The organism is Paenibacillus sp. NPDC058367, from assembly GCF_042723305.1.
In the GTDB taxonomy this organism is placed as follows: Bacteria; Bacillota; Bacilli; order Paenibacillales; family Paenibacillaceae; genus Paenibacillus_AQ.
The window spans coordinates 1-115,343 of record NZ_JBHXIZ010000001.1; the positions used below are offsets into that span (position 1 = coordinate 1).

73 protein-coding genes and 2 pseudogenes (1 of these 75 running past the window's edge) are annotated in these 115,343 nt (G+C 42.6%); 26 read left to right on the plus strand and 49 right to left on the minus strand.

All coding sequences use genetic code 11. The annotated features are described in order from the left end of the window. Window positions 1-415, plus strand: a 415-nt coding sequence (locus tag ACFWMP_RS00005; protein ID WP_379421607.1) for a transposase, incomplete at its 5' end; no start/stop codon positions are given. A 487-nt stretch (window positions 416-902) separates the two neighbouring features. Here the strand turns inward: ACFWMP_RS00005 and ACFWMP_RS00010 are convergent. Both ACFWMP_RS00010 and ACFWMP_RS00015 read right to left on the minus strand, forming a co-directional pair. Continuing rightward, a complete protein-coding gene (locus ACFWMP_RS00010; RefSeq protein ID WP_042188233.1) occupies window positions 903-1,256 on the minus strand; it encodes a VOC family protein in 354 nt (117 codons plus the stop codon). Between the two features lie 76 nt (window positions 1,257-1,332). Continuing rightward, a complete protein-coding gene (locus ACFWMP_RS00015; RefSeq protein ID WP_339248225.1) occupies window positions 1,333-2,133 on the minus strand; it encodes a phosphotransferase in 801 nt (266 codons plus the stop codon). Window positions 2,134-2,353: 220 nt separating this feature from the next. On the opposite strand from ACFWMP_RS00015, the gene ACFWMP_RS00020 reads away from it, so the two are divergent. After that, window positions 2,354-5,464, plus strand: coding sequence for an ATP-binding protein (locus tag ACFWMP_RS00020; RefSeq protein ID WP_379421608.1), 3,111 nt, complete (start codon window positions 2,354-2,356; stop codon window positions 5,462-5,464). A gap of 58 nt (window positions 5,465-5,522) precedes the next feature. Here the strand turns inward: ACFWMP_RS00020 and ACFWMP_RS00025 are convergent, their stop codons facing one another. The 5 genes from ACFWMP_RS00025 to ACFWMP_RS00045 all read right to left on the minus strand — a co-directional run bounded on the left by ACFWMP_RS00025 (window position 5,523) and on the right by ACFWMP_RS00045 (window position 9,274). Continuing rightward, a complete protein-coding gene (locus ACFWMP_RS00025; protein ID WP_379421609.1) occupies window positions 5,523-6,317 on the minus strand; it encodes an SDR family NAD(P)-dependent oxidoreductase in 795 nt (264 codons plus the stop codon). Window positions 6,318-6,409: 92 nt separating this feature from the next. Further along, window positions 6,410-7,438, minus strand: a complete 1,029-nt coding sequence (locus ACFWMP_RS00030; protein WP_379421610.1) for an AraC family transcriptional regulator — start codon at window positions 7,436-7,438, stop codon at window positions 6,410-6,412. Between the two features lie 40 nt (window positions 7,439-7,478). After that, a complete protein-coding gene (locus tag ACFWMP_RS00035) occupies window positions 7,479-8,429 on the minus strand; it encodes an LLM class flavin-dependent oxidoreductase (RefSeq protein ID WP_379421611.1) in 951 nt (316 codons plus the stop codon). Next, window positions 8,410-8,772, minus strand: coding sequence for a hypothetical protein (locus ACFWMP_RS00040; RefSeq protein ID WP_339271312.1), 363 nt, complete (start codon window positions 8,770-8,772; stop codon window positions 8,410-8,412). Before ACFWMP_RS00040 ends, ACFWMP_RS00035 begins: the two co-directional genes overlap by 20 nt. Before the next feature lie 52 nt (window positions 8,773-8,824). Further along, on the minus strand, window positions 8,825-9,274 hold the full coding sequence (locus ACFWMP_RS00045) for an OsmC family protein (protein ID WP_339271310.1): 450 nt from the start codon (window positions 9,272-9,274) through the stop codon (window positions 8,825-8,827). Between the two features lie 151 nt (window positions 9,275-9,425). Here ACFWMP_RS00045 and ACFWMP_RS00050 point away from each other — a divergent pair, with 151 nt between their 5' ends. From ACFWMP_RS00050 to ACFWMP_RS00060, 3 genes are all read left to right on the plus strand, one after another. Next, complete coding sequence (locus tag ACFWMP_RS00050) at window positions 9,426-9,908, plus strand: nucleoside deaminase (RefSeq protein ID WP_042188217.1); 483 nt, start codon at window positions 9,426-9,428, stop codon at window positions 9,906-9,908. A 141-nt stretch (window positions 9,909-10,049) separates the two neighbouring features. Beyond that, entirely contained in the window at window positions 10,050-11,024 is a 975-nt protein-coding gene (locus ACFWMP_RS00055) for a glycoside hydrolase family 43 protein (RefSeq protein WP_379421612.1), read from the plus strand. Window positions 11,025-11,073: 49 nt separating this feature from the next. Beyond that, window positions 11,074-12,216 carry a family 8 glycosyl hydrolase gene (locus tag ACFWMP_RS00060; RefSeq protein WP_379421613.1) on the plus strand — a complete coding sequence of 381 codons (1,143 nt, stop codon included), beginning with the start codon at window positions 11,074-11,076 and terminating at the stop codon, window positions 12,214-12,216. Between the two features lie 83 nt (window positions 12,217-12,299). Here ACFWMP_RS00060 and araA read toward each other — a convergent pair whose 3' ends face one another. Genes araA through ACFWMP_RS00075 form a run of 3 tightly spaced genes read right to left on the minus strand, consistent with a single transcriptional unit; the run spans window position 12,300 to window position 16,076 of the window. Next, the gene (gene araA, locus ACFWMP_RS00065; RefSeq protein WP_149645589.1) at window positions 12,300-13,724 is read right to left on the minus strand and encodes an L-arabinose isomerase; all 1,425 of its coding nucleotides are present in this window, start codon (window positions 13,722-13,724) and stop codon (window positions 12,300-12,302) included. 32 nt (window positions 13,725-13,756) lie between these two features. Then, window positions 13,757-14,452: an L-ribulose-5-phosphate 4-epimerase gene (locus ACFWMP_RS00070; protein ID WP_042188210.1), complete on the minus strand. Its 696-nt coding sequence runs from the start codon at window positions 14,450-14,452 to the stop codon at window positions 13,757-13,759. Between the two features lie 16 nt (window positions 14,453-14,468). Then, window positions 14,469-16,076, minus strand: a complete 1,608-nt coding sequence (locus ACFWMP_RS00075) for a xylulokinase (RefSeq protein WP_379421614.1) — start codon at window positions 16,074-16,076, stop codon at window positions 14,469-14,471. 262 nt (window positions 16,077-16,338) lie between these two features. Between ACFWMP_RS00075 and ACFWMP_RS00080 the strand changes: the two genes are divergently transcribed. Beyond that, a complete protein-coding gene (locus ACFWMP_RS00080; RefSeq protein ID WP_379421615.1) occupies window positions 16,339-17,421 on the plus strand; it encodes a GntR family transcriptional regulator in 1,083 nt (360 codons plus the stop codon). Window positions 17,422-17,524: 103 nt separating this feature from the next. On the opposite strand, the gene ACFWMP_RS00085 is transcribed toward ACFWMP_RS00080, so the two are convergent. From ACFWMP_RS00085 to ACFWMP_RS00105, 5 genes are all read right to left on the minus strand, one after another. Continuing rightward, entirely contained in the window at window positions 17,525-18,622 is a 1,098-nt protein-coding gene (locus ACFWMP_RS00085; RefSeq protein WP_379421616.1) for a polysaccharide deacetylase family protein, read from the minus strand. A 60-nt stretch (window positions 18,623-18,682) separates the two neighbouring features. Beyond that, window positions 18,683-19,810: a glycoside hydrolase family 11 protein gene (locus ACFWMP_RS00090; RefSeq protein ID WP_379421617.1), complete on the minus strand. Its 1,128-nt coding sequence runs from the start codon at window positions 19,808-19,810 to the stop codon at window positions 18,683-18,685. 313 nt (window positions 19,811-20,123) lie between these two features. Continuing rightward, window positions 20,124-20,957, minus strand: coding sequence for a formylglycine-generating enzyme family protein (locus ACFWMP_RS00095; RefSeq protein WP_042188202.1), 834 nt, complete (start codon window positions 20,955-20,957; stop codon window positions 20,124-20,126). Between the two features lie 151 nt (window positions 20,958-21,108). Continuing rightward, entirely contained in the window at window positions 21,109-21,744 is a 636-nt protein-coding gene (locus ACFWMP_RS00100; protein ID WP_379421618.1) for a glycoside hydrolase family 11 protein, read from the minus strand. Window positions 21,745-22,102: 358 nt separating this feature from the next. Continuing rightward, window positions 22,103-23,026, minus strand: a complete 924-nt coding sequence (locus ACFWMP_RS00105; protein ID WP_339248195.1) for a ketopantoate reductase family protein — start codon at window positions 23,024-23,026, stop codon at window positions 22,103-22,105. 148 nt (window positions 23,027-23,174) lie between these two features. Between ACFWMP_RS00105 and ACFWMP_RS00110 the strand changes: the two genes are divergently transcribed. From ACFWMP_RS00110 to ACFWMP_RS00155, 10 genes are all read left to right on the plus strand, one after another. After that, window positions 23,175-23,726 carry a TetR/AcrR family transcriptional regulator gene (locus ACFWMP_RS00110; protein ID WP_339248192.1) on the plus strand — a complete coding sequence of 184 codons (552 nt, stop codon included), beginning with the start codon at window positions 23,175-23,177 and terminating at the stop codon, window positions 23,724-23,726. Window positions 23,727-24,014: 288 nt separating this feature from the next. Further along, complete coding sequence (locus ACFWMP_RS00115) at window positions 24,015-25,802, plus strand: cache domain-containing sensor histidine kinase (protein ID WP_076301134.1); 1,788 nt, start codon at window positions 24,015-24,017, stop codon at window positions 25,800-25,802. Continuing rightward, a complete protein-coding gene (locus ACFWMP_RS00120; protein WP_379421619.1) occupies window positions 25,795-27,348 on the plus strand; it encodes a response regulator transcription factor in 1,554 nt (517 codons plus the stop codon). Before ACFWMP_RS00115 ends, ACFWMP_RS00120 begins: the two co-directional genes overlap by 8 nt. Before the next feature lie 131 nt (window positions 27,349-27,479). Further along, the gene (locus ACFWMP_RS00125) at window positions 27,480-28,436 is read left to right on the plus strand and encodes an ABC transporter permease (RefSeq protein WP_339248186.1); all 957 of its coding nucleotides are present in this window, start codon (window positions 27,480-27,482) and stop codon (window positions 28,434-28,436) included. 9 nt (window positions 28,437-28,445) lie between these two features. Then, window positions 28,446-29,348, plus strand: coding sequence for a carbohydrate ABC transporter permease (locus tag ACFWMP_RS00130; RefSeq protein WP_042188188.1), 903 nt, complete (start codon window positions 28,446-28,448; stop codon window positions 29,346-29,348). Between the two features lie 76 nt (window positions 29,349-29,424). After that, window positions 29,425-31,176, plus strand: coding sequence for an ABC transporter substrate-binding protein (locus ACFWMP_RS00135; protein WP_379421620.1), 1,752 nt, complete (start codon window positions 29,425-29,427; stop codon window positions 31,174-31,176). A 125-nt stretch (window positions 31,177-31,301) separates the two neighbouring features. Beyond that, complete coding sequence (locus ACFWMP_RS00140; protein ID WP_042188184.1) at window positions 31,302-32,396, plus strand: GerAB/ArcD/ProY family transporter; 1,095 nt, start codon at window positions 31,302-31,304, stop codon at window positions 32,394-32,396. Next, window positions 32,393-33,844, plus strand: a complete 1,452-nt coding sequence (locus tag ACFWMP_RS00145) for a spore germination protein (protein ID WP_042188182.1) — start codon at window positions 32,393-32,395, stop codon at window positions 33,842-33,844. The genes ACFWMP_RS00140 and ACFWMP_RS00145 overlap by 4 nt, the downstream gene beginning before the upstream one ends. Further along, on the plus strand, window positions 33,841-34,980 hold the full coding sequence (locus tag ACFWMP_RS00150; RefSeq protein ID WP_379421621.1) for a Ger(x)C family spore germination protein: 1,140 nt from the start codon (window positions 33,841-33,843) through the stop codon (window positions 34,978-34,980). Before ACFWMP_RS00145 ends, ACFWMP_RS00150 begins: the two co-directional genes overlap by 4 nt. A 249-nt stretch (window positions 34,981-35,229) precedes the next feature. Then, on the plus strand, window positions 35,230-36,483 hold the full coding sequence (locus ACFWMP_RS00155) for an ATP-binding protein (RefSeq protein ID WP_379421622.1): 1,254 nt from the start codon (window positions 35,230-35,232) through the stop codon (window positions 36,481-36,483). A gap of 74 nt (window positions 36,484-36,557) precedes the next feature. On the opposite strand, the gene ACFWMP_RS00160 is transcribed toward ACFWMP_RS00155, so the two are convergent. The 8 genes from ACFWMP_RS00160 to ACFWMP_RS00195 all read right to left on the minus strand — a co-directional run bounded on the left by ACFWMP_RS00160 (window position 36,558) and on the right by ACFWMP_RS00195 (window position 66,656). Further along, window positions 36,558-49,541 (minus strand): glycosyl hydrolase family 95 catalytic domain-containing protein, encoded by a 12,984-nt coding sequence (locus ACFWMP_RS00160; protein WP_379421623.1) that lies wholly within the window; start codon window positions 49,539-49,541, stop codon window positions 36,558-36,560. 83 nt (window positions 49,542-49,624) lie between these two features. Then, on the minus strand, window positions 49,625-56,647 hold the full coding sequence (locus ACFWMP_RS00165; RefSeq protein ID WP_379421624.1) for a discoidin domain-containing protein: 7,023 nt from the start codon (window positions 56,645-56,647) through the stop codon (window positions 49,625-49,627). A gap of 210 nt (window positions 56,648-56,857) precedes the next feature. Continuing rightward, window positions 56,858-59,926 (minus strand): beta-galactosidase, LacZ type, encoded by a 3,069-nt coding sequence (lacZ, locus tag ACFWMP_RS00170; protein ID WP_379421625.1) that lies wholly within the window; start codon window positions 59,924-59,926, stop codon window positions 56,858-56,860. 37 nt (window positions 59,927-59,963) lie between these two features. After that, window positions 59,964-60,785 (minus strand): carbohydrate ABC transporter permease, encoded by an 822-nt coding sequence (locus tag ACFWMP_RS00175; protein WP_042188171.1) that lies wholly within the window; start codon window positions 60,783-60,785, stop codon window positions 59,964-59,966. Then, on the minus strand, window positions 60,785-61,597 hold the full coding sequence (locus ACFWMP_RS00180; protein WP_379423446.1) for a carbohydrate ABC transporter permease: 813 nt from the start codon (window positions 61,595-61,597) through the stop codon (window positions 60,785-60,787). The genes ACFWMP_RS00175 and ACFWMP_RS00180 overlap by 1 nt, the downstream gene beginning before the upstream one ends. Window positions 61,598-61,825: 228 nt before the next feature. Then, window positions 61,826-63,136: an ABC transporter substrate-binding protein gene (locus ACFWMP_RS00185; protein WP_042188169.1), complete on the minus strand. Its 1,311-nt coding sequence runs from the start codon at window positions 63,134-63,136 to the stop codon at window positions 61,826-61,828. Between the two features lie 185 nt (window positions 63,137-63,321). Then, the gene (locus ACFWMP_RS00190) at window positions 63,322-65,100 is read right to left on the minus strand and encodes a sensor histidine kinase (RefSeq protein WP_339803890.1); all 1,779 of its coding nucleotides are present in this window, start codon (window positions 65,098-65,100) and stop codon (window positions 63,322-63,324) included. Beyond that, the gene (locus ACFWMP_RS00195; protein WP_341128142.1) at window positions 65,097-66,656 is read right to left on the minus strand and encodes a response regulator transcription factor; all 1,560 of its coding nucleotides are present in this window, start codon (window positions 66,654-66,656) and stop codon (window positions 65,097-65,099) included. The genes ACFWMP_RS00190 and ACFWMP_RS00195 overlap by 4 nt, the downstream gene beginning before the upstream one ends. A 389-nt stretch (window positions 66,657-67,045) precedes the next feature. Between ACFWMP_RS00195 and ACFWMP_RS00200 the strand changes: the two genes are divergently transcribed. Continuing rightward, the gene (locus tag ACFWMP_RS00200) at window positions 67,046-67,267 is read left to right on the plus strand and encodes a DUF3955 domain-containing protein (RefSeq protein ID WP_076299053.1); all 222 of its coding nucleotides are present in this window, start codon (window positions 67,046-67,048) and stop codon (window positions 67,265-67,267) included. A 103-nt stretch (window positions 67,268-67,370) separates the two neighbouring features. On the opposite strand, the gene ACFWMP_RS00205 is transcribed toward ACFWMP_RS00200, so the two are convergent. Beyond that, complete coding sequence (locus ACFWMP_RS00205; protein WP_379421626.1) at window positions 67,371-68,264, minus strand: hypothetical protein; 894 nt, start codon at window positions 68,262-68,264, stop codon at window positions 67,371-67,373. A 471-nt stretch (window positions 68,265-68,735) separates the two neighbouring features. On the opposite strand from ACFWMP_RS00205, the gene ACFWMP_RS00210 reads away from it, so the two are divergent. Beyond that, window positions 68,736-69,278 carry an RICIN domain-containing protein gene (locus tag ACFWMP_RS00210; protein ID WP_052404286.1) on the plus strand — a complete coding sequence of 181 codons (543 nt, stop codon included), beginning with the start codon at window positions 68,736-68,738 and terminating at the stop codon, window positions 69,276-69,278. Between the two features lie 82 nt (window positions 69,279-69,360). Here ACFWMP_RS00210 and ACFWMP_RS00215 read toward each other — a convergent pair whose 3' ends face one another. Then, the gene (locus ACFWMP_RS00215) at window positions 69,361-70,857 is read right to left on the minus strand and encodes a glycoside hydrolase family 43 protein (protein ID WP_042188159.1); all 1,497 of its coding nucleotides are present in this window, start codon (window positions 70,855-70,857) and stop codon (window positions 69,361-69,363) included. A 143-nt stretch (window positions 70,858-71,000) separates the two neighbouring features. On the opposite strand from ACFWMP_RS00215, the gene ACFWMP_RS00220 reads away from it, so the two are divergent. From ACFWMP_RS00220 to ACFWMP_RS00230, 3 genes are all read left to right on the plus strand, one after another. Further along, window positions 71,001-71,864 carry a helix-turn-helix domain-containing protein gene (locus ACFWMP_RS00220; protein WP_340969387.1) on the plus strand — a complete coding sequence of 288 codons (864 nt, stop codon included), beginning with the start codon at window positions 71,001-71,003 and terminating at the stop codon, window positions 71,862-71,864. Between the two features lie 111 nt (window positions 71,865-71,975). Next, window positions 71,976-73,112 carry a glycosyltransferase family 61 protein gene (locus ACFWMP_RS00225; protein WP_042188155.1) on the plus strand — a complete coding sequence of 379 codons (1,137 nt, stop codon included), beginning with the start codon at window positions 71,976-71,978 and terminating at the stop codon, window positions 73,110-73,112. Between the two features lie 142 nt (window positions 73,113-73,254). After that, on the plus strand, window positions 73,255-73,800 hold the full coding sequence (locus ACFWMP_RS00230) for a TetR/AcrR family transcriptional regulator (RefSeq protein WP_379421627.1): 546 nt from the start codon (window positions 73,255-73,257) through the stop codon (window positions 73,798-73,800). A 91-nt stretch (window positions 73,801-73,891) separates the two neighbouring features. On the opposite strand, the gene ACFWMP_RS00235 is transcribed toward ACFWMP_RS00230, so the two are convergent. The 9 genes from ACFWMP_RS00235 to yfmT all read right to left on the minus strand — a co-directional run bounded on the left by ACFWMP_RS00235 (window position 73,892) and on the right by yfmT (window position 87,401). Continuing rightward, window positions 73,892-76,165, minus strand: a complete 2,274-nt coding sequence (locus ACFWMP_RS00235; protein WP_379421628.1) for a glycoside hydrolase family 3 protein — start codon at window positions 76,163-76,165, stop codon at window positions 73,892-73,894. A 36-nt stretch (window positions 76,166-76,201) separates the two neighbouring features. Next, window positions 76,202-77,515: an MFS transporter gene (locus ACFWMP_RS00240; RefSeq protein WP_339803869.1), complete on the minus strand. Its 1,314-nt coding sequence runs from the start codon at window positions 77,513-77,515 to the stop codon at window positions 76,202-76,204. Between the two features lie 167 nt (window positions 77,516-77,682). Further along, window positions 77,683-80,214 (minus strand): GH39 family glycosyl hydrolase, encoded by a 2,532-nt coding sequence (locus tag ACFWMP_RS00245; RefSeq protein ID WP_379421629.1) that lies wholly within the window; start codon window positions 80,212-80,214, stop codon window positions 77,683-77,685. 143 nt (window positions 80,215-80,357) lie between these two features. Continuing rightward, window positions 80,358-82,211 carry an ABC transporter ATP-binding protein gene (locus tag ACFWMP_RS00250; protein WP_379421630.1) on the minus strand — a complete coding sequence of 618 codons (1,854 nt, stop codon included), beginning with the start codon at window positions 82,209-82,211 and terminating at the stop codon, window positions 80,358-80,360. Further along, a complete protein-coding gene (locus tag ACFWMP_RS00255; protein WP_379421631.1) occupies window positions 82,198-83,937 on the minus strand; it encodes an ABC transporter ATP-binding protein in 1,740 nt (579 codons plus the stop codon). The genes ACFWMP_RS00250 and ACFWMP_RS00255 overlap by 14 nt, the downstream gene beginning before the upstream one ends. A gap of 11 nt (window positions 83,938-83,948) precedes the next feature. Further along, the gene (locus tag ACFWMP_RS00260; protein ID WP_379421632.1) at window positions 83,949-84,434 is read right to left on the minus strand and encodes a nitroreductase family protein; all 486 of its coding nucleotides are present in this window, start codon (window positions 84,432-84,434) and stop codon (window positions 83,949-83,951) included. Then, window positions 84,421-84,804 (minus strand): hypothetical protein, encoded by a 384-nt coding sequence (locus tag ACFWMP_RS00265; protein ID WP_379421633.1) that lies wholly within the window; start codon window positions 84,802-84,804, stop codon window positions 84,421-84,423. The genes ACFWMP_RS00260 and ACFWMP_RS00265 overlap by 14 nt, the downstream gene beginning before the upstream one ends. Before the next feature lie 251 nt (window positions 84,805-85,055). Beyond that, window positions 85,056-85,925 (minus strand): methyl-accepting chemotaxis protein, encoded by an 870-nt coding sequence (locus tag ACFWMP_RS00270; RefSeq protein ID WP_042188141.1) that lies wholly within the window; start codon window positions 85,923-85,925, stop codon window positions 85,056-85,058. An 18-nt stretch (window positions 85,926-85,943) separates the two neighbouring features. Next, window positions 85,944-87,401, minus strand: coding sequence for a benzaldehyde dehydrogenase (gene yfmT / locus ACFWMP_RS00275; protein ID WP_379423448.1), 1,458 nt, complete (start codon window positions 87,399-87,401; stop codon window positions 85,944-85,946). A gap of 258 nt (window positions 87,402-87,659) precedes the next feature. Here yfmT and ACFWMP_RS00280 point away from each other — a divergent pair, with 258 nt between their 5' ends. Then, window positions 87,660-88,106, plus strand: a complete 447-nt coding sequence (locus tag ACFWMP_RS00280) for an OsmC family protein (RefSeq protein WP_042188137.1) — start codon at window positions 87,660-87,662, stop codon at window positions 88,104-88,106. Window positions 88,107-88,234: 128 nt separating this feature from the next. Continuing rightward, entirely contained in the window at window positions 88,235-90,127 is a 1,893-nt protein-coding gene (shc, locus tag ACFWMP_RS00285) for a squalene--hopene cyclase (protein ID WP_379421634.1), read from the plus strand. A gap of 319 nt (window positions 90,128-90,446) precedes the next feature. On the opposite strand, the gene spoVB is transcribed toward shc, so the two are convergent. Both spoVB and ACFWMP_RS00295 read right to left on the minus strand, forming a co-directional pair. Then, window positions 90,447-92,003, minus strand: coding sequence for a stage V sporulation protein B (gene spoVB, locus ACFWMP_RS00290; RefSeq protein WP_379421635.1), 1,557 nt, complete (start codon window positions 92,001-92,003; stop codon window positions 90,447-90,449). 311 nt (window positions 92,004-92,314) lie between these two features. After that, the gene (locus ACFWMP_RS00295) at window positions 92,315-95,104 is read right to left on the minus strand and encodes a glycoside hydrolase family 3 C-terminal domain-containing protein (protein WP_379421636.1); all 2,790 of its coding nucleotides are present in this window, start codon (window positions 95,102-95,104) and stop codon (window positions 92,315-92,317) included. A 180-nt stretch (window positions 95,105-95,284) separates the two neighbouring features. On the opposite strand from ACFWMP_RS00295, the pseudogene ACFWMP_RS00300 reads away from it, so the two are divergent. Further along, window positions 95,285-95,569, plus strand: a pseudogene (locus ACFWMP_RS00300) (rhodanese-like domain-containing protein); the annotation flags it as partial. A 3-nt stretch (window positions 95,570-95,572) separates the two neighbouring features. Beyond that, window positions 95,573-96,395, plus strand: a pseudogene (locus ACFWMP_RS00305) (MFS transporter); the annotation flags it as partial. Between the two features lie 68 nt (window positions 96,396-96,463). Here ACFWMP_RS00305 and ACFWMP_RS00310 read toward each other — a convergent pair. The 7 genes from ACFWMP_RS00310 to ACFWMP_RS00340 all read right to left on the minus strand — a co-directional run bounded on the left by ACFWMP_RS00310 (window position 96,464) and on the right by ACFWMP_RS00340 (window position 105,713). Further along, window positions 96,464-97,792, minus strand: coding sequence for a family 43 glycosylhydrolase (locus ACFWMP_RS00310; RefSeq protein WP_379421637.1), 1,329 nt, complete (start codon window positions 97,790-97,792; stop codon window positions 96,464-96,466). A 42-nt stretch (window positions 97,793-97,834) separates the two neighbouring features. Continuing rightward, on the minus strand, window positions 97,835-98,671 hold the full coding sequence (locus ACFWMP_RS00315) for an NAD-dependent epimerase/dehydratase family protein (RefSeq protein ID WP_379421638.1): 837 nt from the start codon (window positions 98,669-98,671) through the stop codon (window positions 97,835-97,837). Window positions 98,672-98,714: 43 nt separating this feature from the next. Continuing rightward, window positions 98,715-99,938 (minus strand): enolase C-terminal domain-like protein, encoded by a 1,224-nt coding sequence (locus ACFWMP_RS00320; protein WP_379421639.1) that lies wholly within the window; start codon window positions 99,936-99,938, stop codon window positions 98,715-98,717. 300 nt (window positions 99,939-100,238) lie between these two features. Next, window positions 100,239-101,798 carry an extracellular solute-binding protein gene (locus ACFWMP_RS00325; RefSeq protein WP_076299033.1) on the minus strand — a complete coding sequence of 520 codons (1,560 nt, stop codon included), beginning with the start codon at window positions 101,796-101,798 and terminating at the stop codon, window positions 100,239-100,241. Between the two features lie 53 nt (window positions 101,799-101,851). Further along, window positions 101,852-102,736, minus strand: a complete 885-nt coding sequence (locus ACFWMP_RS00330) for a carbohydrate ABC transporter permease (protein ID WP_042188123.1) — start codon at window positions 102,734-102,736, stop codon at window positions 101,852-101,854. Window positions 102,737-102,775: 39 nt separating this feature from the next. Continuing rightward, window positions 102,776-103,702, minus strand: a complete 927-nt coding sequence (locus tag ACFWMP_RS00335; RefSeq protein ID WP_042188121.1) for an ABC transporter permease — start codon at window positions 103,700-103,702, stop codon at window positions 102,776-102,778. A 205-nt stretch (window positions 103,703-103,907) separates the two neighbouring features. Continuing rightward, window positions 103,908-105,713 carry a cache domain-containing sensor histidine kinase gene (locus tag ACFWMP_RS00340; protein WP_042188119.1) on the minus strand — a complete coding sequence of 602 codons (1,806 nt, stop codon included), beginning with the start codon at window positions 105,711-105,713 and terminating at the stop codon, window positions 103,908-103,910. Between the two features lie 131 nt (window positions 105,714-105,844). On the opposite strand from ACFWMP_RS00340, the gene ACFWMP_RS00345 reads away from it, so the two are divergent. Further along, entirely contained in the window at window positions 105,845-108,574 is a 2,730-nt protein-coding gene (locus ACFWMP_RS00345; protein WP_231573450.1) for an alpha-mannosidase, read from the plus strand. Window positions 108,575-108,630: 56 nt separating this feature from the next. On the opposite strand, the gene ACFWMP_RS00350 is transcribed toward ACFWMP_RS00345, so the two are convergent. From ACFWMP_RS00350 to ACFWMP_RS00375, 6 genes are all read right to left on the minus strand, one after another. After that, complete coding sequence (locus ACFWMP_RS00350; RefSeq protein ID WP_042188117.1) at window positions 108,631-110,259, minus strand: response regulator transcription factor; 1,629 nt, start codon at window positions 110,257-110,259, stop codon at window positions 108,631-108,633. Window positions 110,260-110,478: 219 nt separating this feature from the next. Further along, window positions 110,479-111,957: an Lsa family ABC-F type ribosomal protection protein gene (locus tag ACFWMP_RS00355; RefSeq protein ID WP_042188115.1), complete on the minus strand. Its 1,479-nt coding sequence runs from the start codon at window positions 111,955-111,957 to the stop codon at window positions 110,479-110,481. 317 nt (window positions 111,958-112,274) lie between these two features. Beyond that, window positions 112,275-112,775 (minus strand): DinB family protein, encoded by a 501-nt coding sequence (locus ACFWMP_RS00360; protein ID WP_076285748.1) that lies wholly within the window; start codon window positions 112,773-112,775, stop codon window positions 112,275-112,277. Between the two features lie 284 nt (window positions 112,776-113,059). Further along, on the minus strand, window positions 113,060-113,608 hold the full coding sequence (locus ACFWMP_RS00365; protein ID WP_042188111.1) for a CueP family metal-binding protein: 549 nt from the start codon (window positions 113,606-113,608) through the stop codon (window positions 113,060-113,062). 178 nt (window positions 113,609-113,786) lie between these two features. Then, entirely contained in the window at window positions 113,787-114,653 is an 867-nt protein-coding gene (locus ACFWMP_RS00370) for an SDR family oxidoreductase (RefSeq protein WP_339248091.1), read from the minus strand. Window positions 114,654-114,836: 183 nt separating this feature from the next. Then, window positions 114,837-115,343: the final stretch of a sensor histidine kinase gene (locus ACFWMP_RS00375; protein ID WP_379421640.1), read on the minus strand. The gene runs 1,245 nt beyond the window's last position; the window shows 507 of its 1,752 coding nt (coding positions 1,246-1,752); its start codon lies beyond the right edge, outside the window; it ends in the stop codon at window positions 114,837-114,839.

Sequence of the window (115,343 nt, forward strand, 5' to 3'; positions counted from 1 at the left end):
ACAGTTTTTAAGTGAATTCCCAACCTCATATTCAGTATTACAGACGGATGAAAACACACTCAAATCTAAGATGAAAGAACTGCTTTCTTCAAAACGGGGGCGTTCAGAGGACTGGATTAACCAACGGGTGCAACGGCTGCTAGTTGCGGCAAAACAAAACCCATTTCAGCAAACCATGTATGCAAGCCACTTAATCAATTTGAAAGTCCTTATTACCCTCATTCTTCAGTACCAAGAGCATATTACTGGATCGGAACAGAACATAGATGCTCTGGCTGAAGACATTGAAGAATATGAATTAATTCAGTCGATTTCTGGTATTGGGCATAAAATTGCGGTAACAATTTTATCTGAAATTGGAGAAGTCGACCGATTTGATCATTCTAAAAAAGCTAGTCGCCTTTGCAGGCATTGATCCAAGTGTCTTTGCTTCAGGTAAGTTTACAGCAACTCGAAATTGAATCACGAAACGTGGTTCCAGGCAGTTGCGTTACGCGCTGGTTTTGGCTGTCCAATGCGGATTAATTCGCGCTCGTAATATACGAATCAAAGAATTCTACAATCGTAAGAGAGCCAAAGGAAAACCACATAAAGTGGCTCTAGTCGCATGTGCCAATAAATTGGTGCATTGGCTATATGCCATCATGAAAAACAAAAAAAATACCGGATTGCTTAATACGAAACCAATGGTATAACCTTCCAAATACAATACAATTGGGGGGGTTATTTGGCTTACCTACTTTTAAATATAACATATGATTGGGCTTTACTTTACTGGTAATCTTGACAAGCTATTAGCTGGTATAGTTTAAAATTAAAAGGAGCTACCCTATAGGAAGCTCCTCCACTATCGTTTCATGATTGTTTAACAATCTAGATTTCTGCACGCCGTGACCGTTTATCTAATGTCCATGAGCAAGAATGTTGATAAGTTTGCCAAATGGGTCGCGGACATAGAATCGCCGAACACCCCAAGGCTCATCGACAGGTCCATATTCTATCGTATATCCAGCACTCTTCATACGTTCAAACACTGCATCGACATCATCAACTTCAATCGATAGATCAGGAGTAGGCGTATTGGAGCCGCCCTGTGATGCGAAGCTTATTTGAATGTTCTCCTTCCCCAGTAAGCCGTATGTTTCAATCCAACCATGATCCATCAATAAATCAAGCTCGAGTACGTCCTGGTAAAAGCTTTTTGCTGCCGAAACATTCTGCGTTTTAATATTTGTGACAATTCGTTTTACACTCATTCTCAGGCCTCAATTCTAATGGTATACTTTTTTAATTTTATTCAATGATCCTGTCCGTGAGCGGAATATCCGATTTTTATATCCAATCCTCGAAATGATCTGTTACAAACCTAATCTCACTCTCATAGTGGGCCAAGTGACCCTCATCAACCATTTTCTGAAAGGCAGGATTCCCATCAGCAGCACCATTTCTCAACGTATCACACAGTACTATCAAACGTTGTATAATCCACTGTCGCAGATTATTTGGGACGGGAATTCCATAAGCTTCAAAAAACAAATGAATTCGCCGACGTCGCTCTACGGCATGTATTTCACATTGGTATGCTACTATGGTTCCAGAAGTATGGTCAGGTGCAAAACTCGCAAGTGGAACAGATGTGTAAAGGGTGTACGCAATGTCCCACATACGCGGACCTGGACCTGCCATGTCAAAATCAATGAGCGCCACAGGAGCCTCCTTTTGAAAGACAACATTATACAATGCTGCGTCATTATGACAGATCACTTCATGTTCGGCATCCTCGGCATAGCTAAGCTGCCATCTGTCCTCCATATTGGGCCTGAACACTGTAGTCACATCATGGAAACGACGTATAAGGTGCGCCAGACCCACAAGCGTTTCGTCCGTCCACATATATGGTTCAAGGTTTGGATAATTATTCCCTGGAACTTCTCCAGGAATAAATGTCAATATTTCACGACCAGAATCATCGATTCCGAGGAATTTTGGTGCTCCCTCATAGCCTTGTTGTTCCAAATGTTTGAGTAGTTCATGAACATTCGGACTCCAATAGCCTATAGGACGGCGAACAGTGTTCGCCATACGGACTATATGATTTACATTACCGCCTTTTAACACTTCTTCCTTAGGCATTAGGTTCATTCCTTTTCTTTTCAGTGCATTACCTGTTGCAGATTTTTACCTGTTAGCGATGAAAACTCCCTCTCTAATAATAACAATATTTACAAGTTATTGTTTAGAAAGAACAATTATAACTATACTGTCCTTTAAGATCATCGCTGGCATTTGCTCATCTTATATAAATAAAATCCATTTTAGAATCTAGATTAGAATTATTTGCTATAATGTTCTCATGAAAAATAATACGATCCTAAACAAATTAGCAATCATTCTACTTTTTATCAGCATTCTCTTTGGCCTACGCTGCATTTGGTTCAGCATATTTAAGGTTTCCAACAATGTACCTATGATTAGCAACGGTGTACTGGATTTACGTGGTCAGGATCTGGAGAAGGCTAACTTAATCAGGCTAGATGGTGAATGGAGCTTCTATCCTTCGCAATTCGTTTCGTCCAAAACTTCGACTATACCAAAGCTAACCCATTCGCTTCAAGTTCCCGGAAATTGGAACCACGCCATGGGAACTGATCAGAAATCTTCCTATGGTTATGGCAGTTACCGTCTGCGCATTTTGGTAGAACCGCTTCAGCAGCCTGTCTCATTGTGGATCAAACAAATTTATTCCGCCTCCAGCGTGGAAATTAATGGTACTCCTATTCATAATAACGGAACAATCTCTCTCGATGCCAATACATATGCACCAAGAACCACCTCATTTACAGCATCATATTTTTCGAAAAATATGACAGAAATAGATGTACTTATTCAGGTAGCAAACTTTGATCACCCCTATAAAGGCGGTATTAGTGGGCCTATTTTCTTTGGCTCTCAGGAAGTGGTTAACCGGACAAATTTTTATACCGTTGGATTTCAAATACTTACTGCAATCATCCTGCTACTACATGGGCTGTATGCCTGTATTCTGTATTTATTTAATCCTAAAGAACGTGCCCTGTTTCTTGTAGGGCTAATGACATTATCTGTAGCCGTAATCCTTTTAGCCCGAAATGACAATTTAGTTTTAGCATTACTGCCGATTAATTACACTTGGTCATTAAAAATCCGTTTAATCGCCTTCTTATGGCAGAACCTTTTTATTCTGCTTGTTTTCAGGAAATTCACCTCAGGTGCCGAAGTCAACAAGTGGTTACGTGCTTACACGTGGTGTCTTTTCCTTTATACCTTATTTATATTTATCGTTCCTGCTTATTTGGTCAGTACATCGATTCACTGGGGAATCATTCAAGTGTTTCAGTATATCCCCTTCATCTGGTTAATATATAGCTTGGGGCGCTTATTGTTCAAAAGGCAAGATGAAAAAGATGTTGTTTTTCTACTGATATCAGGTGCGGCCATCATCTCTAATTTGTTATGGAATTTGTGGGATAATAACGGCCATTATTCAATTGTCTACTATCCTGTGGATATTATTGCCGCCATCGTTGGCTTCTCAGCTTATTGGTTTAAAAAGTATTTTCAGAATGCCAAAGAGAACATGGAGCTAAATGAACAGCTGAAAAAAGCGGACAAACTCAAGGATCAGTTTCTCGCCAATACTTCTCACGAGCTGCGAACACCAGTCCATGGAATTATGAATATCGCGCAAAATATAATAACGAAGGAAAAGGATAGACTCTACGAGAGTAGCCGGCAAGATATGGAGTTACTGATTACTATCAGCCGCCGCATGTCCCATATGCTTGGTGATCTACTGGATGTAGTACGTCTTCAAGAGCATCGCGTTATTTTGTATCAGGAGCCTATTTTGGTTCAATCGGTGGTTCCCGGAGTCATCAATATGCTTCAATATATGATTGAAGGCAAACCGGTACGGCTATCCATGAACATACCAGAATCTATGCCTCCTATTCTTGCGGATGAGAAACGACTAGTACAAGTATTATTAAATCTAGTGCACAACGCGCTCAAATACACCGAGCAAGGACTTGTTTCTGTTTCAGCTGAGGAAAAAGACGCTCATGTCTTTATATATGTAACAGATACCGGAGTAGGCATGACCGAAGAGACCATGGCGCGGGTATTCCTCCCCTATGAGCAAGGCCCTCACGGAATAAATGACGGGCGTGGAATTGGACTGGGACTAAGCATTAGTAGGCAGTTGGTAGAACTACATGGTGGCAGCTTGAGCATACATTCTGAACTCGGCAAAGGTTCAACTTTCAGTTTTGCACTACCCCTTGCTGATTCCTATAGCGAACAGATAGTAAGAGAGGTTTCACCTATAACAACGTATACACCAGATGAGATTTATAAGCAGATGGCTGAATGGGGGATTTCCGAACAAACTAATCAACACACTGACAAAATCCCGCCACTCTTTACAGATGCGAAGGTGAATCTCTTGGTGGTAGATGATGACCCTGTTAATCTGAATGTGCTAAAGGGCATTCTCGAAAACGAACCTTATCTCATTACGACAGTGAACTCAGCACAAGAGGCACTGGATTGGCTAGATAAAAAGAGTTGGGATTTACTGATTAGTGATGTAATGATGCCGCATATGTCAGGATATGAATTAACGCAAAAGGTTCGCGCTCTTTATTCCCTATATGAGCTTCCAGTGCTATTGCTGACTGCCCGCAGTCAACCTGAGGATATTTACACTGGATTCTACTCCGGCGCAAATGATTATGTTACCAAACCGGTGGATGCAGTTGAACTCAAATATCGCATTCGAGCTTTAACAGCGATGAAAATTTCTTTTAATGAACGGGTGCGTATTGAAGCGGCTTATCTACAGGCACAGATACAACCCCATTTCTTGTTCAATACATTGAACTCTATTGCGGCACTCAGTGATATGGATACTAAAAAGATGCAAGAGCTCATCACTGCATTTACTTCCTTTTTGCGAATCAGCTTTGACTTTTTAAATATCGAAGAACTCGTGAACCTTTCACATGAACTAGAGCTGGTAGAATCTTATTTGTATATTGAACAAACACGATTTGCAGAACGAATTTCCGTTGTTTGGGAGGTAGATCCAGACATTAATATTCTGTTACCCCCTCTATCCATCCAACCCTTGGTAGAAAATGCTATCAAGCATGGTCTGCTCAAGCGTCAACAGGGGGGTACCGTTTATATTCGGATCTCACGTCTGAACAATGCTGTAAAGATCGAAGTGGAGGATAATGGGCAAGGTATGGATCATAGAACGCTCGCGTTGTTGCTGGAACCGACCATGAAAGCTAAAAGTGGCATCGGACTGGCTAACACCCATCGAAGACTGATGCAATTGTATGGTCAGGGTCTTTTTATTCAAAGTAAACAAGGTGAAGGTACTTTGGTATCCTTTGTTATACCGGAGGACAGTGAATAATATATCAAATAAAAAAGCCATTCCATAAGGAGTGGCTTTTTGTGTATCGATACTACATTTAGAAAATAGTAGGTACCATGCCCCCATCCATACGGATCGGAGAACCTTTAAATGCAGAGGCATAGGGACTGCTCATAAATGCTGCTAGTCTACCTATTTCATTAGGTTTAATAAATCGCTGTATTTCAGATTGCGGTAAGTTTTTAGCCATGAATTTTTTCTCTTTTTCTGAAAAGGTCAACGTTTCATCTGGATACATTCCATCAATGATTTGGTGCACGTTTTCAGAGAGTGTTGGTCCTGGCATGATAGTATTGACGGTAACTTCTGTTCCGATTGTTAATTTAGATAAGCTTTTTGCTAATGATAATAGCATTGATTTGGTCATTGCATACTGTGGCATTTGAGCTGACGGCATTATTGCTTCTTCACTAGCGATAAAGATCACGCGACCAAAATTGTTTTCTAACATTTTTGGTAAATAAAATTTTGTTAATCCATTTGCAGCAAGAACATTCGTACGGATGTATTTTTCAAATATTTCATCATCAACGTCGTCATAGCTCATCAGTTCATAAATCCCCATATTATTAACTAAAATATCGATATGAGAGTGTTTTTTTAATAAAGCTTCTCTTTGCTCCATATCTACAATATCGGCTGTAGCATTCAGTGGAGAAGTTTCCGGAAATTTTGCTTTAATTTCATTTACTGTTTGTTCTACCTTTTCATAATTACGTCCATTTATTAGTACATTAACGCCTTCGTTGGCAAGTTCAAAAGCGATAGCTTTACCAATACCTTTTGTAGATCCTGTAATTAAAGCTGTCTTATTGTTTAATCCCATATCCATATTTCATTTCTCCTTTAATCATGGCGAGTTAATTAGCAGTTTCTCAAGAACTGAACTGAGCATCGGCTAGTATTTATACTATCTTACCGGGATTATTCAGTAACTAGTGTCTTGCGCCAAACTTCTTGTTTAACACGCCAATTTGAAGGAGTATCTCCTTCCCAAAGTCGGAAGGCACGGTAGAACGAGTTCTGATCTTCATATCCGATCAAGAAAGCTACCTCTTTAACATCGAGAGATGGATCTGCTAAATACGCTCGCGCCTGCTCATGTCTGGCTTGTGTCAGCAAATGCTTGAAGCTCGTATTTTCTTCAGTAAGCCTCCACTGTAAGGTACGAGCACTCATCCTTAGCTCTTTAGCAACAGTTTGAATCTCGGGTTGCCCTCCGCTAAGGCTGCGTTTCATGATCCATTTGACCCTTTCAGTAATTGAGCGACTGCCCTGCTGTTCAGCAAGTGTCCGCTCCAAAACGGGAGTCAGAATTTCTAGCAACTCTTCGTTATACGAGATAAAGGGCAGATCCAAATCACTTCGTCGTAGTGTTAAGCGGTTAGTCTCAGCACCGATCTGAATTCGACAGCCGAAATAAGCCTCAAGAACCTGTAAATTCCCTATGGGTTGTGAAAATTCTACAAACTGCGCTGTCATAGGTATACTAGTTCCCCGCCGCCCAAGCTCCAATAAAAACGCCAGTGTAAGACCAAGCAGCAGCGGTGGACCGGAATACTCGGGAGGCTGCCAATTCAATTCGATTGCACACAACTCTCCCTCCTCGACGATATGCAAGCTTTCTGGAGGGCACATTCGTTTATAGCGCACCATTCGGTTTAGAGCGTCGCGATAATCTTTAGCATGATAAGTGGCTAAGACGGTCGGCGGATATTGTGTGGTTTCAAAAACAGTTGCTAGCTTGATGATTCCCTCAGCAGTGTCTCCAACGAGATCCGAATATGCCTGCCAGATAGCGAAATATTGGGCTGTGGTGACTGCTGACTCCGTGATAAGGCTCAGGGGTAGACTTGCTTTACTGGCTATATCTTGAGCGGTTATTCCTAATTGAATTAATCCAGCCCAAAATCCGGGAGGGATTTTAATGGAGTCAGAGGTATGAGTCTGCATCTATGTGGACCTCCTTTAGCATCATTGCATGAAGAAAGGGCTAGTTAGAATTCAAGCAAGCGCGGGCAAGCAACTCAAACGAATGCAACCGTTTCTCATAGTCTGGAATCATAGTAACGATAATGAATTCATCAACTCCATACAAGTGAGATAATTGTTCCAGCTTTTCTTTGATATTTTTGGGTGTGCCTATCAGCAGTTTACGTTCCAAAAGCTTGGATTTCTCTTCGGCTGAGCCTTCTTGTTGAAATAATGTCATACCGGAAGAGGCTAGCCGCTCTGCTTCTTCCTCAGTCTCGGCGCAAATAACGCCAACAGCTACGATGGCCCGAGGACTAGCATTAACTGAAGAAGGGATAAAAGCTTCACGGTAAGCTTGCAAAATCTCTTCCCCAGCTACATCGCTCATGAATTGACCAAACACATAGCCTGCTCCAAACTCGGCAGCATATGCTGCACTTTTCTTGTTTGTACCCAGCATCCACAGCTCTGGCGATTCGGGTGGAGTCGGACGGGCGGTTATCTGACGTCCTTCATATAAATAGTTCCCCTGCAACAATTCGGTAACTCCCTTAAGCAGTTCCGGCATTTTCCAAACATTTTCGAGAAAATTCCCGCTCAGCGCTAAGCTTACTTCAGCAGCACCGCCAGGAGCCCTGCCTAACCCAAGGTCGATGCGTCCCGGATATAAACTTGCCAGCAAATGAAAAGATTCCACTACTTTTAACGGCTTATAGTGCGGCAGCAATAAAGCTCCCGATCCGATGCGGATATGCTGTGTTCTCGCTCCGATATGCGATAAAAACACCTCTGTAGAGGTACACGCTAAGCCCGGCATATCATGATGTTCAGCAACCCAATAACGAGTATATCCCAGTCTTTCAGCTGTTTGAGCCAGTTCCACGGCTTGTCCTAAAGCAAAGCTTGCATCCACATTATCAAATACAGGTACAAGGTCCAAAACACTCAGCTTAATGGATGTCGTTGTCATGGCTACGTCCTACTCGAGGGTTTCGGTAAAATTCAATCATATCAATAAAAGTAACCTTGTAATCGCCGGCAATCGCTGCCAGATTAAACATTCGTCCATGGCCGTCTTCTTTGGACGCGAACACAACATCGTGCCGCAGCTTATCCATAATCACTTTGCCGATGAACTGGTGCTCGTATTCCGCATATTTCTTTTTAAACTCTTCATTAAATTCCAGGAGGTCCTGATAAGAACGCTCAAGCATTGCGTTTACCAAGGTCAGTTCATTGCCCTCTTTTTGCACCGCTACGTAATAATTCCCACGTTCATCCTTGATCAAATCCTTATACAACTGGACGTTCAAAGTTAATTTCTCCTCTCTGATTCCTAAGGGATAACTCCTTTAGAACTTAACCTTACATACTTAATGTTAGCACTGTTGGCTCTGTGGTAATTTGTACATTTCCTGCTACAGCTCTGGAAATCATACAAGAGCCTTCTGCTTTATGAGCAATACGAATTGCTTTATCAATATCTTCCTGTGACGCATCTTCGGTAAGTGTGATGATGGGTGAATGTTTGATCGCTTCATATGTAAAAATGTTATTTGTTACATCCACTGTCGCCTCTGATGTTAACGTCAGGCTGGAAGTCGTAAGCCCTGATCGCTCCAGCATAGCTGCTAGTGTAATGAGATAGCAGGTTGCCGCGGCACCCAGTAGCATCTCATCCGGATTCGTTCCAACTCCTGGCCCGCCCATTTCTTTCGGAATGGAGATTTGAGTCTTGAGTTGTCCAGCTTCAATCGTTCCATCACTATTACGACCGCCGTTCCATACGGCATTTAAAATAAATGGGTGTTTCATTTCTAGATGTCCTCCCTATCTTGAAATTGCATGACATATTTTTAATCGAATACTTTACATGCTAACATAGAAGAATGCGGTGAACAAACAGGCTCAGGCCTACTGTTCGTGAGATTTATCTATAAATTAAATTTCAGGAGGCTCTATTATCATGATAAACGATACAGATATCAAACATCTTCAGCGTTGTATTGAACTTGCCCGAATTGCACTCGAGGTTGGGGACGAACCTTTCGGCTCCATCCTGGTCTCAGCAAATGGAGAGGTCTTGGCCGAAGACAGTAACCATGTAGGCGGTGGTGACCATACTCAGCACCCCGAATTCGCTTTAGCTCGCTGGGCAGCTCAGAATATGTCACTGGAAGAACGTAAGCAGGCAACTGTGTATACTTCCGGGGAACATTGCCCTATGTGTGCGGCAGCTCACGGTTGGGTTCAATTAGGAAGGATTGTATATGCCAGTTCTTCGCAGCAATTATCACAGTGGTTAAGCGAAATGGGCATTGCAGCATCACCTGTCCGTAATTTGAGCATTCAGGAAGTCATCCATAATGCGGTCGTAGATGGCCCTGTAACGGAGCTTGCAGAACAAGTGCGGGAACTTCATCGACAATTCCACGGACAAAGACAGTAGTAAAAAAAGAACCTTTGAATAAAGGTTCTTTTTTATGTCCTAAACTTTGTGGGGTATAAACTATAGTTGCTATATATACAGCGTCCTAAAGTTCTTATACCATTAGCTTTGTAAGCGATTAACTTTATAGGAGGAAATGACTTGACAAAGCCTGTGCAACCCAATGAACCTCTCGTAACTCATATTTATACTGCGGATCCTTCCGCTCATGTATTTGAAGGTAAAATTTATATTTATCCCTCACATGACCTGGATCACGAAATGATCTCTAATGACAACGGTGACCAATATAATATGGAGGATTACCATGTTCTTTCTATTGATGGAGAAGGCTCTCCTTGTGTTGACCACGGTGAAGTGCTTCATGTGAAGGATGTTCCATGGGCTAAGCAGCAAATGTGGGCTCCGGATGCAGCATACAAAAACAATACCTACTATTTGTTTTTCCCAGCTAGAGACCATGACGATATTTTCCGAATCGGGGTCGCCACCTCAGCTTCACCTTCCGGACCATTTACACCTGAACCAAGCTACATTCCCGGCAGTTATAGCATTGATCCCGCCGTTTTCGTTGATGATGATGGTAAATCGTATATATACTTTGGTGGTCTTTGGGGCGGTCAACTTGAAAAATGGCAAACCGGCTCATTTGTTCCGGATGCCGAGGGGCCGTCTGAAAGGGCACCAGCTCTTGGACCTATCGTAGCGGAGTTGAACGAGAATATGCTGAGCTTTGAAGGTGAACCTAGAGAAATATCCATTATCGATACGAACGGAAATCCGATTCTTGCTGGAGATGAAGAGAGAAGATATTTTGAAGGTCCTTGGGTTCATAAATATAACGGTTATTATTATCTTTCTTATTCCACGGGTACTACCCATAATATTGTATACGCTATCAGTAAAGATCCGCTTGGGCCTTTTGTATATCAAGGAAAAATACTTACACCCGTCCTGGGCTGGACAACACACCATTCTATTGTTCAGTTTAAAGAGAAATGGTATTTATTTTATCATGATAGTTCTTTATCTGGTGGTGCTGACAACAAGCGTTCTGTAAAATATACAGAGCTGAGTTACAACGATGATGGCACCATTCAAACCATCCATCCTTAGTTTTTATTAAAATGGACTGCATACTGTAGTTCACAGGAGGGCGTTTTTGATGACAATAACACAACAAGGTGCTTTTTATACGGGGAAATATCGCAATTTATTTAAGGAGCTCGGCTTTTCTGAAGATGAAATCAACGCTAAACTCGAAGAAACTTGGAGTGATTTGTTTTACGGAGATCCGAACGTACGAATCTACTATCCGCTGGACGAGGATAAAAGCTATATTCTGGATACAGGTAATCTGGATGTTAGGTCTGAAGGAATGTCCTACGGGATGATGATGGCCGTTCAAATGAATAAAAAAGAAGAGTTTGATCGTCTATGGAACTTCTCAAAGACGTTTATGCAGCACAAAGAAGGTCGCTATGCCAATTACTTTGCTTGGCACTGCAAGCCTGACGGTACAAGGATTTCTCAGGGACCTGCACCGGACGGCGAAGAGTTTTTCGCCATGGCTCTGTTTTTTGCCTCAAAACGTTGGGGGAACGGTCCGGAACCTTATAATTATTCTGAGCAGGCCCGAACGATATTGCATGCTTGTGTACATAAAACTGAAACAGGAGATGGCGACTCAATGTGGGACGCGGAAACGAAATTGATCAAATTCGTACCGGAATCCACCTTCAGTGATCCATCTTACCATCTCCCCCATTTCTATGATTTGTTCGCCTTGTGGGCTGACGAACGTGACCACATGTTTTGGCGAGAAGCCGCGGAAGCCAGCCGCACATATCTGCATACTGCATGCCATCCGATAACTGGCCTTGCTCCCGAATATGCTAATTTTAACGGGTCCCCGGCAGAACCCCAGCCTCATGGTGATTTCAGCCATTTTTTCAGTGATGCTTACCGGGTAGCGGCTAATATCGGTCTGGACTGGGCTTGGTTCCAAAAGGACATCTGGCAGGTCGATCAATGTAACCGGATTCAGGCTTTTTTTAGGAATATCAAAGTTTCCGATTACCGGCGGTATACCATTGAGGGACAGCCCTTCGACGAACCGGCGCTGCACCCGACAGGTCTGTTGGCGACCAATGCCATGGCTTCCCTAGCTTCTAATGGCCCGGAGGCAGAGCATTTTGTCCGTTTGTTTTGGGATACACCATTGCGCACTGGACAACGTCGTTATTATGATAACTGTCTGTACTTCTTTAGTTTACTGGCCCTAAGTGGAAACTATCGCATTTATTGAAGGAAATCGAACAAACAAATAGGACTCCATTCCTCAAAAAGCTCGAGGAATGGAGTCCTATTAATCGTAATAAAGCTTTGCTATTATTTAATAACTACATATTCCAAGTTTACAAGTTTTGCATAAGCAATAATCTGGTCTGTTGTAAGCGTTAATGAAACAACGGTGTGGTGACCGCCACCATTTTCGATCCATGCTTTAACCCCATCTTGGAAGTTAGGCTTAACATTCCAAAGTACACGAGCTACTGGAAGGTTGGGAGCTGGAACCGTTGGTTCGAAAGCAGTAACTTCATTGATCAATAGTTTGTAATGCGTCCCAAAGTCAGCCATGGAAACGACTACACCGTCTCCTGCCTTACCGTCAAATACTAAACGTGCTGGATCGTCTTTACCACCAATACCCAGTGGAGATACGATAATTTTGGGTTTGTTGCTTGCCAAAGTAGGATCTACTTCAAGCATATGGGATTGTAGAATGGATTCTTGACCAACCGTCAATTCATAAGTGTAATCTTCCATAAAGCCAGTGGATTGGTTATGGCTCATCACTTTAAGCAAGCGATCGAGAGCTGCAGTCTTCCAATCTCCTTCTCCAGCAAAACCATAGCCTTGTGCCATCAGTCGTTGAACAGCAAGTCCTGGAAGTTGTTTCATCCCGTGTAAATCTTCGAAGTTCGATGTGAAGGCGTTGTAGCCACCTTGATCAAGGAAACGTTTAATAGCAATTTCATAGCTTGCTTGAACTCTCACGCTAGCTTCCCAAGCTTCTTTGCTGTTAGTTCCATAATCAAATTCATACAGCTCTGAATACTCAGCGAATAAGGCGTCGATCTCTTCTTCTTTAACTTCATTAATGATTTGTACTAGATCGCCAATACCAAAGTAGTCAACAGTCCAACCAAATTGAATTTGGGCTTCAACCTTATCTCCTTCGGTTACGCCAACGTTACGCATATTGTCACCAAAGCGAGCGACCTTGATATTAAAGCTTTCGTTATAAGCAACGGCTACGTCCATCCATTCTGCAATTTGCTTTTGGACTTCAGGACGTTCCCAGTAGCCTACTACCACTTTGTTTTGTTTGTTCAAACGGGCGTTAATAAAACCATATTCACGGTCACCATGAGCGGCTTGATTTAGATTCATGAAATCCATATCGATCGTTGCCCATGGGATACTTTCATTATATTGCGTAGCTAGATGAAGCAAAGGCTTTTGCAGCATTTTAGTTCCGCGGATCCACATTTTTGCAGGTGAGAAGGTATGCATCCAAGTGATAACACCGGCAACTTCATCGCGGTAATTGACTTCTTTCATGATGTTTGTGATTTTATCTGCGCTGACAGCCAAATCCTGTAACACTAGTGGGTAAGGCAAAACTCCGCTTTTATTCAAAGCATCTGTCATCGTTTGGGCATGCGCCTTAACTTCAGCCAATGCTTCTTCGCCATAAAGATGTTGTGAACCTACGACAAACCAAAATTCTTTTGCTACTGCTGTTGACATATTCATCCTCTTTTCGTAATTTTGTGGTTTAATTATTTTTGTCCGTAATAAGCGTCTTTTCCATGTTTTCGCAAGTAATGTTTATCTAAAATACGTTGTGGCAACTCCTCAGCAAAATGGTTCAGCTCTCTTGCAAACAAATTCATTTTGGATACTTCATCCAAAACTACGCTGTTTATTACCGCCGATTTCGCATTTTTCCCCCAAGTAAAGGGTCCGTGTCCTTTAAGTAAAACACCAGGAACCGCCATAATATCGATCCCACGTTGTTCAAAGGTCTCGATGATTACATTACCCGTTTCCGCTTCGTAACCACGATCGACTTCTTCTTGCGTCAAGAAACGCGCACAAGGAATGGAACCATAGAAGGTATCAGCATGGGTCGTTCCCATGACAGGTACATCTAGTCCTGCTTGAGCCCAAATGGTTGCCCAAGTGGAATGCGTGTGAACGATTCCCCCGATCTCGGAGTAATGCTTATAAAGCACGGCGTGAGTAGGTGTATCGGAGGAAGGTCTCATATCTCCTTCAACCACATTGCCATCCAGATCAACAACTACCATATCGCTGGCTTTCATTGTTTCATAATCTACGCCACTAGGTTTGATTACGAATAATCCACTTTCACGATCAATTGCACTCACATTTCCCCATGTATATTTAATAAGTCCTTGTTTCGGCAATTCCAGATTGGCTTGAAAAACCTCTTCTTTAAGTTGTTCTAACATCTTGCCACCTCCATTTTCACACTAAATTGTCAACAGCGGACTGCTCAATCGCCAGACCCTTTTTATAACGTTCGATAAAAGTTTCAAATCCTTTAATGTCGGTTGCCTCTGGATGAACTTCTTCACCCTTAACATCTTTGAACACTTTTTGATCGAGGAAGTCTTCTAAACTTTCTTCCTGATTTTTATTCATCATGTAAGCGGCAAGAATAGCCATTCCCCATGCACCGCCTTCACCGGCAGTCGACATTACGGAAACAGGAACATTCATTGAAGCTGCCATCATTTTTTGACCCACTACAGGAGTCTTAAATAAGCCGCCGTGGCCTAAAATACTATCAATGGCTACATTCTCTTCCTTCGTCAAAATGTCCATTCCAATTTTCAAAGCACCAAAGGCGCTGAATAGATGTGTACGCATAAAGTTGGACAGATTGAAATTGCTCTCCGGCGAGCGGACAAATAGCGGACGACCTTGTTCTAACCCAGTAATATTCTCTCCTGAGAGATAACCATAGCTTAGTAATCCACCGGCATCAGGATCTGCTTCCAAAGCTTTATTTAATAGCACGCTGTACAATTTATTGGCATCCACTTTGTGTCCCATGGCTTCATAGAATTCGCGGAATAACCCTAGCCAGGCGTTGAGGTCACTTGAACAGTTATTCGCATGAACCATTCCCACTGGACTTCCGTTCGGAGTAGTAACCATATCAATTTCCGGATAAACCTTGGAAAGTTCTTTTTCTAATACAATCATGGCAAAAACAGAGGTTCCTACAGATACATTCCCGGTGCGTTTTCTTACGCTATTCGTTGCAACCATCCCGGTTCCAGCATCCCCCTCTGGAGGACTAAGCGGAATACCTGATTGTAAATGCAGCGATGGATCCAGAATTTTAGCTCCCGCTTCGCTTAAAATACCTGCTTGCTCTCCTGCAACATACACCTTAGGAAGTAAATCACTGGTCTTCCACGGATAAGCTTTGCTTGCAACAAGTTCATCAAACTGCTGTATCATGGAAGCGTTAAAATTTCCTGTAGTTTCATCAATTGGGAACATACCGGATGCATCACCAACACCAAGTGCTTTATTTCCAGTCAATAGCCAATGAATGTATCCTGCTAGTGTCGTAACAAAACGTATCTGTGGCACATGTTCTTCTTCATTCAAAATCGCCTGATAAAGATGAGCAATGCTCCAGCGTTCTGGGATATTAAACCCAAACAGCTCGGTCAATGCTTTGGCAGCCGCACCTGTAGTTGCATTACGCCAAGTCCGGAATGGAACAAGCAGTTCATTGTGCTCGTCGAAAGCCATGTATCCATGCATCATTGCAGAAAAACCGATTGAACCAACCGTTTGAAGGGTGATTCCGTATTTTTGAGCAACTTCTTCCTTCATCTCGCGATAGGCGTCTTGCAGACCTTTGATAATATCTTCCAAGTTGTACGTCCAAAAACCGTCCTTCAACTGATTTTCCCATTCGTAACTTCCAGAAGCGATCGTTTGAAAGCTATGATCGATAAGTACAACTTTAATACGCGTAGACCCAAATTCAATACCAAGCGAAGTTTCTCCCTTATTAATCGCTTGTTCGATGCTTAATCGATTCGATATCACGTTTGTCACCTCTCTGAGAGCGCTTTTTTAAAAGGTCATGATAAGAATTTGCTTTCTTAATTGACAGCTTTAGTATAATTTTTTGTACGTACATTTGTCAATTGATTAGTTATATATACATACAAATATGGAGATAATAATGATTTAACTGTATAAAAAAAGAGCCCCTTTCTATTTTTTTTGTTGTCATGCTATAATTTGTACATACAAATTTACCGAATATACGAATAACTTAGCGAACAAGAATGGAAAGAGGAATTACATGAAACCAAAGTATCAAGTGATATTAGATGACATAAAAAGCAAAATCCTTTCGGGAGATTACAATGTTGGTGAGCAAATCCCTACTGAATCTGCCTTGCAGTCCATGTACGAAGTTAGCCGGCAGACTGTTCGAAAAGCAATTTTAGAACTTTCCAACGAAGGCTTCCTGCGAAGCGAAAAAGGTTCTGGTACTTATGTCAGCAACCAATATCGTTCGAAGACCGGCGGGAGTTCCCATAAGAAGACGATCGGTGTAATCACGACCTATATTTCCGACTATATCTTTCCTTCCATTATCCGTGGGATCGAGAGCCGGCTAAATGAGGATAATTACTCTCTACTATTAGCTAGTACAAATAACGATGTTGCTCAAGAAAAAAAGGCACTGGAAATGATGTTGTCCTACGGTGTAGATGGTTTAATTATTGAACCGACGAAAAGCAATCTATATAACCCTAATATTGCTTACTACCTGTCGTTTAAGGAACAGGATATTCCGATTATCATGATTAATGCCTTTTATGAAGAAATAGAACTGCCGTACCTTTGTCTTGATGACGTGCAGTCCAGTTATTTGGCAACAAAAGAGTTGATAACCAAAGGGCACACCCAAATAGGGCTCATTGCAAAAATGGATGATTTACAAGGAAAGTATCGGATGAAAGGGTACATTAAGGCACTCGGAGAATCCAAATTACGATTTTATCCTGACCAGATATTTTCATTCAACACGGAGACAAAACAGACGTTATCTACAGACTTGAAGGATTTTCTGAATAAAAATAGAGATACGCTCACTGCTATTGTTTGTTATAACGACGAGGTTGGCTTGGAAGTGGTTCATGCCTGCAGACAGCTGGACATCACTATTCCGGAGGAATTATCGATTATCGGACAAGACAATTCCTATATCGCCAAAAACGCGAACATCAAACTAACCACCTTGACACACCCACAAGAAGCCATGGGACGCGATGCAGCGGATTGGGTCATTAAGAAACTACAAGGAAAAAAAGACCTTCCAAACAACACTTATTATCAGCCTGTGTTAATTGAAGGTGAGACCGTTGTTGAGAGATAGGTTGTAACAAGGCAAGCAACCCACCAGTCATGGCTGGTGGGTTGCTTTTTTCATTTTGTCTCTACATTAAGCAGTCCGTCTCCAATTTCCGTGTTTGGAATATTTACTGGATTTCCAGATAATCAAGATAAGCATCCCATGTCCCGTTATCAGCTGTTACTACGAGCTGGATCTCTTGATTTCCGGTTCCATGACTGACATTGTTTAGAGTATAAACGGCGGGACTGCTTCCCCCGAAGTAAAAGGTGCCCTTGGTTACCCCGCCGATTTTCAAATCGACCCTCGCCATATTAGAGTTATTCGAAGCCCCGCGGAGTGAAAAATTATGGGTACCGGTCGTAAAATTCTGTGTGTATTTCACTAGATCATTGTTGGCGTATAAAGCCACTCCGGAGAATGGTGAACTTATATTGGAGGTATACTGACCACTTTTAGTCATGTTTTCAGCTTCTATTTTTGTGCTTGTGCCTGGATTTGGTGTGAAGGTTGGTGTCGGAGTTGGTGTTGTGCCTCCACCATCAGGTGCGACTGCCCTGCCTGTGCTCGTCGAGATCATGCCTGAACAAAGACCGCGGTTCTTGAGATTCTGTGCAATCTGTGGAATCGCTTGAACCGTAGTTTGGTACTGATCGTGCATAAGGATCACGTCGCCATTTTGCATTGGACCAACAGCATTTACTATCTGGGCGGTAGTGGCTCCATTCCAGTCCTGGGAGTCAACGTTCCATAACACTTCAGTAAGACCATTTTGGGCCTCGATGGACTTTAAAGTTGCGTTAGTCTCGCCATATGGCGGACGAAACAACTTCGGAGCCGTACCAGTTATAGACTGTAATGTCGTTTGTGTGTTTGTAACTTCTGACGACATTTGTGAGGTAGACAGTTGGGTCAAATGCGGATGAGACCAGGAATGGTTCCCAATCCACATGCCTGCTGACTTCTGCTGGTTTACTAGGGACGGATTATTTTGGGCATTCTGTCCAAGGTTGAAGAACGTTGCACGCAAGCCGTTTTGTTGAAGTGCATTAAGTAGTGTTACAGTATTGTTAGGGTTCGGACCATCGTCATAGGTTAATGCTACATAACCGTTCGAACAATCGGCCGCGAGCGCCTTGTCGCCAGTCATCGTCAGTGAGCCTGTGAATAAGAATACGACTAACGACGCAATGGCCGTCCATTTTATTACGTTGGCTCTAAACATCTTTTTTACCCCTCCCAGCAACTTTACCTCTTCAAATTTTTCCATTACCGCTACGTCTTATTAATTGATTTCCAGATAATCAAGGTAAGCATCCCATGTCCCGTTATCAGTAGTTACGACGATCTGGATCTCTTGATTTCCGGTTCCATGACTGACATTGTTTAGAGTATAAACGGCGGGACTGCTTCCCCCGAAATAAAAGGTGCCCTTGGTCACTCCCCCGATTTTCAAATCGACTCTCGCCATATTAGAGTTATTCGAAGCCCCGCGGAGTGAAAAATTATGGGTACCGGTCGTAAAATTCTGTGTATATTTCACTAGATCATTGTTGGCGTATAAAGCCACTCCAGAGAATGGTGAGCTTATATTGGAGGTATACTGACCACTTTTAGTCATATTTTCTGCTTCTATCTTTGTGCTTGTGCCCGGATTTGGTGTGGAGGTTGGGTTTGGCGTTGAAGTCGGATTAGGCGTTGGCGTCGGATTCGTACCTCCGCTACCTCCGATCGTAATTGTATTGCTAGTCACGGTAGCTGTTCCACTACTTTGATAACCCTCTACCGTAAGCGAAGTTTCATACATCTTCCCCATTGACATTCCTCTGCTCTCCCACGCTTTAAAGTGTTCACTAACAGATATGGTTCCGCTTGTACGTTTGGTCGTCCGGACACTCCAATATTGTTTAAAGGTTGCTGTGCCTTTAATTGAAGGTTGGTTGACTCTGGTAGTCTCATATATGTCATATGTTCCCCCATCAACGGTAATGGTACCTTTAGACGTTCCACCAGGCGGACGCCAGCTCCCCCAGCTATCAACGATGTAATATTCGATTAGTGGATCAACGGTCCATCCGTAGACACATAAATACGAATTACCGTTTGGTTGGTAGTTGGCACTGTAGTTAACAGATATGTTTCCAATTTGCTGGTGTGTCTGGGTCTCATCGAACTTCTTACCTTTACGGAACAGAGCATTTCCGATGTTGCTCCACTGAGCACTGAATGTACCTCCACTATCAAGAGTCATACTCGTGGTACCGGAATCCTTCCATAGCTCATAATAGTAGCCGTCTTGAGTGCCACTTTGATTAGATGTGATCGTTGTTGCGGCATTTACGCTTACTGCAGGCAATGCAAGCATAAAACAAATAATGATTACTAAAAATAAACGCATTCTCTTCTGTTTCATTTGCTGTCCTCCTCTTGGTTATACTGCAACTAGTCTTACTAAGATGCTGTGCAACCCGTTTGATCAACCTCCTTTTTATTCCATATTTATTAATGTAAGCGGAAACAATTAGATTCTAACATTGTCCTATTTTTTTCATATGCATAAACTAAAGCTTATACCGTGAAAAGTTTAGATCTTTTGTAGTTGGAAATAAACGAAAATTAAATAAGCTGCTTCCGGTAGAGTACCGGAAGCAGCTTATTGGCTTGATCATTTTATCATTGCTTATGAAATGGAGTCTTAACTTAAAAGAGAATAACCTTCCCGCCATTTACTCACCACGACTCACACGAAAGCCTTGATCAGGTCCCATGCCATTTGCGTCGAACTTGCCTTGAAAAGATATCTCGTTGTTGGAGATGTTACCGATCCAACCGCCGCCCTTCACAACCCGGAAAGATCCGACATCGCTTCCCCTATCCCCGTACCAGTTCCAACACCATTCCCTTACATTCCCTGACATATCATAAAGTCCTAACTCGTTGGGCTGTTTGACACCAACAGATTTTGTTTTATTATTGTTGTTTTCAATGATAGGCCAGTTCCATTCTCCCGATAAGTATTTATCTCCAGCGTTTTTCCAATACCATGCTACCTCATCTGCATTATTGCTTCCACTGTAGGTGTAACTCTTGCTTAATTGACCTCCACCTGCAGCATATTCCCACTCTGCTTCTGTCGGTAATCGATAACCATTAGCACCTTCATTGATCGTTACGGTCCATTTTATATTATCGTTTTCGCTCTTATTATTTGTATCTATTTTATTCTTATCTATATTGTAATAGGGTGTTAAACCCTCTTTTATACTCCGCTTATTACAGTACTCAACAACGTCATACCAGCTAACCATTTCAACCGGCAAATTGTCGCCCTTGAATTCTGAGGGATTACTTTCCATTACCTCATTCCATTCTTTTTGAGTTACCTCATATTTACCGATATAAAAGTTCGATAGGGTTGCACCATTGTAGTTGGACTTTGTGTTTATAAAAGTCCCTCCCTTTACAAATACATTGTCATTACTCGTTTCAGGCTTTTCTTGTGAGCAAGCGCTGATAACAACTATTGTTGCTATGAATAGGAAACTCAATAGTTTTCTCATTGATTTATCTCCTTTGAACGGATAGGAAAATAATAAGTCGTGACGATGATCTTAGTAGTATGTAAGTCTTCTTTTGGAATAAATAAGGCCGCCGGTGGTGAGACCGGCAGTCCTTAGTATTATCATCGATTAAGAGGCTACAGTTTACCTGTTACCACACCGTTACGTTAGAGCTCCCACTACTTTGATATCCTTCAGTAGCTAACACTTGGTAAGCCCAACTACTTCCCAAATTCATTCCATATTTCTTCCATGCGCTAACGTGATTGCTAAAAGTGATAGCAACATTGCTCCCAGTCGCTCTCTTCGACTGTCTTACACTCCAGAACTGAGTGAAAGTTGCAGTGCCGTCAATAGAAGGTGCGTTGGTCCGGGTTGTCGTATAGATATCATATGTGCCACCATCACTGGTCACGGTACCTTTAAATGTTCCAGTTGGTCTATAAGTGCCCCAGCTATCAACGACGTAATATTCTATGAGTGAGTTTCTCGTCCACCCATAGAGTGTCAAATATCCATTACCGGACGGCGCCCAGACTCCGGCATTGTAGTTTATTGTCCTTGTTGGTGATCCGGTATTCCAGCCTTTACCGACAACAAAGTTCCCGGTATTTGACCATGTAACACTGTAATTCCCACCTGATCCATTCGTAGCATTTACTGTTCCTCCACCATCAGTCCAATTTTGCCAATAATCTGTCGCCGCATTTGTAGTTGCTGCAAACAAGCTAAAGCTCATTGTAGCTGCGAATAATACAGTCAAGATTTTCTTATTCATCTTAAACATAATCTACCTCCTAAGATTTTTTTTGATTACATACTACTTGACTGACCTCTAGTATTTCAAGCAATCGTCTGTGGTTTTCTTTGTTGTTTGGTAAAACTCCCGAGATCACCACATCCTTCCATTTATATAATTGTAAGCGATTACAAATAGAAGTTTATCATAGCTTACGTACAATTTAATCTGTTCAAATTAAAGGTTTTACCCCAAAAAGTATTGTTATTTTATGGTTACAATTGGAAATATAAAGAAGGAACATACAAAAAAAGAGGACTTAGCGTCCCCCCTTTTCTTGTCATACATCAGTTTAATTATGTTCCTTACAAGCCCCTCCACAATACTATAATATTTCACCAAAAAATTACTGAACATGTATTTCTGATTTGATATCATGTTGACTTAAAAATTTCATTAAATCATTACTAAGCTGCACAATCTCATTGTTAGCATTATTCGCATAATCCGGCAACATCATATCCCTAACCATTTTAGTTCGTAGCCATGTCATAAAGAAAAGGTCCAAAAATAAGTTTGGAAATTTAAGCACCATTTTAAGCATTGGTGGATCAATTGAAACGCCAGCTTTTTGTGTTGCCCTTAGATACGCTTTTAAAGTGAATGTTATTTTGCGTGCTGTCTTTCTAGTTCTGGCTGTTTTTTTGTCAATGATCTTATTCTCAGAATGCAAAAAGCTCAACATGGCAATGTCTGATACGGAATGTGTGATCAGATACGCTTGCATATCTTTTTTAATAACGTAGGGAAGCTTTGCAGTTTTAAATAATTTTGCAAGGTTTTCTATGCGTTCTGTCACTACACCATTAATTTCTCCAAATGCAGTTGCCGCTATAAACTTTGGTAGAAATCGAGCATGCAATACTCCATCTTTAATCTGTCCGCCGAAGCCGGGAAAAGCTGGTAAAAGTCTATCCCCTACGATATCCAGCCACGAAGAAAATCCAATTGAATTACTAGTCATCGTAACTATATTTTTGCTTTGATTATCTTTGAGCGCTAACAACGCTGCTTCGGACCGATCATAACGAACGGTAACGAAAATAAAATCGTATACATCGTCATTTTCGAGCGTATCAATGACATTCACTTGTATCGATCTAACTGTACCTTTTTCTATATACTGCAGGCCATTTTCTCTTAATGATTTATATCTATTCGAATGTGCAAACAGGCTAACGTCAAACCCTGCTTCAATAAGCTTAATTGCGTACATGCTCCCGATGACACCTGCACCAAAAATTAAAATTCTATCTTGTTTTGCTGACATATAAACCACCCCTACTTATTAATATTCCCTTTTAATTATCCGACAACGTGTTGTATGATGTGATTATAAATCTTCATTATCCCTTGATCAACCATCAGTTTTTTATGATTTGTCGGATGATATTCTTATTCACTAGTAGGAGGGAAACATGAAAAAGCAACCCCAAATAACGGAGAAAACAAAACAAAAGTTTGTAGAAGTTTTTTGTGAGTTATATAGCCAAAAGCCGATTGAGAAAATTTCGATTCAGGAAATTTCGAATAAGTCAGGATATAACCGCAGCACCTTTTATCAATACTTTACTGACATTTACGAATTGTTAGACTCTGTTGAAAATGACCTATTGAATGAAATGAAAAAAGAATTGGCAAATAAAGAGCTATCGTTGGATACGGTTCAAGACACGCTCTATTGTCTGGATAAAAAAGAACATCTCCTGGTTCTTAATGCCCTTTTGGGTGATTATGGAAGTGCCCGTTTTTTAAAACGCTTAAAAAAAGAAATCACTTTGAATCAATTAGAATTAAACGTTCCGCAAAACCAATCCTTAACGCCATACTTCATTGAGTTTTACCTGACAACTGCCCTTTCTTTATTTCGTCTTTGGCTCCAGCGTCAAAAGGATTTATCGTCAGAAGAATTTTTCAAGTTAGTAGAGAACCTATATTCAAAAGGGATTACACCCTATTTTAAAGAATGAGTCTGTCATTCAAACCAAATCCCCATAAGGGTCCGCATTCTGGTTTAAGAATTATTCTTCGGTAAAGAAAATCGAGACCATTCAATTGGATAAAAAAAACCACTGATCTAGTTGACTAGATCAGTGGTTTTCTTTTTTTTTGTAGATTTTTTATATAATATATCCTCTTTCCAAAACTCCATAACAGAAGACAATAAATCCCTAAATGATCACATATAATGGAAGTTCGTTAAACGATATACTTTTATGTAAGCGTTAACATTTCGGTGCAGGAGGTGGCCCTTAGTCGTGTATGCTCGTATCATCACTCTTATGAATAATCTAAGACTCAGAACGAAGTTATTTCTATCATTTGGCTGTGTCGTTCTAATCCCGGTCTTAATTGTAGGGCTGTTCCTTACAAATGAACTACGGAATATGGCAATGGCTAATGCGCTTGAGCAGATTACAGCCAACGTGGATCGAGTGAAAAAACGGACTGGCGAAATGCTCAACATCCCGCTTGATATTGCTTATCGCCTATCGAATGATAGCCGGCTTGAAGAGGTTGCCAATCATCGTTATGAGTCTGTCTATGATGTTGTTGAAGCTTACTGGAACTATCCTGATTTCCGTGATTTTGTTCGACTATACAACGAAGTTTCCAGTATCCGCTTATATATCGATAATCCAACGGTTCTCAACAACTGGGAGTTTCTACAGACGAATGAGAGTGTTACGCAGGAACAATGGTACCAAACCGCACTAGCCCAAAGGGGACTGGTCTGCTGGAACTACATTCGAGACAACCGTAATGGACAATATTATTTAAGTCTAATCCGAAAGGTCAATTTTTTTAAGGCGAGAACCACCGGTGTGCTAGTCGTGAATGTGAATACCAAAAAGCTCAATGCGATCCTCAACCAAGAATCTTTTGAAACTCTTATTATGGATGAGAACGACAATATTGTCGCCTCAAATCGTGTAGATACACAAGATAAATCACTGTCGAATATTGACCTAGCAACCTTATCCGCTACAGGGCAAGGTCCCCACGATGTAACCATTGATGGTAAACCCTTCAAAATGGTGATCGATCACTGGCAACCTGGAGGAAGCTTGAATAGCCTGCGTATCATTTCCATTTTTTCTGTAGCAAGCATCGTCGATGAGCCCAACCGAATTATCTTTCTAGCTTCAATTGTAATTCTTTCGGCAATGATTATGGCTATTCTGTTGATTTACTATGTCTCGCGGCTACTCACCGGAAGGATGCTACATTTGAGCAAACATATTTCTAAGGTCGCTGCGGGAAATTTAGGAGCCACGCTTGTTATTGACGGTAAAGATGAAATCGGTCAGCTTGCCAGACAATTCAATCATATGGTTCGGAACATTAATGAACTAATGAGTGAGGTACAAGAATCCAATCGACAGAAAAATGCGACTCAGCTTAAGCAAAATGAAATTAAATTCAAGATGATGGCCAGCCAGATCAATCCTCACTTCCTCTTCAATGCCCTAGAATCAATCCGCATGAAAGCTCTTGTCAGAGGACAAGCGGATATTTCTCAAGTCGTTCGACTGCTGGGAAAAATGATGCGTAAAAACCTTGAGGTCGGCAATGGGATGATCAGTCTGCAAAGTGAGCTAGAAACCGTAAACAGTTACCTAGTCATCCAAAAATTCCGCTATGATGACAGACTCACTTATGAGCTACTTGTGGACCCAAAGGCGAATCCTTTTCAAATTCCCCCTTTAATTATTCAGCCCCTGGTAGAAAATTGTGTCATCCACGGATTGGAGAATCGAATTGAAGGCGGCATGGTCCGGGTGGAAATCCGCTTAGAAGACAGTTATCTAAAGGTTCAGGTATCTGACAATGGAGTGGGTATTTCAAAAACACGGATACAAGAAATTAGGAAGATGTTGAATAACAATGATGACTATGAAACTAATAATATTGGGATGCGCAATATTCATTTGCGGCTGCAGCTGACCTACGGTCCACAATTTGGGCTGACCTTAGCAAGTCAAATCGGATTCGGAACGCAAATCAGCTTTGCGATTCCATTAAGGAGTGATTCTTATGTATAGCGTGTTGATAGTGGATGATGAGCTGGCGCTCCGTGAAGGACTAGTTGCTCTGCTAGACTGGGAGAGTCTTGGATATCAAGTCATCGATTCCGCCGCAAATGCCATTGAGGCTAAACATAAATATGAACTTTACTCCCCTGATTTAATGATCGTAGATATTCGTATGCCCGGTAGAGATGGTCTAGAGCTTGTTGAAGAACTGAGAGCACTTGATCCGGAAATGCACATCATCATCCTCAGTGGCTATGCGGATTTTAACTATGCTAAGCGAGCGTTATCCTTTGGCATTGATACCTATTTGCTCAAGCCTGTAGATGAAGATGAACTACAGCTATACTTGGAGAATCTGTCCATTGAGCTGGATGCACGTATTACTGATCGTAAGAAACAGGCCGCAGTCAAAGTATGGAACCGGGAAATGCTAGTTCAATCCTTGTTAATGGATCGAAGTGCGCAGACTCCGTCAATAATGGATGCAATCATTCTTGAAGCAGAACTACTATGGGATTCCTATCAAGTGGTTCTGATTAGGCTGATACTTCAGGACAATGCGGATCATGGACCTTCAACAGTCGTAAAGGCGAGACTTGCAAAAAGCTTTGAAGAAAATGACTGGGGCATAGTATTCTTGCTAGATTCTTATTTGGGGGTTCTGCTTCAGCCCTCATTTCAGAAAGAACTTGTACATAAGTTAATGGTCCAGAATATACAGAAAGTAGTATCTGACCATGAACTTGAATGTATCATCACCGCAGGTGATATGGTGAACTCTCTGGAGGATATCTCTGTCTCCCACCTATCGGCGCTGGCAAGGATGAAAGAGCATTTCTTCTATGACGAGACGGGGATGATTGGACCGGATTCCATGAAAATAAAGAATGGGCTGACAGTTAGTTCAGAGGAAATAGAGAACAGGCTGGAGTCCGTTCTAGAACGGATGTTTTTTTGTATGGATACCGGCAATTGCTCGTTACTCTTCACCCTGATTCAAGAAGCTGGAGAACTTATGATTACTGCCGATTATTCCGAGATGGCCGTGAAATCGCGTTATGTGCGTATCGTCTCTTATCTACTTAACAAACTCTCGTTTCAATATAAGGAGCTGAGTCCTATGCACAGCAACATGGATGAGCAAATTGAACAAATCTATAAACATACCTCTCTGCCTCAATTGCAGCGCTATGCCTCCACTCTTCTTGAGTATTATGCAAAAGGCATTACCCGCGACGATATGGAGGTCTTCCTAAAGCGGATGCTGGATCTCATCCATCGACATTATAATAAGAATCTTAAGCTCGACACACTAGCGGATGTATTTAGTTATAGTAGCGCTTATCTAGGGAAGCTTTTTAAGAACAGCACGGGGTATTCTTTTAACAGCTATCTAGATAATGTCCGCATGGAGAAGGCTAAGGAACTGCTTACTCAAGGCTACAAAATCCATCAGGTTGCAAACGAAGTGGGCATCAGTGATGTAGATTATTTTCGTGAAAAATTCAAGAAGCATGAAGGTGTCTCTCCCTCCGACTACCGCAGAAAGAATTAAAAGAGACTCAACATTTTTCAGAAAACGCTTACGAAAATAACAGATATACCCCTGTTTTTTATATAAAATATTCGGGTGTTTCTTTCACTTTCTGTAGATTATGATTATGGCATATCGAAGGAGGGACATAAATGAAAGCGATTACCTCAAAAGATCAACTGGAGCTGAAGAAGCCTGTTTCACGCTTTTGGCCAACTTTTATACAGCAGAAATACCTCTATATGATGGCCTTCCCATTTGTGCTCTGGGCATTTGTATTTAATTATTTGCCTTTATGGGGCTGGACGATGGCTTTTCAGAAATACAAACCCGGAAAATCCTTTTTCGATCAAAAATGGGTCGGCTTACAGTACTTCAGAGAGCTTTTTCAAGATGATCAATTCTTTAATGCACTTCGTAATACCCTCGCTATGAGCATCATGGGCTTGTTGGCTGGATTCATTATTCCCATCATTTTTGCTATCCTTCTGAACGAGCTACGGCTTCAGTTTCTGAAACGGTTTGTACAGACAGTCTCCTATCTCCCCCACTTCGTATCTTGGGTAGTTGCTGCCGGAATTATTACCAAGATGCTCTCTACCGATAACGGTGCGGTAAACGACCTGCTGCTAAGTCTTCATCTAATTAGTGAACCTATACAATTCATGGCTAAAGGTCATTTATTCTGGGGGATCGTCACAGCTTCTGATGTTTGGAAGGAAACCGGGTGGAACACAATCATTTACCTTGCAGCTATCTCAGGTATAGGTCCAGAGCTTTATGAAGCAGCAAGAGTAGACGGTGCAAGTCGCCTGCAGCAAGTACGAAACATTACACTTCCAGGTATTCAGACAACCATCATTATTCTGCTCATTATTTCCATCGGACATTTAATTAGCATTGGGTTCGAGAAGCAGTTCCTGCTTGGCAATAACCTGGTGCGCGACTACTCACAGACGCTGGATCTCTACGCATTGAACTACGGGCTTGGCATGGGCCGCTTCTCCTTCGGTACAGCCATTAATATCTTCAATTCTGTGGTAAGTGTGATTCTGCTGTTTGTCGCCAACGGGATATTCAAAAAAATAACAAAAGAAAGCATCATATAGGAGGCCCTTATGCTAAGTAAAAAACTGGCCGCCGTGTCATGGTCGGACCGCATCTTCGATCTGGTAGTCTATATTGCGGTCACTGTAGTAACCATAGTTACGCTATATCCTTTTCTGAATGTGTTGGCAATTTCCTTTAACGACTCCACAGACAGCATTAAGGGTGGAATTACGATATATCCACGCGTCTTCACTATTAAGAACTATGAGACGATCTTTGCCTATTCCGGACTGATGACCGGACTCAAAATCTCTATATTACGTACGGTGATTGGCACGATTCTTGGGTTGGTCAGTGCCTCCATGTTAGCTTTCACTCTGAGTCGGGTAGACTTCCAAGCCCGAAAGTTCGTCTCTACATTTCTCGCGCTTACGATGTATGTCTCAGGTGGTCTCATCCCTGGCTACATCCTGATTAAAGATCTTCATATGATAGGAACCTTTAGCGTGTATGTCCTCCCCGGTCTAGTCAGCGCATTTAATGTATTTGTCATCCGTTCCTTTATCGATGGCTTGCCCTATGCACTGCAGGAATCCGCTAAGTTGGACGGTGCTAATGACTTCACGATTTATTGGCGGGTTATTCTTCCGCTGACCAAACCTGCGCTGGCAACCATCGCTCTCTTCCTCGCCGTTGGCCAATGGAATTCATGGCTTGATACTTATCTTTACAATGGTTCCAAGGATGCGTTGACTACTCTCCAGTTCGAGCTAATGAAGGTCATACAGAGTACGACAACTAATGCGGACAATTTCCGAGGTCGCAATATGACAGAGGTTATGGCACAAATTTCTCCGGAATCAGTCAAAATGGCAATCACGATTGTAGTCACTGTGCCTATTCTAATCGTCTATCCGTTTTTGCAGCGCTACTTTGTTAAAGGTATGACTTTGGGTTCAGTAAAGAGTTAGTACGCTAATGGTATAAGCAGGCTCAGCCTGTATACGCAATACATTTTTTGACCAGAAAAAGGGAGGGTTTCTATTCATGACAAGAAATACAGTAAAATCGCATGTGATGTTGATGGTCTTGACTTTACTAATTAGTGTGCTGGCAGGTTGTAGCGGATCAAGCAACAAAACGGCTGATAACAACGTAGGAACTAAACCAACGAATGAAGTTAGTGCCACTGCTGAGGCTACCGCGGAAGCAACTGCACAAGCCGAAGATTTAAGCCCGCTTACACTCTCCTTCTTCGCTGAAGATCCAAATCCGAACTGGAACAATATGAAAGATGACATCAGTAAAGTGATTACAGAGAAAACAGGCGTCACACTCGATGCGGAATTTGCGGTAGGTGATCCACAACAAAAAATCGCCTTAATCGCTGCTGGTGGTGATTATCCGGATATCATCTCTGCCAAAGCTGATATCGGTAAACTTGTAGATGCTGGAGCAGTCATCGATTTAACGGAGTTAATCGACAAGTATGCACCAAATATTAAACGTGTGCTTGGTGACAACCTTGCCCGGGCAAAATACACGAATGAAGACCAATCGATTTATGCCATTCCTACCTGGGCAGCGGTTGATGAGAAGAAATTCGTGGCTGGCGGTGGATTTGAGCTTCAACATCGCGTCTTGAAGGAAGCCGGATACCCTGAAATCAGAACAGTCACCGATTATGAGAATGTAATTAAAGCCTATCTTGAGAAACATCCAACTGATGAGAACGGCAACAAGAACATCGGAGTCTCCCTGAACGCGGATGATTGGCATATGTACATTTCCGTCACTAACCCTGCTGTTGCAACGACAGGCGGTTCGGATGACGGGGAATATTACGTAGATCAACAGACACATGAGGCGATCTACCACTTTCGCCGTCCGGAGGAGAAAGAGTATTTCCGCTGGCTGAATCATATGAATGATATCGGATTGCTAGATAAAGAGAGTTTCGTGCAAAAGTATGACCAGTACAAAGCTAAAGTAGCCACAGGACGTGTGCTTGGCTTGATTGATCAAGATTGGGATTATAATGATGCTCAACAAGCGTTGAAAACGGCAGGAAAGTTCGATCAAACTTATGGTCATTATCCGGTAACATTAACGAAAGAATACAAGGAAACTAGCTTCTGGCCTACCGGCTTCATGGGTGGTTATGGCATCTCGATCTCCAGCACAAATCCGGATCCGATTCGTACAATTAAGTTCCTGGATTTTCTCGCTTCTGACGAAGGACAAATCTTGAATAACTGGGGAATTGAAGGTAAGCATTACGTGGTAGAGAACGGCAAACGGATCGTTCCGACAGATGTACAAGATCGCATCAACAATGACAACACAGCCTTCACCAAGGAAACAGGAATCGGCTTCTACTGGAATATGATGGTTCATTACGGAGACGGCGCTAAGGATGCAAGTGGAAATTATTATACTAAAAACTTCCCGGAACAACTTGTACTTGGGTATAGCGATGTTGAGAAAGAAACTTTAGCTGCCTACAAGGCAACCACTTGGAAGGATCTATTCCCGAAAGAAGAAGAATTCACTGAAAAGGCCTATGGTGCAGCATGGAATATCGCGATTCCAGGTGAAGATGAGGTCACCATTTTAGGTAACAAAATGAGAGATATTACATGGAAACGTATTCCGGAAGCCATTCTTGCCAAACCAGCAGATTTCGATAAAATCTGGGCTGACTACATGGCAGCTCTGGAGAAAGCCGGAGTAGAAAAAATGGAAAAAGGCTACACCAAATATGTGCAGGATCGTGTTGCCTTATGGAGCGCTAAATAATAACACTTTGAGCCGAGCGTATATCCGCTCGGCTCTTTACGTTTTGCACTGCTCAATTCTCCAGAATAAATCACCTCCAAGAATGGCATTATAAGGTAGACGGTGGGTCCGGTTTATTTAGGAGGATGAGGAAAATCAAAACAAATATTACGTTTATTCAATCCATCATGATTATTATGCTGAGTACAGGCCTTCTAAATCATGTCATTATCATCCCCATCCTATTGGACGCGGCAAAGCGTGACGCCTGGATCTCAGTGCTGCTTGCTGGGGCATGTGCGCTAGTTTGGATCTTTATCCTGCACATTAGTACTACCAAAATCAAAAAACAGCATCTTTTCGCTTGGCTGGCTAAAGCTTACCCTCCTATCGTGAGCCGTATTCTTGCGGTAGTCGCTAGTGTATATTTGTTTGTCTTATGCATGATTACAACTAGAGACACTGTATACTGGGTGCATCTGACCTTCTCACCAGAGACACCTATACTGGTCCTTACGTTCGTATTACTTTTGATTTCTGTGATAAATGCTTATTTAGGTATTCACTCCCTCGCGAATACCGCTGCAATTTTGCTGCCTTTTGTTATTATATTGGGTTTTTTTATAATGTTCTCTAATACAACTCATAAAGATTATTCCTTATTAAGACCGATGCTTGAGCACGGTATGCAGCCCGTTTGGAAAGGGAGCGTGTACGTAGGAGCAGGTTTTGTTGAGGTCATCATGCTTTTCTTTATGCAACATCACATCAAATCGCGATTGTCATATCTATCGTTTATGATCATGATCCTGCTTATCTTAGGTCTAACCATGGGTCCGATAATTGGTGCAATTGTTGAATTTGGTCCGGATGAGGCTGATAAACTCAGATTTCCCGCGTATGAAGAATGGAGATTGCTGACGATTGGAAGATACATTGAGCATCTTGATTTTTTTAGCGTTTATCAATGGTTCAGTGGTGCTTTTCTGAGAATTTCTCTAACTATGTTTCTAATTCTCGATATACTCCAAATTCAAAGCAAAAAAGTGAAAATGTTGGTTCTTGGAAGCATATCTTTTGCTATTGTAGTGTTCACAGCCATTCCATTTAGTGACCAATTTTTTCTGAGTATGTTAGCTCACTATGTACTTCCCTTTTCTTTATGGGGGGTACTCGCTTTTTCTGTAATTATTGCAGGGCTGATTAGCTTGGCTCAACGAAAGGGGAAAGCAACATCATGAAAGAGCCTGAGCAAAAGGAATCCAATACGTTCGAGGATGTGTTCACACGAGTATTTGGTTCAAGTTCAGACATTAAGAGACTAACTATCTCTTTGTCTGACTCGGACAATGCCGTTCAACTGGTGTATTGCCAGGGGTTGTGCGATGAAATCAAAGTGGAAGAATATATCATCCCGGAATTAAAAAAGATCCCGGAATCTATTCTCACATCGAATGAACTCGATCTTATGCAAAAAGTTCCGTTTCACATGACCCCCCTTCCATCAAAAGAGATTAATGCTTCAATGATTGATACTGTGCTTAATGGTGATCTTTTCCTTCTTTTTACGCCATCGAATCAATACTATGTTGTGAAATTGGCTGATCCACCTAAACGGCAACCTGAAGAACCCAATACAGAAGTGTCCACAAGAGGGCCTAAGGATGGTTTTACGGAAGAATCATTTACCAATATTGCCCTTATTCGAAAAAGGCTTAAGACCGAATTATTGGCTGTTGAACAATTCAGTATTGGAATCCAAACCGCGACTGAAGTTCATCTTTTATATCTCAAGGAGACGATTAAACCTCATGTACTAGATGAGATCAAGTCAAAACTAACCGGCATTCAAATCCAGGGATTGGTAAGTAGCACCCAGCTTGAAGAAAGTCTGACTGGATTTTCGTTTTTTCCATTATTCGCATATACGGGCAGACCTGACTATGCTGCGAATTCACTGCTTCATGGCAAATTTGTGCTCTTGACGAATGGTTCGCCTACTGTGATTATAGCGCCAGTGAGCTTTAGCTTCTTGTTGAATACTTCGGAAGATGCACATATGGTAAACATCTTTGTTGCTTTTACTAGGTTATTAAGAGTCCTAGGGGTTATGCTTTCCCTGTTTTTGCCGGGCTTTTGGATCGCGCTTACTACGTTTCATCAAGATCAAATCCCCTTTACGCTGCTTGCAACGTTAGTAAATTCGAGACAAGGCGTGCCTCTTCCGGCTCCCTTAGAGGCGATTGTGATGCTCATTTTATTTGAGATTTTTCGGGAAGCAGGTATGAGATTACCCACTGCTTATGGCCAGACCTTATCGGTTGTTGGAGGTTTAATTATCGGTCAGGCAGCCATAAGCGCCGGCATTGCAGGTCCAGGTACGATTGTAGTAATAGCCATTTCAGTATTGGCTACCTTTACATTGGTGAACCAGTCATTAGTTAGCGTTGTTAGCTTGCTTCGAATTGCTATTCTCATCATTAGCGGGTTTCTGGGGTTGTTTGGTACGATGACCTGTCTGCTTGCACTGATCCTCTTTATGGTAAATTTACGTTCTTTCGGCACCTACTACCTTTCCCCTCTATCCCCGCCTCACTGGAAGGATTTTTATAAAGTTATTTTCAGAATGCCGTGGGGAAAGGGAAAGTTCACGGACAATACGGGAAATAAAGGACGAGATCGATCATGAAATTGATCCGGTGCATGCTTGTTACTGCTCTTCTCTCCATGCTGCTTACAGGCTGTTGGGGATCAAAAGAAATTGAGCATATGATCTATGTGAATACATTAGGCGTCGATTATGTAGATAACAAAGTCGTTGTTTATATTCAAATGGTTAACTTTAGTGGCATTGCGAAAAAAGAGGCCGGGCAGAGCCAAGAACAAAAAACTTTCATAGGGAAAGCAGAAGGAGATTCGTTTGATGCGGCAATATTTAATTTATATGCCACTAGTCCACAAAGAATTATCTGGAGTAATGTGAAAACAATCGTATTTAGTGAAGCAGCGCTAAAGAAGGGTAGCGTCATCAATCAAGTATTGGACGTTTGGGATCGATATTATGAATTTCGATATACCGTTTGGACCATGGCAACCAACGAACCCATGGAAGATGTGCTGAATACCCCGTCGATCGCCGATCTGTCAGTGATCTACTCGCAGCTTAACAGTCCCATGCGAACCTATGAACAGAGCTCGGTTATCGCTCCGTTGTATCTGTACAAGTTTATATGGAAATGGAGAGAGAAAGCCGAAACGGTTCGATTACCTTTTCTTGAAATTGCGCCAGACTGGACCAGTAATAAGAAACCTTCCCCTAACATTAGCATGTCAGGGATCTGCTTTCTGCAAAATGAGCAATTTCGTGGTTGCCTGAAGTCTAAAGAGATATTAGGGGTTCGATGGCTGGAAAAAAAGACGCAACGAACGCCTCTGATAATCAAAGATGACAAAAAAGTACTTGCTGTGATCGTCATGAACAAACTTAAATTCTCTATTCAACCCAAGATGAAGCATGACAAACCTGTCTTCGATATTAAAGTGTCTATGCAGGGCACTCTTCCGGAATTGAGCGCAAACCTTAATCGAAAAGATATTGAACTGAAAGCGATAAAAGTAATTGAAGATCAGATTAGGGAAACTTACTTGAAAGGTTTAGAAATAAATGCCGATGTATATGGACTTTCAGGCATATTCTATCGTAATCTTTCAAAAGAGTGGAACAAACTGAATGATAAAGGAATCTTACCGCTCGATTCAAGCAGCATCGAAAAAATTGATATCAAGGTGAATCTGACCAGTGGTGGGATATCTAAGATTGAGTAAACTCAGATGAAATGATCAACTAAAGGCTGAAGAACAACTTTTAATTACTAAAAGTTGTTCTTCAGCCTTTTTATTTGAAATGATTAAACGACAGGTTTCGCACGCACAGTATAATTCTTCCTGTATACGTAAATTTCTTCTCAATAGTTATGATTAGTGCCTTTACACCGCTCCCTCAGAAGGAGGAATTCATAGTCACAACGAATAAACAGTATATCAAATTATTTCCAAACTATCGGGAGGGCTAATATGCTGGATGTAAAGGATATTTTACTGCAATTATTGTTTGCCCTAACCCCTTTTGTCCTTTATACCATTTACTATCGTGACAAAGCCGTTAACTATTCAAAACAATTTATCACGATCACCTGCATGATATGTCTTTTTATGTCGATGACCTTTCCTGCTAGTATACAAGATGGAATCATATTCGACATTCGTTACGTGATCATGTTTTTCGGAATGGTGTATGGAGGCATAACTACTGGAGTTTTTCTTATCGTTGAGTTTCTAGTATACCGCCTCCTTATAGGTGGACAGGGACTATTTTCAGCGATAATTATTCTCTCCATCACTTTCTCCTTATCCGCATTGTTATCCAATCTATACCGTCGTCGTTCCGAGTACCGAAAGCTTATTACACTCATTGCAGGGATATGCTTTTCCATTATTCCAATAGGTACTATGTTTGCAACGGAATACCAATACACGATACAGCATTTAAAGTTCAATATCCTCGTTATGCCAGTACAAAATTTCCTCGGAATTTGGATATTGATTTCCCTTTTTAATAAAGCAGTTTCTGATAAGGAATTATATCTCAGGTATCTTCAAAGTGAAAAATCGGAAACGATTGCTCATGTCGCAGCCTCTCTAGCCCATGAAGTCCGTAATCCACTTACAGCGGTTATGGGATTTTTAAAATTAATGAAAGATGATTCGATCACAAGAGAAAAGAGTCAGAAATATATTGAAATTTGCCTTGAAGAGATTAAGCGGACAGAAGTTATTCTTTCTGAATATTTATCGATAGCCAAACCCAATCATTCAATAGTAGAGAAAATTGAACTTGTGCAGCAAATCTGCTCAATTGTAGATATCATAACGCCGTACGCCAATATGAATAACGTTACTTTGGAGATGCACCCCTTGGAGGATAAACTATATGTATCTGCAAATCCTACTGAAATCAAACAACTATTCATAAATTTCATCAAAAACGCGATAGAAGCTTGCACTGTTCATTCAACAGGTATTGTGAGCATCCGTATCGAGCGTCAATCCCAATTCGCAAAAATAATAATAATTGATAATGGGGTTGGTATGAGCAGCGAGCAGATGGATCGACTGGGAAGCATTTATTTTTCAACTAAAAGCAAGGGTACCGGATTGGGACTTACGCTTTCTTATCAACTGATCCGTTCGATGAACGGTGATGTAAATGTACGAAGTAAATCAGGAGAAGGAACTGAATTTATTCTCTCGATTCCATTAACTTACTGAGTACATAGATGCTCCAACGCAACAAAAAAACTCGGCTCAAACTTATCGTTTGAACCGAGCCTATTTAATATTACTTAATTCATAAACTTCAAATATTGCAAAAGCTGTTTAATCATCAACGCTGCCTCAGCACGTGTTGCTGCGTCTTGCGGTGCAAATGTTGTTTCTGTTTTCCCTTTGATTAATCCTTTCTCTGCCGCTTCTGTTACCGCTTCGCTAGCATAATCAGAGATTTGGTCCTGATCGGCAAATGATGTGCGCAATTGAGCTTCTGATCTATGATCTCCTTGAACGAGCTGAACAGCGTTCATGATCATCACGACCATTTGCTCTCTTGTAATAATTGTATCCGGGCTGAATTTCCCTTCGCCTATGCCTTGAACCAACCCGAGTTTCGCAGCTATATTCACGTCCTCCGCATACCACGCCGTGGCACTAACGTCTGCAAATACATTCGATAATGACTCCGTAGTTAACCCTATTCCTCTTACCAACAATGCCGCAAATTGTGCACGTGTAACTTGGCCTGCTGGCGCAAACGTCCGATCCGTCATTCCATTAATGATCAGCTTGGAGGCTAAGGTCTCAACATCCTTTTGCGCCCAATGTCCAACCATATCATCGAATGTTTTCTTGTTCTGAACGATGGTGTATATGCCATTTAGTTGACCGAATATTGAGACTTCAGTCTTGCCGTTCTTCATAGTGAACACCGATGGCACGAATCGCAATTGTCCTGTAAGCGGATCGATCATAACTGCGGTTGCAGTCGAAGGATCTTGAATGACACCATTCATATACATAACGCGCGTCACAAAAGAATTCCCCAGATGTTGGATCTCCTCTTCTTTATCATTCGATTTAAGAATGACTTTGAATGCGATGATGTCACTTATCCGCTTAAAGCCTTTTTCTAATTTAGAGTGTTCGAACTTTTGATCCTGCTGTGAAGTCAAATTATCGATTCGAATGACTAAGGTAGCACCCTCAGCTTTAGCAGCCTTCTCCACATTCTCACGATTCAGAATGGAAAGCGGAAGGTCATAAGAACCCAAATGACTTCGTAAGGTGAAAATAGTTTCGCTACTTCCTTTCATACTGTTGTACAGAATTGGAAGAGGGAACTCTACAGCGTTCAAGTCATGCTCTCCTGGAATTTCAAAATGAAGAACCGAACGATCCTTAGCTGCCATGAGATCAGCTAATTTCTGTGCCAATCGCTTGCTATCAATGACCGCCGTCACCGACGTGTGGCCGTCTTGCGTTGAGATCCGTAGTTCCGTTTCTTTCAGTTCATAGCGATTCGGATTTTCTTTGACTTGTGGCGTAGTTGTGTTTCCACTGCTGTTGTTAGTATTACTATTATCGTTACCGTTGCCATTTCCGTTTTCATTACCAGATTGATTGCTTTGTCCTGTAATGGTTATGGATTTTTCTCCAATTACTCCGGAGCCGTCATTTGCAGTTACAACCACTTTTACGATGCCATCCTTAGCAGCTGTCAGCAAACCATGAACATCAATGGTCGCTTTATCTGTAGCTGTTCGGCTATCAGCTTCGAATACAGCCCATGTTACCGACTTATTCGTAGCATTATCAGGCAGCACGATAGCGCCTAATTGCAGGCTTCCGTTCTTAGCAGTAATCGTAGACACATTACCCACACTAGTGATGTCAATCGTTCCAACATACACTGTTTCAGTACCAGGATCGATAATGTCCGTTTGACCACTTATGGTTATAACCATGTCTCCTTGGACACCAGAACCATCAACTGCTGTAGCTACCACCTTCACAGTCCCGTCTTTCACAGCTGTGAGCAAACCGGATACATCAATGGTTGCGATATCCGTTTCTGTTATACCATCCACTTCGTATACAGCCCATGTTACTGACTTATTCGTAGCATTAGCAGGTAGCACGGTAGCACTTAGTTTCAAAGTTCCATTCTTAGCAGTAATCGCGGACGCATTTCCTGAGCTTGTGATGTTAATCGTTTCAACATTCACAGGATCAGTGCCTGGATCGATAATGTCCGTTTGACCACTTATGGTAATATCCATTTCATCATGAACACCAGAGCCATCCGTTGCTGTGGCGACCACCTTCACGGTTCCATCTTTCACAGCCGTCAGCAAACCGAAGAGATCAATGTTCGCTTTGTCCGTTGCTGTTGTGCCATCTTCTTCATACACAGCCCATGTTACCGACTTATTAGCATGGGTAGGAAGTACGGTAGCGCCTAATTGGAGCGTTCCGTTCTTAGTCGTAATCACTGATGATTCACTTGTAATCGTGATCGATTGCACCATCTCATGATTGTTGATACTCTCCTCCATCGCTTGCAACGCAGCAGTTAAGTCATTCGCCGCTTGCTGCAATTGCTGCTGCGTAACAGATAAGCTGTCGCGTACTTTCTTCGCTTGATCAATGGCTTTTTGCAATGTTTGTTTTGAACCTTCTGGATACTGGCCATCTTCAGTCCCTTCAATAGCATTGTCGTGCATGCTTTGTGCACTCATGATAAGCACTTCAAGGTCTTGATAGTCTATATCCATTTCATTCTTCACGATGTTAAGCTCTGCCGCGGAAGCCAATCCACCATGACCATCGATAGCAGTAAGTCTTAGGTATCTACTAGCGACCGGAGTGAATTCTGCGTTTTTCTCAGTGCTGTCATCATCCCAGCGTCCGCTAGTAACCGGTGTGAAGTTGACTCCATCCAAGCTTGTTAATAACTCATAAGAAGTAATATTTCCGTTTTGTGCCCCATTTTGCCTTGGCAAATACTTTAATTTCGAAATGACGTGTGTATTCCCAAGATTAAGGGTGATCGACTGTGGAAGCGGATTAGACAAATCCCACTTCGTATGCCAGATTGTCGCCGGGTTCCCATCGATGGCTTGCGAAGCATCATTATTATCACCACTTGTCTCTTCACTCGTTGCCGTAGCCGTCATTTGCGATTGCGGGATCAACGACGTATCAATCGGAACTGCGCCGTACACGTCAAATTCCCAAAAACTTGCCCAACCATCGGACATATCCGTCACATGAATTCGTACATACCTTGCGTGCGTATTGAAATAGTCGAACTGCACTTGCTGTAAGCTTGACTTTTCTACTACGGAAGCCCAGTTTACATCGTCTTCTGAAACCTCGATTTGATATCCATACTTTTTATTATCCATTTCCCACTTCACTCGAGTACCCGATAAATCGTAAATCCCCCCTAAATCTACCTTGTACCAATGTCCGACATCTCCGTCGGCCGCGCTCCAACGAGTCGTTTCATTCCCATCGTTACCAGCCGCTTCTGGGTTGTTGCTTTGATAGCTGTCTGCGGTAGCGGGCTTATTAAGCGCAACGTTCTGAGGATCACTAAAGACTTGAATTTCCTTGATCGCTGGTTTCTCTTTTCCACTGCCCCCTGCTAGTGAATCTACGGATACCCGTACATATCTAACCCCAGTTGCCGTATAGTTGTCTGGTCTCATATCTTGACCTGAGGCCGAGCGGCCCGCCATTTGTAACCATTCTTTACCGTTGGAGGAAACCTCTATTCTATAGGTGTAATAGATGTTATCCCTTCCCCAAAGGATTTTGCTGCCTGTTAAATTGTAGGAGGCACCTAGGTCCACTTGCCACCATCCAGGGGCATTGCTACTAGCCTCCCACCATGTGGCATTGATTCCGTCGTTTGCATGGATAGGCTCATTGCCAGTTACCGAACTGCTTGCGCTGACGGATTTATTCAATGCGACATTTACCAACTCTGGGCGCTGAGTCGCCTGATTTTGTAACGGAGCTACGCCAAACACTTTTAACTCGTTGAAACTAGCCTGACCGGTTTGCACACCCGTTAACGTTACGCGTACATACCGAGCATTAGCAACAAGCTTATCCCTCTGCTGTGCTGTTGCTATCGTATTTTTGGTTTTATCCAAAATGGTCGTCCAGTTCCCCTGATCTTCGGATACATCAATTTTGTACTGATTATAGGAGCTACTATTCGCCCAAACGATTTCAGATCCCGTAATGTTATAGGCTTCTCCTAAATCTACTTCCCACCATTGATCTGAATTGCTGTTTGTAGCTGTCCATCCAGTAGTGTCATCTCCATCATTTCCGTTCGTTCCTGGATTTTCGCTTTGCTCGCTGCTTGTTCTAACGGTTTTGTTTAAGGCAACATTCTCACCTTCAAACCAGTTGTCTCCTCCATCACTTCCACCGGAAACAAACATACTTTGATTTGGAACACTGGTAATTTCAGCACTTCCCGACAGCAATCCGCTCGCTGAGGCCGTTAATTTTAAAGTGCCATCCACAAGAGAAGATTTCACAAGCGCAGCGGCAACGCCACCTTCCACGGCAACCGGATTGGCAAAGGTTCGTGTCTCACCATTTCCGATGAGCCCTCCTGGGCCACTCAAGTTTAAAGAAACTGAAACATCATTTGTCGGAACTATATTGTTGTTAGCGTCCCGCACCGTAATATAAGCCATTACCAGATCGGAGCCGTCTGCAACAAGTTCCTTCCCCTTCTTATCGTACTCAACCGCCAAATGATCCGCCTGTCCCGGCGTATTCACGGTATGAGAAGCGACGACCTCACCGTCAATCAGTCCATCAGCCCGCAACGTACCTGCTGACCAAGGAACATTGTTGAAAGTAAATGTCGGATGGGCGACATACTTTAATCCGCTGTCAGGACTACGGGTATCAATCAGTTTATTATTCAAATAAAGTTTAATTTGCTGCGTATTACTAGTTACTGTAACATTCCTAGATGAAGATGGTGTCCAATAATTAGCGATATAAACCATCGGTCCAGAGTCGATACCACTTAGCTTCACATCAGGATTACGCTGACTTTGGAAGAAATAATAATTAAATTTCGGATAACGATCCAGATCCACTAGGCCTGAATATGCCGGGTCAGAATCCATACCCCGGTTGTTGTCGCTAAAGCTCCAAACTGAATGTCCGGCTATACGTGGATTGGCATTGAGGCCCGCCCAGTCGAAGTATCCTTCACCATTTAGCGCCTTTTGACGCATGATGATGGAGTTGAGCATGTCGGTTTCGCCCACTTTGCGGACTGATCGATATCCCGTAGGACTTGTTGCGCTTTCCGACCAATCATCTCCCCATTCCCTCGTAAAGAGTGGTTTGAATGCTGTATCTAATTCTTTGTAGTTCACATCATAAACTTCTTTTCCGAAGAATCCGTATTCTGCAGATGTGTATGTCTGATCTCCTGGATATTCTTCATGGGTAGCATTATGAGCGTTTTGTGCATACTCCAGCGAGTAGAACGTTTCATTCAAGCTGGATTCCCACATAATAATACTCGGATGGTTTCGATCACGGCGTACCATATCCCGTATGGCTTGATAAGAACGCTCTTGGAAGACAGAATCTCCGAAGAACTGCCAGCCTGGCGTTGGGGCGATGACAGTCAATCCAAGCTCGTCTGCCGCATCCAGGAACGCAGGATCCTGTGGATAATGACCCGTACGCACATTATTGAAACCGCCTTCTCGAAGCTGCATAGCGTCTCTGTACTGTCCAGAGTTAGGCATTGCATTACCGACATACAAATACTCTTGGTGGCGATTTGCGCCATTTAACATTAATTTTTCACCATTGATAAGAAAACCTTGATCAGGTGTAAATTGAATGTGACGAATCCCGATACGGGTCTTATAGCTATCAACATAAGCAGCTCCATCATTCACAGCGGTATACACCGTATACAGATTAGGATGGTCAGGATGCCAAAGCTGTGGTTTGGATATCGTCGTCGATTGGACAAATGTATGATCGCTTCCCGCTCCTATTTTCTGTGGATCACTCACCATTGTGGCAACCACTTGATTATTGCTGTCTACAATCGTGGTTTTTACACTGGTGTTCTTAGCGCTCGTGTATTCATTGATGATATTTGTCTTCACCTGCACCGTCGCTTCCTCTTTGCTCACCTCTGGGTAAGTAACAAAGATGCCACCGTCCGCCACCTTATTTGCGTATATAGCATCGGAAACGTGTAAATTGTCCATGACATGCAGTTTAACATCTCGATAAAGTCCGCCGAAATATTGAAAGTCCAAACCGCTTTGCGGCTTGCCAGGTGGCGTTTGTGGGTCATCTCTGTTATCAAGCTTGACTGTAATGACGTTCGTTGCCCCCTCTAATTGAACATATTTCGTGATGTCGAATGTAAACGGGGTGTAGCCTCCGTGATGGACACCTAGATAAGTGCCGTTTATCCACACTTCAGCGTTGATCATCGCACCTTCGAATTCTATAAATAGCTTCTTGCCGCTGTAAGAATTGTCGAGTGTGAAATGTCTTCGATACGTTGCAAAGCCTTGGTAACTTTGATTAGAGCCGCCGCTAATCTTTGGCTCCAGACGCACGCTATGAGGCAGATTGACTCCCTCCCAGGTGCTATCGTCAAAACTTGCCACTTGGGCTCCGCTTACATCTTCACGTTTGAATAACCAACCCGTGTTGAAATTTAATTCCTCACGGTTCGTTGGATCAGTTGACGGGTTCTCATCATTTTGACCAGAGATGATAATAATTTTTTCACCGAAGAGAGAAGAATCATTCGTCGCCGTTGCAACAACTTTTACATTTCCATCCTTCGCAGCCGTCAACACACCAGCTGGATTGATTACCGCTTTATTTGTTGCAGTGCCATCCACTTCAAAGACACTCCAAATCACTGGCTGATCAACCGGGAGTACGACTGCCCCTAAAGAAAGACTTCCGCCTTTAACGTTAATCCGGTTAGTTGTGCTTGTGATGGTGATAGATTTGGCATTCGAATCATTAATTTTGAGCGATTCAAAGGTTTGTAGCGCGGTATTCAAGGTATCGTAAGCCTTTTGTAACTGCTGTGATGTGATTGAAGTGCTATTAATGACTTGTTGTGCTGTTTTAATGGCCGCCTGTAGCGTTTGTTTCGAACCAGCCGGATATTGCCCTATGCTGCTTCCTTCAACGGCGCCATCATGCTTGCTTTGTGCATTCGCTATAAGCTTAACTAATTCCTGATACCCTACGTCACTAGCATCTTTGCTAACATAGAGCTCTGCCACAGATGCATAGCCTCCATGACCTGCAGTAGCAGTAAGCTTCAGGTATCTGCTTGTAATCGGAGCGAATGTTGCAATTTTCTCATTGCTGTCATCACTCCAGCTTCCGCTTGTAAACCGTGTAAATGATATTCCGTCCAAGCTTGTTAATAGCTCATAAGATGTAATATTTCCGTTTTGTGCCCCATTTTGTCTTGGCAAGTACTTTAGTTTAGATACCATTCTTGGTTTCCCAAGATCTAAAGTTATCGATTGTGGCAACTCCGCAATAGGTTCCCATTCTGTATGCCAGATGGTTGAGGGATCTCCGTCAATGGCATTCCCCGCTTCTTCTCCGCTGTGATGACTGGTAGCTTTCGCTGTCATTTCACTTTGCGGAATCTCAGTTGCTTCTGAACCGTCAGGTGTATAATCATTCGTTCGCGTAACAACAAATCCTTGAGCTCCATCCACGGAGTCCGTGCCAGGAATCATGCGATTGAAGTTGATTTTTTTATCAACATCGCTTTCTTTAAAGCTGTTTCCCGCTATGGTAACATCCTTGGATGCATCCAAAGCAAGGTCAAAACCACCCTGATTCGCGGTATTGTTCGTAAACGTAAAGCCGTCTACACTCTTTGCATAAATCTCAGAGTTGCCGTCCGTTTTATTAAACTGGTTACCGTCAATCACGATATGACTGTGTACAGTCTTATCGGGATTCGTCAGAGAGGTGCTCGGCTCAACGCTAATCACCGCATTCCCGTTATTATTAAACGTATTGTTGTGGATCAAGACATCCTTCACCATGCCAGATTCGTACCAGCTACTCGCATCATCAGCGATCAGAATCGCACTCATCTGCATACCATTAAAGGTGTTATTCTCGATACGAACAGGACCACGCGTTGTCACGAGGATGCCTCTGGTCGGAATCGTTTCAAACTTTGAATTTGTAATGGTAACCTTCGGTGTCCATGTAGCATTTTCCACCACATAGTCATTCTCAGTTATCGACGAAGGTACCGTTTTATCTAGCGTAAGGAGAATTTGAGTATCATTAATACGTGTCACGTCGGTGACCACAGCACTTTCCTTAGAAAGTAAAGTAGATTTATTGATGTACTCCATCGTATCTCCGACGGTAAATGCATCAAAGCCCCAGCTCTCCGGATGCATAAATTGGACCTTCACCTGATTGGATGCCGGAATCTGTACAATCTGCAGATGTGTACCATGAATATTAATGGCATCATCTTGTGCTCCAGCAAAATAGGAGTTCGACACCTGAATATCGCCTTTGCTTCCCGAAACTTGTAGGAAATCCGCCATCGATGCGTTTGTCCGTCCACTTCCTGCCTTAGGCGCAAAGCTCATCTTATCGATCGCTACATTCTCACTATATTGACTGACAATTCCAAGCCCCGGAGCAGCATAGAAATTGACATCCGACCAAACAATATCTTTGCTTCGATAAATCAATGCGCCTTGTTCTCTTCTAGCTGTATCCCGTAGCTGAAAAGTGTTTCCTACCGTCACATTCGGGCTTTTAGAGAAATTGAATTGCACCTCACGTTTACCGAGATCCTTCGCGCTTGTTGAGCTGTCGAGAGGATTAGCCACTCTCCAAGTTTGTTTAGTGACGGGATTATACTCTTGCACAACTCGTACATTTTGAGTTCCATTCTCTGTCCAGTTCTCTTCTCCGAACCATACTAATTGATTATTCTGAATAGAGTACCATGAGTCCTGATGTATGCTCGCTTTCATGTAGTTATCGCCTACTTCAGTAACGGTCATCTCCGAAACTACTGGACGGTTAAAATCAATGTTAATTCCATTCACCTTGATATTTGTCGCATGGTCAAATGCAATAGGCGTCATCACACCATGGAACAACAAGGTTGAGCTATTCCCACGAATGGTAAGATCATCGATATCTTTGAATAGAAGACCTACCTTTCGAGTGCTGCTTGGCGTCTGTTGGATAGTTGATGTATTTGAAATGAAATATTGCACTTTATTCGCGGTTGATGCTTTAAAGTGATAAGTATCCGTCGGAAAGTCTAGAATAACAGGCTTTTGCGCCTTCTTAACAGCCTCAATTGCTGCTCTAACCGCATCCCCTGCGTCTTCCCCTTTATAATTCAAAGTTATCACACTATAGTTAACCCCATTAATTGTTTCTTTCGTTTGTTTATAATAATCTTCGGATTTATTCACGCCCTTAACTACACGAGACTGAATATCCGCACGGTCGACTGAAATAAATGTGTTAATTGCATTGGCATTCTTCTGATCTGTCACCCGGATTTTGAGCACATGCTCCTGATTCAACATCTCCGAGCTTTCAAAAAGCAGTTGTTGATCTAAACGCGAAGAGGCGTAAGTATCAACCAGTTGTTCAGGACCATCGTCGATGGAAAACGCAACCATCCCCTGATTATCGTTCTTAGCTCCATACAATTGCACCTTTGAGCCAGTAAAACGCAAAAGTGCGTATGAACCCGCCTTGTTAGAGTAGTGGTTGTCACGACTGAATGCCCCACCTTCGGAAGTAGTATAGTCCCAACCTGAACTGTATACAAACTGATCACTTCCTGATCCAGTTGCATTGTCGTTCACGGTTCTATCTAACGAAAATACAAACTTCTGATTATTTCCTGTTCCGGCTTTATTTTGCACGAATTGTTCACCGTTTGATAAACGGTTATCGGGCATTTCAATGACTTTGCCACTAGCCCGGTTTTTCAATTGAAAGTAACCATCACCTACATCTACGACAGACCATTCATCTTTGTAGTTCGTATCACCGATGAAAGTGGCTTGAATAATTCCCGCACCATCTGCTGTTGAAGCATTCTCTACAGCCAATGCTTTTGAACTGCTCATTGAAATTATTTTGTAATAGCCTGGATCTGTCTTCATAAACATCCATTGCTGATTCCAGCCTGAACCTGCAGTCCACTGTATGATTGCGGCCCCGTCTGCTTTTGAATCTTCATTTACGTCCATACGAAGATTGCTGTGTTGAACCGTTAGATTGAACTTCTGCTGATCATATAAATCTCTTACAGGATCTATTTTCAATAATTGCTCATCTGAATCTGTTATTGAAGTTTGGATCAGCTGTGCCCCATTCTCTGTGTTGCCTGATGCCGTAAGTGCTTTATCGCTATTGCGATTAACCAACTGATAATAACCGTTCCCTTTATCTACGAGTAGCCATTCATCATTATATGATTTGTCTGATGTATAGGTTTGCTGTACGAGCTTCGCACCATCATCCTTTGACGAATCTAATACGGCAATCACTTTTTTACTCGTGTTATTAGTAATTTTGTAGTAGCCATCACTTACACTTTCTAAATACCACTGCTGACTGCTAGATAACGATTCTGGCATTTGAATAACTGCTGCTTGCTCTTGCTCCGATGCCCCTTCAATGTCCAGTAAATGACCGCTGTTCTTCATTGTCATCTTATACATTTGTCCGTCTTGAAGAGGAATTGAAATAATCGAGTAAACGTCTCCAACTTGTGTGTCGAAGGAAATTTGATTGTTATTATCTATAGAATAGTTTACCTTCTGTCCAGCCTGATTCAGGACACTTGCACCTGCTATGTTTGGATAGGCAATCACTGCACGATTACCTTTATTCGATTTGACGCTGATATTTGAAGCTCTTGAATGGTTCCAATTCACACTGACCTCAAATCCCCCGCGGGCAACCAAGCCTGAATAACTTCCTTTCGGCCATGAAGCTGGGAGCGCTGGCAAAACATCAATATTGTCCAAATGACTTTGTAGCAGCATTTCAGACATGCCGGACGTAGCTCCGAAATTGCCATCGATTTGGAATGGCGGATGCATATCGAATAAGTTGTTTAATGTACTTCCAGTAAGCTGACCCTCTAGAATCGTATGTGCATGTGTGCCATCTTGCGCACGAGCCCACATGTTAATTTTGTTAGCTTTGCTCCACCCTGTACCCTCGTCTCCGCGATGCTGTAATGACACTCTGGCAGCTTCCATAAGCTCAGGTGTATTTTTGTTAATTTGCTTGCCTGGATATAAGGCAACTAGTTGGGACAAATGCCGATGCTTGTTATTCGGATCGTCGATGTCCTCTTTCCATTCTTGAATTTGACCGTACTTTCCTATTTTGATTGGAGACACCTGATTTAATTTACTTTGTACTTCCGCACGAAAATCGGAATCGACAGCTAATGTTGTACTTGCCTCCAAGTAGTTAGTAAATAAATCTTGTACAAGCTGTTGATCATAGGCACATCCTGTACTGATCGTACCTTGCTCTGGTGAGTAACATGGTGTGGATACCAATGTCCCATCCGTATCTTCTACTAAATACTGGGTCCAAAATCGCGTCGTTTCCTTCAATATTGGATAAACACGTGACTTTAGTAGATCGACATCTCCGGAAAATTTATAACTCTCCCAAATGTTATTTGAGATAAAAGCATTGGATGCTGGTGACCAGCCCCAATCAAAATTCCAACCCGGCGCAGTATATCCGAACGGATTGTTTGCCACTCCAATCGACCACGCATTAGTAATGCCATAATATTTTTCGGAAGAAATACGCCCCGGAGTACGCAGCGAATCTATGTAATCGATCAGTGGTGTCATTGTCTCCGAGAGATTCGTTACCATCGCTGGCCAATAGTTCATTTGAATATTGATATTAAAATGATGGTCGCTGCTCCAAGGCGCTCTATTAGAATTATTCCACACGCCCTGTAAGTTGGCCGGTAGTGAACCGGGACGAGAAGATGAAATCAACAAATATCGGCCATATTGATAAAATAAAACCTCAAGCGCTTTACTTTTCGTTCCTGCATAGGTGGCTAAGAGCTCGTCTGTCGGAATCGTAGGCTTAGACTCTCCCAAGTCTAATTTCACACGATCAAATAATGACTTATAATCTTTCTTATGATTCTCAAGTAATGTTTCGTAAGATTTACTCTCAGCGGCATCCAATATCGCCACTTCCTCATTATGCGGATCAGTGCCTCTATAATTAGGATAGCTGTTGGCATAGTTGGTGCCTAATGATGTAAGGATGGTTAATGAATCTACATTCGCTGCATGGATCTTTCCGTTACCTGATGTTATATTTCCACCTTGATTTAGGACGCGGAAGTTACCTTCATATAGCATATTGTTGTCTAGTACATTACCCCTAATATTAATGTTGTTGCCATTCGCCGTGACGGTCCCTCCCTGAGCACTTGTCGGGCGTACATCCAAGGACAGCTTACCCGGCTGATTGGCTGTCAGGCGAGTAACCATTACTTTATCTGGATAACTGACAAAGTATTCTCGTGTATACTCTACTCCATCCAGCGTGTATTTAACTCGAGATATCGCGTCTTCAAGATCAAGCTCCCGGCGATAATTCTCTACATTGGTTGTTGAGGACTTCTCAAAGTCCAGGTACAAGTCACCAAAGGTTAGATAACTTCCTAAGCCTTCATTCAAGCCTGTAAGATTCTCATCCGATTCTTTGTGAGCACCATCGATATCCCCCGCGCGGAGTTTAGCTCGGACACTCTCTAAATGATCTGCACCACCCTCGCGATTACCGAATGTATACGGGTTAGAAGTTGTTGGTTCATCCGTGGAAGGCCAAGTATATACAAAAGAAGAACCTGGACCACCAGACCACAACGTTTTTTCATTTAACTGAATGCGTTCTTGCTCGATGCCACCGAAGATCATCCCTCCCATAAGGCCATTGCCAATTGGAAGCGCATCAGTTTCCCAATTTATCGCCGGTTGTCGGTACCATAGGGACAATTTATTCTCCGGAGCATCAGACATTCTATTGATTGCGCTTACAGGTTCTGCTTTAGCTATGGGAACTGATATAGGATTCTGAATAATTAAGCTCAATGATAAAGCGCTTACAGTCAAATGTTTAGCTAAAGGTTTGATTTTAATCAAGATCATTCACTCCTCCTTATAACTAGTTGATAATCATTGTGCTCGGTTCACAGTTCAGTGTGAGCCGAGCACAATTTTTAAACATTTATCTAGTTCATAAACTTCAAGTATTGCAAAACTTGTTTGATCATCACCGCTGCCTCAGCACGTGTGGCTGCATCTTGCGGAGCAAAAGCTGTTTCTGTTTTGCCTTTGATTAATCCTTGGCTTGCTGCTTCTGTTACGGCTTGGGTAGCGTAACCAGAGATACTAGCTTGATCGGCAAATGGAGTGCGCAATTGAGCTTCTGCTCTATCATCTCCTTGAACGAGCTGAATAGCGTTCATGATCATCACGACCATTTGCTCTCTCGTAATCCGTGAATCCGGACTAAATTTACCTTCACCAACGCCTTGAACCAAACCAAGTTTCGCTGCTGTGTTCACATCCTGTGCATACCACGCAGTTGTATTAACATCTGCAAACACATTCGTTAACGACTCCGTCGATAACCCCAGTCCTCTTACCAGTAGTGCCGCAAATTGAGCACGTGTAACTTGGCCTGCTGGTGCAAACGTCCGATCCGACATTCCGTTAATGATCAGCTTGGATGCCAGCATCTCAACATCCTTTTGCGCCCAATGTCCAACCATATCATCGAATGTTTTCTTGTTCTGAACGATGGTGTATAGACCATTTTCATGTCCGAAGATCGAGACTTCAGTCTTGCCGTTCTTCACATTAAACACCGATGGTACGAAACGCATTTGTCCTGTAACCAGATCGAATATAACAGCGGTCGCAGTCGATGGATCTTGAATAACGCCATCCATATTTATGACACGTGTCATAAACGGATTTCCGAAACGTTGAAGCTCTTCCTCTTTATCATTTGATTTAAGAATGACTTTGTACGCGATGATGTCGCTTACTCGTTTCATTCCTTTTTCTACTATGAATTGTTCAAACTTCTGCTCATGCTGTGAAGTCACATTATCCATTCGAATGATTAAGGTTGCACCCGCAACTTTAGCAGCTTTTTCAAGATCTTCACGATTCAGATTGGCAAGCGGAAGTTCATAACTTCCTAAATGGTTTCTTAGTGTTATGATTGTGTCCTTATTTGCTTTCAAGCTGTTGTACAAGACATCCAGTGGCAGATTGACTGCATTCCATGAATTCATTCCCGGAATCTCGATGTCAAGATTAGGACTTCCTGTTGCTTGCTTAAGTGCTTCTAACTTCTTCGCTAAAGCTTCCTTATCAATGTTAATGGTCAGGCTCGTTGTTCCGTTCTGTGCAGTTTCATTTTGTAGTTCTTTACCAGTTGGCACATAACGATGTGGATCTTCTTTTGTAGGAGGGGTCGTTGGTGTAGGACTCGTTGATGTCGTTGGGTTGCCTGGATTTGTTCCTGGATTTGTTCCCGGGCTTGGAGTAGGTTCTGGGCTGTCATTTTGACCGCTTATCATAATCTCTTTTATTCCGTAAACTGTGGTGTTATCAACGGATGTTGCAACGACTTTCACAACGCCGTTCTTGGCAGCCGTTAACAACCCATTTGTATTGATGATTGCTTTATCCGCTACAGTTTTTCCATCTGCTTCATAGACCGCCCACGTAACGGACTTATTCGTAGCATCAGCTGGTAGAACTTCCGCTTGTAACTGCAGAGTTCCTTTTTTCACTTCAATGGACGACGAAACGCTCGTGATTGAGATAGACTGTACTTTAACATGTTGATTCTTTGAAGCCTCTAATACTTGAATTGCTGAATTCAAATCATTTGTTGCTTGTTCTAACTCAGACTGTGTAGCTGAATCATTGTCAAGCACTTGCTGTGCCTCGATGATCGAATCCATCAGTCTCTGTTTCGAACCTATTGCATACTGACCAACAGCCGTTCCTTCCACGACTAAATCATGAATGGTTTGAGCATCAGCGATACGCGCTGCAAGTTGTGCTCTATAAACATCCTCACTTACGATTACATTCGCAACAGCTGGAATCACTGTGCCGTCTACCATTCCACTCACGCTAAAGCTACCCGCTTCGGCATACTGTGAAGGATCAATTACGCCCCATACAACTGATTTATTTTGGGTTGTTCCATCGCTGTATACAGCCGTTACAACTGTTGGCAGTACAGGTGGAGTTCCAATCACCGTAGCTACATTGACTGGCATGATATTTGTAATCACTGGTGCAGCTACAGGCTCCCATTTCGCATAGAGAGTAATATCATTTGCCGGAACTGTATCAACAGTAAAATCCCATACTGTATTCAAGGCTGCGTCTTGATACCAATTCACAAATTTAAATCCATCATGAGTCGGTTCTGTTGGCGCAGTAATTTTCGTACCGACTTCAACCCCATACAAGGAAGAAATCGAACTTCCTCCATTACTATTGAAGTTAATAGTCGCACCGGTATTGAGTTGGGAGATTTTCCACTCATCATGCCAACTTACCGCAACTCTGCGATTCTCGTTATCGAGTTCAATTGGAAGCCAAACATATCTGGAATCACTCAAATTATTCGGGTACCAGCGATCGGCCATAAAGATAAATTTATTCGGCACGAGAGCGCCATTACCATCCCGATAAGGCAGTACAAATGTGCTTTGGCTTCTGAAGGTAGTACCATCATAGTCGTTAACCATAGGATCGCCTTTATCTTCCCACGGTCCAAGCATACCCTTAGTGGAGACGTGGTATTTGGCACGGTTAGGATTCCAACCAGTCAACCAGGAAGTAATCATATAATAGGCACCATCTTGCTTAAAGATCGCTGGCGCTTCTCTCTGGTCGCTATGTGCTCTAACATAGTGAGTTCCTTCTAAGGTTTCACCCTTCTCATTCTGAGCTGGACCTGTGTAATCATCATTCAACATCATGATCACGGTCGTATTGTTTTCTTCAGAAGAATAAACCAAGTAGGCTTTGTCATCCGTTGCTTCATTACCATCGTCATCGACATACAAGGTCATATCCCGAAGCATTCCTTCATTGCCACCTTTATCACCTACATTTGGCAATCGGGATGTGCCGAGATATTTGAATGGTCCAGTCGGCGAATCGCTTACAGCAACACCACCTTCTGCTGTCCAATATTCGCCAGCAATCGGTCCGTCTTGATGCCACCACATCACATAATTGTTGTTCTTCTTGTTGTAGACGACTTTAGGACGCTCGACAACTTTATCCCAGTTGAAATCTTTATACATCTTTTGCTTCTCTTCATTCGAATAATTCGAATACAGCGCATTTAGCTCAGCGATTCGAGCTGGTGAATTATGTTTACTGAGCGTATTGTTTGGCGCTTTCATGTTACCTGTGTAATCTTCATCTTTACTTTTAATTTCTACTTTCCTATCCGGATCGTATGGAACCCCGCTATTCTTGTACGTTTCAGAATTTTCATCCAGATATAATGGCAGGTCATTTCCAGCCGGCACTACAGCTTCGCCAAGTTGAGGGTTATTGAAGACAGGCAATACGATGCCTTCATTTTGCCATTTGTACAAATCTTTGGACGAATATGCGTGAACTCCAGTAGGAAGATAACCTTCCGTCTTGTCTTCACCGTACCAGTAATATGTCTTATTCTTCTCGTTGTACAGAATGCCTCCGCCATGTGCTTGAATCGGTACGCCTTCCGTATCTAACCATACTTCACCACTCTTAATGGAGTTTCTGTTATTTACAGTCAAATAGAGATTGTATAAGTCTTTTATCTGTCTGGTGTATTGCGAAATGCTTTCTTCGGTTAAATCACTAAGATCACCGATCGTTGTAATTTGCTTTTCTATCGCAGCTTTCACTTTTGGACTAATGTCTGACAACGTACGCAATTGATCAATTGCTGCTTGTAGTTTACTAGTATCAAAAGTCGCTGTTTGTTTCTGACTAACTGCAATTTCTGCAGCGCTGAGTGTGTTACCGTCACCGCCAGTAGATATAGCCTGAATGGCGATATACCGAGCTTCAACGGATTTGAACGTTGCGGATTGAACACTCGTGCTATAGTCATCAAAAGAGCCATTTGCTGCAAATTTGAAATTCTCGTCCAAATAAGCTTGCGTACCGACAGCGTCAGCAGGTAAATCCTTCAGGTTCGCATCGCTGTAATAGATTTTGAACTGTTTGATGCGGCCATTCGCTTTGTCTAGTCTTGGTGTAACAAGCACCTTCCCAACGTCAGGAACGCTCTCTCCCAGATCTATAACAATATAATCGCCAGATTTGTATTTCCGTCCGTTCTTGTCCCAGTTAGATTCGTAGAAGGTAGAAATATCGTTATCCACCATTAGATTAGCAGGATTCGCGTGATAGGCTTCTGGTGTATAGAAAAGGCTCATTCCCTTAATATTTGGATTACTGTTTTGAATATTGGATATTTCAGTTAAGATAAGGCTGGCAAATTTCACGATCTCTTCTTGTGTCGCTGTTGCGCTATTTAGCAGAGTACTTGCTTGACTAAGGATCGCGTCCAGATTCTTGAAGTAAGACTCATCTTTCCCAGAATCTGTTTTGAACTTCTCTGCAGCTTGAATTGCGCTTTCTAAGCTGGAGAAATCCACTTTATATCCCTGCTTGTTAAAAATATTGATCTCTGCAGCCGATGCATATTGCTTACCTGCATCGCTTCTCGATTCAAGTGCAGTAAATCTAACATATTTAGCACCCTGCGCATTAAAGGTTGCTGATTTCTCTGTCTTATCGGCATTCCAAGTTCCTTCTGCAACTACTTTGGTGAATTTATCACCATCGTCACTTACAGAAACTTCGAACTTAGTGACTACACCATTCCAGTCCACATCCTGTCGTGGCAAATATTGAAGTTTGTAAATACCGTTATATGCTTTACCGAGATTATAAGTAATGGAATGCGGAATCGTTGAATATTCGTTGTTATATGCAGTATGCCATTTAGTCCAAATATCGCCATCAATAGTCTTCTCCGGTCCATCCTCAGATGCGGAATTGTCAGATATTGCCGTCATCTGGCTTTGTGGGATAAGTCCTTGGCCTAAAACGCTATATTCTACGTTCAGTTTGTAAACGATTTGCGTGATCTCTTCCTGTGTTGCTAAAGTGTTCTTTTGAACAACTTTGGCTTCATCCACCAAATCTTGCAATTCCGATACATTTACATTTGCGTTATTAGCTGAGATATAGTCTTCTGCTCTAGAAATTGCATTAGAGAGTAAAGTCGTATCCACTGTGAAATTGGACTTTCTCATAATATTTATCTCTGCAGCCGATGCGTACTGCGCTCCAGACCCATTACTTTCATCTACCTTTAACCTTACAAACTTCGCTTTTCGCGAAGAAAACGTTGCAGTTTTTTCAGATTTATCATTCTTCCAGGTTCCTATCGCAACCGGTGTGAAGTTATCGCCATCCGAACTCACTTCGATGGTAAACTTCGTTACGATACCGTTCTCATCTTTATCTTGCCGAGGCAAATAGCTCAGCTTGTTGACATCATCATATTGCGCTCCAAGATCATAAGTAATCGAATGCGGTCCTGCATTATAAGGGTCCCATGACGTATGCCAATTCGTCCAATTATTCCCATCCAGTGTTCTTTCAGCTTCTTCACCAGACTGAGCACTACTTGCGGTTACCGTCATATCGCTCTGAGGAATAAGTAAGTTGCTTGTAAAGGAAGCTCCATCAATTACGAAAGTTGTAATAGATTTCGCGCCAACCTTAGCTTGCAGCATTTTATCCAAAACAGGAATTTTGCCCTTTTGTACGACATTCTCTGTCGCGGAAGAAACATAAGGCGTTGCATCCCCAGTGACCGTATCAAACTGTGACAAATCTAAAGAAATATTTTGACTGGTTACGTTAGGATTTCTATATACAACATGAATTTTTTTAGTTGAAGGATCATAAGCGGCCAACGTGTTATCGTCGGTATCCTCTATGAAACGTGCACCCTGCGGAATAAATTTACTAAATTGCTGCATGGCGTAATACTTCTTCGTATACCACCATTCTTGCGTGTCGAAATTTGCATGAAGGAGACCCCAGTTCATGTTCTCCTTATCCTTTTGCATATTCTTCTCGCTTTCAAATGCTTGCCAAGTGATCCACGCCGTAGGTTCTAGCCAAGTAATGTCCGTCATAATTCTTTCTGCCAATGCTAGTGCTGGTTCGAAATCATCATGATCGTGGGCAACCCCAGAAGGACCTAAATCCACTTCAGACATCCACAACGTCTTGTCTGCAGCTTTCGCGGCATCTCTGATCTCAGCTCGCTTTGAACCACCGTAGGAGTGGGTATTCATTTTACCAACATTAGCTTTAGTTGTCTCATCATAAGAGTTCCAGTTACTTACAAAGGTGTCCAGAATAGATTCATCCATGGCAGCTATTTGTACAGATTGTAGATTTGCTGCATCCAATTTAGCACGTGTCGTATTTATGATCTTCATTTGAGAACCAACATCCCAGTGGGAACCCTCTTGACCCCCACCGAATCCCCAGTAACTCGTACTAGGTTCATTCACTGGTGATAGATAATTGAAGTCAATATTCCAGTCATCTTTGAAATGCTTAACCACTTCTGTCAAATAATTAGCAAAGTTCTCGTACTCATCCGGCTTCAAGTTGTCTTTTCCCGAATCCCAGTGACCAGTCGTACTTCCGCTTTCCGTCATATAATACGGAGCAGAGTTCGAGAACGCTTCCAGAATGTTGGCACCTCGTTCTTTAGCCGCCTGCAGCCACCAACGCTGATTAGCATCTTGCGCCCAATCAAATACTCCAGGTGATGGCGAGAATCCGGGTACTTCCCCTCCTTGGCGCATCGTATTGTAAGCAGGATTCTCTCCGCCGCCTATATTATATCTAGCAATATTAAAATTCAATCCGTCTGGAGAATATAGTGCATCAGCCATTGCATTTTTGACTTTATCGTTCCAACCACCAGTGATATTACCAAACCAGGCAAGTGAGGTTCCCCACCCCTCCCAAGATTGCTTCATATGGTTTGGATCTAATTTAATCGTAGTATTCGCTGCCTCTACCTTCTGACCTGTTAAACCCATAAACATAGGTACGACTAAAGAAATAGAAAGAAAAGACATGGTCAACCTTCGTTTAACTGTAGTAATCATCCAGATTACCCCCTTCTCATAAAAATAATCATAGAAACCACTTCTTTACTATCTTCCGATCAACATTGCAAACTATTTTTTAGATTCCAAACACCTCCTCCATAAAATGTAAACGATTACAAATATGTATAAATAAACTATTACATCATTCACAAATAGGATTTGGTTGCCCCAACCTTATCCATTGAGGCAACTGCTATCCGTCTCTAATTATGCTCTGCGAATTGTAAATTCAAAATCCAAATCTATTGATGGATCAATTAAATATTCATCAAGAACTGGTGCTCCCCAGCTGTCATCACCGCCAACGCCCATTTGACGACCGGTAATCGTAACAACGGTATGATGAATGTTCGGCAGCTCATAATGATGCGTCGCATTCTCCAGCTCCATTGCCGAATATGGCGATATGTTGGCTTCAACAGGGGCTGAGAATGGTGAGGATATAATAATCCCTTGACCAAGATCGTTGGTTACGGATACTTCGCGCACACCTGTACGGTTGCCTGATTCCTGCGGTACCAAATAGGACGATACATTGTCCACCGCATGATTCTGAAAGCGACACAATCTCGCGCCAAACGAACGGTCAATATAATTTTCTTCTGGCCCATTCGCATACCAATTCAGCTGGTAATAATCCGCTGGCACCTTGAAGGTTAAAGCAAAGAGGGGAAACTTCGGTAAACCCGGCTCTCCATGGTAGCTTGATTTTACCTTTATGCTCCCATCGGAGAACACCGTGTAAGTTACACTTACTCGTACTTCCTCTGACACACTCAGTTTATACACGTAAGTCACAGTCGCTCGGTCTTCTTCTTCCATAAGCTCGAAGCTTAAGGTTCTTCGGCTCAAACTTGCAGCATACCAAATGGAAGAGTCGAAATGCATTCCCGCCCCCTTGTCGTTGTCTGTCATCGCTCTCCAGAAGAGCGGTGCCGGCGGCGAAGAGATCATTTCCCGTCCCGAATATTTGACAGATATTAGTGTACCAGCCTGCTTCGAGAACATTACAGAGAAGTCACGACCGTGAACGCCAATATTTACATCCCCTTCAACTACGCGAAAATCATTTACACTAGTGCTTACCTTAGGCTGTGTTGTAACCTCATCTCCTGACTTGTTCTCCACTTGAAATACATACTGTCCAAAAGCGATTTCATAACCAGCGCTTGCCCATAACGAATCTTCTTTGAGCACAAGAGAAACATCTAAACTATACTCACCAGACAGTTTAGTCTCTGGTAAATCAAGTTCTACATATCTTTCTTCTCCGGGTTTAACCTGGGCGAATACAATGCCACGATGGAATTCCTTGCCCTCATAATTCAGACAATAGTTCAATTTATAAGCATCCAAGCCAACAAATAAGTTCTCATTTCTGATGATAACCCCATAGCAATCAGGGGAAAGTTTGACGTTCTGATATAGAAATTTCACTTCCTGCATTTTCGGAGACCATCTGCGATCCGCATACACAATTCCGTTTCCTGAGAAGTTGTAATCGGTTGAACGGTCATCGAAGTCTCCACCATAAGCCATATAAGGTTTGCCATATCGATCATTTTTTACGATGACCTGATCCATGAAATCCCAGATAAATCCACCTTGATACATTGGATACTTCTGCTCTAGCTCTGTGTATTTATGCAATCCTCCAACGGAATTCCCCATCGCATGCATGTATTCGCAGCTAATATATGGCTTTAATGGATTCTCTTTTAAATACATTTCGATATCTGCTGCTTTCGCATACATCCGGCTTTCCATATCACTCGCATCATCATAATCCCGGTTATGGAACACCCCTTCGTAATGAACCAGACGCGTAGAATCCTTCTCACGAAAATAATTCGCTACGTTCCGAATAACTTCTCCGGCAAAAGACTCGTTGCCACAGGACCAAATCAGAATCGATGGATGGTTTTTGTCTCTCTCCACCATGGAAATCGCACGATCCATTACGATATCCTGCCATTCAGGCTTACTGCCCGGAATGTTCCAAGACGGTTCTACAACACCCATTTTTTGCCATGATCCATGCGATTCTAAATTCATCTCGTCAATAACATACACACCGTACTCATCACACAGCTCATACCAGAGTGTTTCATTCGGATAGTGCGACGTCCGTACAGCGTTGATATTCGCCTGTTTCAAAGTCTTTATATCCCACAGCATATCTTCTTTCGTAATACTGCGTCCGAAGCGCGAATTAAACTCGTGCCGGTTGACACCTTTGAATACAATACGTTTACCATTTAAGTGCATAATCTTATCGATCATCTCGAATTTTCGAAATCCAACCTTTTGCGGCACAACTTCCACAAGATCCCCGGATGCGTTGAAGACAGATACGTAAAGGGTATACAAATTAGGATCTTCTGCGCTCCACAGATGAACCTTTGATGCCTCAACCGTAAGCGAAACGGAATCTCCTGAAATTCCAGTCTCGCTACGAACTACAAGATTACCTGCCTTATCCTTAAGTTCAAGGACCACTTTCGAAGCAGGCTTACCCATCAACTGCAATACAGCCGTTAGCGTTCCCTGCTCAAACTTCTCATCCAGATCGGTCTGAACGTGGAGATCCCTCACGTGAACATCAGGCACAGTATATAGATACACATCGCGAAAGATTCCGGAGAAGCGCCAGAAATCCTGATCCTCCAACCAACTTCCGGTACTGCGCTGATAGACCTCAACCGCCAGCTTATTCTCACCTGCCGTCAAGTACGGTGTCAGATCAAATTCACTCGGCGTAAAGCTATCCTCGCTATAGCCAATAAACTCCCCATTTAGCCAGATATAAAAAGCGGATTCAACTCCCTGAAAAGAGATATACAGTGGACGTTGCTCCCAGCCTAAAGGCACTTCAAAATATTTAACATAGCTGCCTACAGGATTGTGATCCTCAGATATCATTGGAGGTCTAAGATGCTCATGACCATCCCATGGATACATCGTATTCACGTACTGAGGCTGCCCAAAACCCTGAAGCTGGATATGTCCAGGAACCTCAATATCATCCCATCCTCTACAGGACACGTTCTCCTTATAAAAATGCGCCTGTCGTTCCATAGCGTTGTGGGCGTAGCTAAATTTCCAGCTTCCGTTCAGACTATGGCGCCAACGCATATCTCCAAGCCCTTCAGCCTCAAATTTCGTCTCGTAATACCGATGATCGGAGTGCGCATGTATTCTGCCTACTGCATAAATGGAAGGGTCTGACAACCATTCCAAACTTGGAGCGACGCCCCGTTCAACCTGCTGCTTCATCTAATTTTCCTCCTTCTGCTTTAAAATGATCATTAGCTTATTTAACTGAACCCGTCATCCCAGCCACAAATTGCTTTTGCATCATGAAGAATACAAGGGCAGTCGGCAGGGTCGTAATGACAATCGCGGACATAATCAGACCATAGTCAGGCGCATAACCCGATCCAAGATTCGATATTAGCAATGGCACGGTCATATTTTCTGGTGATTGCAATACGATCAAAGGCCATAAATAGTTGTTCCAGCTGTTAAGGAAGGTGATAATCGCCGCGGCAGCATAAGTTGATTTCATCGTTGGCATATATATGCGGAAGAATAAACCAAATTCCGAAAGACCATCGATGCGACCGGCTTCCATCATTTCTTTAGGAAACATTTTTGTATTTTGTCGGAAGAAGAAAATTAAGAATGCTGTTGTAAATGTCGGCATAATAACTGCTGCTGCTGTATCGATACCAAGGAACGGCACGACACTCGATACTTTGGCGAACATTTGAAATAGAGGTACCATGATTGCCGCGAACGGAATCATCATAGAGGCTAGTAAGATATTAAATACGATATCTTTACCACGGCTGCGGTACATTTCAAAACCATATCCAGCCGCCGATGCTACCAATAGTGAAAGTAAAGTAGTAACAACAGAGATTTTTGCAGAATTCCAAAGAGCCTGCCACATATCCACTGAACTAAAGAGATTGTCTATATTTTTAAAGAGATGCGTACCCGGAAGTAATGTCCCTTTAGTTACATCAACCGACTGATTTGTGGCACTAATAACCATCCAGATAAATGGAAAGATAGAGATCAGCGCAGCGATGACTAGAAACAGGTAAGTAAACATGCGTTTAGTTTTCATTATCTCTTGTCTCCTCCTACTTTGTTCTGAATCAGCGTCAGAATGAGTACCATTACAACAATCGAGTAGGAGACGGTTGCAGCGTATCCAAAGTCAGGTGTGTATTCAAAGGAAAGGTTGTAAATATATTGGGAAATCGACATGGTTGCATTGCCGGGTCCACCTTTCGTGATGTTAACCACCTCATCAAACAACTGAAGTGTTCCAATGGTCGATGTTATCGTCGTAAACAAGATAATCGGTTTCAGTAGAGGAATTGTGATTTTGAAAAATTGAGTAAATGCACTAGCGCCATCTATGTGAGCAGCTTCATATATAGATTTGTCTACATTTTGCAGGGATGATAAATAGAAAATCATATTATAGCCAGTAAAGCGCCAGGTGATAGCAATGATGATCGTAACTTTGGCCCAGAAGGGGTCAGTAATCCATTGAATCGGTTCGCTGATTAGATGAAAATTCACCAGAAATTTGTTAATGATCCCTTCGGCTCCAAACATGTACTTGAAAACAACGGAATACGCTACAAGTGAGGTTACCGTCGGCAGAAATATAGCCGTTCTGAAAAAACCCTTAAATTTCAGTCTATCGTCATTTAGCAGGACGGCGATAAAGAGCGCCAGTACCAGCATGACTGGAACCTGAATAATCAAATAAATAAATGTATTTTTGACGGCAGTAAGAAAAGTAGTATCGCTAAACAATCGAATATAGTTATCTAGTCCGGTAAAATGAAGATTGCTTCCTCTACCCGACTTAAAAGATAGAATTAAAGCTTGAATCATTGGATAAAAATAGAAAACGCTGATCATAATGACCGGCACAAGGACGAATAACCAACCCGTCAGACGGATCTGCCGTGACCCTTTAGAGCTCTTATGTTTTTGCGGGCTTAGCCCTGTCTTTATAGTTTCCACTCCACTCCGCACCCTTCTGTCTTATATATTAGAGATGAAAGCCCCTGCTACCTATCCTTCTGTATAAATCCAATTTACAGGAGAAGAAGGAGCAAGGGCATCGGTTGTACAGCCTAAGTGCGATTAGCGAATTTGAGTATCCGCTTGCTTCTGCGCATCTTTCAGAACAGTGTCTACATCTTTGCCACCTAGATAAGATTGTACTGCTACAACCATAATGTCCTCGATTGCGTAAGTGTTCATGCCATAGTTGACGTTAGGAATTTGCTCGGTCCATGCTGCAAAGTCTGATACGACCTTTTGGCCTTTGAAAAATTCATCCGCAGCTGAGTAAGCTTCACCGCTCGCCGCAGCTTTCAAGGTGCCGATAACACCAACTTTTGTATTCAACGTCTGATACAGTTCAGCATCAGAAGCAAAAGTCTTAGATAGGAACTCAGCTGCTGCTTCTTTACCATCTACATTCATTACGTACCAGGAACTACCTCCAAGGTTGGAAGCGTGAACAGAGCCTTCTGTTGCTCCTAACTTAGGTAGTGGAGCTACTGCCCATTTACCAGATTGAGAAGCTTCTGCTTTAATCGAAGGTGTAATCCAGTTACCTGTAGGTACACTAGCCACTTCACCACCATTGAATGCACCTACAAACTGACTCCAGTCTGAAATTACTTTTACGATCCCGGAATCCATCATTTCTTTGTACATCACAAGTGCCTCTTTCAATGCAGGGTTGCTTTCTATGGTCGGAGTCTGACCATCATCTCCGGTATACCATGCGCCCGCCGATTGGATCATCACTCGGATAAGCCCAAGATCGTTCGGATCAAGTGTTAGCATGCTTTTGCCGGTTTTCTCTTTTACAGCTTTACCGATCTCGATATATTGCTTCCAGTCGATATCCTGTAATGCATCCAGGCTGTAGCCTGCTTGCTCGAGATAGTCTGTCCGTACATACATTCCAGTTACGCCAGAGTCAAACGGAACACCGTATTGTTTGCCGTCAACACTGGTAGGGCCAATCTTATAATCCGCAAAGTCAGCAGCCTTTACAACATCCGTCAATTCATAAAAAGAATCTGGATATGCTTGTAAGAAGCTTTGTGCACGATAATCTTCGATCAACACAATGTTAGGCAAACCCTTCGTGGAACCAGAGTTTAGCCCCGTATTCAGCTTTTGAACGATATCAGCTTGCGCGTTCTCAACGACGTTAACCGTTACGTCCGGATTAACTTTCGCATAAGCATCTTTGGCAACATTCATAGCGGCAATGTTAAACGCCGGGTCCCAAGCCCACACTGTAATCTCTTTTGGCTTGCTGCTACCTTCGGCACCGGAGTTACCAGAGTTGCTCGTTTCATTTTTCGTTCCACCTGTGGAACATGCCGACAGTAGAACCACACTAGCTAGCATTACGGATAATAATTTTTTCACTACGTAAACCCCCTTGATAGTCTGAAAAATAATAAAGATGGAAGCGTTTTCTCTGCTACGCCTCCATCTTATCATTTTGTATTCGTTTTCTTTGGCAGTATCTTTGTTAGCTTTGGTGATATTATTGGGTCCTATTTTGATTCTCATATCGACTCTGGTACTATTTTTAGATTCATGTAAAATTTTTAGTTTTTTAACAATGGAAGCGTAACAACGATTTGTGTACCTTCATTCCGTTTGCTTGTAATATTAATCCCGTATCTCTCACCGTATAACAATTTGATTCTGTCATCCACATTCCGTATACCGATCCCGGAGAACAGTTGGCGTTTGTGCTTCGAAGCTGGTAGCTGCTCCTCTTCCAGCAAATTCGGGTCAAGATCCATTCCATCACCGTTATCTACAACTTCACATACTAGTTGCTCTTCCTGTACGGAAATCATGATGAGAATTCTTCCCTCATCTTTTAGGTTGAATGCATGAAAGAATGCATTTTCGATAAAAGGTTGAAGAATTAGCTTCGGCATATGATAATCCAAGCTCTCTGGCTCCACAAAGTAATTCACACGAATCTTCTCGCCATATCTCACGTGATTGATATACACATAATGCTTCAACGACTCCAATTCTTGACTAACAGGAATAGTAGAATGAACATCGCTTACTGTATTTTGCAGGAGTGAGATTAGTGAATTTATCGTTCCAGCTGCTTTTTCCTTATTGCCCTGCTGCACCAGAAATTTGATAGAAGCCAGCGTATTATATAAAAAATGTGGGTTAATCTGCATTTGGAGTGCCGCCAGCTCCGCATTACGTTGTTGCTTTTGAGTCTCCATTAGCTTATCAACATAATCATGAAGTGAATCAAGCATAAAATTGAAGGCGTTACCTAGCTCCTTAACTTCATAACTACTATTAGTGACATCTACATGATTATCGAAATCACCTGTAGGAATACTCGACATCTGTTTAACGAGTACACGCAAGGACTTCGTCATTTTTCGGGTAATCAAAAAAACAATAATGAGCGATATTGCCACGATAGCCATGATTGTCAGTGTCACCGCTTTGGCATTCACCATCTGTCCGGTCACGGCGTTCTTATCTATCAGGTTCACCATGTAAAAATCAAATTCAGGTAAGTATTCCGAGAAAACAATTCGTTCATTCCCCATCACATAGGTAGAATCGCCATCTTTACCTCCATCCTCTACTTCTTGCAGCAGCTTTTTATCGCGGAGCCCAATCATTTCTGTCTTGCTGCTGGATACAATTAATCCCTTCTTATTCAGCAACACGACGTCATTACCCTCACTCGTAAAGTTAGCGTAAAAGGGCTTGAAATCTCGATCACGAATGGCTACGTACATGGTGCCATAAATTCTTCCGGTTGAATGATCAAATAAAGCTTTGGAAGCTACCAGCATAGGCTCTTTCACGTTCTCTTTATTTTCCCTTAGATCGAGCTGGTACAGGATTTGATCAGGATGGGATATGGTTTCCTTCGTTATTGGGTGAGCCATTAGTTCATCTGCGGAAATGTCCCAATACCAAGGATCTGTTGAATAACTCCTGCCATTTACACCCACGATCATGATACCAACATCAACGGCGCTGAGGTTAGAGCGGATTGCCCGCATGCCCTCTGTCATGTGATAAGTTTTGATCGCAAGATTCACTGCATCCGTCTCTCCGCTAGATAAATAGTTCCGGATAGCTTCATTTTGAGCCATCATAGTAGCACCGGTAGCAATAATGTTGTTATACGATTCCAGGTTTGACTTCATCTGATTCAGCAGTTTGCCGTTTGTAATACTAAAGGTCTGTAAAAATAATTTCTCCGACATACTAATTGTAATAGCCAGCGTCAAGAGTGATACAGTTACGATGCTAATTAGGGTCACGAGAAACAGCTTGAGGAATAAGCCCTGCTTTCTAATATTGTTAATGAAATTTCCAATCATGGCTGCTCTACGTCCCGTCTCCGGTACCGGCTTGGAGAAATGCCAGTCTGCTTTTTAAATACCTTGGTGAAATAACTCTGATCTGAATATCCCACGCTTGCGCTAATATCAGAAATTGATTTTTCTGTTGTCTCGAGCAATTCCATAGCTTTTTCCAAACGGACTTTATTCAGGTACTCACTAAAGCCTTCTCCATTATGGGCAGTAAAATAACTCGATAAATAAGAAGCATTGAAGTGGAACTGTCTAGCTACCCCTGTCAGTGTGATCGGATCTGCATAATGATTCTGAATATATTCGAGTAGCTTTGTCATATTGGGGTTAACCGATGAATTCGTCTCACCAATCGTGCGCTCAACTTCTCGAATGAATGCTTCGGTAACAGCAATAGCATCACTTGCATACATCGCTTCATCTATTTTTCGGAAGTAGTCGTATTTGGTCTCCTCCAGACCTCCGATCTCACACTTCATTTTTCCAAGCGTGGTCGCTACGTTAAATATAAAGTTGCCCAATAGCGATTTAAATTCGAAAATATCAATGCGATAATCCATTGAACGCAGATGGACATATTCAAGAAACTCTGTAAATGCCTTCTGGAATTGCTTACGTCTCAACTGGTCCATTAATTCTCCCATATCAATTTCCTGATATGCTCCCGGAAGACCCGGCAAATGATCATTCTCAATCAGACTTCGTTCTGGCAAGTAGAAACTGTATCGTGTAAGCTTCAAGTAATTGTCTCGATAAATCTCACCAAGCCTCTCAAAGTGCGCGAAGCTCTGACTGATAATAAAATGTGTTTCACTCACACGATGTTCTATTTCTGAGATCAGATAACGGAGTTCAATCACAAGCTCGTCCCAATGTTCTGGATTAACGTTAAGCAAATAAATGACCGAGTCGTTAACAAACTTTAACCGAATAAACACAACATCGTCCAATGCTAACTTTTGAATTCCTCTTTCGATTTCATTTGCGAACGTTAACTTATCACCAGAATCTTTAATATGCTTCATATCTGCTCCGAAAAATGCGAATTGTGCGTGTGGAAACTTGGAATGAAGCAAAGCAGGTTCTAGCACTGACTCATAACCCGTCATGAGCTTCTCGATCGCGAACAAAAGCTGCTTTTCCTCTGGATCAGCCCCTGGGTCGCTTATCTTCATCCCTGCCATCTTAGCTGTAGTTTTATTTAGGATGGACAACAGATAATCAGCTTCCAGCTTCGGCTTAAGGATGTAATCTGCTACCCCACTCTGAAATGTGGAACGGACATAATCGTATTCACTGAAGCTGCTTAAGACGATTACTTCAATGTGTGGGTACTTCTCCTTAACGATCTTGACTAGCTTCTCCCCGCCCATTATTGGCATTACGATATCCGTAATAATAATATGAGGATTCAGCTCATCCATCATACTCAGTGCTTCAACACCGTTAGAGGCCTCTCCGACGATTCGATACCCTTCTTGTTCCCAATCCAAAAGATGTTTAATTCCCTGTCTAACCAGCATCTCGTCATCCACAATCATAATCTTAAATATTGGTTTCATATCTGCCCCCTTGCAGCTGTTCAACCTGTTATTATGTTCATTCACTGATTGAACAAATTTAAAAAGTCATACAAATGATCAGAACGCCGTTCCTCCATACTATCGAAGCATTCGATGTAACCGTTTTCTATTTATCTGTTACAGTTCAATCCTTCCGACTTGGAGCGACCTTCTATACAAATAAAGCCTTGAGACTTACTTAAATTTGTTTAAACCAAATAATAGTCCTCACCAGCAATTATGGTCAAGTCCCCATTTTCAAATCCAATTCCTAGCACAAGTTAATTCATTTGATTTACAATAATTATATATCGAATTACAATAAATTAATGTTGATTCGCGAGTGTTTTTTGTGTATTATATGGTTATCAAGCAAAGGAGAATGTCATATGAAAAAGAAATATCTATTAGCCGCTTCACCATTATTATTAAGCATCATCAGTTTAATGATCTCACGTATGGTGGGTTCAAGCGTGGGACCGGATGGAATCTTGCATGAGCCGGCTTTCTTCTTAATTCCGCTTAGTTACCTATTTTTTTTCTGCAGTATTGTAGCATTTCTATTCGTAGGTCTCGGGTCAGTCCTCAATAATAGAAAAAAGATTTCGTAATAGCGTTGTGTGGGGACATTAACTTTCATAGCAAAAAGAAAGAAGCCGCAATCTATCGCGGCTTCTTCTGTGTTGGATGTTCATTTTAAATTTGACATGAACTCTATAAACTCAATTTCTGCTGGAGTAAGACTACCAGCTCTTCAGCTGTATCCCAAACGATTGGACGGATATTCTTCACTTGTACGAAAAGATCATTAGCATCGCTGCTGTTCACAGTCCAAATCACTGGAATGTTCAACCCGAGCGCATATCCTGCAGTAAAATACACTTCAGGGGATTGGCCGGTTAAATCAGCGATAATCAGTTTACTCTCCTCTATAAGCTCTAAGGAATACGGTTCACGGTTATGCATTGAAGTATGCCTTAGTAACCGTGGTATATAACCAAACTGCTCGATTTTAGGAAGCAGCTTATCCACCCACTCCGTGTGCAAATCCTCTGCATCTGACAATAGAACGATACAGGGTTTTAATTTTTTGCCTCCTGCGATTGCGGCAGCTTCATTCCATCCCTTATCCGTCAGCTTAAAGGTCATGCCTTCCCTGATCATAAACTGCTCGTTAATCAGCTTATCTATGATATATACCAGTTCTTGCAGATTAGGCGAATACGTTAGGTTATAGCTACTGGAGAGTGGCTGAATAACAACGGATTCCCCAGGGGCTTCAGAATGTCTGTATAAGTATTGCAGTAAACGGTTTCCTTTATCTTCAATCGTCACTGGAATTTTCGAGGAGTTTACAATGGTTTCTAAATCGTCGGCCGATAGACTGACCTTTTCTCCGCGATCTGTCAGCTCCCGTATATAAGCCGATATCACATGAAACATATCGCGTTTCTTTGGATGCGCGAGAGAGTTTATAGGCTCATAGCTGTCTCTCAATAAGTTATAGAACCCGTCAGGAGAACAATTACAGCCTAAAAATCTATCGTAATCACCTTCCGATGTAATGGATACCATCTCATCACAGAACAAGCAGTATTTCTTAATCATTACAACTCATCACCTCTTATTCATTGATATCCCCTTACCTTACCAAGAATATCTTAAAAAGTAGACAAGAAGATATTTCCTTTAGCACTGAACATAGAAGTGAAATATCAGGAATGTCCACAAAAAGACACTGACTTGTATCCGTGTCTTTTTATGGTCCGATGAGTATTTTTGGTTTTTGAAGTGCTCATTTAAAGCTGTTGATAGTATTATTTTTATATAAATAGAGAAAAAAAATCATATTGACTCATTATTTGATATTAAAGTATATTCTTAGCAAATGAACCATTATTTATTTATATTTTATCTATTTACTTTTGAGGATAGAGTCCTTTTTCAGATTCTATCAAATGACATGCAATACATTTACTGATTTAGGAGGTGGTTAAGTTGAATACATAAAGCTTGTTTTTAAATTGGACAGGCCGCAGGTTAAGAAATTAAATTAAATTGAAGAAGGAGTGTATTTTCATGAAACGATCTCTCATTCGGTACGGTTTGAAAACTCTTTTGGCACTTGTGTTAGTTGTATCTGCATCATCACTCGCACTAACTTCAACGACGTACGCTGGAGTGCCAATTCCTCTCAAAATTATTAATGAACACAGCAATAACGTGCTGTCAGTCAGCGGAGCGGATTCACAAGCAGACGGTGCGCTTATCGTACAATACATCGATCAAGGAGCAGAGTATCAAAAATGGTATCTCGAAATTGCAGAAAACGGATATTATAATTTCAGAAACATTGCTAGCGGAGATTTATTGGATGTCAACGGAGCATCTTCATCCGATGGGGCCAGTGTTATTCAATGGCCGAGCAATAACGGGTGGAACCAACAGTGGGAGCTTATTCCAACTGGTGAAAAAAACATGTATAAAATTAAAAACCGAGCCAGTGGCAAGTTATTGGATATTTCGGGACAAGATAAAACCAGCGGTGCGCAGGCCATTCAATGGAGTGATAACGGCGGTCACAATCAGCACTGGTATATAGAATATATACGGAAAAATTAAGCTATTGCCAAATACAAGAAATGGCGGTGCAGGGAAACATCCCGAGCATCGCCATTTCTTAATTTAACATATTTTAGGATTGTTATTCCTTTTGATAGCGGAACCAATCATAATATGCGATTGTTCGGTTGATAGAGTAGTTATACATCCCAAAGAACACTCCGGTAAATCCGCCTGCCACTTCAGTAGAGATCAAGTGTGTCTCCGCTTCACCTAGTGGATGCCATAACTGATCTGCACCTCGATAAGAGAACAAATATTTCTCAGGTAATGCTTGAATCTTCAATTCTACGACTGTGTCTTCCAATGGAGAAGAATATTTTACATCACTTATGCTACCCACTTGTCTTCGCAGCGTAATCACATTTTCACCTTCTACCTGGGTTAGTCCGATTTCGTAGTGATACATCTGATCCATAAACACAACGAGACCCGCTTCATCACCATCTAGTGGGTTGAATTCCATTTTAGTGGAGATTTCACAATCCAAGTGACGCTGTCTACAGCCAATAAATGCAGGCGTTCCCTGTTCGCTTAATCTCACATCCGCTCCATGTAATGCCAGCCACCCTGGTCGCTCCTGCAAAGACCAATCGACTTTTTTAGCATTGCGAATAAAATTCCAGCTCATTCCTAAATCAGATCGATTAAAATCATCGGTCTCAGGCTCGTCTTCCCATAGCACTGGTGGTGGAGTGTCAGCTTCCATTTCTAATCCAACAACACCGTGATCTCCAATCATCGGCCATCCATCTTCACTCCAATGGACCGGAGCAAGAAATGTCTCTCTGCCAAGATGATGTCGATATGGATATCCTACTGGTCGAATCCCTAGAAATACCGCCCACCAGCTGCCATCCTGTGCTTCTACCAGATCGCCATGTCCCGTAGCTTGTATAGGGTAATCCGAGCTCCGGTGAGTCAAAATGGGGTTCCGGGGTGAGGATTCATAGGGTCCATAGGGTGATTTACTTCTTGCTATGGTTTCCATGTGTCCATATTCTGTCCCGCCTTCAGCACACATTAAATAATAGTAGCCATTTATTTTATAAAGATGTGGTCCTTCAGGAAATTTACCGCCACTGCCTGTCCATATCAAACGAGAATCGCACAGCTTATGGCCCGTTTCAATATCAATCTCACATTGGTAGATTCCCATACCATCCTTGGTGCCAGTGCTTGTAAAATATACTTTTCCATCGTCAAAAAATAAGGATGGATCAATCCCTTCCTGATCCACATAAATAGGATCCGACCACTCACCTGCTGGATCCACCGTCCAAACATAGAAATGTCCACCGCTATCCTGATTTGTCGTCACCATGTAGAATCGACCATTATGATGACGAATGGTTGGTGCCCACACCCCTCCAGACACGACCGATTTATCAAATTGAAGCTGGGAATCACGTGTTAAGCAATACCCGAGCTGCTTCCAATGGACTAAATCTTTACTATGCCAAATGGGTATTCCCGGAGAGTAAGCAAATGAACTGTTTACCAAAAAGTAATCCTCGCCTACTCTGCAAATGCTTGGATCTGGATAAAAACCTGGTAATATCGGATTGTTATATTTCATGAAGCATTCTCCTTTTGTTGAACATTTGCATCTATGTCAAGGATTATACTCCACCAGCTAAACGATAAACCTTGATTATCCAGTCGTAAAATAGCATGATATAGACATCCATTCATCTAGACATGCTTTTGGAGGGTTACGAATTGAGCGAATTTTATTTGAATTGGTTTACATCAGATCAGAAATTCCCATTCTTTATTCAATACGGCTTTCATGACAATGATACTGATCTTCATAGACATGTGGACTTTTCAGAGCTTGTAATCGTCTTGAGTGGTACTGCTACTCATATTGTGAATACCGAAGAATCATTCATCAAGAAGGGGAATGTTTTTGTGATTAACGGTTCAACCCCGCATGCTTTTAAAGATCCTCAGGATTTTAAGATCTGTAATATTATGTACAAGCCTGAAATGCTGTCGACGGCTGGACCGGATCTGCGAACTTCGAATGGCTTTCAGGCGCTGTTTGTATTGGAACCGTTGTATCGTCATAAACATGCCTACACAAGTAAACTAAGCTTGCCAATTCCCATGCTGGAGTTTGTCACTGCACTCATTGCCGGTATGATTGAAGAATATAGCCACAAGCTTCAAGGATATCAGACGTTGCTCGTCTCACGGTTTATGGAACTGGTTGTCTATTTATCAAGGCATTATGAAAAACAGGATAAAGGCAGCCAGGATAATCATCTAATACATTTGGCGAAGTCGCTCTCTTTTATGGAAGACCATTATCTTGAAACGTTGTCGCTGGATCAAATCGCCGCACACGCAGGGATATCTGTTAGACACTTAAACCGGATCTTTCGCTCTTACTATCAGACGACTCCTATCTCCTATCTCCATCGGTTGCGTCTGGAACGGGCTTGCAGCTTGTTGAAGCATTCTAACTTCAGTATTACTCAGATCTCACATGAAAGCGGGTTTAGCGATAGCAATTACTTTACACGACAATTCACCAAAACCTACGGTATGTCTCCTAAGGCTTATCGGAAGAAGCTATAAAGGAACTGTTCACTCGCCCTTTTCAGAAGGAATTGTGTCGTTAAGTTCCTTGTTCCATAGAATAGCTTAATGATGTTTCTGGAGTTCTACTTGGCCAAAAGAGGTGAAACGATGAGTTTTTCTGTGAACGGGGGAGCGCCCTCTGGATATTACCGGAGTGTCTTGGAACTTGAAACAGAATGGGGACAAAAAAGAACTATCCATGAAGCTGGACAGGTTATTCCGTTTGATTTCGGTCAGGTGGCCGAGTTCACCGCTCCTAAAAGCATTGAATCGAGTATTCATCCTGCACTGACGCCTTATTGTTTACAGCCGTTTGGCGGATACTTAGCCACCATCTCGAGTGGAAGGGTATGGGGAGAATCTGGTGCTGTTCTATCTCCGGAGGGAAAGCTGATCTTTGATCTGTCACAGGAATATGACGCCGTTCAAAATAGAATGCTAGAAGCTGAGGAACACCCTGTGTTCCACCGGTGGAATGGTCCAAAACTTCAATATTTAGAAGGAACCGTGGCTGTGTTGACGTTTTGCGGAAGCCATAACTATTTCCACTGGTTGTACGATGTGCTCCCTAGGCTGGCGATGCTCAAAACGAGTGGAATTCCTTATACCTCTATCATCATGAATCCAAATCCATATGGACCATTTGTGGAACAAACCTGGGCTATGCTCGGTATATCAGAGTCTTCAGTAATCCGGACAAATCCTGAAGCTTACTTTGAAGCTGATCAGCTACTTGTCCCTTCTTTGATGATGAATTCCCACTATCCCCCGTGGACCACGGATACGCTACGTAAATTATTGCTGCCTCACAGGGAATCAACACTCGCTACACCTGAGCGTATTTATATTTCTCGAAACAAAGCAAGAACCAGGCGCTTGGTTAATGAAGAGGAAGTTATACGCTGCCTTGAAGAATATAGCATTCAACCTATTTATCTTGAGGATTGGACGGTTGCCCAGCAAATCCAGTTATTCGCTTCGGCAAAGGTAATCATGGGAGCACATGGCGCTGGACTGGCCAATCTGGCTTTTTGTCAATCTGGAACACAAGTTATTGAAATTGTTCATGAACAGCATGTCGTTCCAACGTATTGGATGATCAGCAACCATAACGCTCTTGATTATTACATGATGTATGGTCAAGGCTGGCCAGATCCTGCTATTCGTTTTCCGGGATTCGAAGATATCTATGTGGATATAGATCGTCTGAAGCAGATTTTGCATTTGGCAGGTTTGAATACTTAGCCCATCGTCATTGAGCTTGTCTACGCTTCTTAAAGAGAAATTTGCGGGTTTCTGGTTTTTTAAAGCGATGTGTGTGTTTTGTTCAATACTGAACAGGTCCTATAAAAGCGTTCATTTTTTTTGAAGGTAAGGAGAAACTCAAATGTCTAAAGTGGATAGAAGGATTCTTAAATCGCAAGAAGCACTTAAGAAAGCTGTTATTGAATTGATGTCCGAGAAGAATTTTGACGACATTACCATACAGGATCTCTCCGACAAGGCAAATGTAAGCCGAGGAACCATTTATCTTCATTATCAGGATAAATATGATTTATTAGACAAGCTTATCGAGGAACATATAGAAGTTCTTAGAGTACTTTGCGAATCGGCAGCAGATTTAGATTTTATTGAGGCCACGTTGAAGTGGACGGAATACTTCGATAATCATTATTCTTTTTTCTCTATGATGCTGGCAAGCAAAGGCGCTCCTTATTTCCGTAATCGGTTCTTAACCTTTCTTCAAAAAGAGTTTAGACATGAAGTAAATGTAACGGAAGGGATAAACCACGGATTAAATGAAGAGGTTATGATTAGTTTTGTGGCATCGGCTTATGCAGGGGTTGTGGAATGGTGGTTCAAGAATGAGAAGCCTGTGACACATCAAGTCTTGGCTGAACAACTTGGGACTTTGTTGGAAAGAAATTTATAGCTCCGCCAACGGAAAACCGATTGATATACAAAGCACCGCCTGATAAATTCTTCAGGCGGTGCTTTGCTTTTATTTTTCCGCAGAACGGTTCTTATTTCCGGTAATTCTTCGTTCTTTCATCCTCTATAACACCATTCCAATTCATTCCAAAGGCAAAATCATATACATTTCCTTCTGAATCCGCATGACATTCCATGTCATGTGCCACATCTTCCAGCTGCTCTTCTACCGTTTGCATACCTGATGGCATTTGTACTGGGAGCAATCCCGAAGGCTCCTCGGCACCCGTTAACACCTCCATAAGTGCTTGATCCTGTAACCCAAAATTAACAAGTATAGCATCAGCCTCTCCCTCAAATTCGGCAACAACCGAAGGATTGGACAATAACATCGACACAATTACCGGTTTGTCTTTCATCAGCTTGCGAGCTTCCATGACACGATCCAGATCGCTCTCATTATGCGTAACAACGGTTTTTCCTTTATAAGAACGGTTAAGTACATCGTTATCTCGCGCATCTCCAGCTAAGCTCTGCTCCCGAGCATGTTCCGCAGTGTACGGTCTAAATTGCAAGCTAATGGGCACATAGCCGTTACCACCTTGCTCAGAATCTTCCTGACTAAAGCCTACTCCTGATTTAGGACTGCTTATGAAGACAAGAGCAAAGTCTGCTTTTTCCGGCTGATCTGTCACATGATAATATTTAGACACAACATCCAGGTTCACCGGATATTCTGTCTTTTCCGGCGTTGGGTTGCCGAACCAATCCTTTCCTGCTGGAGTATAACGCTTCGGAACATATACGGTTTGTTTCGCTGCCAACGGCAATACCCGATTTTTGTTTTTCAGCAGCACGATCGACTTCAGCTGTGCTTCATAGCCTGATTGCATAAACTCAGGATTCCCAACAATCCGAGCGCTCTCCTCAGGCTTCAAATACGGGTTCTCGAAGAGACCCAGACGGAAAATATTAAGTAGAAGCCGAACAGCTGACCGCTCAAAGCGATTCCGCATCCATACCTCTCCATGCTCAGCTACTCCCATTCGGTATGCTTCAAGGACGGGCTCCATCTCATTATTGCCGCCGAATTGGTCAACGCCTGCCATCAAGAGCTTGTAATGCCGTTCTGCGACGGACATACCCTCTACGCCCCAAGGTTTACCACTGAGAAAGGAATCCTTACTATCTGATTCGTCTGCTGTAATGAGCCAATCTGTGCACACAACGCCATCGTAACCGTATTTTTCCCGAAGCAGATCGGTAATAAGATAGGAACTATAAGAATTTCCGATATTCTCCCCGTTCAACTGATCTTGATCTGTAGAAATTGTGTAGTATGGCATGACCGCTGAAGCCTGTTTGGTTGGGCCTTCCAGCTTGAAAGCCCCTTCTGTAAATGGAATAAGATGTTCATCAAAGTTAGCACCCGGATAGACAGCATATTTGCCACAAGCATAATGCGCATCCCTTCCGCCTTCCCCGGAACCACCGCCAGGCCAGTGTTTTACCATAGCGTTCACGCTGTCATATCCCCAGCCTTCGTTAATCTCCCTGTCATCTTTCGAGCTCTGGAAGCCGTCGACATAAGCCTTTGCCATGTCAGCAGATAACTTCGAATCCTCGCCAAAAGTGCCGTTAAAACGAAACCATCGTGGATCTGTAGCAATATCGATTTGCGGCGATAGCGCCGTCCCTAGACCAAGTGCACGATACTCACGTGATGCAACTTGCCCGAAACGATAGGTGATCTTCGGATCGAAGGTTGCCGCAAGGCCCAGCGTCTCCGGCCACATGGAGATTTGCCCACCAGCTCCAGCATTAAACTCTGAGCTAGAATCTGAGCCATGGCGTGGGTCGGAGCTGTTGTTGGCTGGAATCCCAAGGCCGGTTCCTTCTGCAAATGCCTGCACCTGATTGTTCCACAGAGCAGCTATTTCTGGACTCTCCACGGTGGTCACCAGAATATGTCTCAGGTGGTCCTGTGCCAGAAATGCTAATTGTTCATCGGTAAGCTCCCATGGCTTAGCTCCGCTCTCCTCATAGGATTTACCGTTATATGTTCCTGAGAACCAGCTGCTACTAAGTGCTGGGATGGATTGATGACGACTATACAGCATGAGTCCAGCAATTTGTTCAATACTCATTTGTGAAGCTAGATCTTCAGCCCGCTCTCGCGGTGTCAATCGCCAGTCCTCATATTTATCCAGCTTGCCATTACGATTCAGATCTTTGAAGAAAAGTCCGTCCTGCTCGAGAATCTGCACTCCAGAATCCGGGGAATAACCCAAGGTTGGACCGCCCTTATTGCTTACGTAAGAAATGGTATGAAGGCTTTTAGTGTTAATAGTCTCTCTCTGATTCATATGGTTTCCCTCCACTGTTTTCTTGTTTGTTTTTTCTTAGACCAGATTGGCTTTTTGTGATTGCGCTTCGACAGCTGTTAGTTCAGCAGTTTGAGCTCTTTTCTCTGTTCCCACTTCTGGAAGTGGCTTCACTGCCAGCATACCGAGTATAGTGCAGACGGCAAGGAAGATGTAAAAGAAGGTCCAGCTGCCAATGCCTAACAGCACAGGAGCGATTGCTGGAACAATGGACTGAGGCAACGCATTAGCTACGTTCATAATCCCGAAGTCTTTGGCGGAATCCTCTTTACTTGGAAGAATCCGTGCAACGAGTGCCATATCTACGGCTGAGAAGCAGCCAAAGCCCAATCCGATCACTGCAGCTCCGGCAATGTAGGCCGGATAACTTGGCACAAAGGCAAACAACAGAACCCCAATAGCAATGATGAACCCTGAAACAATCAGGAATGGTTTTTGCTTACCAAATTTATCTGACAACACCCCACCGAAGATACTTGTAATTGCAACACCCACTAACATAACGATATTAATCGTAGCAACCTTTGCGGTGGCCAGCTCTTCCGTAAGTCCCATCCGGTTTACCAGCATGACTGTGAGGTATAAAGTGCTACAATATCCCATCATGATCAGGAACTTGGATACGAAAGCCCAAGAGAATTCCGGGAATTTACGTGGACTAGGAAAAATCGTACTCAGCTTCTTACCCAGCGATATTTGATTATGTGTCTTGGGAACAAGTTCTACTTTACCTTCTTTAATAATCAACGTACTGAGAAGTGGACCTATGATGCCGATTACACCTAGCAAAAGCCACTTAATTTCTGAAGAAACTGAGGTCATCACTGTCATCATGATCATCCCTACCGTCATAGCGATTGGAATAGTGAGACCGATTAATCCGGAGATTGTCCCTTGTTTCTCCTGAGGTACTTGGTCTGGAATGAGCGCTGTATAGGCTGCCATCCCTACATTAAAGAAAAATTGGGCGACTGCCCAGCTAATCATGATCTGCCAAGGTTCGTTGGCGAAACCAGTACATACCAGAGCAGCACAGCCAACTAGTGGACCTAGGATAATCCACGTGCGCCGCCGTCCGAACGAAAGATGGGTTCGGTCACTGAGTGCACCGCCAATCGGATTTCCGATAAGAGCAAAGAATGCGCCTATTCCTGCAACCAGCCCATAGGAAGAGGTATATCCATTCGGATCCACTTCAATCATTTTAAAGGTCAGCAGCAAGGTGGCAGGTGTCATCAGTGCCAGCATCATCATGCCGTACCCAAGCAGAATACCAAAGGTCAATCTACGAAAAGGGGTGTGAACCTGCCCTTTAGTCGATGCTCCAGTCATTGTAATTCCTCCTCGTCCTTTTAGAAAACGTTTACAATTTGATTATAAAATAAACCACCTCTTGGAGGAGAGGTGGTCAATTACACACTTTTAGGTTCATTTTTAATCTAAATGAAAGCGTTTCAATATTATTCATCAAGATGAAGCTTAAAAATTGACTCATTTTCTCAAAACAATGGAGTCAGCTCAATGAGCTCTACGCTATGAGGTTCCATTCTAATGACAACAGAAAGCTCTTCACCTACTTCAAGAAGCTGAATCTGTCTACCTGGAAGAGAGGCAGCTTTTAGATAAGCAGTGTCCTCTACAGTCAGAACGGGTGGAGCCCCCATTTCTACCCACTTGTCAAAGCTGCTGCCATGTGCCCTGCTGATCGTATGGTTCACTTGCTTATATCTGCCAGATGGTAATCCAGTTAATGTGAGTTCAATTTTAAGATGCCTCTCGTTTTTGAAGCCATTATAACGACTAGTAGGTGTAATGAATGAAGTATCACCAAGCGCGTACAAATCATCAAAATGACAGTAATTATAAGCCAAAATCTGATAACCACCTCTTCCAGCCGCCACAATATAACACTCTTCATGTGCGACTAGCCGATCCCCCAGTTTAGCGAGCATTTCATAGGCATGCATAGCGGCTTTCGGAATTCCATACTGAGCCATAAGTCCAAGACCACCATGAAATATCCGGGATGAAGCCGCCGTTTCTTCAATATTGTCACTTAGTACCCAATATCCGAACCCGCTGATGCTGTCGAGATTTTCGATGATATTTTTTACGATATATGCAGCTTTATATAATGTGTCATTGGTCAGTTCACGATGAAATGCCGTTGAATTCCATTCGGTTAAATATAGCTCTTGTCCGTTAAGTCCCAACTCAGCGAGCAGTCCGATTTCACGCTCCAGTGATTCCTTCAAATAATCGGGGTTTGGGGACACTTTGTTGAACCCCTCTACTGTAAGTGGAGATATTTCTTTTTCACTTAATCGTTCTTTAGGCTCCCAATTTTTACTAAGCAGATCATCCATGTCCTCATGCGGATAAAAATGTAACGGGATAAAGTCTGGAAGACAACCCCGTTCTTTACAGAAAGCGAAAAACTGTTCACAAAACGCATTGGAGTTCAGAGTAATAATTCTACCAGGAGCGCCAATCTGAAGGTTCAGAGAGATGGCTTTGAGGGTATCGAACGTTCGGGCATACAATTCGTTGTACACTTCTTCCGTCGCAGGCCAGAACAAACCATATTCCGGTTCATTCCAGAATTCAAACTTCCAGCTTTCCACCTCTTCAAGACCATATCGATTGATACAATGGCGAATAAACCGATCTACCAATTCGCACCAGCGGTCCATGGATTTAGGCGGACTCACGTAACTCTTTTCATAAAACACATGTTTACTGCTGTCTGCTGCGAGATCAAAAGGCATAAACCCCAGTTCTATAAAAGGCTTCAAACCGATCGATAACAAAAAATCAAACAACTGATCTACAAAGCGAAAATTAAAATGTGCCTGCCCTTCGTAATCCTCCCGGTACACCATCATTGAATCATCAAAAATTCCATGAAAACGCAAATAGCGAAACGGACACCGCTCTTGTACATATTTCAAATGAGCTTGTACATCACTTTGGAGTCCTTCATTTGCTTTACTAATCGTAATGATATTTTTCCAGCTATGCTGGATTTGCCGCTGAATCCTGTTTAAAGGAATACTCGCAGACAGCTGAACAACCGCATGTACGGGTTCAAGCTGGTGCGACTGACTACGCCGGAGGAATTGCCGAACAATACCCAGTGCGCTGGATTGATTAAATGCTAAGTAGCCGGAAGCAGAACCTTCCTGTTTCGCATGAGTTTGAGGCCGATATTTTTTGCGATATTCATGTGGTGTAATATGATATCGGCTTTTGAATGCAGCGTAAAAAGATTTTGCGTTTGGAAAGCCCTGCTCAAGTGCCAGCTCAGCAAGCGAATGATCTTGATCTCTTAAAAGGGCTTCTACGGTATTTTTTAAACGAATGCTGGTTAAGTAAGTCTGGAAGTTGACCCCAATGTTCTCGCTAAAAAATTTGGACAAATACGGCACCGACAAATACTCTCGTTCTGCGATTGTCTGCAGCGACACCGGGTCTTTATAATGTTCATCTATATAAGTGATGATGCTCATCATTCGTTCCATATATTTTATATTCATCGCTTCACCGGAATTTGGCAGCTTGAACTGTTTGACCAAAACAGAGAATAACCCAAGCATACGTGCTTCCATCCCCAGTTCATAGGCTTCTCCGCCTTTGTACTTAAGTTGTACCATTTCAGCCATGAGCTGACGCATGTTATCTAAGCCATTTTGCTTCTCAGGACCGACTTCAGCAGAATAACATTCAAAGCTGATCTTCTCCACATTGTGGATATGCTGCTTAAGATAGGTTGTTGGGATTTGAAAGGTAGCGATGATATTCTGATCTAATCCGATAACTTCATGCACGTAACACTGGTTAATGAGTAGCATATCGCCTTCTTTAAGCCTATATTGACGGTTTCCGGTCGAAACCTCTAGATTGCCGGACAGCACAAAAATCAGCTCCACACTCATATGCCAGTGATTCGGCACAAAGTTGACACTATGTAAAGAAACATCAAACGGTAGTTTGCCTTCGGTCTCAAGCTGTTCATAGCTGGAATGGCTCAAATAATCACTTCCTTGTTTACATTATCTTGTAGTAGCATACAATGTAGCGTTTCGGCGGTCAATTCGATGGTCTGTGGTCACCTCGCTAACAAAAAAACACTGATCTAAGTCAGTGTTTTTTCATAAGCCATACAAATGTTTCTTTAAATCGCTCGTTTGAACTGGGTATTGTATAACTCGTAATAGGCGCCCTGCATCGCAAGAAGCTCCTCATGACTTCCTTGCTCAGCAATTCCTCCACCCTGGATCACGAGTATGCGATTGGCGTCCTGGATCGTACTAAGCCTGTGGGCGATTACAAAGCTTGTTCGACCCTTCATCAAATTCTTCATTGCTTGTTGAATGTGCATTTCCGTACGTGTGTCCACGCTACTGGTTGCTTCGTCAAGAATTAATATGGCAGGATCAGCTAAAATTGCGCGAGCAATCGTTAACAGCTGGCGCTGGCCATGACTCAGATTACTGCCTTCTGCATTGAGGAGGGTCTCGTAACCATGCGGCAATCTTTTGATAAAAGCATCCGCATTGGCTAGCTGAGCCGCCTGCTCAATCTCTTGATCGGTCGCATCGAGTCGGCCAAACCGAATATTCTCACGAATCGTTCCCGAGAATACATGCGCATCTTGCAGCACCATCCCTAGTTGACTACGAAGTGCGTTTTTATCCAGCTCTCGGATGTCGCGACCATCAATTCGTATGGAACCGCCATTCAAATCATAGAATCGGATCAGCAGGTTAACGATGGTTGTTTTACCTGCTCCTGTTGGGCCAACGAGTGCAATTTTCTCCCCAGGTTTTGCTTCAAACGTAACGCCCGACAAAATCGGGGAATCCGCATTGTAAGCAAAAGAAACGTCCTGAAAAACAACCTCCCCTGTTAATCTTGGGAGATCCTCACTTTCTTCATCCCCGTATTCGGACGGCATCTCCAAAACCTCAAACACACGCTCTGCACCGGCGATTGCAGATTGAATTAAATTGTACTGGTTAGCAAGATCAGAAATGGGTCTACCGAACTGTTTGGAATAGGTAAGGAAGCTAACGATTATACCAACCGTAGCCATGTTATGGAAAGCCATCCAGCCCCCAACCCCGGCAATGATCGCAAAACCAAGGTTATTAATCATGTTCATCACGGGTCCTACTAATCCTGATACGATTTGTGCCTTAATGCTGACCTTATTCAGTTCTCCGCTTATTTTTCGGAATCGTTTAACTTCTGACTCTTCCCTACTGTATTGTTTGACCACCTTTTGTCCGCTGATGGTTTCTTCGATGAACCCGCCAAGTTCACCTAAATGTCGCTGCTGATTTCTAAAATAAGTGCGGCTTAAACCAATGATTTTTCGACTAGCCAATAATACGAGCGGGATCGTGATTAATGAGACTACCGTCAACGGAACGTTCAGCATTAACATAATAACGAGGGAGCCGCTTAATGTTATCAAACTATTTAACAATTGGGTTACACTCTGATTGAGTGTGCTGGATACGCTCTCAATATCGTTAGTTGCCCGGCTCATCAATTCTCCGTTAGCCCGAGTGTCAAAAAATTTAATGGGCAGCTGCTGATACTTGCTGAACAGATCACGTCGCAGCTCAAAAACAGTATTCTGCGAAACAGATGTCATGACGTATGCTTGCACCCAGGCAACTACACTGCCTAGCCCATAAATGCCAATAAGGAGTATGCAAAACCGAATAAGACCCTGATAATTGTGTGGAATAACCGCAGTATCAATCGCTTTACCGATGAGATACGGTCCGATCAATGAAAGAAGTGCATTCAACACAGTAAATACATATACAATGATTAACCCGAACCGTTGACGATTCAAATAAGTCCAGATGCGTTTAAGCGTGCTAGCTTGATTTTTGGCGCGCACGATTGGCACAGCGCCGCCGCGTCCGGGGCCAGATCCCGTTCCTATTCCTGGTCCGAATCCGCCTGGTCTATGGATAGGGGGAGTGTTCATGCCGTTGTCATGCTTTGACATAAGGAACCTCCTCCCCTTTCATCTGTGATTTCCAGATGTCTCGATAAATTTCACTGCTACTCATTAGACCATCATGTGTACCTTGTACAGCAATTCGGCCGTTTTCTAGAATTAAGATGCGGTCCGCGTCAATCACTGATGTGACACGCTGAGCAATCATTATATTAGTGCTGCTACTCAGCCGTTTTTTTAACATTTGCCGAATTCGTGACTCAGTCGCCGCATCGAGCGCACTCGTACTGTCATCCATGATGAGAATTGTTGGCTGTATTAACAACGCCCTTGCAATCGAAAGCCGTTGCTTCTGCCCACCGGACAAGTTGATGCCTCGTTGGCCAAGCACTGTATCATAACCCTGTGGTAGCTCTAAAATAAAATGGTGCGCTTCAGCAGCTTTTGCTGCTTGTTCCACTTCTTCATCCGTAGCCTCCGGTCTGCCATATCGGATATTATCACGGATTGTTCCGCTGAACAGAATGGCTTGCTGCATAACGTAACCGATCTTGCGACGTAAATGTCCCAAAGAAATTTGCCGAGTGTCGGAACCATCAATTGTGATTGATCCAGAAGAAACATCGTAAAGGCGTGGAATGAGGCTCACCAAGGTTGATTTACCAGCACCGGTTGCTCCAAGGATGGCTACAGTTTCACCTGGCTCAGCAGTGAAATTGATACCATCTAACACGAGGTTCTCATCCGTATGATCATAAGCGAATGAAACGTTGTCAAATACAATTCGACCGTTTTGTAGCTTATCATTTTCAGCTTCGGTTACATCTGTAATCTCGCTGATCGTAGAAAACACTTCATTCTCCCGATCTGCGGAGACCTTTGCACGCGAGAAGAATGTGAGCATATTGCTCAACATCAGCATGGACATCAACAATTGGGTGATATAGTTAATGAAGGCAATTAACTGACCGACCGGCAGGGAGCCGTTCCAGCTCTGCAGCCCACCAAACCAAAGCACAGCTACGATACTGACATTGAGCACAAGCATCATGAGCGGCATATTTAACGACATTAATCGCACCGCTTTTATCGCAGTCTCAGTGTAATCCTTGTTCGCTGTATTAAACCGTTTCTGTTCATGCTTAGCACGGACGAAGGCTTTGACTACACGAATACCCGATAAATTTTCCTGCAATACTGTGTTGACGCCGTCTAATTTGACCTGCATTTTCTCGAACAAAGGGAAAGAAAGTCGAATTAACCCATATAATATTGCAACCAGCAATGGCACGGCAACGACAAGGATAAGGGTCAGCGAAGGACTAATCCGTATAGCCATTATCAAGCTGCCGATTAATAGCAATGGAGAGCGAATATTCCGCAAAATCATCTGAACAAAGGTTTGTAGCTGCACCACATCATTTGTTAGACGAGTAATCAATGAACCCGTCTTCAATTGATCCAGATTCTTGTTTGAGAATTTCTGAATATGTTCAAACAGGTTAATCCGTAAATCATTCCCGAAATTTTGTGAGGCGATACTCGAAAAAACGGTGCAGCCCACCCCACCAATTAGACCGACAAATGCTACTCCAAGCATGGTCAATCCCGTCGAATAAATATGTGATAAATCTTTCGTCATAATCCCATGATCCACAATGCTCGCCATTAGTGTAGGTTGAAGCAAATCCATAAACACTTCGAGCATCATCATAAGTGGTGCTAACACAGACCACAACCAATATGGCCTTAAGTAACTCTTAAGTTTCCACATTCCATCACCTTTTAAGATAAATATGTGATTTTTGAATTCATCGGTGTTCTTGGCTTAGCATTTGGAACTTCCTCCGGATATCCAATGCCAAATAGTCCAATCACATCGTAATCTTGCGGGACACCTAGAATTTCACGATTATGAGGTAAAGCACCTAAAGAAGCCCAATAGGCTCCAACTCCCACTTCATGTGCAGCTAATAAGAAGTTCTGTGCGAAACATGCGGCAGCCATAACATTCTCATCACGTTCAAACGCTGTTGCACCAGGTTTAGATAAGATAGCAAGAACGACAGGAGCGCTTCCAAAATTCGTCTTATGCTTTAATTTAGCTCTAGTCTCAGGCCCGATAAATAGGAGTTCCCAAGGTTCGTTCATACGATGGTTTGGAGCATAACTAGCTGCTTCCAGCCAATTCAATAAATCATCCTCATGAATCGAATCCGCCTTAAATTTCTTAATACTTCTACGGGTTTTTATAAGATCAATGGTTTTCATTTTTTTGATCATTCTCCTCTTTTTTAATTTCGCCAACAGTCTTATCTTCCGGCGTTACTTCATGAATCTGAAAAATATGGATAAACTCTTCAATGATCGCTTCCGTTGCCTTCAATTCACCGCTAATCACTTGCTTAATCGAATCCAGCTCCGGTGTTTGCAGCTGCCGCTGTAAAGTGGCTCGATTCACATTCAGCTTTTCCAAAAATGCTAGAGCTCTGCCGCGACGAAAAGTTTGAGCACTTTTGGGGGGACCATCCATAGAATCCATCCCATGTCTGCTTATATGCTCGCGATCTCTATGCTCTCCACGGTCTTTGTGTTCCCCATGTTCTCTATGACCGCGTTTTCCGAAATGTCCATCACGCATATTTACTCCTCCTTTTTTGTATACATATGTATACGATTCGTTTATGTATACAAATGTATACGAGATGATCTAATCCTGTCAAGTTTTATTTTTCCATTTTGTAACATCAGCATTATTCATTTCTGAATTCCAACAAACAACAAAAAAACCCGCGTAAAGCGCAGGCTTAAAGAGAGAAAAGAAATACAAGATAACTGTATTAATTCTTATTAATTCTTATTAATGTATAATCAATGCTGATTGCTGATTGCTTATTGACTTTTATCTTTTCTAAAAAGCGTTTCTTCAGCAACCTGCGCTAGTTCCTCCGCTTTTAAGCTTATCTCTTGAATCGTTGCAGAAAATTCTTTAATTGCTCCTGATTGACTACCGGTAAGCGCGTGAATATCAGAAAACGTATGATTTAACCGTTGCAACAGTTCCTGAATATTCTTAGAAATGCCATTAATCTGGTCCACATTTTCCTTGGAGCTCGTCGCCAGCTTCCGAATTTCATCGGCAACAACCGAAAACCCTCTCCCAAATTCTCCTGCTCTTGCCGCCTCAATAGAAGCGTTAAGTCCTAACATGTTGCTCTGATCCGAAATCTCTTTAACCACAGTCGAAATCTTTCCGATCTGCTGAGCACTGGAGCTAACATCCTTCATTTGGTTTGTTATGTCTGTCACACGACCGGTAAGATGAGAAACCGATTGGCTGATGTCATCAATAGATGCCGTTGTCTGTTCGACAATAGCGGAAAAACTCTCTGCCATTTCAAAAAGCTTATTCGCCTTCTCGAGGCTTGTCCCCATACCGATACCACCGATTACCTTGCCCTGCTCGTCATGAAGCGGTATCGCACGTGCAGCAAGCGGAAAACCAAACAGCTCTTTCGGAACGACAGCTGATAATGCTGTATCATTCCTAATCGCATTTGTTACAATATCCCCTTCCATCAGTGGATCCCCAGGATTGACATTCAGCGAGAATGTTTTCCCCGGAATGTTGATGATCAGTTTTTCCGTGTCATAAATGCCAATTGTAATGTCATCGTTATAGAGACTATTCAGCAGTGGAGCCACTTTTACGAAAGCATTAATCAGTTCATGCTGTGTTTTTTCTACATTTATCTCATTCACGTTTTATCCTCCAAACCCTTAATAAGGGAGTTTTCTTTGTCCATAATTAACTGAAATCCATTTCATCGTTGTAAATTCATCCAAGCTCCATTTCCCATTTAAACGGCCTATACCGGACTGTTTTTCTCCTCCGAAAGCTACAATCGGCTCATCGTTAATCGTGACATCATTCACATGAACCATTCCAGTGTGGACCTTCTTAGCCATTTCTACACCACGCTCAAGATTGGAAGTATGAATTGCTCCGCTTAGCCCAAAACGCGTATCGTTGGCAATTTCAATAGCTTCCTCATCCGTTTCGAACGGAATGATACATACAACTGGTCCGAACAGCTCCTCTTGTGCAACAGCCATATCCGTTTTAACATTAATAAGGATAGTAGGCTCTACCATTCGGCCGGTAATCTTACCATGCAACAGAGGAAAAGCGCCTTGTTCTATGCCCTTAGCAATTAACTTTTCCAGTGTCTCTGCTTGGCGGTGGTTGATGACTGGTCCAATGATGGTCTGTGGATCACTCGGATCACCTGTTGTAAGTGTAGATACCTTCTCTTTGAATTTATTTACAAAATCCTGATAGATCGTCTTATGTACAATGATTCTGTTGGCAGACATACAAATCTGACCTTGATGTGTGAATCTGCTGAATGTCGCAGCTTGTACTGCGTAGTCGAGATCCGCATCTTCCATGATAATGAACGCGCTATTGCCGCCAAGCTCAAGTAACGGTTTTTTGAAGTTCTTGATTGCCAGTTGACCTATATAGCTTCCAACCTTAGTCGAACCCGTGAAGGAAATGATTCTCGGAATCGGATGCTCGACGAACGCGTCGCCAATCTCCTTTATATCCGTCACTACAACATTTAATAGCCCCTTCGGTACACCTGCTTCTTCAAAAATTTTGCCGATCAGAGTTCCACCCGTAATGGGTGAATCCTCGTGTGGTTTAAGTACCACACCATTTCCAGCACCCAGCGCAGGAGCAACCGACTTCATAGACAAGAAGAAAGGAAAGTTAAAAGGACTAATCACCCCAACCACGCCTGCAGGGATGCGGTACAGCCGATTCTCCTTACCATCCTCTGTAGAAGGCAGGATCTTACCCTCCATTCTAAGTGGGAACGTTGCCGCTTCTTTTACCATATTTTTTACAAGACCAATCTCAAATGCTGCCTTCAGCCTCGTTCCACCCAGTTCCTTAACAATAATGGATGTAATTTCTTCCTCATTCGCTTCAATATATTTAACAGCGTTCTCAAGGATGTCACGTTTAATATACGGGTTAACCTTATCCCATTCCAGCTTTGCTTTATAAGCTGCTTGATAAGCATCGTCAATGTCAGCAACGCTGGCAATTTGAAAAGTATGGATTACATCATCATTATATGGATTGATGTCTGTCAGTGTTTTACTACTCTTCCCTTCTCTCCATTCCCCACCTATAAATTGTTTTCCTAGTTCTGAATAGTTCATAATATCCCTCCAGTGTATATAAATACCAAACAATCTATATATTTATCGACATAATAGAGATAGTTGTGAAGTCAATTTTCATATTCACGTAAACGTCATTTCAACGACACATTATCTACCTCCAATAAAACAAATCAAGTATTGACAAGGTACAAAGAATAGAACTATAATCTAAACAATTCCTAGAAAAATACTATGAATTACATAAAATTCGAAACATCTAATCATAATTGGGTTGTCCAGAAGAAGGAGTGTAGACAAATGCCAAATGTTCAAACTTTCAAAGCAACTGCCCATTTACAAGATGGGGTTAAAGTCATTACAAAAGCAAGACAATTCGAGCTCGTCATCGATGAACCACAAAATCTTGGGGGTACGGATACAGGAATGAATCCTGTTGAAGCTTTGCTTGCTTCTTTAGGGGCCTGCCAATCTATTGTGGCTCGAGTTTATGCTTCCAAATTTGAGGTAGAGCTTGAAGATTTCAGAGTAGACGTGGAAGGTGATCTGGACCTCGATGGATTTTTTAATCGTTCTGAAGTCCGTCCCGGCTATTCAGATATTCGCTATACATTCTACATAAAGACCCCATCCCCTGCCGAGAAAGTCGAAGCATTCGTACAATTTTTAGAAAGCAAATGCCCTGTGGGTGACACGATTGCTGCCCCGGTAAATCTTAAGCTGAACCGTATCGTGATTGAAAATTAACCGATTGATTAGCTAAATATTATCAAGGGCTGTGAGGTTGCATAAAGCAACTTTACAGTCCTTTTTCATTTCAACCTCTCATCCATCATATAATACTAAAAATGAAGGACCTCGGAGGTACCTAGGGAATGAATCCTATACTGAGCACAGTAGATAATGAGATCGAGCGTTTAACGGCATTCCTGATTGATCAACAGCAGCAAGATGGATCTTGGCACTTTTGTTTTGAGAATGGAATCGTTATCGATGCCTATGTCATCATTCTCTTTCGGATTTTGAACGTACAGAATGAAGCCCTGATTCGACAGCTACATGATCGCATTCTTGCTGAGCAGCAATCCGCTGGATTCTGGCAATTGTATAGAGATGAAAAAGATGGTAACTTATCCACCTCGGTTGAAGCCTACTACGCCCTTCTCTATTCTGGGTACAGTAAGGTGACAGATGAGCCGATATTGCGCGCAAAGCATTATATTCAATCCAAAGGAGGAATTGGAAAAGTAACTAGCATCCTAACAAGAGTCATTCTCGCAGCTACTGGACAGAGCAAATGGCCTTTATCGATCTCTTCGATTCCCCTAGAAGTTCTGTTGTTCCCGTCTTATTTTCCTATTAACTATTTTGAGTTCTCTGGCTACTCAAGAGTGCATCTCACGCCTATGCTTATTATGGCCGATCGACGTTTCTCGATCTCAACAGCGAATGCTCCTGATCTATCTGATCTCATAGACACACGCATTGAAGATGCTGAACCAGCTTCCCGTGGATATCATGAGCTGCAGGACGTTATTCAAACTGGCCTAAGCAGACTTCTTGGAAGCCCTCGCTACATTCACGAAGTTGCCCGAACCAAAGCAGAACAGTTTATTCTCCAGCGGATTGAATCCGACGGGACTCTATACAGTTACGCAACTAGTACAATTCTTATGGTCTATGCCCTTCTGGCTCTGGACTATGACCAGCAGCATCCTCTGATTACGAATGCCATAAATGGGCTTACCGCGATGCAATGCCGTTCTGAAAGTAAAACAACAATTCAAAACTCTCCGTCTACGATATGGGACACGGCTCTAATCGCTTATGCTTTACAGGAGGCACAAATTCCCGATCATCATCTCGCGATTCAACGTGCTACTTCGTATCTGCTGACCAGACAACAGCATAAAACTGCTGATTGGAGTATTCATAATCCGGATACGACTCCGGGGGGATGGGGTTTCTCAGAATCTAATACGATTAATCCGGATGTGGATGATACGACCGCTGCTTTACGAGCCATTCGAAGTTTATCAATAACTCAGCCATCCTATCTAGAGTCATGGAATCGTGGACTGAACTGGGTCCTATCGATGCAGAATAAAGACGGTGGCTGGCCAGCTTTTGAAAAAAACACCAATAAAGAAATGCTCACTTGGCTCGCAATCGATGGGGCTAAATCTGCTGCTATTGATCCCTCGGAGGCAGATCTAACCGGGCGCACCTTGGAGTATCTCGGGAACTTTGCCGACCTTGATACGCGAAACGAATTCATCGGGCGAGGTGTGAAATGGCTGATTCAGCATCAGGAGAAGGATGGCTCATGGTACGGAAGATGGGGCGTTTGTTACATCTATGGGACTTGGGCTGCCTTAACAGGATTGCAGGCCGTTGGCCTGCCACTGGAACATGAAACATTGCAAAAAGGAGCGAATTGGCTCCTAAGCATACAGAACACGGATGGGGGTTGGGGGGAATCTTGTCATAGTGATCGGCTATTGAAGTATGTACCATTAGGCGAAAGTACGCCTTCCCAAACCGCATGGGCGCTTGACGCAATCATCACCATTCAGCCGAAATCAACAGCAGCGGTGGAAAAAGGGATTGAAAGATTAATCATGTCTATTCATGAAGAGGATTGGAAAACTTCTTATCCAACTGGTGCTGGTCTCCCCGGTAATTTCTATTCCAATTATCATAGTTATCGCTATATCTGGCCGTTACTTACACTGAGTCATTTTAGAAAAAAATACGGTCAAAGATAATACTAGGTAATAACTAGCGTAGTCCTGCTTCACTTCTAAAGTGTCTCATAAAAGCTAGATCGCGACTTTATGTAGTCCTCTTTTGGATCTAGCTCCCCTTTCCAATAGCCCGCTCCTGTATGTATTCATCAGTTCAAACAAAATTCGTAAAAAACATCAGAGCAGCGATCATCCGTTATTGGAGAATCGTTGCTCTGATGTTATGAACCGGGGGTTGAATACTTTTGTCCGTTACCTTCATCCGCCTCCATACTGTTACACAGAGGGTTACATCAATATTCGATTTACTTTTTGGAGCACGACACCGAAATATCCCCTTTCAAGAAACAGGCGTAATCGTCGGCGGTTTCGGTGACCGTTCCCAAGCATGAGTTACCTGCAATGTTGCAGCATAGGTGATCAATGAAACGATTAGCGCTCCGGACAGTTCAATGATCTGCCCCAGGTCCATTCGTTGCAGAATACCATGAGCCGTCATCCCGCAAATTGTCATGATAATTCCTCCCGCACCCACCTTGAATACAATGCGAAAGTCAAAATAAAATCCGATCGTTCCTGCCACAGACATAAAATTCAGCAGCGTCAGCAGCAAAAGCCCCAGTCCGAACCCTATAGCAACCCCTTCGATGCCAATATTAGAACCGAGAACAAAGATCGCAATCACTTCAAAGATATTCGTAAGAATATGGTTCCACATGACGGTTGATGCTTTCCCCAAACCAAGCAGAATCGCTTGCAGTGGTGCTCCAAAATAATAAAGGAAAAATAAGGGGGCAATCAACCTTAGCAGCTCGCCCGCTTCTGGCGAATGATAGATCAAAGTAGTTAATGGTACAGCCCATAAGTACAGGATGATTGTACATGGAAGACCAACAATAAGCGCGGATCGCATAGCCATATCCATCCGACTATGCATAAGCTTGCTATTATTGCTCACACTTGCTTCGCTGATCGCCGGAATTAATGCAGTGGACAACGATTGTGTGAAGAAGCTGGGGAGAAACAACATGGGGAGAGCATATCCCGCTAAAAGTCCGAATTGCTTAGTCGCCATCTCAACCCCCACACCAAACAGGACTAGACTTTTCGTAATCAGCAATGGGAGAAACGCATGATAGAGAGAATGAATAAAACCGCTGCCTGTCATCGGTAAGCCGATGCGCAGCAGATCTCTCAACGTACTGTCTCCTTTGGGTGAAAAACTAGAATTAGGCGGTGAGGTGGGTTTGATCTTCCCTCGATTTGCCCATTTGAAGACAGCAAACAAATAGAGCAAACCAAAACCTTCGCCGATCACGGAAGCCGCCATAGCGCCCGCAGCTGCATAAGCAATCCCATAAGGCAGCAAAACGTTGACAACACCGATAATGACAATGATTTGCGCCAAATTCTCAATAATATCGGAAAAGGCCAGTGGGTTCATGTTCTGTTTTCCACGAAAATAACCTTTCAGTACAGCTGACATCGCAATAATTGGAATGATCGGCGTAATAGCGACCATAGCATAATACGCCCGCTGATCGGCTAAAAAAACCGACGCTATCCATTTGGAGCCAAATAGAGCCACTAAAGTTAGTATAATACTCAACGTACCCGTAATACTTAAAGATACTTTGAGAATTCGCTTTACTCGCGCTTCATCCTGCTTAACCTCAGCTTCTGAGACAAGCTTTGAAATCGCAACAGGAAGTCCCAGCTCTGTCAACGTAATAAACAAGGGAAGCAGTGGATGAGCAATCATAAGAAGCCCTACCCCCTCGGCTCCTAAGAAACGTGCCAACAATACGCCATTCAAAAATCCAAGCCCTTTTGTAAAAAATGATGACACGGTTAAAATGAACGTGCCACGAATAAAGCTTTGTTTACGCATCCCCATTTCTACGCATCTCCACCTATGGTTTGTCCTGGTCCTACTTTCTAACTTATTCGAACAAACACAAGTACATGCAGACAAGTATTTGTAAAGTATATAATCTGCAAAGAGCCCGACACACCATAGTTGGTGTACCGGGCAATTTCCTCATATTTTAGTATCCAATAAAGGACTCGAAATCACCCCTACATACTCATGTGGAGCAGTGGAAATGAAATATATGAACCCCCGCAACAATAAGTACAACAAAAAAAACCGCGAAAAATATCGCGGTTTTTAGAAATGGCTAATATTCTAACATTAACACATGACACCTAGTCGATTTTATTAAATTCAATCCAATCGATTTGCAAACCTGGTTTGATGAACTCCAATTTCATATCATAAAGACCTGCTTCGAGTTCAACTTTCACAAGCTTTTGTCTGATCCACTGACCTTCAGTACCATTTGTTTGAATGGTTGTCATCAATTGATCATTCACTGATACATTGCACGCACTTTGAGCCAGCTCAGGTTCCGTTGACATGATATGCACCAGGATACGGTATTGACCAGCCTGTTCCACTTTAAAGCTAGTCGATCCTTCTACGACAGGTTTAACCTGTGGATTCTGTGATAAGGATTGAGCTTGTTCTTCAGTAAGTGAAGGATTAGCTTTAAAGAACTCTACAGTTTCTACAATTTCCTGTTTTCTAGAGAATACAGGTGCATTCATGATAAACTCACAAATGTTTATGGCAGAACGTTGGAGCTCTCCACGGGTTAACGTGCCATTTTCCAACGACTCAATGGTGTTATCATTCCATCCGTTAATTTCTGAACCATAGTTAGGTACAACCATATAGAGGTCGTTTTGTGCACGAACCATCCAATTTGTAAATTTCCGATCTGCTGGTCCACCATTAACTACATCATTCATGATCGCCCACCAGTCAGTCATTACAATGCCTTTAAAGCCCCACTCTCCACGAAGAATCGTGGTGTTCAAATCATAATTCGAAGCCGCCCAGTGTCCATTAACTGGATTGTAGGAGGTCATTATAGAATTCGAACCGCCCTGCTTCACGGAGATTTCAAAACCTTTCAAATAAATCTCACGAAGTGCACGTTCAGACACCACGGCGTTTACTTTACTACGATGTTTCTCCTGATTGTTACAAGCGAAATGCTTCATCGTAGCGGTTGAGCCGCCTTTCAAGATACCGCGAGTACACGCAGCAGCAAACACCCCAGAGATCAAAGGATCTTCTGAAAAATACTCAAAGTTACGTCCATTAAGCGGACTGCGTCGGATATTAAGGCCAGGTCCAAGCAAGGAATCCACGTTATTTCTTAACAACTCTTGCCCTTCCATAACATAAAGCTCTTCTACCAAATCCGCATTCCAAGTAGCTGCAAGAAGCGTTCCGATAGCAACTTGAGTCGCCTTTGCTCCGCTGTCCATACGAATCCCTGAAGGACCATCAGCTGTACAAGCCACTGGAATTCCGAGATTAAATAAACTGTCACTTACGCCTCCAAATGCAGAAGCTGTGCCCGGTGTAACTAAAGGACTGCTCATCCCTTCACCACGTACAATTGCAGCCAAATCCTCATCACTGAGCTGTGCAATGAAGGCTTCCATGCTAACCTTCTGTTCATATACGTCTCTTAATTTATATCCTTTATTACCTGTTTGTGAGATCGTCTCTGGAAGATTAGTTTCAATTCGCTCAGCCAACGAAATTTTACGTTTAGGAACTTCAACATAAACAATCTCGTACGAACCGTCCGCCTTCTGAGCACCTGGCATCATTCTCGTAAAGCTTTCTGTAGGCGCGAGCGCTTCTTGCAATTGCTCCACAACTTGAAGAGCTTCAACGACATAGCCTTCATTACCCTCAACACCGACTGCCACCACTTGTTTAACACTAGTTCCCACATACAAGCGGTACGTTCCTTCTTCGAGAACATAGGCAGAAGCATGTCCTGTTACGCCTGCGTCATCATAAGAAGCCATAGAATGAGCTGAGAAACTCACGGTAAGGCGCTGTGCTTCACCCGGTTCAAGAACTTTCGTCTTACCGAATGACACCAGAGCTTTAGCTGGTTTACCAAGCTTACCTTGCGGAGCTTCATAATAGACCTGAACAACCTCTTTACCAGCAAAGGAAGTTCCTGTATTGGTAACGGTTACGCCGATTTCAATGAAAGACTCGCCTTCTTTGGTAATCAACTTGGCTTCTTCTGGCTCGATACTAAAAGTTGTATAAGATAAACCATAACCAAATTCAAATTGAACCTTATCTGGGCAAAATGTCTCGAAATAACGATATCCTACATAGATATCTTCCTGATACAAGTTCGTAAATTCATTGCCGTAATTCTGTGTTGATGGGTAATCATTGATGGAATAAGCGATTGTATCCGTCAGTTTACCACTTGGAGTTACCTCTCCAGACAGCACATCTGCAATCGCATTTCCGCCTTCCATACCACCCTGCCATGAATAAATCACAGTTGAAATTGGATATTTATAGCTTTCATCGTTCATCCAGTTCATATCAATAATGTTGGAGACATTCAGGACAACGATTGTTTGCTCAAAATATGTAGTTACCTGCTTCAGCATTGCCTGTTCATCATTTGTCAATTGGTAGCTGCCCGGTGCATCAGCATTATCCTGATCTTCCCCTGCCGTGCGTCCAATTACAAGAATGGCTTTATTCGATTTGTTTCTAGCTTCGGAAACCAATTCATTGCTCAAAGACATTTCCTTCTGATGCCAAGGTTCTGCAGCCCATGCGCCTCCACCATTATCAAATGGATTCTGTTCAATCCACTTTTCATAGACAGCAGCCAGCTCTTCGTTAACTGTAAAGTTCTTCTTAGTGCGAAGACCATCCAATAAATTGGTCGTATAAGTAACATGGACACTACCGCCGGAACCTGTACCACTGCGATAATAATTCACTTGGGATCTGCCAAAAATCGCAACATTATCGCCTTCGCCAAGCGGAAGTACCTGATTATCATTCTTCACCAGCACCGCACCTTCAGCGGCTACTGTCCGGCTAAATTCTGCAAAACCTTCTAATGGAATTCCCACATTCTGTGTGCTCAACTTATTTCCTCCTGTTGTTCAATTCTATAGGTTGTTTCTTGAAATCTTCATTCCTTTAATAACATGCTAACAATGCATCTATATCATTATAGTACATTGGAAAACTGGAATATATATAATAATTAACTTTATTAATATAATAATTTTAGTTTGGACCCTTCACTAATTTAATTACGAATAGTTTTGCTGTTGGATGTAAGACCGAAGGAAGAATATGATGTGGCACATATTCCAGGGGCTATATCTATTCCTATTGAAGAATTAGAAGAGAAGCTTGCTTCCTTACCCTCAAATTATGATGTAGTCGCTTATTGTAGAGGACCTTGCTGTTTAATGTCCGTGGAGGCAGTCGAATTAAAAACAAAAGCAAGAACATTAAGAAGTGTTGCTAGTAAGGCCGAAAATCTAATGTCGACGAAAGTTAGTGATTCTACAAGTATTAGCAATCAGGCTGAATGGTTATAAAGTTACCTCGTTTCTCCAGAAAAACAACGCCAATTATATCGGAAAACACTAATTATTGTCATCATTTCGCAAATTTTTGGAGGAGCAGGTCTTGCTGCTGCACTATTTACACTAGGATCTGCTGGGGCAGCATTATTTGTAGGACATCTATCTCAAAGATTCGGAAGGCGTAGTGGTCTTGCTACTGGCTTCTTAATAGGCGGATTAGGAGCAATCGGAGTCGTAATTTCTGCTTTAACTAATAATATTCTACTTTTAATGTTCTCATTGCTTATCTATGGAGCAGGCACAGCAACTAATTTGCAGACACGTTATGCGGGTACAGATCTGGCGGCCCCCACTCAACGAGCAACAGCGATTAGCATCGCGTTGGTTTCAACTACATTTGGTGCTGTTGCTGGGCCAAACTTAGTTAATGTAATGGGGAAGTTCGCTGAATCTATTGGTGTCCCGGCTCTTGCCGGACCGTTCATTCTAGCTGCTGCAGCATACATTGTCGCTGGTTTAATCCTTCTAGCTTTACTTAGATCAGATCCGCTCGTTGTTGCAAAAGCTCTTGTAGAGGCACTAAGCTCCACTCCAAGTCATCCTGATCATTCAACAGGAAATACAGCTTCTTTCAACAAAAAGGGCGTTATTATTGGAGCCACAGTAATCAGTAGATGTCTTGATCGCGTTGGCAGGAGCATCTGGTGGAGCTTTATCTGGTATGATTTTAGCAAATTCCAGTTACGCCATTTTATCACTTGGTGGAGGCTTCGTTGCATTATTGCTTATTCCAGTCGTTCTTTCGTCTCGAAATTTGAATAACAATAACAAAGGTTGACCTCAAGAAAGATATGAGATCAACCTTTGACTTTTAATAGTAATTTATTTTAAAAAATAGCGTACATTTCAATCCACAAGTGGGCTAATCGTCATTTGTATAATACTAATTTCACCATGACCGCCCGTGATTCTCAGCGTATTAATAGCACCCGGCAATACATTGACGGTAATATTCGTACGGCCACTAAATTGTTGAGCTCCACCAGTGGAGAGGGCATTAAGGAGCGAGTAATCCTTATCATTGACGTATAAATTCACTTTTGCCAGACGTTCACTCGTAGCATAATGAAGTTCAATGGAAGCTCTGCCTCCCTCTCCTCCCTCTATATTATTGAAAAGAACGTAGGAACCCTCTGTTTGTAAGTGGCACAGCACCTGTTGACCTGATTCTAGCGTCTGTATTTCTGCTCCTCCAAAAACCATACAATCCGCAGCCGGATATGTCTTAAGATAAGGATTGACTTCCGGTGTAGTTCCAATCGATGAGACGCCCTCTTTTGTCTGAATAACCGGCTTGATCGTACCGTCTTCGTTGAACTCTAGGTAATCGATACATACGCTTCGCAGATTGCCTTCTCCAGAAATGGCCTGATTATGATAGAACAAATACCATTGGTCTTTGAACTCCACCACAGAACCATGAGTTGTTGAACAGCCTGTCGGCTCTAGAAAGATCCCTCTGTACATCCACGGACCAAGCGGATTCTCACTGGTGGCGTATCTCATTCGATTATTGTCTTCTAAGTTATCCGCATAGGTAAGGTAGTAAAGACCGTTTCTTTTGAATACCCAGGCTGCTTCATGAAAATCTTCTAGTCCCTCCATTTCAGTCATCCCGTTCTTCAGAGACAACATATCTTCATTCAGTTCCCCGCCAAGACATGTACTCCCTCCGCCGTAATACATATAAGCGCGATCATCTTCGTCCACTAACACACATGGATCGATCAAAGCGAACCCGCCAAGCCCTGGAATATATCCCTGATCGGTAAAATCACTTGCTGGCTTCTTGCTTGTCGCTACCCCAATTTTCCACGAATCATTCCAATTCGAGTCACTCGGATGAGGATAATAGAAATAGTAGGTTCCATTCTTGTACGCACAGTCTGGAGCCCACATGAAACCGCCTTCAGGTCTGCCCCAAGCGACATCGTCCGAACTAAGAATTTCACCTTCATCCACCCAATTCACCATATCTTGAGAGGAAAATACGTGGTATCTGTCCATAAGATCACAGCCTCTGGCTGGATCCATATCATGGGAAGCGTAAATATAAATCTTACCATCACTCCAGACATGAGCTGATGGGTCAGCCGTATAGATGGATGTAATTACAGGATTCAAAGATGTTCTCTTTTTTGATTCGACAATTATATCTTGATTGTTGTTAGACATGATAAGACCTCCTGAAGTATGCTTTTTTGATAGGTTGCTATTCTACTTCTGTTTTGACCATGAGTATTTAGGTTGCCAAGACAGGAGCTTTTTCGCCAGAGCATTACTGACAATAGCCTCTCTATCTTGGAATGTCTTACGCAAGTCTCCTACTTCAGAGTAAAAGCTCTTCAGCAGTTCTTCTGTTGTTCGGTCACTTAATGTATCATCTCCAGTGATGTTCAGGTGGATGGCTCCATTAAGTTCAGCATGAAGAGCGGCAATACAAGCCGTCACTGCATCCCGAATATCAATATAACTCCATAAAATAGGTTTGAAGGTCTCTGGTTTTGCAATCGCAAGATGTCGATAATCTCCAGGACCAGTAATCATAGAGAAACGTAGGGATGTCACCTGCATACCGTTTCTCCGGTGAAACATTTCAGCAGTCAGCTCGTTGACGACTTTGGAGAGTCCATAACATTCTTGCGGGAGCTGTGGATGGTCTTCGTCTACCGGAAAATAATGCGGTGAAAAGGGTTGTGGAGCCCAAGCAAATCCGTAGGAAGACTCACTTGAGCCCATTATCACTTTACAAATACCCAAGAGAGAAGCCGCTTCTAGTACATGATAACCAGCCACTGTATTGTTCGCATAAATATAAGAATGTGGATAATGAATCGGAGCAGGTATTGCAGCTAAATGTATGATAGCATCTACGCCTTCAAGCGATCCCACCACTTGCCCGAAATCATTCAGATCGACTTTAATCTGCTTGCAATGAATTCGATCAGACAGATGATTATCTAACGACACAACATCATATTTCTGCTCTTGGAGCATCCCGATTACTTGAGAGCCAAGTTTGCCCCCACCACCAGTAACGGCAATAGTGTTCATTTCAATCTACCTCCTTGATCTGCGGTTATTTTAGTACTGTAATCTAAGGGCATACCAATGTTCCGTCTGCTTTACGGTCCAGAGGATAAGGCCGGTGATATTGACTAGAACTCCATTGTTCTCTGAGAAGAGATTTAGCCTGCACTTCATCGATATCAATACCTAATCCCGGTTTGTCAGAGGGGTACAGGTACCCACCTTGTCTGACAATATGTCCTGGAAAAGCTTCTAATTCTTCCTGCTTGAAATGATTAATTTCCTGGATGCCGAAGTTCCAGAGTGCCATATCCAGATGAACTGCAGCTGCCTGGTTCACTGGATCATTTTCTCCTCCTTCTTGCCAAGCCGTGCGGACACCGTAGATTTCACCCAATGCGGCTATTTTACGACAGGCACTGATGCCCCCTGCCTTGGAAACTCGTACCCTAATAAAATCAATCAGTTTCTCCTGCATAAGCCCTGTCCATTCCTGCGGGTTCACAAATAACTCACCTACAGCCTGCGGTGTTGCGCTCTGTTGCCGAAGCTGGCGGTACCAACCAATCTGCTCTGGTGCTATTGCATCCTCTAAGTAGAAAAGACTGTAAGGCTCTAAGCGTTTTGAGAGTTGAATCGCATGTATAGGTGAGAGGTGCTCATGAACATCATGAGTGAACTGAACGCCGGATCCAAATTCCACACGAAGCTTCTCGAACATGTCAGGAATGGCATTCAGATAAGCATGCTCGTCAAATACAGGACCACTGCTCCAAGGATAGACAGGAAGCTTCGCTTCCTTCCCGCTGACAAACCCACCGCCGCCGTATCCTCCCATCTGGACACGAATCACTGTGTAACCTTCCTCTATGAATTTATAGACATCTTCCTTGAGCTCTGTGATATCAGCGCCACCAGCATGGCCATAACAAGGGACCGCCGAACGGCAGGCACCTCCCAGAAGCTGATAGACTGGCAGGTTCGCTTCTTTACCTTTGATATCCCACAAGGCCATATCAATACCACCGATAGCCGTATTAAGAATCGCACCGTTTCTCCAATAACCACTCATATGCATAAGATGCCAGAGGTCTTCAATATTTGCCGGATCACGACCCTTTAGAAGTGGTGCAAGCAGTTGCTCAACGACTTGAACTACAGCCTCAGGATTATACAAATCTGATGCGGAACCAATCCCATACAATCCATCCTGATCCGTCGTTACTTTCACAATTGTCCAGCTTCCATCATGTCTGGTGCGGATGCATTCTACTCCTGTTATTTTTGCCATGATTTCACCATCCCCTTTTGTGTCGCTTTTATTTTAATGCAATCATCGACACATCCAAACGGGACGTTATTAAACTTTCCACCGCATTTCTATCCTCTTCCTGTTGATGGGATAGAATGGAACAAAAAACGTCCCAGACTGTCGTAAAACGACAACTTGGGACGCCTTTTTATTAATCAAAAACCCTTATGATAATCACTTCAAATTATAAATCCGATACAGTAGGCCTGTGGTCTCCGCACGTTTCAGCATGCCTTCTGAATTCAGATTGACGTCACTTCCATGCAGTAACTCCGCAGCTTATTTTTTGGCAGCAAGATAAGCGTCTATTTGTTTCTGAGTTTCAGTAATAATTTTATCAAGTCCGTTTTTCTTTTGAGTCTCCACATAATCGGCTACAGCTTTGTTAACATCTTTCACCATACCGTATTCAATCGGTCTGCTGATCTCATCGGTGGCTTGATCGCGTTTAGCTAATTCATTCTTCATAGCATCTTCAGCAATAAACAGACCGTCAATCGGGGAATTCACATTGTACGGCTGATTAGCAAAATCGGCTTCTTTCACCCAGAAATCTTTAGCATAAGTTGTTGTTGGACGCATGTATTGAGGTTTCCAGAACGCCCATTGTCCACCCCACTCCATATAATTACTTGTAGAAGACTGCATGCCTTCCGGATAATCCGCAGCTTCACCATTCAGGACATAGGTTTTGCCTTCGATACCGTATTGCAACAAATCATATAGCGTTTGGTCAGTCTCCACCATATCAAGGAAACGAAGTACCCGATCTGGATTCTTGGAGTTTACATTGATGGCTACAACATTAGCAAGTGCTGTACGGTTGACATACTTTTTGTCTGGATACATGAGCGACATCCCTTGTTTATAGGAAGCATCAGAGAAGCCTGGATCAGCATAAGCCCATTCATGTGATGTTACAGTAAAGAGCAATTTACCGTTTCTCCACTGATCTTCTGCTCCTTCTTTATCAATCATGGCATCTCTGTTGATCAGTTTGTCGTCATACCATTTCTTTGCCAAAAGAGAAGCTTCGAGGAAGAAAGGCTGTTGTTCAACAGATTGAATAGTAATTTTCGGATCACTCAGATAGAAGCCTAAACCATGGAAGTTGAGATCTACCCATTCATCGCGGATATAATACAAAGATAGTGGTGTAGTACGGGAAAGCTTCTCGTTCGGATAAGCTTTTTTCAGCTCACGAAGCAGATTGTCGACATCTTCAATCGTTTGAATAGAATCCGGAGCGATGTTAATGCCTGCTTTTTCAGCCAGATCTGAACGCCATCCTGCAAATTTACGTTCATTCATTTTCATTGTCCATGGAAGCCCTACGATTTGTCCGTTAACCGTTGCAGCTCCTAACGTTCCTTGTTCTACATATTTCTTCTCAAGATTAGGCGCATATTTCGGGAGCAGATCATTTAAGGCCATGTAGGAACCTTTTGCAGCCATTTGTTTATAGGAGAGCCAATCTCCATCAAAGTTCATATCCCAGTTATCCCCGGACGCGGCCATCACGAGCATTTTTTCCTTGAAGTCGCCAAATGGTATGAAATTTACGGAGAACTTAACGTTTAGGCCTTTGGATTTTACGTAATCACTAATTTTGGACCAAACCTCGTCCGTGGCCGCCTTTTTGTCCCCACCAAAATAGAATTTGAGTGTAACTTCATCTTCACCTTTCGCAGGCTCTGTACTAGAACCGGTGTTGCCCTTGTTTTGATTCGTTTCATTGGACGAAGTATTTCCGCCACTCGAGCTACATGCGGACATAATCAGTCCTAGCATTAGCATTGCTATCAGGACGATCTGAAATCTACCCATGCGTTTGCGCATCCTAATCTCCCCTTTTGCCTTTAATTTATACTATACGACTTAAGTCGACATAGTTAACCTTTAACTGCTCCAACCATAAGACCTTTAACGAAATAACGTTGCAGGAATGGATACAAGAAAATAATAGGTCCAATGGTTATAACTGTTAGCGCCATTTTGATAGACTCGGAAGGAATCTGAGCTGAAATCCGCTGCATCGCTGCCGCATTTCCAGAGTTCTTCAAGAAATCGACATTAGAGATCAATGTACGCAGAAGGAGTTGCAGTGGTTGAAGCTCTTGCTTATCGACGAACATTAACCCGAGGAACCAGTCGTTCCAATACCCGAGTGCTACGAACAAGCCAACAGTCGCTAGAACTGGTAGAGCCAGTGGCATGATCAGCCTAGAATAGATTCTGAATTCACCTGCACCGTCCATTTTGGCCGATTCATGCAGATCCTCTGGAATAGAGAGCATAAAGTTTCGAATTAGAAACATATTGAAGGCATTCCCCAGCGATGGAAGAATAAGCGCCCAAATCGTATCTTTCAAATGCAGGTATCTAACGATAACGATATACCAGGGAACCAATCCCCCACTGAAGAGCATGGTGATGATGACAAAGATAGAAAGAATATTCCTATATTTAAAAGAACGTCTTGCCATTACATAAGCGCCCATGCTCGTTAAGAAGAGCGACAAAATAGTTCCGACAACAGTGACGAATGTGCTGACTCCGTACGCTTCAAAGATTCGATTAGAGCCAAGAAGCAAAATACGATAGGAATCAAACGTTATCGTCTTCGGCCAAATAGAATAGCCGTACTGCATAATATCTTTTTCCGTACTAAGCGAGCCTGAGATCACCATGAGGAACGGGAACAGGCAGGCCAGACTGAATAGGCCGATAACCAGAGCGATTAGAAACTGGCTGAAAGAGAATTTTCTTGCTGACATCGTGTGGGATGACCTCCTTAAAGTTAGATGAGCTTGGCTTTAGAATATCGCTGAGTCTTTGTCGATTTTGCGTGCCGCATAATTACTCCCAAGGACTAAGAAGAAGGCAACAAAGGACTGTAGAAAGCCCGCAGCGGAAGCCATCCCAATATCACCAGATTTACGCAGGCTTCGATAGACAAAGGTGTCAATAACATCTGTGGTCGGAAAGAGTAGCGAAGCGTCACCTACCATGGCGTAGAACATCCCAAAATCAGCATTCATAATTCTACCTACTGCTAGTAGCGTCAGGATGATAATCGTTGGCCGCAGCATAGGAATACTGATGTACCTGATCTGCTGCCATCTAGATGCTCCATCAATGGAAGCAGCTTCATAATAAGAACTGTCAATAGAGGTTAACGCGGCCAAATAGATAATTGTGCCATAGCCAGTGATTTTCCAGCGGGCAGCAATGGTTAAGATTGCCGGCCACAGCTCGGCCCTACTATAGAAGTCAATCGGTTGAAGATTTAGGTACTCCAGGAAGCGATTTATCGCTCCGTTCTCATAGTTCATCAGATTATAAGCGAATACACCTACAACAATCCATGAGATAAAGAACGGTAAAAAGGTCAAGGATTGCGTAATTCGTTTGAAATACTTATTGCGCATTTCATTCAATAGGAGAGCAAACCCAACTTCAAAAACGAGCCCTATTGCTATAAAGAGAGCATTTAATAGGATCGTGTTGCGGATGGCCCGGAATGCCACCGGAGAAGAGAATACATAGTCAAAGTTGCTGAACAGCGGGTCCATCCAATCACTTCCAAAAATCCCTTTGGAGAAATCAAAATTCTTGAAGGCGATTACAAGACCAGCCAGCGGTAGATAGTTAAAGAGCAAGAACAGTACCCCGACGGGTAAGAACATGAGCAGCAAGGTGCGATTTTTGTACAGTTCCTTGAACACTCCGTTTAGTTTCATATCGATTTCCCTTTCGCTGTTTGGATAAATTAATTGTAAAAGAGTGGATGTGCACTTACTATGAGTCAATCTTGCACTTTGTTGATTCATTTTTATCCTGATCACGAGATATCCAATTTCCTGTGTAAAAATAAAAGTAGCGATTCTCTTAGATGCGAGAATCGCTACTTTATAAGACTTTTAACGATTTGATTGAGTCAGGCCATTAATGGGCCTCACCTGTTTTGGACAATTCTTCGTCTACCTTCATAGGGTGTCGCAATAAAATACGGGTCCCTCCTTGTGCTCCGATCTGAATCTGTAGCTTATAGTCAGACCCAAAATACAGCTTCAGACGGTCGTTCACATTGCGCAAGCCCACACCTCTCCGAGTAGTTGTATACATTTCCTCCTCAGGATCTTCATAATCCAGCTCGTCAATGATACTTTGTGGAATGCCTTTTCCATTATCCGCAATCTCGATGATCATATCTTCCTTTTCACGTCTCGCAGACACAATGATCTTCCCCTTCTCGAAGTCAGTCCGTACACTATGTTGGATTGCATTTTCTACTAGAGGTTGTAGCAGCAGGCGAAGGAATGGAAAATCCAGCAAATCTTCATCTATGGAATATAAAATCCGGATTGTTTTGCCCATTCGGGCCTGTTCGATCAGCACATAAGCTTTAACTTGCTCAATCTCACGCCGCAGCGTGGTGATCTCCTTCCCTTGATTCAGACTGAGCCGAAGTAGATTTCCCAGTGCAGATACCATTTCACTAATGTCGCTGCGGCCATGGTTTTCTGCCTTCCACCGAATAGATTCAAGCGTATTATAGAGAAAATGTGGGTTGATCTGGTGGCTGAGCACCTGAAACTCCAGAGCCTTCTTCTTCCGCTCGGAACGCCAAGCTTCCTGGATCAAAACGTCAATCCGCTGGACAAGACTTCCGACGCCTCGATACAACCAGCCTACTTCATCTGTTCTTGGCGAAGTTAACGCTTCTGTCTGGAAATTGCCCTCCTCCATTCTCCGCATAAGCCTTACCAGACGTGCGATAGGCTGGGTGAAATACACCGTAATGTAAAAAACAACGGCAAAGCAGCAGACGAGATAAATAAACAGAAAGATGATTAGCAGACGTGTCATTTCATCACTTGTTCCAGTCAGTTCCTTCAATAACGTCAGACTGACAATCGCCCAAGGCTCACTGTCTAAGCTGACATAAGTAGTAAGATATTTGTGTCCATCAATCTTGATCGTTTGTGAACCCGCCGGATTTTTTTGAAGATGGGTAATGAACGAATTCGAAGGAAATCGTGTACCAGCCCATTCATTAGATGATGAGTCATAATAAATAGTACCGTCACGATTCATGAGTAGCAGCTTCTGATTCTTCAATTGCTCAGTGGGTGAGAAGTAACGCTTCAAATGATCCTCTGAAACTTCTGTAACGACCATACCTCGGGGCTTACGGTCATAGAGTCCTGAGAAACGCTTAATATATCCTAGCAGAGGGCGTCCATATTTGCCTTGCTGTGGCATAAATAACTCCCACATTGGACCTACAGTCCCTTGTGACCGCGTAAACCATTCCTCTGAAGTTATATTCACCGCTTCTCCCAATGTATTCATATAAGAAGGATACAGCGAAGGATTTATTGGATATACTCGCACTCGGAAAGCATCGATTTGTGGAGTGGCCTGATAGAGCACTGTAAGTAGATTTACAGTAAAATCCTCTTCTTCAACAGGATTGGCGGGCGGATCAATCAGTAGATCTTGCACACGTTTATTGCCGATAAGAGTGTTGACCTGATCATTAAGTGTATTAAGATAAATCTCAAAATTTTTAGCTGCTTGCTGAAGGTAGCTCAGTGAGATCTTAGTGTTCGTATTCGTGATGCCTTCAATAGACTTAATATGCGCAAAGTAAGCAAAGATGAGAAAAGGCACAATAATAATCATAAAAAATACCAATATGATACGGTTCCTTAACGATGCGCCCAGACGCAGAGTGAAACGATTCATAACAATCCCCCCAATCCTTACATGTCGACAATAATCCCCGCAATAATTTGCGATCCACTCATTGTGGCAAAAAATGCATTTTATATAATTAGGCTGTAGCATTCATCATCTTATGGAAAAGAGGAATCGTATTGACTGGAGCTAGTAAAACCGTTGTACATGTCATCTCTCATACTCACTGGGATAGAGAATGGTATATGCCCTATGAAGCCCATCACGTTAAGCTTATCGAAACTATAAATTCTTTGATTGAGACGTTTGAATCCGACCCGGATTTTAAGAGCTTTTATCTAGATGGACAAACCATAGTAGTGGAAGATTATTTGCAGGTTTATCCTGAGAAGCGTGAAATCATCCAGAGATTATGCGATGCTGGCAAGCTCTCTCTTGGGCCGTGGTATATTCTTCAAGACGAATTTCTGACAAGCGGTGAAGCTAATGTTCGCAATCTGCAAATCGGACATCGTGATGCAAGGACATTCGGTCCCATCTCTAAGATCGGCTATTTCCCGGATTCTTTTGGCAATATGGGCCAAGCTGCACAGATTCTTCAGCAAGCTGGAATCGATACAGCCATTTTCGGCAGGGGTGTGAAAGCTACTGGGTTCAACAATCGCGTGGTAGATGCCTCTGATCAGGAATCTCCTTACTCTGAGCTGATCTGGCAATCTCCTGACGGCTCCAAAGTGCTCGGTATTCTCTTTGCGAATTGGTACAACAATGGCATGGAAATTCCTGTTGATCCTGATACTGCTAAAAGCTACTGGGTCCATCGCCTTGCACGTACCAGACAATATGCTTCCACCCGACATTTACTGCTTATGAATGGATGTGATCACCAGCCCATCCAAACCGATCTTTCTGAAGCTTTACGTGTTGCGCGTGAATTATATCCAGACTGTGATTTCATTCATTCTAACTATGATGATTATGTAAAAGCCGTTAAAAATGAGCTTCCCGATGACCTAACCCTTACTACAGGGGAGCTGCGCGGGCAACATACAGACGGCTGGTACTCACTAGTAAATACTGCTTCAGCGAGGGTATACATCAAGCAGCTCAATCAACAGAACCAGACTCTTCTAGAAAAAATAGCTGAACCGCTAGCCGCTATTGCACATGGATTAGGCAAAGCTTATCCGCACGGTCTAATGCAATATGCCTGGAAGACGCTTATGCAGAACCATCCGCATGACAGTATTTGCGGTTGCAGTGTAGATGAAGTCTACCATGAGATGAAGACTCGGTTTGCAAAAAGCATGGAGGTCGGATCAGCCCTCATAACTGACAGCGCCAGATTCATTAGTGCTAAGGTCGATACCTCTATCTTCGCACAATTTGGAAAAGACGCTACTGCGTTCGTAGTTTATAATACTAGCGGCTATTCTAGCAGCAGCGTTGTGACCTGTGAAATTGAGTGGTCTCATCGTTTCTTCATTCAAAGTGAAGACCCAAGTGCCGTGTTCAAGCAAGTCTCTGACAGAACGCATGGCGAGGGCTACCTGGTCAATTCCCAAGGTGATCGATTAGACTGCACTGTTGAAGATCTGGGGGTACGCTTCGGTTACGAGCTGCCAAACGATAGATTTAGACAGCCATATATGGCGCATGCATTACGGCTAACCTTTGAGGCAAAATCGCTTCCTGCCCTAGGACTGGCAACTTTTGCTTGGATTCCCGCAATGGACACAGCGATATCGAAATCTTCAAGTGACACACTGATTACCGATGACTTCACTATGGAGAATGAATTTATTCGAGTCATAGTGGCACAAGACGGCAGCTTTTCTATGTTCGACAAAAGCAGCGATGAGCTGTACAGCGGTCTTGGTGTATACGAGGATGTCGGTGACATAGGTAATGAATACATTTTCAAACAACCCGAAGGTGATGTAGCCATAACTACACGCGGTATCCCTGCTGAGATTCACCTAACGGAGAATACCCCTTACAGAGCTGCTTTTGAAATCAGACACACCTTAGAAGTTCCAGCCTCAGCAGATGAACAGTTACAGCAGGAAGTAGAAACCATGGTTGAGTTCCGTAAGCGAAAGTCGGTCCGGTCACAGCAGCTTGTCCCTCTAAATATTGTGACTCGAATCAGTCTGGAGCGTGAAAGCCATGCATTGCAAGTTAATACTCGAATCGACAACACCGCCAAGGATCACCGTCTACGTGTTCTGCTGCCAACTGGCATTAAGACGGCGCTTCATTACGCAGATTCCGTCTTTGAAGTCGCTGAGCGCGAAACCATACCTGCACCGGAATGGGAGAACCCAAGCAACTGTCAGCATATGCAGGCGTTCGTGGATGTACATGCCGATGGTCGCGGCTTGACCGCAGCCGGTAAAGGTCTTAATGAGTACGAGGTGTTGCAGGATGATGAAGGTACAATCGCCCTAACACTCCTTCGTTCCATAGGAGAACTTGGCGACTGGGGCGTCTTTCATACCCCTGATGCTCAGTGCCTTGGCGTTAATGTAGCAGAGTGGAGCCTTATCCCACATGGCGGATGTGACAACCGCTTCGCGGCCTACCGTGAAGCCTATCGTTATGCTGTTCCTGTCACCACTGCTCAGACCGGTATTCATGAAGGAACACTTCCTCCTGTGCACAGTTTTCTGGCATGGGATGGTAAAGAAATGGCTTTTTCCAGTTTAAAAATCAATGAAGATAATGGAGATTTAATGGCACGCTGGTACAATCTTGCTTACACGCCTTCTAATCTGAGTATTAATACCAGCGAAAACTCCCTGCTATACCACAGTAATATCATGGAAGAAATGACCTCCGAGGTTCAGACACAGCCGATTCCTGTATGTAAGGCTGGGATTGTAACTATAGGAATCACGCCACTATAAATACTTGCATAGATCCAGGGTGCCAGGTTCTTCCGAACCTGAGCAACCTGGATTCTTTATTCTTCAGCAATTCCAAGCTGTCTTCTGAAATCCTTAGGGGTGCAGCCTACCTGTTTCTTGAATAGCTTTGAGAAATGCACCGGGTCTTTGTAGCCGACCTGATAGGAGATTTGATAAATTTTAAACTGCACATCGTATAGCATTTCTTTTGCCTTTTTAATGCGAATATCTGTTAAGTATTCAAGAAAGGTCATATGCAGTTCTTTCTTAAATAACTTACTAAGCCAAACCGGAGTTACGTGAACCGCAGAAGCTACAATTTGCAGCGTTAGGCTTTCAGCATAATCACGGTGTAAGATCTTCTCAGCTTCGCTAACAATTTGGCTAGGTGTATGCGAAAGCTTTCGAAAGTCGGCAGCAATCTCATGCAGAAAAACCTCTGTTTGTTCACGAAGCGCCTGCAGTGTATCGTATTGCTCCAACAGCTCCCAAACTGCGATCGGATTATTTTTCCAACTCTTAAGGACGGTTCCCTCCGCTCCTCGCCGGAACACTTCGAACAGCCATTCAAAAATTTTCTGCTGGATATCTCTAAGTTGTGTAAGCTGCCAAGACTGTATCATCTCGATAAAGGTATCCATCGCTCTTGTTATATCTTCATCCGAACCATATCGAACTAAATCAAGCATTTCTTCCGGGTTCTGAAGTGACAAGTTATCACTCTCCCCGTCGTAAAATAGCCCTTGCTCAGTGAATAATCTGTTGCCCCCATAAACCGCCTTTTGCTCCATTACACTCACTGCCTCAATATACATATGGTGCAAGTTTCTTGTATTCCCTGGTTTAGTCAGCATTCCTGCACTAGCAGTGATTTTGACAAAATCATTGATTCTTTGAATGAAGAGCTGTGCCATGCCCTGTGCGATATCCGTCTGCTCATGCGAAAGGCTTCCCAGCACGATAATCCAGCGGTTATAACGGTCCTTATAGAGAGCAGAAGGGTGGGCGTATTCCTCTTCAAGCGTCTGATGTAACACATTACTAATCCCGAATAGAATCAGTTCCTTCTCATGCGGATTCTTATTCTCTATCGCTTTTAAATTATCAGCCTCAACGACAATCAACATCGTAGGCTCCTTCAACATCCATTCAAGCTCCAATGTTTGAAGACGGTGGTATCTACGCATTTCAAGATTAGGATCATAAACCTGCTCAATCATTTCCTTTAATAATTCCTCACGCATTTTGGAGATGGCGAAGACCGCCTGATTCTTAAGCATCTGCCGGTTACGATGATCCATCTTCTTTTTATTAATGTTTTCTATCGATTTATCCACCATTTTACCCAGTTCATCCAAATTAATTGGTTTCAAAATATAATCGCATACCCCTATTTTCATGGCCTGCTTGACCAGTTCAAAATCATCATAACCACTTACAATAATCTTCTCAGGCTTATAGTCCTCTTCGGCAGATAAGGCGCTAAGGAATTCAAGACCAGACATGCGGTTCATCTTGATATCTGTAATAATCAGAGCGGGCCTGATCTCAAGTGCCGTACGTAAGGCCACATCACCATCATCCGCAACAAGAACCTCTGTAATATTGTAATCCTCCCAATGAAAGCGATTTCGCAATCCTTCACGAATCTCATATTCATCATCCACTATAAGTACACTAAGCATCTGATCTCCCTCCTGATTCACTTGGATGTACAACTGTTTCTTTTGGAGATTATAGTCTTTAATTTCATAGTACTCGACACGAGTTAGGATTGCACGGAGGTAATCCATAACTTTTATAGGGGGATATTAAATTGCTTTTTCAAATGTGCAGCGTTTGTAAAATAATACAAAAAAGCCGACAGATAAACTCTGTCGACTTCCCCCATTTCTTCATTTTAATTAAAGTTCAACGATCTTCGTAGCAACATTGTTGCAAAATTCCCGATCATGCTCCACAAAAACAAGAGTTGGCGTGTATTCAAGCAACAGCTCTTCAATTTGCATACGTGAAATGACATCAATAAAATTAAGCGGTTCATCCCAAATGTACAAATGAGCTTTCTCACTAAGACTTTTGGCAATCAGTACTTTTTTCTTTTGACCACCACTGTAAGTGGATATGTCTTTATCAAATTGGATTCTAGAAAAATCAAGCTTTCGTAGAATAGATTTAAACAGACTTTCATCGATTCCGTTGTCTCTGGCATAATCCGTTAGATTCCCCTGAAGATTTGAAGTGTCTTGGGATACGTAGGAAATGATAAGCTGATTATCCTTTGTGAGAGTGCCTGTGAAATCTATATCCTCACCACACATCAATTTGATGATACTTGATTTACCTGAGCCGTTTTTACCCGCCAGAGCAATACGCTCACCCTGCTCGATAGTGAAGCTTACGTCAGAACATACCTTTTTTTCACCGTAAAAAATCGAAATATTGTCTAGCTCAGCAAGTTGACGTTTGTGATAGTCAAGCTGTGTAATCTCTAGATTCTCAGAATTTTCGATGTTTTTAAGAAGCTTAGACTTTTCGTTGATCGCAGAATTTTGTCTTTGCTCAATGGCTTTAGAGCGTTTCATCATTTTAGCGGCCTTGTGTCCAATGTAGCCTTTATCGACCTTTGAGCCGGAATTTCTCGTTCCGTTTTTTGTTTTTTCCACTTCATGTGACCAGTTGCCTGTCCGTTTAGAAGAAGCAGATAAGCGTTTAATATCTCTTCTGAGTTTCTCGTCCTCTGCCAGCTCAAAGTTATCTTGTCTGACTTTGTTCTCCCACCAGCTTGAAAAATTTCCTTTTTGAATTTCTATATTCGTCTTATTTATAGACAAAATATGGTCTACACAATTATCAAGAAAAGATCTGTCATGAGAGACCAGAATATATCCACTTTTCGTATTGAGATAATCACTGACCAGCTTTCTTGCCGTCATGTCTAAATGATTGGTAGGTTCATCGATCAATAGGAAGCTATTTTCCTTAATGAAGAGAGTGGCTAACAGCACTTTCGTCTGCTCTCCGTTAGACAATGAGTCAAAGGGCCGATATAACACATCTTCAGAAACCTTTAATAATGAAAGTTCACGCATTAATTTCCAATGAATATAATCCGGAAAAATCCCGCTGATCACATCAATGGTATTAAGCGCCTTGTTATCCACCTGAAAAGGAAAATATTCAAAAGTGACATGGGCAGAAATATTTCCGCTGTATTCATATTTTCCAAGCAATAAACTCAGAAAGGTGGTCTTTCCTCTACCGTTTCTTCCGGTAAAGCCTAATTTCCAATCAGTATCGATTTGAAAGTTTACATTCTCAAAGATGTTATCGTAACTGCCTTCATAGGCAAAGGTTAGATTTGTAACATTTATTAATGACATATAAGTATCCTCCTGTATGAAAAAAATAAAAGCCACAAGAAAGTTACTTTCTTGTGACTCAAATAAATACAGCAAATCTAGCCCCAAACGGAGTTAGATAAGGATATATTGTTCGAGTGAAAAGAAGTAGTAACTTTCTTGCATACAAAAAATAAAACAAACGAAATAAACCGTTTTTGTTGTTTTATTCATCATGTGTCGCAAGAATAATTACTACACTATACTTTTCAACTCCGATCATTAATTTGTATCCATGTTATCATGCCGATTTGTTTTTTTCAACTTTCCGATCCTTAACTCATTAAGAAATCCATTTATTAGGCGTTCGCTAATTCATCTGCAGAGGGTCCGTAAAGGCCCGGCACGGGTATATTTAGAAGTCGGAAATATACCCCAAGCTGTGCCCTGTGGTGAATCATGTGATTCAATCCGATGGTACGAAGCGCGACTGCCCGTGTCTGACGGCGGATAACCGCTGTACCATTACGCAGTGTCCACTCCGCACCAAGCGTCTCCACATTGCTTTCAGAAATTAATTCTTCAATCTTGCGAGCGCTCATATCGAACTCTTGCAGAACCGCGGCGGGGCTCTCCAGCGCTTCTCGTCGATATGGCACAGACGCCAAATCAAACTCCGAGTGAAGCAGAATGGCTGATTGCCAGTTAAGCAGATTGACGAGATGTGTGGATAGCCCACCGAGACTCATTGACTTTTCGTGTGGTTTCCATGTCATATGTTCCTGCGTCAGCTTCTCCAGCATACGACGCGTACCAGCTAACTCCTGCAAAACATCCCCGATGATCAGATCTTTATCCATTCCTCTATCTCCTCTCAAAAATGAAGTACCAACTAAAGTTTATCATAGAGAATCACCCGTGAGTTTTTCGACGATACCCTTCTTCAAAGAACACTCCCTATAAAAGGTCGACACTTGATATCCATCAGATTATATCATTTCCAGGAGGTGGAAAATAACTATAATTAAACTTTACCTTAGAACCTTCTTATTCTTACAGATACATAAAAAAACCTCCCATAAATTAAATGGCAGGTCCGATATGGAATTTTCAGAGGAAGTAGTGACTTCGCTGTCTCTGTTGTTTAGATACTCTCTACTAATTGCATGGTCGTTACACATGTATTATCACTCTTAAAAGTGGAAAGTGCGGCTTTCGCTTTTACACCATCCTGTTCAATCGTTACATTATATTTCTTATCGCGAGGTAACCAAAGATCAATGAATCCGTTAGATTGGGACTTCATAGTTTGATCCACAATCACGTTGCCCGCAGTGTCCTCGACATATACATTAAACTCTTGTTCTGTTAATTCCCCTTGGCATCCGGTCAAGCTATGTGTTGCACACGGGTGTGTATTCTTAACATATGGTGCGATGGAAACAAAAAACTCATCTTTGGGTAAGTCATATTTGGTTGATTGATTGTTGCTGTCGGTCACAATAAGCTGCTCTGAAGTGATGGAAGCAGAGAGGTCTTTCATGCTGCTTGAACTATATTCCTGCACTAATTGTTTAACGTTAGATGTATCGGTTGCTGCGGGTGATTTTTTATCGTTCCCCCCCACAAATAAAACAGCCCCTAAAGCAACTACAACTACTGCACCAGAAGCCATCCAAATTTTTGTCCTCATTGATATTCATCCCCTTCTCTTCGATTCAATCATTTTCATTACACCAATAGTTCACATATGTTTCCTATTATATCATTATTATTACTTCACGAAACCTTATCATTGATGTTAAAGATGCACAAAAAAAGACCCCTTCTGGTTATTCACCGAGAAGAAGCCTTGAATCTTGATATATTATTTAAGCTTGCAGACTATTTACAAGATCACTGATAACATCCGCTAACGGAGTGACTGGACGATTCAGTACTTTCTCTAGATCGCCACTTTCAATATCCAGCCATCCTTCGCGAATACCACGTTGAATCGCAACAACGAATGGCAGAGCAGCTTCTGGTACACCAACCTCAGCCATGATTTTCGCATAAGCTTCGTCGTCAACTTGCAGCACTTTAATTTCTTTACCAATTACGCCACTTATAATTCCAGTCAATTCTTCTTGTGTTAAAGGCTTGCCAGACAATTCATAGACAGAATTCTCATGTCCTTCCCCAGCTAGAACATTAGCAGCAGCTTCTGCATAATCTCCTCGTGCTGCCCAGCCAACTTTACCACTACCAGCAGAAGTTACCCATGGGGCACCTGCTACGGCGCCTTGGATAGACCCAACCTCGTTCTCCATGTACCAGTTGTTGCGAAGGAAACTGTAAGGAATTCCGGTAGCTCGAATGGCTTCCTCGGTTACACGGTGTACTTCAGCAAGGAACAGCTCACTCTTCTCTGCATGTCCTACACTTGTATAGGCAATGAATCCAACACCAGCTTTAGCGGCTGCATCAATAGCTGCCTTATGTTGGCGAATCCGAGTCTCGTTATCTCCATCTGAAGATACAATTAGCAGTCGATCCACACCGGCAAACGCAACATCCAATGTTTCCGGCTTATCAAAGTCACCATGACGGACTTCCACACCACGCGCTTTAAGATTACTTGCTTTATCTGGATTCCGGACACTAACTACAAGGTCCCCTGCGGGTACAGTTTTAAGTAGAGACTCTATCACTAATGATCCGAATTGACCTGTTGCTCCTGTTATTGCTATTTTCATTTTAAAATCCTCCTAAAATTATGATAAATTTTATCCTCTTAATAATTGTTTACCTGTAACTATCGTAGTTACATTCAAAAAAGATGTCAACTCCTTTATTTTTATAGCCTTTACTCAACCTAATAAATACAAACAACCCTCGCGGTATCCGGTTGGAATACAGCGAGGGCTCGAATGAATATATCAGCTCCATATTAATTTAATAACCGTTCCCTTACCTATGTGACTTTCTACAGTAATCTGGCCACCCATACATTCGATCAGACCTTTAGAAATCGCCATACCGAGCCCAGAACCGTTGGAGGTAGACGCTGTATCCGTTCCTCGATAATATCGTTCAAATAGCCGAATCATTGTTTCTTCATCCATTCCATCGCCGTCATCAGCAAATTGAATGATAAATCCGGTCTCCCTTTCTTTATGAATAAGCGAAACGGTCAACTTCGTATCCGGTGGGTTGTGGAGCAGCGCATTCGCAGTTAAATTGTTGACAACCCTCTCTAGCCATGGCGTATACAATTGAGCTCTAACTTCGGTTTGTGCAGGTAGAAATACTATTCGCTGCTTCCCATAGGCAGGATTGGCAGCAGCTTGTTCGAGAGCTTGTTGCAGCCAAGTGTTCAATTCAACTTCCATCGTCTCAGGTGGTTTAATTCCTGACTTTAGACGATAGGTCATTGCAAGATCACT

Excerpts from the sequence above, each read along its gene's own strand:
- ACFWMP_RS00010 (WP_042188233.1), bottom strand. The coding sequence starts at position 1,256 with ATGAGTGTAAAACGAATTGTCACAAATATTAAAACGCAGAATGTTTCG.
- ACFWMP_RS00015 (WP_339248225.1), bottom strand. The coding sequence starts at position 2,133 with ATGCCTAAGGAAGAAGTGTTAAAAGGCGGTAATGTAAATCATATAGTC.
- ACFWMP_RS00020 (WP_379421608.1), top strand. The coding sequence starts at position 2,354 with ATGAAAAATAATACGATCCTAAACAAATTAGCAATCATTCTACTTTTT.
- ACFWMP_RS00025 (WP_379421609.1), bottom strand. The coding sequence starts at position 6,317 with ATGGATATGGGATTAAACAATAAGACAGCTTTAATTACAGGATCTACA.
- ACFWMP_RS00030 (WP_379421610.1), bottom strand. The coding sequence starts at position 7,438 with ATGCAGACTCATACCTCTGACTCCATTAAAATCCCTCCCGGATTTTGG.
- ACFWMP_RS00035 (WP_379421611.1), bottom strand. The coding sequence starts at position 8,429 with ATGACAACGACATCCATTAAGCTGAGTGTTTTGGACCTTGTACCTGTA.
- ACFWMP_RS00045 (WP_339271310.1), bottom strand. The coding sequence starts at position 9,274 with ATGAAACACCCATTTATTTTAAATGCCGTATGGAACGGCGGTCGTAAT.
- ACFWMP_RS00050 (WP_042188217.1), top strand. The coding sequence starts at position 9,426 with ATGATAAACGATACAGATATCAAACATCTTCAGCGTTGTATTGAACTT.
- ACFWMP_RS00060 (WP_379421613.1), top strand. The coding sequence starts at position 11,074 with ATGACAATAACACAACAAGGTGCTTTTTATACGGGGAAATATCGCAAT.
- araA (WP_149645589.1), bottom strand. The coding sequence starts at position 13,724 with ATGTCAACAGCAGTAGCAAAAGAATTTTGGTTTGTCGTAGGTTCACAA.
- ACFWMP_RS00070 (WP_042188210.1), bottom strand. The coding sequence starts at position 14,452 with ATGTTAGAACAACTTAAAGAAGAGGTTTTTCAAGCCAATCTGGAATTG.
- ACFWMP_RS00080 (WP_379421615.1), top strand. The coding sequence starts at position 16,339 with ATGAAACCAAAGTATCAAGTGATATTAGATGACATAAAAAGCAAAATC.
- ACFWMP_RS00085 (WP_379421616.1), bottom strand. The coding sequence starts at position 18,622 with ATGTTTAGAGCCAACGTAATAAAATGGACGGCCATTGCGTCGTTAGTC.
- ACFWMP_RS00090 (WP_379421617.1), bottom strand. The coding sequence starts at position 19,810 with ATGAAACAGAAGAGAATGCGTTTATTTTTAGTAATCATTATTTGTTTT.
- ACFWMP_RS00095 (WP_042188202.1), bottom strand. The coding sequence starts at position 20,957 with ATGAGAAAACTATTGAGTTTCCTATTCATAGCAACAATAGTTGTTATC.
- ACFWMP_RS00100 (WP_379421618.1), bottom strand. The coding sequence starts at position 21,744 with ATGTTTAAGATGAATAAGAAAATCTTGACTGTATTATTCGCAGCTACA.
- ACFWMP_RS00105 (WP_339248195.1), bottom strand. The coding sequence starts at position 23,026 with ATGTCAGCAAAACAAGATAGAATTTTAATTTTTGGTGCAGGTGTCATC.
- ACFWMP_RS00110 (WP_339248192.1), top strand. The coding sequence starts at position 23,175 with ATGAAAAAGCAACCCCAAATAACGGAGAAAACAAAACAAAAGTTTGTA.
- ACFWMP_RS00120 (WP_379421619.1), top strand. The coding sequence starts at position 25,795 with ATGTATAGCGTGTTGATAGTGGATGATGAGCTGGCGCTCCGTGAAGGA.
- ACFWMP_RS00125 (WP_339248186.1), top strand. The coding sequence starts at position 27,480 with ATGAAAGCGATTACCTCAAAAGATCAACTGGAGCTGAAGAAGCCTGTT.
- ACFWMP_RS00130 (WP_042188188.1), top strand. The coding sequence starts at position 28,446 with ATGCTAAGTAAAAAACTGGCCGCCGTGTCATGGTCGGACCGCATCTTC.
- ACFWMP_RS00135 (WP_379421620.1), top strand. The coding sequence starts at position 29,425 with ATGACAAGAAATACAGTAAAATCGCATGTGATGTTGATGGTCTTGACT.
- ACFWMP_RS00140 (WP_042188184.1), top strand. The coding sequence starts at position 31,302 with ATGAGGAAAATCAAAACAAATATTACGTTTATTCAATCCATCATGATT.
- ACFWMP_RS00145 (WP_042188182.1), top strand. The coding sequence starts at position 32,393 with ATGAAAGAGCCTGAGCAAAAGGAATCCAATACGTTCGAGGATGTGTTC.
- ACFWMP_RS00150 (WP_379421621.1), top strand. The coding sequence starts at position 33,841 with ATGAAATTGATCCGGTGCATGCTTGTTACTGCTCTTCTCTCCATGCTG.
- ACFWMP_RS00155 (WP_379421622.1), top strand. The coding sequence starts at position 35,230 with ATGCTGGATGTAAAGGATATTTTACTGCAATTATTGTTTGCCCTAACC.
- ACFWMP_RS00160 (WP_379421623.1), bottom strand. The coding sequence starts at position 49,541 with ATGATCTTGATTAAAATCAAACCTTTAGCTAAACATTTGACTGTAAGC.
- ACFWMP_RS00165 (WP_379421624.1), bottom strand. The coding sequence starts at position 56,647 with ATGATTACTACAGTTAAACGAAGGTTGACCATGTCTTTTCTTTCTATT.
- lacZ (WP_379421625.1), bottom strand. The coding sequence starts at position 59,926 with ATGAAGCAGCAGGTTGAACGGGGCGTCGCTCCAAGTTTGGAATGGTTG.
- ACFWMP_RS00175 (WP_042188171.1), bottom strand. The coding sequence starts at position 60,785 with ATGAAAACTAAACGCATGTTTACTTACCTGTTTCTAGTCATCGCTGCG.
- ACFWMP_RS00180 (WP_379423446.1), bottom strand. The coding sequence starts at position 61,597 with ATGATCAGCGTTTTCTATTTTTATCCAATGATTCAAGCTTTAATTCTA.
- ACFWMP_RS00190 (WP_339803890.1), bottom strand. The coding sequence starts at position 65,100 with ATGATTGGAAATTTCATTAACAATATTAGAAAGCAGGGCTTATTCCTC.
- ACFWMP_RS00195 (WP_341128142.1), bottom strand. The coding sequence starts at position 66,656 with ATGAAACCAATATTTAAGATTATGATTGTGGATGACGAGATGCTGGTT.
- ACFWMP_RS00200 (WP_076299053.1), top strand. The coding sequence starts at position 67,046 with ATGAAAAAGAAATATCTATTAGCCGCTTCACCATTATTATTAAGCATC.
- ACFWMP_RS00205 (WP_379421626.1), bottom strand. The coding sequence starts at position 68,264 with ATGATTAAGAAATACTGCTTGTTCTGTGATGAGATGGTATCCATTACA.
- ACFWMP_RS00210 (WP_052404286.1), top strand. The coding sequence starts at position 68,736 with ATGAAACGATCTCTCATTCGGTACGGTTTGAAAACTCTTTTGGCACTT.
- ACFWMP_RS00215 (WP_042188159.1), bottom strand. The coding sequence starts at position 70,857 with ATGAAATATAACAATCCGATATTACCAGGTTTTTATCCAGATCCAAGC.
- ACFWMP_RS00225 (WP_042188155.1), top strand. The coding sequence starts at position 71,976 with ATGAGTTTTTCTGTGAACGGGGGAGCGCCCTCTGGATATTACCGGAGT.
- ACFWMP_RS00230 (WP_379421627.1), top strand. The coding sequence starts at position 73,255 with ATGTCTAAAGTGGATAGAAGGATTCTTAAATCGCAAGAAGCACTTAAG.
- ACFWMP_RS00235 (WP_379421628.1), bottom strand. The coding sequence starts at position 76,165 with ATGAATCAGAGAGAGACTATTAACACTAAAAGCCTTCATACCATTTCT.
- ACFWMP_RS00240 (WP_339803869.1), bottom strand. The coding sequence starts at position 77,515 with ATGACTGGAGCATCGACTAAAGGGCAGGTTCACACCCCTTTTCGTAGA.
- ACFWMP_RS00250 (WP_379421630.1), bottom strand. The coding sequence starts at position 82,211 with ATGTCAAAGCATGACAACGGCATGAACACTCCCCCTATCCATAGACCA.
- ACFWMP_RS00255 (WP_379421631.1), bottom strand. The coding sequence starts at position 83,937 with ATGTGGAAACTTAAGAGTTACTTAAGGCCATATTGGTTGTGGTCTGTG.
- ACFWMP_RS00260 (WP_379421632.1), bottom strand. The coding sequence starts at position 84,434 with ATGAAAACCATTGATCTTATAAAAACCCGTAGAAGTATTAAGAAATTT.
- ACFWMP_RS00265 (WP_379421633.1), bottom strand. The coding sequence starts at position 84,804 with ATGCGTGATGGACATTTCGGAAAACGCGGTCATAGAGAACATGGGGAA.
- ACFWMP_RS00280 (WP_042188137.1), top strand. The coding sequence starts at position 87,660 with ATGCCAAATGTTCAAACTTTCAAAGCAACTGCCCATTTACAAGATGGG.
- shc (WP_379421634.1), top strand. The coding sequence starts at position 88,235 with ATGAATCCTATACTGAGCACAGTAGATAATGAGATCGAGCGTTTAACG.
- spoVB (WP_379421635.1), bottom strand. The coding sequence starts at position 92,003 with ATGGGGATGCGTAAACAAAGCTTTATTCGTGGCACGTTCATTTTAACC.
- ACFWMP_RS00310 (WP_379421637.1), bottom strand. The coding sequence starts at position 97,792 with ATGTCTAACAACAATCAAGATATAATTGTCGAATCAAAAAAGAGAACA.
- ACFWMP_RS00315 (WP_379421638.1), bottom strand. The coding sequence starts at position 98,671 with ATGAACACTATTGCCGTTACTGGTGGTGGGGGCAAACTTGGCTCTCAA.
- ACFWMP_RS00320 (WP_379421639.1), bottom strand. The coding sequence starts at position 99,938 with ATGGCAAAAATAACAGGAGTAGAATGCATCCGCACCAGACATGATGGA.
- ACFWMP_RS00325 (WP_076299033.1), bottom strand. The coding sequence starts at position 101,798 with ATGCGCAAACGCATGGGTAGATTTCAGATCGTCCTGATAGCAATGCTA.
- ACFWMP_RS00330 (WP_042188123.1), bottom strand. The coding sequence starts at position 102,736 with ATGTCAGCAAGAAAATTCTCTTTCAGCCAGTTTCTAATCGCTCTGGTT.
- ACFWMP_RS00335 (WP_042188121.1), bottom strand. The coding sequence starts at position 103,702 with ATGAAACTAAACGGAGTGTTCAAGGAACTGTACAAAAATCGCACCTTG.
- ACFWMP_RS00340 (WP_042188119.1), bottom strand. The coding sequence starts at position 105,713 with ATGAATCGTTTCACTCTGCGTCTGGGCGCATCGTTAAGGAACCGTATC.
- ACFWMP_RS00350 (WP_042188117.1), bottom strand. The coding sequence starts at position 110,259 with ATGCTTAGTGTACTTATAGTGGATGATGAATATGAGATTCGTGAAGGA.
- ACFWMP_RS00355 (WP_042188115.1), bottom strand. The coding sequence starts at position 111,957 with ATGTCATTAATAAATGTTACAAATCTAACCTTTGCCTATGAAGGCAGT.
- ACFWMP_RS00360 (WP_076285748.1), bottom strand. The coding sequence starts at position 112,775 with ATGGATAAAGATCTGATCATCGGGGATGTTTTGCAGGAGTTAGCTGGT.
- ACFWMP_RS00365 (WP_042188111.1), bottom strand. The coding sequence starts at position 113,608 with ATGAGGACAAAAATTTGGATGGCTTCTGGTGCAGTAGTTGTAGTTGCT.
- ACFWMP_RS00370 (WP_339248091.1), bottom strand. The coding sequence starts at position 114,653 with ATGAAAATAGCAATAACAGGAGCAACAGGTCAATTCGGATCATTAGTG.